The 115,343-nt window shown below is 38.0% G+C and carries 88 protein-coding genes, 7 tRNA genes and 1 other RNA gene (1 of these 96 running past the window's edge); 32 read left to right on the top strand and 64 right to left on the bottom strand.

All coding sequences use genetic code 11. The annotated features are described in order from the left end of the window. From D9O48_RS12355 to D9O48_RS12345, 3 genes are all read right to left on the bottom strand, one after another. Nucleotides 1-958: the beginning of a glycoside hydrolase domain-containing protein gene (locus D9O48_RS12355; RefSeq protein ID WP_126973287.1), read on the bottom strand. It extends 1,082 nt beyond the left edge of the window; 958 of the gene's 2,040 nt are visible here — the first part of the coding sequence; its start codon is at nucleotides 956-958; the stop codon falls past the left edge of the window. Between the two features lie 265 nt (nucleotides 959-1,223). Then, on the bottom strand, nucleotides 1,224-2,018 hold the full coding sequence (locus D9O48_RS12350; RefSeq protein ID WP_126973286.1) for a GLPGLI family protein: 795 nt from the start codon (nucleotides 2,016-2,018) through the stop codon (nucleotides 1,224-1,226). A 10-nt stretch (nucleotides 2,019-2,028) separates the two neighbouring features. Then, the gene (locus D9O48_RS12345) at nucleotides 2,029-4,485 is read right to left on the bottom strand and encodes a hypothetical protein (RefSeq protein WP_126973285.1); all 2,457 of its coding nucleotides are present in this window, start codon (nucleotides 4,483-4,485) and stop codon (nucleotides 2,029-2,031) included. 300 nt (nucleotides 4,486-4,785) lie between these two features. Here D9O48_RS12345 and D9O48_RS12340 point away from each other — a divergent pair, with 300 nt between their 5' ends. From D9O48_RS12340 to D9O48_RS12330, 3 genes are all read left to right on the top strand, one after another. Then, the gene (locus tag D9O48_RS12340) at nucleotides 4,786-5,001 is read left to right on the top strand and encodes a hypothetical protein (RefSeq protein ID WP_126973284.1); all 216 of its coding nucleotides are present in this window, start codon (nucleotides 4,786-4,788) and stop codon (nucleotides 4,999-5,001) included. A gap of 75 nt (nucleotides 5,002-5,076) precedes the next feature. Then, nucleotides 5,077-6,156, top strand: coding sequence for a hypothetical protein (locus D9O48_RS12335; RefSeq protein ID WP_126973283.1), 1,080 nt, complete (start codon nucleotides 5,077-5,079; stop codon nucleotides 6,154-6,156). Between the two features lie 67 nt (nucleotides 6,157-6,223). Continuing rightward, nucleotides 6,224-6,538 (top strand): hypothetical protein, encoded by a 315-nt coding sequence (locus D9O48_RS12330; RefSeq protein ID WP_126973282.1) that lies wholly within the window; start codon nucleotides 6,224-6,226, stop codon nucleotides 6,536-6,538. A gap of 47 nt (nucleotides 6,539-6,585) precedes the next feature. On the opposite strand, the gene D9O48_RS12325 is transcribed toward D9O48_RS12330, so the two are convergent. The 9 genes from D9O48_RS12325 to D9O48_RS12285 form a co-directional block, all read right to left on the bottom strand. After that, a complete protein-coding gene (locus D9O48_RS12325; RefSeq protein ID WP_126973281.1) occupies nucleotides 6,586-7,458 on the bottom strand; it encodes an ROK family protein in 873 nt (290 codons plus the stop codon). 4 nt (nucleotides 7,459-7,462) lie between these two features. Next, complete coding sequence (locus D9O48_RS12320; RefSeq protein WP_126973280.1) at nucleotides 7,463-10,150, bottom strand: GH92 family glycosyl hydrolase; 2,688 nt, start codon at nucleotides 10,148-10,150, stop codon at nucleotides 7,463-7,465. A 296-nt stretch (nucleotides 10,151-10,446) separates the two neighbouring features. Next, nucleotides 10,447-11,628 carry a DUF4185 domain-containing protein gene (locus D9O48_RS12315; protein WP_126973279.1) on the bottom strand — a complete coding sequence of 394 codons (1,182 nt, stop codon included), beginning with the start codon at nucleotides 11,626-11,628 and terminating at the stop codon, nucleotides 10,447-10,449. A gap of 74 nt (nucleotides 11,629-11,702) precedes the next feature. After that, the gene (locus tag D9O48_RS12310) at nucleotides 11,703-12,491 is read right to left on the bottom strand and encodes a hypothetical protein (protein ID WP_126973278.1); all 789 of its coding nucleotides are present in this window, start codon (nucleotides 12,489-12,491) and stop codon (nucleotides 11,703-11,705) included. A gap of 37 nt (nucleotides 12,492-12,528) precedes the next feature. Next, nucleotides 12,529-13,878, bottom strand: a complete 1,350-nt coding sequence (locus tag D9O48_RS12305; RefSeq protein WP_126973277.1) for a sugar porter family MFS transporter — start codon at nucleotides 13,876-13,878, stop codon at nucleotides 12,529-12,531. Nucleotides 13,879-13,883: 5 nt separating this feature from the next. Next, nucleotides 13,884-15,662 (bottom strand): class I mannose-6-phosphate isomerase, encoded by a 1,779-nt coding sequence (locus tag D9O48_RS12300; RefSeq protein WP_126973276.1) that lies wholly within the window; start codon nucleotides 15,660-15,662, stop codon nucleotides 13,884-13,886. Nucleotides 15,663-15,684: 22 nt separating this feature from the next. Further along, nucleotides 15,685-17,154, bottom strand: a complete 1,470-nt coding sequence (locus tag D9O48_RS12295) for a RagB/SusD family nutrient uptake outer membrane protein (RefSeq protein ID WP_126973275.1) — start codon at nucleotides 17,152-17,154, stop codon at nucleotides 15,685-15,687. Between the two features lie 19 nt (nucleotides 17,155-17,173). Then, nucleotides 17,174-20,290: a SusC/RagA family TonB-linked outer membrane protein gene (locus D9O48_RS12290; protein ID WP_126973274.1), complete on the bottom strand. Its 3,117-nt coding sequence runs from the start codon at nucleotides 20,288-20,290 to the stop codon at nucleotides 17,174-17,176. Nucleotides 20,291-20,375: 85 nt separating this feature from the next. After that, the gene (locus D9O48_RS12285; protein WP_126973273.1) at nucleotides 20,376-21,104 is read right to left on the bottom strand and encodes a GntR family transcriptional regulator; all 729 of its coding nucleotides are present in this window, start codon (nucleotides 21,102-21,104) and stop codon (nucleotides 20,376-20,378) included. A gap of 185 nt (nucleotides 21,105-21,289) precedes the next feature. Here D9O48_RS12285 and D9O48_RS12280 point away from each other — a divergent pair, with 185 nt between their 5' ends. The 9 genes from D9O48_RS12280 (at nucleotide 21,290) to D9O48_RS12240 (ending at nucleotide 34,327) form a co-directional block, all read left to right on the top strand. Beyond that, complete coding sequence (locus D9O48_RS12280; protein WP_126973272.1) at nucleotides 21,290-22,156, top strand: ATP-grasp domain-containing protein; 867 nt, start codon at nucleotides 21,290-21,292, stop codon at nucleotides 22,154-22,156. 7 nt (nucleotides 22,157-22,163) lie between these two features. Further along, the gene (locus D9O48_RS12275; protein WP_126973271.1) at nucleotides 22,164-23,135 is read left to right on the top strand and encodes a bifunctional helix-turn-helix transcriptional regulator/GNAT family N-acetyltransferase; all 972 of its coding nucleotides are present in this window, start codon (nucleotides 22,164-22,166) and stop codon (nucleotides 23,133-23,135) included. A 255-nt stretch (nucleotides 23,136-23,390) separates the two neighbouring features. Next, nucleotides 23,391-23,996 (top strand): RNA polymerase sigma factor, encoded by a 606-nt coding sequence (locus D9O48_RS12270; RefSeq protein WP_158624886.1) that lies wholly within the window; start codon nucleotides 23,391-23,393, stop codon nucleotides 23,994-23,996. A gap of 91 nt (nucleotides 23,997-24,087) precedes the next feature. Continuing rightward, nucleotides 24,088-25,296: a FecR family protein gene (locus tag D9O48_RS12265; protein ID WP_126973269.1), complete on the top strand. Its 1,209-nt coding sequence runs from the start codon at nucleotides 24,088-24,090 to the stop codon at nucleotides 25,294-25,296. Between the two features lie 210 nt (nucleotides 25,297-25,506). Beyond that, the gene (locus D9O48_RS12260) at nucleotides 25,507-29,163 is read left to right on the top strand and encodes a SusC/RagA family TonB-linked outer membrane protein (RefSeq protein WP_126973268.1); all 3,657 of its coding nucleotides are present in this window, start codon (nucleotides 25,507-25,509) and stop codon (nucleotides 29,161-29,163) included. 10 nt (nucleotides 29,164-29,173) lie between these two features. Then, complete coding sequence (locus D9O48_RS12255; RefSeq protein WP_158624885.1) at nucleotides 29,174-30,592, top strand: RagB/SusD family nutrient uptake outer membrane protein; 1,419 nt, start codon at nucleotides 29,174-29,176, stop codon at nucleotides 30,590-30,592. Nucleotides 30,593-30,609: 17 nt separating this feature from the next. Beyond that, nucleotides 30,610-31,446: a substrate import-associated zinc metallohydrolase lipoprotein gene (locus tag D9O48_RS12250; RefSeq protein ID WP_126973266.1), complete on the top strand. Its 837-nt coding sequence runs from the start codon at nucleotides 30,610-30,612 to the stop codon at nucleotides 31,444-31,446. Between the two features lie 2 nt (nucleotides 31,447-31,448). Further along, nucleotides 31,449-32,930 carry a DUF4302 domain-containing protein gene (locus D9O48_RS12245; RefSeq protein WP_126973265.1) on the top strand — a complete coding sequence of 494 codons (1,482 nt, stop codon included), beginning with the start codon at nucleotides 31,449-31,451 and terminating at the stop codon, nucleotides 32,928-32,930. Nucleotides 32,931-32,977: 47 nt separating this feature from the next. Beyond that, nucleotides 32,978-34,327, top strand: a complete 1,350-nt coding sequence (locus D9O48_RS12240) for a DUF4302 domain-containing protein (protein ID WP_126973264.1) — start codon at nucleotides 32,978-32,980, stop codon at nucleotides 34,325-34,327. 144 nt (nucleotides 34,328-34,471) lie between these two features. Here D9O48_RS12240 and D9O48_RS12235 read toward each other — a convergent pair whose 3' ends face one another. The 4 genes from D9O48_RS12235 to D9O48_RS12220 form a co-directional block, all read right to left on the bottom strand. Next, nucleotides 34,472-35,092, bottom strand: a complete 621-nt coding sequence (locus D9O48_RS12235; RefSeq protein ID WP_126973263.1) for an alpha/beta hydrolase — start codon at nucleotides 35,090-35,092, stop codon at nucleotides 34,472-34,474. Beyond that, nucleotides 35,092-36,018, bottom strand: a complete 927-nt coding sequence (locus D9O48_RS12230; protein ID WP_126973262.1) for a ring-cleaving dioxygenase — start codon at nucleotides 36,016-36,018, stop codon at nucleotides 35,092-35,094. Before D9O48_RS12230 ends, D9O48_RS12235 begins: the two co-directional genes overlap by 1 nt. Before the next feature lie 203 nt (nucleotides 36,019-36,221). After that, nucleotides 36,222-38,399, bottom strand: coding sequence for an amylo-alpha-1,6-glucosidase (locus D9O48_RS12225; RefSeq protein ID WP_126973261.1), 2,178 nt, complete (start codon nucleotides 38,397-38,399; stop codon nucleotides 36,222-36,224). A 10-nt stretch (nucleotides 38,400-38,409) separates the two neighbouring features. Beyond that, on the bottom strand, nucleotides 38,410-39,471 hold the full coding sequence (locus D9O48_RS12220; RefSeq protein WP_199750571.1) for a glycosyltransferase family 4 protein: 1,062 nt from the start codon (nucleotides 39,469-39,471) through the stop codon (nucleotides 38,410-38,412). Nucleotides 39,472-39,659: 188 nt separating this feature from the next. Here D9O48_RS12220 and D9O48_RS12215 point away from each other — a divergent pair, with 188 nt between their 5' ends. The 5 genes from D9O48_RS12215 to D9O48_RS12195 all read left to right on the top strand — a co-directional run bounded on the left by D9O48_RS12215 (nucleotide 39,660) and on the right by D9O48_RS12195 (nucleotide 42,816). Beyond that, entirely contained in the window at nucleotides 39,660-40,319 is a 660-nt protein-coding gene (locus D9O48_RS12215; protein ID WP_126973260.1) for an HAD family hydrolase, read from the top strand. Between the two features lie 23 nt (nucleotides 40,320-40,342). Next, nucleotides 40,343-40,906 carry a Crp/Fnr family transcriptional regulator gene (locus D9O48_RS12210; protein ID WP_126973259.1) on the top strand — a complete coding sequence of 188 codons (564 nt, stop codon included), beginning with the start codon at nucleotides 40,343-40,345 and terminating at the stop codon, nucleotides 40,904-40,906. A gap of 57 nt (nucleotides 40,907-40,963) precedes the next feature. Then, on the top strand, nucleotides 40,964-41,293 hold the full coding sequence (locus tag D9O48_RS12205) for a DMT family transporter (RefSeq protein WP_126973258.1): 330 nt from the start codon (nucleotides 40,964-40,966) through the stop codon (nucleotides 41,291-41,293). Between the two features lie 161 nt (nucleotides 41,294-41,454). Continuing rightward, entirely contained in the window at nucleotides 41,455-41,874 is a 420-nt protein-coding gene (locus tag D9O48_RS12200) for an SRPBCC family protein (protein WP_126973257.1), read from the top strand. 114 nt (nucleotides 41,875-41,988) lie between these two features. After that, nucleotides 41,989-42,816, top strand: coding sequence for an MBL fold metallo-hydrolase (locus D9O48_RS12195; RefSeq protein ID WP_126973256.1), 828 nt, complete (start codon nucleotides 41,989-41,991; stop codon nucleotides 42,814-42,816). A 10-nt stretch (nucleotides 42,817-42,826) separates the two neighbouring features. Here D9O48_RS12195 and D9O48_RS12190 read toward each other — a convergent pair whose 3' ends face one another. After that, the gene (locus D9O48_RS12190) at nucleotides 42,827-43,531 is read right to left on the bottom strand and encodes a DUF3307 domain-containing protein (protein ID WP_126973255.1); all 705 of its coding nucleotides are present in this window, start codon (nucleotides 43,529-43,531) and stop codon (nucleotides 42,827-42,829) included. Beyond that, nucleotides 43,512-44,129: a transcriptional regulator gene (locus tag D9O48_RS12185; protein WP_126973254.1), complete on the bottom strand. Its 618-nt coding sequence runs from the start codon at nucleotides 44,127-44,129 to the stop codon at nucleotides 43,512-43,514. Before D9O48_RS12185 ends, D9O48_RS12190 begins: the two co-directional genes overlap by 20 nt. A 215-nt stretch (nucleotides 44,130-44,344) precedes the next feature. Here D9O48_RS12185 and D9O48_RS12180 point away from each other — a divergent pair, with 215 nt between their 5' ends. Next, complete coding sequence (locus D9O48_RS12180; RefSeq protein WP_126973253.1) at nucleotides 44,345-44,914, top strand: pentapeptide repeat-containing protein; 570 nt, start codon at nucleotides 44,345-44,347, stop codon at nucleotides 44,912-44,914. Nucleotides 44,915-44,940: 26 nt separating this feature from the next. On the opposite strand, the gene D9O48_RS12175 is transcribed toward D9O48_RS12180, so the two are convergent. Next, entirely contained in the window at nucleotides 44,941-45,546 is a 606-nt protein-coding gene (locus D9O48_RS12175; RefSeq protein WP_126973252.1) for a hypothetical protein, read from the bottom strand. 174 nt (nucleotides 45,547-45,720) lie between these two features. Between D9O48_RS12175 and D9O48_RS12170 the strand changes: the two genes are divergently transcribed. Both D9O48_RS12170 and D9O48_RS12165 read left to right on the top strand, forming a co-directional pair. Beyond that, nucleotides 45,721-46,194: an STM3941 family protein gene (locus D9O48_RS12170; RefSeq protein ID WP_317127864.1), complete on the top strand. Its 474-nt coding sequence runs from the start codon at nucleotides 45,721-45,723 to the stop codon at nucleotides 46,192-46,194. A 137-nt stretch (nucleotides 46,195-46,331) separates the two neighbouring features. After that, the gene (locus D9O48_RS12165; protein ID WP_233589240.1) at nucleotides 46,332-47,300 is read left to right on the top strand and encodes an alpha/beta hydrolase; all 969 of its coding nucleotides are present in this window, start codon (nucleotides 46,332-46,334) and stop codon (nucleotides 47,298-47,300) included. A gap of 40 nt (nucleotides 47,301-47,340) precedes the next feature. Here D9O48_RS12165 and D9O48_RS12160 read toward each other — a convergent pair whose 3' ends face one another. Next, nucleotides 47,341-48,219, bottom strand: coding sequence for an SRPBCC family protein (locus D9O48_RS12160; RefSeq protein ID WP_126973249.1), 879 nt, complete (start codon nucleotides 48,217-48,219; stop codon nucleotides 47,341-47,343). A 180-nt stretch (nucleotides 48,220-48,399) separates the two neighbouring features. Here D9O48_RS12160 and D9O48_RS12155 point away from each other — a divergent pair, with 180 nt between their 5' ends. Beyond that, nucleotides 48,400-48,915, top strand: coding sequence for an SRPBCC family protein (locus tag D9O48_RS12155; protein WP_126973248.1), 516 nt, complete (start codon nucleotides 48,400-48,402; stop codon nucleotides 48,913-48,915). A 36-nt stretch (nucleotides 48,916-48,951) separates the two neighbouring features. On the opposite strand, the gene D9O48_RS12150 is transcribed toward D9O48_RS12155, so the two are convergent. The 17 genes from D9O48_RS12150 to D9O48_RS12075 form a co-directional block, all read right to left on the bottom strand. After that, nucleotides 48,952-49,668, bottom strand: a complete 717-nt coding sequence (locus D9O48_RS12150) for a DsbA family oxidoreductase (RefSeq protein WP_199750570.1) — start codon at nucleotides 49,666-49,668, stop codon at nucleotides 48,952-48,954. A gap of 190 nt (nucleotides 49,669-49,858) precedes the next feature. Next, nucleotides 49,859-50,464: a hypothetical protein gene (locus D9O48_RS12145; protein ID WP_126973247.1), complete on the bottom strand. Its 606-nt coding sequence runs from the start codon at nucleotides 50,462-50,464 to the stop codon at nucleotides 49,859-49,861. Nucleotides 50,465-50,546: 82 nt separating this feature from the next. After that, a complete protein-coding gene (locus tag D9O48_RS18965) occupies nucleotides 50,547-51,137 on the bottom strand; it encodes a PDDEXK nuclease domain-containing protein (RefSeq protein WP_199750569.1) in 591 nt (196 codons plus the stop codon). A 12-nt stretch (nucleotides 51,138-51,149) separates the two neighbouring features. Then, a complete protein-coding gene (locus D9O48_RS18960; RefSeq protein ID WP_199750568.1) occupies nucleotides 51,150-51,305 on the bottom strand; it encodes a DUF1016 N-terminal domain-containing protein in 156 nt (51 codons plus the stop codon). 444 nt (nucleotides 51,306-51,749) lie between these two features. After that, a complete protein-coding gene (locus D9O48_RS12135; protein ID WP_126973246.1) occupies nucleotides 51,750-52,514 on the bottom strand; it encodes a LuxR C-terminal-related transcriptional regulator in 765 nt (254 codons plus the stop codon). Nucleotides 52,515-52,607: 93 nt separating this feature from the next. Next, nucleotides 52,608-53,189 carry an energy transducer TonB gene (locus tag D9O48_RS12130; RefSeq protein WP_158624884.1) on the bottom strand — a complete coding sequence of 194 codons (582 nt, stop codon included), beginning with the start codon at nucleotides 53,187-53,189 and terminating at the stop codon, nucleotides 52,608-52,610. 62 nt (nucleotides 53,190-53,251) lie between these two features. Further along, nucleotides 53,252-56,299 carry a WG repeat-containing protein gene (locus tag D9O48_RS12125; protein ID WP_126973244.1) on the bottom strand — a complete coding sequence of 1,016 codons (3,048 nt, stop codon included), beginning with the start codon at nucleotides 56,297-56,299 and terminating at the stop codon, nucleotides 53,252-53,254. A 693-nt stretch (nucleotides 56,300-56,992) separates the two neighbouring features. Further along, a complete protein-coding gene (locus D9O48_RS12120; RefSeq protein ID WP_126973243.1) occupies nucleotides 56,993-59,251 on the bottom strand; it encodes an ATP-binding protein in 2,259 nt (752 codons plus the stop codon). Nucleotides 59,252-59,267: 16 nt separating this feature from the next. Then, nucleotides 59,268-59,861, bottom strand: a complete 594-nt coding sequence (locus D9O48_RS12115) for a biliverdin-producing heme oxygenase (protein WP_126973242.1) — start codon at nucleotides 59,859-59,861, stop codon at nucleotides 59,268-59,270. Nucleotides 59,862-59,869: 8 nt separating this feature from the next. Further along, nucleotides 59,870-60,307, bottom strand: a complete 438-nt coding sequence (locus D9O48_RS12110) for a response regulator (RefSeq protein ID WP_126973241.1) — start codon at nucleotides 60,305-60,307, stop codon at nucleotides 59,870-59,872. A gap of 723 nt (nucleotides 60,308-61,030) precedes the next feature. Continuing rightward, on the bottom strand, nucleotides 61,031-61,576 hold the full coding sequence (locus D9O48_RS12105; RefSeq protein WP_126973240.1) for a hypothetical protein: 546 nt from the start codon (nucleotides 61,574-61,576) through the stop codon (nucleotides 61,031-61,033). A 138-nt stretch (nucleotides 61,577-61,714) separates the two neighbouring features. Then, nucleotides 61,715-62,386, bottom strand: a complete 672-nt coding sequence (locus tag D9O48_RS12100) for a hypothetical protein (protein WP_126973239.1) — start codon at nucleotides 62,384-62,386, stop codon at nucleotides 61,715-61,717. Nucleotides 62,387-62,737: 351 nt separating this feature from the next. Then, nucleotides 62,738-63,112, bottom strand: a transfer-messenger RNA (tmRNA) gene (ssrA, locus tag D9O48_RS12095). A gap of 425 nt (nucleotides 63,113-63,537) precedes the next feature. Beyond that, nucleotides 63,538-64,590: an NAD(P)-dependent alcohol dehydrogenase gene (locus D9O48_RS12090; protein ID WP_126973238.1), complete on the bottom strand. Its 1,053-nt coding sequence runs from the start codon at nucleotides 64,588-64,590 to the stop codon at nucleotides 63,538-63,540. 153 nt (nucleotides 64,591-64,743) lie between these two features. Further along, nucleotides 64,744-66,102, bottom strand: coding sequence for an RIP metalloprotease RseP (rseP, locus tag D9O48_RS12085; protein WP_126973237.1), 1,359 nt, complete (start codon nucleotides 66,100-66,102; stop codon nucleotides 64,744-64,746). 111 nt (nucleotides 66,103-66,213) lie between these two features. After that, a complete protein-coding gene (locus D9O48_RS12080; protein WP_126973236.1) occupies nucleotides 66,214-67,383 on the bottom strand; it encodes a 1-deoxy-D-xylulose-5-phosphate reductoisomerase in 1,170 nt (389 codons plus the stop codon). A gap of 28 nt (nucleotides 67,384-67,411) precedes the next feature. Further along, the gene (locus tag D9O48_RS12075; protein ID WP_126973235.1) at nucleotides 67,412-68,905 is read right to left on the bottom strand and encodes a GH3 auxin-responsive promoter family protein; all 1,494 of its coding nucleotides are present in this window, start codon (nucleotides 68,903-68,905) and stop codon (nucleotides 67,412-67,414) included. A 317-nt stretch (nucleotides 68,906-69,222) separates the two neighbouring features. Here D9O48_RS12075 and rplU point away from each other — a divergent pair, with 317 nt between their 5' ends. The 4 genes from rplU to D9O48_RS12055 all read left to right on the top strand — a co-directional run bounded on the left by rplU (nucleotide 69,223) and on the right by D9O48_RS12055 (nucleotide 72,051). Then, complete coding sequence (gene rplU / locus D9O48_RS12070) at nucleotides 69,223-69,525, top strand: 50S ribosomal protein L21 (RefSeq protein WP_126973234.1); 303 nt, start codon at nucleotides 69,223-69,225, stop codon at nucleotides 69,523-69,525. 74 nt (nucleotides 69,526-69,599) lie between these two features. Continuing rightward, a complete protein-coding gene (gene rpmA, locus D9O48_RS12065) occupies nucleotides 69,600-69,857 on the top strand; it encodes a 50S ribosomal protein L27 (protein ID WP_126973233.1) in 258 nt (85 codons plus the stop codon). A 103-nt stretch (nucleotides 69,858-69,960) separates the two neighbouring features. Then, the gene (locus D9O48_RS18765; RefSeq protein ID WP_158624883.1) at nucleotides 69,961-70,233 is read left to right on the top strand and encodes a hypothetical protein; all 273 of its coding nucleotides are present in this window, start codon (nucleotides 69,961-69,963) and stop codon (nucleotides 70,231-70,233) included. A 141-nt stretch (nucleotides 70,234-70,374) separates the two neighbouring features. Further along, on the top strand, nucleotides 70,375-72,051 hold the full coding sequence (locus D9O48_RS12055) for a DNA polymerase/3'-5' exonuclease PolX (protein WP_126973232.1): 1,677 nt from the start codon (nucleotides 70,375-70,377) through the stop codon (nucleotides 72,049-72,051). On the opposite strand, the gene D9O48_RS12050 is transcribed toward D9O48_RS12055, so the two are convergent. Genes D9O48_RS12050 through D9O48_RS12040 form a run of 3 tightly spaced genes read right to left on the bottom strand, consistent with a single transcriptional unit; the run spans nucleotide 72,048 to nucleotide 77,527 of the window. Next, nucleotides 72,048-75,812: a sensor histidine kinase gene (locus tag D9O48_RS12050; RefSeq protein ID WP_126973231.1), complete on the bottom strand. Its 3,765-nt coding sequence runs from the start codon at nucleotides 75,810-75,812 to the stop codon at nucleotides 72,048-72,050. The genes D9O48_RS12055 and D9O48_RS12050 overlap by 4 nt on opposite strands. 5 nt (nucleotides 75,813-75,817) lie before the next feature. Continuing rightward, the gene (gene mazG, locus D9O48_RS12045; RefSeq protein WP_126973230.1) at nucleotides 75,818-76,588 is read right to left on the bottom strand and encodes a nucleoside triphosphate pyrophosphohydrolase; all 771 of its coding nucleotides are present in this window, start codon (nucleotides 76,586-76,588) and stop codon (nucleotides 75,818-75,820) included. 9 nt (nucleotides 76,589-76,597) lie between these two features. Next, nucleotides 76,598-77,527 carry a DUF3667 domain-containing protein gene (locus tag D9O48_RS12040; RefSeq protein WP_126973229.1) on the bottom strand — a complete coding sequence of 310 codons (930 nt, stop codon included), beginning with the start codon at nucleotides 77,525-77,527 and terminating at the stop codon, nucleotides 76,598-76,600. Between the two features lie 63 nt (nucleotides 77,528-77,590). Here D9O48_RS12040 and D9O48_RS12035 point away from each other — a divergent pair, with 63 nt between their 5' ends. Beyond that, nucleotides 77,591-78,415 (top strand): hypothetical protein, encoded by an 825-nt coding sequence (locus tag D9O48_RS12035; protein WP_126973228.1) that lies wholly within the window; start codon nucleotides 77,591-77,593, stop codon nucleotides 78,413-78,415. Nucleotides 78,416-78,553: 138 nt separating this feature from the next. Here D9O48_RS12035 and D9O48_RS12030 read toward each other — a convergent pair whose 3' ends face one another. The 11 genes from D9O48_RS12030 to D9O48_RS11980 form a co-directional block, all read right to left on the bottom strand. Further along, nucleotides 78,554-79,060 carry a hypothetical protein gene (locus D9O48_RS12030; RefSeq protein WP_126973227.1) on the bottom strand — a complete coding sequence of 169 codons (507 nt, stop codon included), beginning with the start codon at nucleotides 79,058-79,060 and terminating at the stop codon, nucleotides 78,554-78,556. A 54-nt stretch (nucleotides 79,061-79,114) separates the two neighbouring features. Continuing rightward, the gene (locus tag D9O48_RS12025; protein WP_126973226.1) at nucleotides 79,115-79,981 is read right to left on the bottom strand and encodes a hypothetical protein; all 867 of its coding nucleotides are present in this window, start codon (nucleotides 79,979-79,981) and stop codon (nucleotides 79,115-79,117) included. A 23-nt stretch (nucleotides 79,982-80,004) separates the two neighbouring features. Continuing rightward, nucleotides 80,005-80,370, bottom strand: a complete 366-nt coding sequence (locus D9O48_RS12020) for a hypothetical protein (RefSeq protein WP_126973225.1) — start codon at nucleotides 80,368-80,370, stop codon at nucleotides 80,005-80,007. A gap of 386 nt (nucleotides 80,371-80,756) precedes the next feature. After that, nucleotides 80,757-80,842, bottom strand: a tRNA-Leu gene (locus tag D9O48_RS12015). Between the two features lie 18 nt (nucleotides 80,843-80,860). After that, nucleotides 80,861-80,933 (bottom strand) — tRNA-Gly (locus tag D9O48_RS12010). Nucleotides 80,934-81,127: 194 nt separating this feature from the next. Beyond that, a tRNA-Leu gene (locus D9O48_RS12005) sits at nucleotides 81,128-81,213 on the bottom strand. Nucleotides 81,214-81,231: 18 nt separating this feature from the next. Further along, a tRNA-Gly gene (locus D9O48_RS12000) sits at nucleotides 81,232-81,304 on the bottom strand. Nucleotides 81,305-81,417: 113 nt separating this feature from the next. Then, nucleotides 81,418-81,506, bottom strand: a tRNA-Leu gene (locus D9O48_RS11995). Nucleotides 81,507-81,546: 40 nt separating this feature from the next. After that, a tRNA-Gly gene (locus tag D9O48_RS11990) sits at nucleotides 81,547-81,619 on the bottom strand. 109 nt (nucleotides 81,620-81,728) lie between these two features. Further along, a complete protein-coding gene (locus D9O48_RS11985; RefSeq protein ID WP_126973224.1) occupies nucleotides 81,729-81,929 on the bottom strand; it encodes a hypothetical protein in 201 nt (66 codons plus the stop codon). Nucleotides 81,930-81,974: 45 nt separating this feature from the next. Beyond that, a complete protein-coding gene (locus D9O48_RS11980) occupies nucleotides 81,975-83,003 on the bottom strand; it encodes a glycosyltransferase family 2 protein (protein WP_126973223.1) in 1,029 nt (342 codons plus the stop codon). 89 nt (nucleotides 83,004-83,092) lie between these two features. Between D9O48_RS11980 and D9O48_RS11975 the strand changes: the two genes are divergently transcribed. The 4 genes from D9O48_RS11975 (at nucleotide 83,093) to D9O48_RS11960 (ending at nucleotide 88,095) form a co-directional block, all read left to right on the top strand. After that, on the top strand, nucleotides 83,093-84,247 hold the full coding sequence (locus D9O48_RS11975) for a sensor histidine kinase (RefSeq protein ID WP_126973222.1): 1,155 nt from the start codon (nucleotides 83,093-83,095) through the stop codon (nucleotides 84,245-84,247). A 27-nt stretch (nucleotides 84,248-84,274) separates the two neighbouring features. Beyond that, nucleotides 84,275-85,105: an NYN domain-containing protein gene (locus tag D9O48_RS11970; protein WP_126973221.1), complete on the top strand. Its 831-nt coding sequence runs from the start codon at nucleotides 84,275-84,277 to the stop codon at nucleotides 85,103-85,105. A gap of 274 nt (nucleotides 85,106-85,379) precedes the next feature. Further along, nucleotides 85,380-86,399 (top strand): bestrophin family protein, encoded by a 1,020-nt coding sequence (locus D9O48_RS11965; protein ID WP_126973220.1) that lies wholly within the window; start codon nucleotides 85,380-85,382, stop codon nucleotides 86,397-86,399. 187 nt (nucleotides 86,400-86,586) lie between these two features. Further along, a complete protein-coding gene (locus D9O48_RS11960) occupies nucleotides 86,587-88,095 on the top strand; it encodes a serine hydrolase domain-containing protein (protein ID WP_126973219.1) in 1,509 nt (502 codons plus the stop codon). 319 nt (nucleotides 88,096-88,414) lie between these two features. On the opposite strand, the gene D9O48_RS11955 is transcribed toward D9O48_RS11960, so the two are convergent. From D9O48_RS11955 to D9O48_RS11915, 9 genes are all read right to left on the bottom strand, one after another. Next, nucleotides 88,415-88,498 (bottom strand) — tRNA-Leu (locus tag D9O48_RS11955). 1,901 nt (nucleotides 88,499-90,399) lie between these two features. Beyond that, nucleotides 90,400-92,640: a beta-glucosidase BglX gene (gene bglX / locus D9O48_RS11950; protein WP_126973218.1), complete on the bottom strand. Its 2,241-nt coding sequence runs from the start codon at nucleotides 92,638-92,640 to the stop codon at nucleotides 90,400-90,402. 29 nt (nucleotides 92,641-92,669) lie between these two features. After that, nucleotides 92,670-93,842 carry a glycoside hydrolase family 26 protein gene (locus D9O48_RS11945; RefSeq protein ID WP_158624882.1) on the bottom strand — a complete coding sequence of 391 codons (1,173 nt, stop codon included), beginning with the start codon at nucleotides 93,840-93,842 and terminating at the stop codon, nucleotides 92,670-92,672. A 198-nt stretch (nucleotides 93,843-94,040) separates the two neighbouring features. Beyond that, nucleotides 94,041-95,354: a BT_3987 domain-containing protein gene (locus tag D9O48_RS11940; protein ID WP_126973216.1), complete on the bottom strand. Its 1,314-nt coding sequence runs from the start codon at nucleotides 95,352-95,354 to the stop codon at nucleotides 94,041-94,043. A gap of 53 nt (nucleotides 95,355-95,407) precedes the next feature. Beyond that, on the bottom strand, nucleotides 95,408-97,126 hold the full coding sequence (locus tag D9O48_RS11935; RefSeq protein WP_126973215.1) for a RagB/SusD family nutrient uptake outer membrane protein: 1,719 nt from the start codon (nucleotides 97,124-97,126) through the stop codon (nucleotides 95,408-95,410). Nucleotides 97,127-97,140: 14 nt separating this feature from the next. After that, a complete protein-coding gene (locus D9O48_RS11930; protein WP_126973214.1) occupies nucleotides 97,141-100,047 on the bottom strand; it encodes a SusC/RagA family TonB-linked outer membrane protein in 2,907 nt (968 codons plus the stop codon). 34 nt (nucleotides 100,048-100,081) lie between these two features. After that, nucleotides 100,082-101,869: a RagB/SusD family nutrient uptake outer membrane protein gene (locus tag D9O48_RS11925; RefSeq protein WP_158624881.1), complete on the bottom strand. Its 1,788-nt coding sequence runs from the start codon at nucleotides 101,867-101,869 to the stop codon at nucleotides 100,082-100,084. 13 nt (nucleotides 101,870-101,882) lie between these two features. Next, on the bottom strand, nucleotides 101,883-105,203 hold the full coding sequence (locus tag D9O48_RS11920; RefSeq protein ID WP_126973212.1) for a SusC/RagA family TonB-linked outer membrane protein: 3,321 nt from the start codon (nucleotides 105,201-105,203) through the stop codon (nucleotides 101,883-101,885). A 182-nt stretch (nucleotides 105,204-105,385) separates the two neighbouring features. Then, nucleotides 105,386-109,531, bottom strand: a complete 4,146-nt coding sequence (locus tag D9O48_RS11915; protein WP_126973211.1) for a hybrid sensor histidine kinase/response regulator transcription factor — start codon at nucleotides 109,529-109,531, stop codon at nucleotides 105,386-105,388. 466 nt (nucleotides 109,532-109,997) lie between these two features. Between D9O48_RS11915 and D9O48_RS11910 the strand changes: the two genes are divergently transcribed. Further along, nucleotides 109,998-110,633: a hypothetical protein gene (locus tag D9O48_RS11910; protein WP_126973210.1), complete on the top strand. Its 636-nt coding sequence runs from the start codon at nucleotides 109,998-110,000 to the stop codon at nucleotides 110,631-110,633. A gap of 148 nt (nucleotides 110,634-110,781) precedes the next feature. Here the strand turns inward: D9O48_RS11910 and D9O48_RS11905 are convergent, their stop codons facing one another. Both D9O48_RS11905 and D9O48_RS11900 read right to left on the bottom strand, forming a co-directional pair. Then, complete coding sequence (locus tag D9O48_RS11905) at nucleotides 110,782-111,690, bottom strand: SDR family oxidoreductase (RefSeq protein ID WP_126973209.1); 909 nt, start codon at nucleotides 111,688-111,690, stop codon at nucleotides 110,782-110,784. Nucleotides 111,691-111,816: 126 nt separating this feature from the next. Then, complete coding sequence (locus tag D9O48_RS11900; protein WP_199750567.1) at nucleotides 111,817-112,524, bottom strand: DUF421 domain-containing protein; 708 nt, start codon at nucleotides 112,522-112,524, stop codon at nucleotides 111,817-111,819. A gap of 137 nt (nucleotides 112,525-112,661) precedes the next feature. On the opposite strand from D9O48_RS11900, the gene D9O48_RS11895 reads away from it, so the two are divergent. After that, nucleotides 112,662-113,213 carry a YciE/YciF ferroxidase family protein gene (locus D9O48_RS11895; RefSeq protein WP_126973207.1) on the top strand — a complete coding sequence of 184 codons (552 nt, stop codon included), beginning with the start codon at nucleotides 112,662-112,664 and terminating at the stop codon, nucleotides 113,211-113,213. Between the two features lie 901 nt (nucleotides 113,214-114,114). Here the strand turns inward: D9O48_RS11895 and D9O48_RS11890 are convergent. Next, nucleotides 114,115-114,549 carry a hypothetical protein gene (locus tag D9O48_RS11890; protein ID WP_126973206.1) on the bottom strand — a complete coding sequence of 145 codons (435 nt, stop codon included), beginning with the start codon at nucleotides 114,547-114,549 and terminating at the stop codon, nucleotides 114,115-114,117. Next, nucleotides 114,536-115,343, bottom strand: an 808-nt coding sequence (locus tag D9O48_RS11885) for an RHS repeat-associated core domain-containing protein (RefSeq protein WP_199750566.1), incomplete at its 5' end; no start/stop codon positions are given. The genes D9O48_RS11890 and D9O48_RS11885, both read right to left, overlap by 14 nt.

Raw genomic sequence — 115,343 nt, 5'->3', positions numbered from 1 at the left:
TATCCCATATTGCCCAACCATGATATCTTGTAACAGAATCCGTATATATATTACCATCCGTAGCAGCAAAACGGCCATCTTTCTCCGATACCTTAAAGGGAGATTGCAACGTCCGGTACAGTAAAGAATAAAACAACTTTTTAACAGCTTCATTACCTTCTACTTCAATATAATTAAAGAGATTATTCCATTCATCACTACTCTTCTGTTGAAGTTGCCTGATACTTAAATGTTTGTTGATATTTAATTTGCTGATCGCATAATTAGGATTGACTGATGAAAAAGCAATTCTCAGGTTGATATGCACCACACTTTCGGGTAGTTTTATTACAACCGTATTACCCGTTGTATCAACTGATATATTTTCAGGAACTTCAATAGCAAAATGAATCTTATAAGTGCCGGCATGACAAGTGGTTTTAGCGCTCACAGTACCTGATATAAAACCATTGGCAATAGTATACTGAGCGCCTGCAAATGCATTATTAAACGTATGTTCAAGATTAATCAACAGACCTTTTTTACCTCTGGGAAAGGTATAATGATGAATGCCGATATCATTCCATACGCCAAAAGAAGCATTCACTCCATTTGTGAAATGTATAGTATAAGCTCCGGGGCTGGCAGCTTCACTTTGCTTAATCAGTGGCTGCGAAAGACTGTCTTTCAAAAAAGGTTTTATAAGAATCAATCCACCACTTCCCCGGCAGCCAACTCCTTCAAATCTATTGTGTGTAAAGCCCAATACCTTTTTTGCATAATGCTCATATCCCATATGCAGATAAGGGTCGGTTTGAGGCAAAATACTCATTTGTGTAAATGGAGCAGAAGCAGCCGGTGACATCTGGCCGTTATCTCCGGAACTTCCCAGAAATACATTCACCAGTGAGCTTTTGGATTGGGCATCCACGCTTCCGTAAATTGTCAGAAACAATAGCAGCACATAAAGTTTTCTCATAGATTGTGATTGGGTCAGGGTAAACAAATGGTAAAACGGAATTGCACACACACTTCCTTTCGCTGATTCAAAGTTAAGTATTTGGCCAATATCCTGCTACAACGTTTTAGCTTTTTATAAATAGCAGATAAAACATCCGCAAATCACCATTACCCGCCCTGTTAAGATACATCATCTTACCAACCCGGAAAGTTATATTATTGTTTTACAACAAAAAAGGCACCTTTTCGGTGCCTCTAAATATAAATAACGTAATATATATCTTTTATAAAGTATATTTTACATCAAAAAATGTATAGAACTCATTTGCATAACTCACCACATTGGTATTTTCGTTCATTACCTTTGACTTCTCTTTTTTCTGTTTTGCCAGCTTTACTTCTCTTTCTACAAATTTCCCCCAAGTGATCTTTTCAAAAGGTTCATAAGAAGGGATATCGGGTTTAAAGCTAATTCCTGCATTTTTGATACCGGTGGCAACAATACGAATGTCAAGAGAAGGGCATTCTACTTCCATAATCAGGCCGGGCAATCCATTGAATTTCCAGGGGCCGTCCATGTAAGGAATATCAGTGGTAAACCAGGCGGCATACTTTGAACCTTTAAAATAACCGGTTGCCAGCTGACAGTTAAAACCAAGTATATTTTTCTTCTCGGCATGCATTTGCCAATCAATAGTTTGCAACGTGTCGGTAATTTCCTGCCACTGAATCAACTCGTTATTTTTATAGGTTTTTACATCCTTCTTACGATCAGCCAGTTTTACGTAACTCTGATAATCTTTATCAAAATATTTTACGATATACTCCTTGTACTTAAATTTGGTAGCAGGATATCTGAACTTCTGTCCATAAACTTCTCCTTCAACAGTTCCGCTATTAGTAGTTCTGTTTAACTCAAAAACACTGTAGTTCGAAGAATAAACATACAAAGTACCTGTATAAGATTTTGCATTCCCGAATGGGTATAACAATTGGGTATCATAAGTAATACTCAATTTCTGGGCAATACTGACCTGATATTGAATCAAACATAGAGTTACTATAGCAATATATTTCATAGTCTGTTTTTTAATAGATAAAGCGTACTTTTAGCAGTGCCATTCTGGGAACCAGTTGATTCGTGACCACTGATCTGGAATAGTTCGTTATAACCGTTCTCTGTGCGTTCACTTCATTGAATAGATTCATAAAATCCATTCCAATCACCCACTTCTTATTCTTCATTTTATAATTGACTTCTGCATTTGCCTGCCAATATGAAAAGTTGTCGCCGCTATTTAAGTCAGGAATTGAATAAATCATGTAACTTCTTAATTCCAATACCTTCATCAATACCGCATCTAACTGAATCGTATTAAACAATGAAGACAGGTTTAACCTGGCAGCTCTTTCACTTTCCTGTTGATAAAACTGGTATTCATTTCTATACTTTATATTAAAGTTTTTTACTAAAGGAAACCCTATTTCAATTCTTCCGGTTAGAGTTTTATAATTATTTCTGTTTAAATCCTGATTTAGCAGAAATAACTGATTTCCCTGATGATAATTTAAACTCCAATGAAGCAATGACTTTGTTTTGAAAATAAACTTACTGCCCGTATGTGCAAAGGATAAAGAATTAATATCATCCGATACAAAAACGTAATTATTTGAGTTGGAGGCTGGAGTTATTACCAAACTACTAGTTTCAATTCCGTTCGTATACTGATAAAAAAAACTATTCTGAATATGCAGACTTCTATCTCTGTTTTTATAGGTATGAGATACCCTACCAGAAAGACCAGTCTGATTCTGAGGTATCATTCCATAATTAATGCTCGCCCGTTGTGCTCTAAAAATTTCAAAGGGATAATGTCTTTTAAAATAGAGCGGATTACGAGAGGCAGTGGCACCTAAACTGATAGAATGCCTGTTCAACGATGCGAACAAACTCTGATCTGTGGAGTAAGCATGCGCCTTATTACCAGTTAAAAAAGGTACTTTATAGTAATGGTAACGATAAGATAAATTACCCGTATACTGTACTTTACTTTTATGTCTGCGCCATTCTACTTTCAGATCATTATCAAAAAAATCAAATGCACCTGTAAATGTATTGTTTAGATAATTATCAGAATAGTTCAGCCTTTCTTTAGTATATCTGATCTCGTTTGACAATGACAACTGCCAGAAGTCAGTATTAAACAGCAGTTCATGTTTGTTTCTAGTAATAAATGGTTTCTGCCGAATATTCTGTTGAACATCAGATGCCGTATCGCCCACATAGTAAAATACAGAAGAAAAGAAACGGTTATTGACCTCTTTTTCCTGAAAATCAATAAAAGTCTGATAAGCAAAATTTCCAGCTTTAGTAAGATAATCTATTTTAGCATATTTATGACGGTAAGACTGCTCTATATCGGTGTAAATGTCATTTGCATGCTGAGAAGAAATTGTAAAAGGATGTTTGTTCTCATTCTCAAGATATTTCCATACAGCTTTAATTATATTATTCTGATTGATCTCGTATCTGACTTCGCCTTCCACAAAATAATCACGCATCCGTTTAGTATGCGCATATTCATCCTTAAAATAAAAAGTATCTGTGTGAATGTAAGAATACTTTTCAATGGCAGACTGGTTAGTTAACCGATCGCTTCTGTAGCTACCTTTTACTTTCAAAGTAATCTTTTCATTTATATCAAAAGAAGTATTCAATTGTTGCGAAAACAACTTATTATTAATAGAATTATAAGAAGAAGGAATTGTATTATCAGGTTCTATCAATTGCAGATACTGGTCATTTTCCAGAACAGACACATTGGTGTTCAGGTGTTCCTGGCTCACACGGCTGGTATTCTGATAATTTGTAAGCAACTGAAAAACGGCTTTATTATAAATACCCAGCGCAAATGCTTCCTGTTCCTGTCGTAATTTTGCATTCTGGTCTATACCTAATTTAGAGAGTACTGAACCGGAGGTTTTGAAATAAGACTGCTTAATACGGAGATTTATAGCCGTATTTCCCTTATTAAAGTCTTTCAGTATTTGTTCTATATGGTAGTCTTGTAACACTTCTACTCCCTCAATTGCATCAGCAGTAATATTTCTGGTGCCAAGGGTATACTTTTCGTCAAAAATATTTCTGCCATTCACCAATACATGCTCGATCGGCTTACCCATAAACTTTATTTTACCTTCCTCATCTACCGTCATACCAGGCAGATTGCGGAGAACATCCTCCACGACCATTTCGTTACCTTTAAGGAATTTACTTACATCGTAAAATACCGTATCGTTCTTTTCTTTGTACAACTTTTCCCTGGCCAGAACAATAGCAGTGTCCAGAAGTTTCCCTTCTTCTTTGATCATTCGAATTATGCCAACCTCTACAACAGAGGTGGTATCCCTAAAAACCACCATTTGTTCAAAAGGCCGGTATCCGGGTGCCGAAACAGTAAAATAAACTTTTTGATCGGTTGTTTTGAGCTTTATTTCAAAAACAGGGCTCTTTATTCTATAATATTCTTTTACAAATTTATTCAAAGAGTCCTTTATATATATATACACTTCTGAAAAAATCTCTTTATCCTCTAACTCACCTGTAATTTTTTGAGAAAAGGCGTTTTTACAAAATGAGCTAAAAAGTAAAAAAAACATAATTATTCTCATGATAAAATGGATACACTAGAACGTTATATACTCAAATATACATTACATTTATAAAGAAGTATAATTTTTATATGTATTCATTATCGTTATTCAATATTCGAAAAATATCAATAACACTTAACCATCTCTAAAATAGAACTTTTTTTTTTATAAAATCAATTAAACCTAAACATCATGAAAAAACTTCTTTTCGTTTCAACAGCTGTTGCATTCACTATCGTAGCTAGCTCATTTTCAGCCAAATATACTGCTGTAGTAGCAGAACCAGATGCTAGATGCATACTTGCAAACGACGAAAAATGCAAGGTAGTAATTGAAGTAGAGGTAGAGGAAGGAGAAACAGGAGAGCTGGAAGTTACTCTCAACAACAGAAAAAGAAAAGAACCTTAAACAAACCGGATTCTGAATTAACCAATGTAAAGACGGCAATTGATAAACAATTGCCGTCTTTGTTAAAAACGAACTATGCGATTTCATTTATACTTATTTCTTCTAATCAGTTTTTGTATTTTTTCATGCTCTGATGACAAAGTTAAACACCAATTACAGTTTCACTCTCCTGATTACGAGTTATCTGATTTTAAACCTGTAAATATCAACAGCACCTTTAAGGTGCAGGAAAACCAGGTTTCCATTAAATCAATATTCATTTCAGAAAATACTCAACAGCTCATTCTTACTTCTTTAGAAGACAGCAGTTTTTTCCACTTCTACGATTTACAGACACTGGCCTCAAAAGGAAGTTTTATACAGATACCTAAGGAAGTAAAATCTTCTTTTTTCAGGATGAGGCTGCTAAATGCTGAAAATACACTTCAGGTATTAGACGACTATAATCAAAGATTACTATTGTATGATGTAACCCGGTTAAACCGTGATCACTATCAACCGGCAGCAATCGATTTACCCTTTTCTTACAATGACCCGGTTATTATTGATTCGATTTTCACCTTAGCAGATGATGTAAAACGAAAAAAAGCCGATCATTTATATCTTGTATCTTTATTAAAACCGCCTTACGAAATAGCCGAAGCAATGCCGGTAAATAAACTTTTTCTAAACGATACAGACCTCATTGACACCATTGCCTACAACACCACTCATCAGGGAATATTTCATAAATCAAAAAACACTAATGAGTGGTTATATATTTATGAAAAGATTCCTCTGCTGCAAATTTTCGACAGTACGATGATTTTACAAAAAACGGCAATTGGTCCGGATAGTATTTTTTTTCAGGATATAAGAGTAAAAGACAAATCTAACAGCTATAGTTATTTTCAACCATACACAGATCGGCCAAGCTATTTTTCACTCGAAGCAAAGTTTAACAGTGATTATATTTTTGTTGGTTTAAAAGACAAATACGATGATTTATTTATCAGTAAAATACTTCAATTTAACCATCGCCTGCAACCACAATATGTATATCACCTCGAACAAAAAGCTTCAGTTTTTGATATTGATTTTTTGAATAAGAAAATTTATTATGCAGATGACAAAAAATCTAACCGCCTATATTCTTTTGATTTCCATTCTAATTAGCCATTTGAATTGCTCTACTCAGAAAAATAGAAATATATACTCAAAAGATCAAATCAGTTTTTTGCCATTGGCGAACGAAATAAAGGAAGAGGAGAATTTAGTGTTTTATTATGCAGACATCAACTGTTCTGATTGTTTAGCAAAAATCATTACCATTTCAAAAAAGATCAAACCAAACAAATTTGTTTTACTATATAATGAAGATCAGTCTATTTATTTAAAAAATTTAAAGAACAGACTGAACAATCTGAATATAAAAAACATTACGATTACTGCGATAGACAATATGAGAGACAGCTATTTTAAGTATTTCAGATATAGTGTAGTGTATGAACTGACAGTTGAAAAAGATAAATATGTAGTAAAAGAAATTGATTTTTAATGATAAAAAAACCTGATAGCTATGCTATCAGGTTTTTTAAGTATATTTTATCTTACTTTTTCTTTTGTAAAAAGAGAGGCTGCACCGAGTAAAGCCGCCTGTTCTCCCAAAACAGCCTGAACACATTGAATATTTTCTCCTTTCGATTGAAAATAGGCGTGTGTATGTGGAATAAAACGATTCCAGGCTTTAGAGATATTTCCACCAACCACAACTACATCAGGTAAAGCATTGTGATAGCGTTGTAAAATAATTTTGGCCAGATTTTCTCCATACATCTGAAAAATTTCATCAACCATAGGAGTTTCTTCAGCAGCCATATCTTTTACACCGTCGAGTAGTGTGCCGGTTCTGGCGTAATATTGATGTACCAACCATCTGGCAGCCATATAATCTTCTGCTGTTCCTTCTGCAAACGGAGTACACCATAAGTCACCTTCAATCATTTTTCCGTTTCTCCATTGGGCACTCCCGAGTCCGGTTCCGAGTGTTACTCCTACTACATTCTGCTCACCTCTCGCAACACCAAAATATACTTCACCTAACAGATAAGCACTGGCGTCGTTGATAAAGCGTATTTTTCCGGGTACCAGATCTAACAAAATCGACAACATTTCTTTTACATCAATACCATATAGCGCATCGTATTTGTGTAAATCTTTCATCCAGCAAATACCTTTTTCATAATCAAAGGGTCCCGGCATAGCAATACCTATCTGCACATTAGCATTTACAAACGATAAAGACTTTTTGATTGCTTTTAACCAATCTCCGAAAATGATTTGCATTTTCTCATTTGATCGAACAGCTGCTCTGGCAAAACTTTTTTCATGTACACGGTTATTTGCCATATCTACTAAACAACAACTGATATGCGTACCTCCAATATCAACACCTAACACCCAGTGATTCATTGACATATATTTACTTTTTACCCCAGTTGTAATTCGGTTTACTATCTAACCATAATTCCAGCATCCCTCCTTTCTGAAAGGTTTCGTGCGAAAACCAGAATTTGGAATGTGATTGGCCATTTAATGCAGCACGTTGAATATATGGATTCGACTTACTGTTGTTATATGTCTTGATAATAAACTCATTACCCTCGTAGTACCTTTTATCTAAATGAATGATAATTTCGTCAAAGATAGGACTTGTTATTTCATAATAAGGATCTATCGACTGATTTCCTAAAACATTAAATAAACCTATTGCCATTAAAGCACTTACGCCTCCCATTTGTCCCTGGTCTTCATCATGTCCGCCATAACCCAGATCAGGTGTAACACCACCATAAGCCTGTTCTTTTACCCTTCTTACCCAATATTGAGTAAGCCATGGTTTACCTGCATACGTAAATACGTGTGCGTTAGAGCAACCTGGTTGGTTGGCATAACTGACATAACCATTTGAATAACTGTATACATAGTCAGATGCTACAGATTTTTCAAATGCATAATTCAATTTATTGGTAAAACTATCTGCGCCACCCATCATCGGAATTAAATCATCAAATGAATGGGATAATCCCCAGGTTGCCTGCCATGCATTGGCTTCTACCCATCCGTGTCCGTTCAAAGGTTCTTTATGAATATAATTTCCCTGGCGGTCTTTAGGGAAAATAAATTTCGATTCATCGTCGAATAGTTTTTTCCATCCTTGCGACCGTTTAAAAAAATAAGCTTCGTCTTTTTTCTTACCGATCTTTTTAGCAAACTGGGAAATTCCCCAGTCCTGAAATGCAGCCTCAAGTGTAATTCCTGCATTATCAGGCCAGTATCCATGCTTACTATAAAATTCTATATCTTTTGGTTCGCCCAACATTCCACCCGGCATTGCATTTCGTTTTACGATTGCATATGCCGAATCAACGGTTTGTTTAGTCAGAATACCTTTCATTACCGCACTCATCACTAAATTTGAAGAAGGTGAGCTGGTCATAATATAAGAATAACCGCCACCTGAAGGGCCACGTGGAATTTTATAGCCGTTCGTTGCATATTGCATCATAGAAGCAGCCATTTCATCATGTACTTCAGGCCATGCTAAACCCCATAACACATTGAGATTCCATTGTGTTAACCAAAATGCATCTGAATTGTACATTTGAAATTTCAGACTACCGTCTGCATTTTTAGGTACTTTTCTGATAATTAATGCTGCATCGGTAAATGTTCCGTCACGTTTGCCCTGTGTTCTGTCCGGATAATCTCCCGTTACATCTGTGATACTGTGCCGACCTAACAAAACATGCCATAAATCGGTATAAAATTTTATCCGGTCGTTCAGTTCACCACCTTTCACTTCTATTTTCCCTAACCAGCTATTCCACACTGTACGTGCATTATTTCTCACCTGATCAAAATCCCAACCGGCACACTCTGTCAATAAATTATTCTTAGCATTTTCTACAGAAGTATATGACAATCCGATTTTCATTTGAATTTTTTCACCGGCTTTTACATTGAATAATACGGCAGTATTTAAAGTATCTCCTTTATAAATATCAGCAACCGGCAATGATTTGTTTTCATTAATACCCAGAAAGTTTTCAATTTTTTTGTCGAATGCTACATAAGCATACAGCAACACTTCTTTAGGGCCACCCCAAAATCTTTTTACCGAGCTGAACTGTATAGCTAAATGATAATCATCTACTTTATGAATTTCAGCGTTGGTCATGGTAGTAGATCCCAGGTGGCGCGACAAACCTAAAATGATCTGGGCTTTTTGATCTTCAGTATATTGAAAACGATAATAATTGACTCTTTCAGTACTGGTATATTCTGCCCAGATTTTATGTTTCCTTAAAAACAAACGATGATAACCTGGTTGTGCAATTTCATCATCGTGTTTAAAATAAGATTTCCACTCCTGCTCTCCGGAGGCAAAGGGCTCGCCTTCAATAGCCGGCATTACATTCAATCCGGAAATCATCCAGTCGTGCCATTGGCCGAAACCCAGAATATACTCTTCGTTGTAGTTATAACCACCACCGTTTTGGTTTTTATTACGAGTATGCGGGGCAGCACTTGCCATTCCGAAAGGTAATCCACCGGGAGTAAAGAAAAAATATCTGCCACGGCTGGTTTCGATAAACGGATCTACCATTGCTACAAAATCTTTTGCATCGGCAGGGTCAGTAAAAATTTCGACTTCAGAAAAACCCAGATCCGAGCCGTTTCCATCAGTAACCAAAAATTTTACCCACCGCACTTTTTTAGCAGGAAAAAGAATCTCTTTTCCAAATCCGTTTGCAGGAATCTGGCGCACATATATTTCGGACCCGTCACTAAAAATTAATTTACCACCAGCGATATTGTCGGTGGTATTCACGCGATCATACAGCACTATTCTTGAAATAATATATTCTTTATCCCAATCAAATTGAATCCATGGATAACGCATATCCCCCCATGAAGTAGTAACACCTTCACAAGCCCACTCTCCCTGGCCATCTACTGCAATGATACCATCTACTGCATTCCTGGCTTTAAACCGGTCGTTTAATTCAGTAGATACGGTAACTTTTGAAAGTGGCGCAATATTATCTGTACCCGCAATTGCGGTTACAGCAAAAATGATAAATAAACTGCTTAATACATATTTCATAATATATTTTGAAACATTAAGAAATTAAAAAGCTCCTGCCGCTTCGCTTTGTCTTATTCTAACTGATGATTGCAATTTAAAACATGAAGAGAATGAAGTTGAAAAGCGAATGAAGTGCTGTCGTCCGCGCTGCTTTACCTTCATACCTTCATTCTCTTCATGTTTCCCATTACCATTTCAAACATAGGAGGAATTAAGGAATTAAACGTTCACATTAAAACAGTTGAATCCCCTGATAGCCAGAAACATCTGTAATTTGGAAATATCAACTTTTTTTCGTACCTTATTAGAATGAACTATTCGTATTTTACTCTGATAAATCTTGGTCTGTATAAGTTCGGATAAGTATAAATATCCTTAAAGAAATCAAAGGAATTCACATTATAACTGATCACCAGTTCATTAGGTTTCGACAAAACAGTATGTACTTTTGCATTGTAAGGAAAAATATTTTTATCCTGCTCTATATCGGCACTTACATTGTACAATGAAATCATATCAGAATAAGGTCCTTCAGGACGAGCAGCCAGTTTCAGGCCAATTACCGGACTCATTGTCTGATATTGATATACCATTGCATATCTGCCGTCACTCAGCTGGCTAATACTTAATTCATTAGAAACTTCAGTAGCGATTGCTCTGGCAGAGTCGAATACATTTGACCATTCAGAACCGTCCCAGAATCTCCAGGCACCGAAATCTTCAATATCTTTAGGTAATACTCTCGCCACCATTAAATCTTTTTGCTGACCTTTTACACCATAGATGTAAATATAACCGTCAGCATTTTTAACACCTGCTTTTTTGGTATTTACTAAAATTGCAGATCCGAAGTTCGGAACTTCTGTAATTTTTCTATCCCCATGAAAAGGAATATCTACCTGGCGACTGGCTCTCCAGTTATTCCACTGGTCAGAAGGAACAACAATTAACGTATTTCCTCTTTCTTCAAAAGCAAATGCCACATCCTCGGCTGTAGTTTTAATTCTATAGCCAATTACATACAAGTCATTATTTTTTTCTGTATTCACAAATCCGTCACCCAACCAGTAATATTCACCTTCCTGGGATTTAGGAGTAGTTGGTAATACAATAGAAGCGGCTGCATTCTGAACAGAATCCCATTTGAAGGCAGGACTTCCATCTGGCGGTACAATGGCTAAAGAGTTATTTATCATCTTAAACCATTTTAAAATGCCGTTCACAATATCTCCCAGTAAAGTATCACTGAACCAGATCAGAATATCATCTTTAGAATTATCACTGGCATATTCTACTCCATCTTTTCGAACCATGAAAATTCCATCACCACCGAACCAATCTTTGCTCCGGTGAAACCAGTTTTCATATTCAGGTGCTTTTTCCACCGTAAATGTAAATTCATTATTCGCCTTCTCTTCTCCCGTTGAAGGTTTTGAGTTGCATGAAGATGTTGCCAGTATGAATATCAAGGCAAATAAAATAAGATTGGCTCGCATGATGTGGAAATTATTTAGTTAGTATTTGTATTTTTATCTGGCAGGTAAAACACCTGCCAGATTCATATAAGATTTTAGTTAACCGGCTCATAAGTGTAAACGAATTTTTCGTTTGCAGTATATGGCTCACCGAAATCAGTTAAGTCAACTGTTTGTTCCAGAACGATTCTTTCTCTGGTTACAGATTTTACCGAATATTCGTGTAAATTAACAGAACCATCAAAAACGCCTTTCATTTCCATTACAAACTTTGTTTCGTCTTCAGTGATCCACCATTTTGTATACTCATTAAATCCGTCGAAAGTACAGGCTTTGGTTCCGTAGCTAATACTGTAAGTACTGTCTGAATTCCAGGTAAAAACATCATCTGTTTCACAATCTTTCAGATCACTTACATTCGGTGTAACAGAAACCCACATTTTAGAAACTAACTTCCATTGTCTGCTATAAATCGTTTGTTCTGCAGAAGTAATAGCATTAATACTTAAATCTTTCTGTACATTCTGGCCATTACCGTCTGTGTAAGAGAAGTTGAAACCGATCAGTTTGTCAGCATCATCATCTTCCAGAACATATTCAAATTCATATTCATAACGGTTATTGCCTACTGATTCCAATACTACAGTTTTAGTGCCGTTTGTTTCCCAGTCACGATCTACATCGGTGTTTACGGTTTTTGTAATCACTAATGAACCGGGCACTGTAGTGCTGACAGAGAAAGTGGTAGTTACAGCTCTTCCTGTTTTAGAAGTAACTTCATTGGTGCTTAATGCTGCTACCGGAGCAGGAGCATCTTCGTCTTTTTTACACGCTATTGCCAATGAAAAAATAGCGATGAAAGACAGGAGTCTTATGGGTTGCATAATCGTTAGTTTTTAGAGTTTATAATTTATTTGATAATTATTGCCACATTTTTTCAATTTCTTCGAGCGATTTACCTTTTGTTTCAGGAATGAATTTCCACACAAATACAAATGCTACTGCTGATAATATCATATAGATCCAGAAAGTTTTAGCAGCGCCGACACTTTCCAGTAACATTGGGAATGTTTGTGAAACGATGTAGGTAGATAACCATAAAAAGAAAATGGCTATACTCATGGCTCTGCCACGTACCTGATTAGGGAAGATTTCACTGACTACAACAAAAGTTAACGGACCCAGAGAAATGGCGAAAAATGAGATATACAACAAAATAGAAAGTAAGATAATCCAGGCTTGCCCGATATTCCAATGAAAACCTAATCCGACAATCAATAAACAAACAGCCATACCCAGCGAACCGATGAGCAATAGTTTTTTTCTGCCCAGGCGGTCAACATACCGTATCGCTACTAATGTCATCAAAAAGTTAATTGCACCTACAATAATTGTTTGCAACAAAGAACTTTCGGTATCAGCCCCTGTCTGTTTAAATATTTCAGGTGCATAATACATGATAACATTAATACCGGTTATCTGTGATAAAATAGCCAGAACAACACCAATCAGTAAAGCTTTTCTGAAACCGGTTTTCCATAATTCTTTCAGGGAAATCTGTTTTTCACCGATCGCCGACTGAATACTGTTCATTTCATTTTCAACAGTAACTGCATCATTAATTTTCAGAAGAATACTTTTAGCTTCTACTGAACGATGCTGTTGTACTAACCAGCGCGGGCTTTCGGGTACATTTGCCAACAGGATAATAAACAAAATGGAAGGCAGAATTCCTGAGCCGAACATCCATCTCCATCCGGTAGCAATATTCCATTCAACTGTATTTAATGAAGCGATACCGGCATTTACAAAATAGATTACCAGAATACCGATTACTATACCCAGTTGATAAATAGATACGAGACGGCCTCTGCTTTCTGCCGGTGCTATCTCAGAAATATATAGCGGGGCAAGAATCGAAGCGAGTCCGATACCGATACCTCCGATCATTCTGAAAACTATAAATCCGCTGAAGTTCATCGGAATTAAAATACCGATAGAAGAAATTGCGAATGCAAATGCTGCCAGTTGAAGTACTTTTTTTCTGCCCCATGAATCACTCAATACACCGGCTACCATAGCGCCGATCATACAACCGATCAAAGCACATGAAGCAGCCCAACCTTTCATTGCCGCATCTAATGAATAGTAAGTTTCCATGTAACCGATAGCACCTGATACCACTGCGGTATCGTAACCGAATAAAAATCCGCCTACTGCAGCTACAATGGTACATTTGTATAAAAAGCTTTTATGAGAAGCCTGACTCATATGGTTTATTTTAGGTTGAAATATTTTAAATGGTCGGTATTGATAAAGGCCTTCAAAACTGCAATTTGCTGATGCTCACTTTTGCCGTAAGGACGAATCGTATAGTCGCCTACCGAAGCAGGAACAATAAACGTCTCAGCATAATGGATAATATAAGGTTCAAAAGCATTGTGCGGACTTTCCACTATTGCCTCCTCACCTTCTACCAGGTTCAATACATTTACCGAACCGTTGGTATTATGATGCGTGATTGTATTCATCCAGTATCTTCGGGTTTCAATGAAGAAGTTATCATACAAACCTGTACGTTCTTCCTTCCAGCCTTCACCTTCATTTAAAGTAACAAACTGATTAATCAGATGATCTTTGGTATACTGAATGCGCCTGTTCCACTGAATTGCTTTCTTACCATGATCAATTGAAATAGGGCGTGGTTTACCATCTAATCCCATTCTTTCCCAATCATACAATTTAAAAGTAAAGATGTAAGGAGTAGCGCTGATTTCCAGTACTACGCTATCTGTTCCCGAACAGTGGATTGTACCTGAGGGGATGAGAAAATGATCGTGTTTGTTTACCGGCCATTTTGCCACATACTTATCGGCATCAAATGCAGTAGCATTTTCATAAGCTGATTCCAGTGCATCAATCATCTCCTTCGGGTCGGTTTCATCTTTTAATCCGAGATACACTATCGCATTATCTCTCACCTCCATCATATAATAACTTTCATCTTGCGTAAACGGCATTCCGAAATGTTCTCTGATATATTCTTTCAGCGGATGCACCTGCAAACTAAGATTTCCTCCATCCATGGTATCCAGAAAATCAAATCTGATCGGGAAAGACGCACCGAATGCATCATAAACTTTCTTTCCAAGCAAAGCTTCCGGATATTCATGTACCAGGTTGATAGAAGGTATTTCAACGGTTGCGTTTTCGAGCTTCAGCAATAAACTGTTTTCTTCAGGCACACAATCAAATGCCCAGGCATAATTAGGGGGCCCGTCGGGCAAATCACACACTTCTTTTAACCATTGTCCGCCCCATGGTCCCGGATCAAAAAACGGTACTACTCTGAAAGGCTGTTTTAATGCTTGTTGCAATCCTGATTGAATTGCCTGGTGGGATACAAGTTTCGGTTCGGCCGTAACAGTGGTATCTAACCAGTAATTTACAGTATCAAAAATATCAACCTTATGTTTATCTAACACTCTCCAATCAACGAAGAATGATCTTCTGTACAAATAAGCAAAAGGGGCCGTAGCATTATTTGCTCCAAGATTAGATACCAGTTTTTTTCTGAATCTAAGCTGAATCTCCCATCTTGCCATATCAGCATACACAGTTATACCGGTATTACGGGTTACCAGAGCAGCTGCCGGTCCGATCACAAATTGAATTCCGGTATGAGTTGATAATGTATTCTGTAACGCTTTCAACTTCTCCGAATCAATAAAGTTTTGAATAGTCAGGTCATTCATTTTTCCGAATACCGGGTGATCGGTTACGAAAGGTTCTACCATTTCGCCGATCGCGGCTTCAGTGAAAAAGATGAGCCGGGTATCATGTATTACCACTTGCGGAGCGAGCTGACGTACGTGTTGAATCACGGCGTCCAGGTCAACTCCCTGATAACAGTCAATCGTCACGAGTTTAACCTCCTGCTGACCGGCTGACTGTACTAACTTTTCAATAACTCCACTCCATCCTACAATTGCATGCTCATGCTGCACCGCTATGAAAGGAGCTTTTTCATAGTTCGAAGTTTGAATTTGCTTCATGATAGTTGAGAAACCTCTCTGTTTATTTATATAAATCGTTTTGCTTTAAGTTCGGATTGATATCTGTTTCACGTAAAGGAAGCGGAAAATAGACATGTCGCGGTGCCGGATTTACACCCGGTTTTGCCAATGGAACTTTTGTAGCGAGTTGTCCTGTACGAACCAGATCAAAGAACCTGTGTCCTTCTGCTACAAACTCGAGGTAACGCTCTTTCAGAATGGCTTCACGCATCTGGTCTTTATTTAATCCTGAAAGATCTGCCAGCACAGGTAATTCAGTAACACCGTTAAACCTTGCACGTTTTCTGATTTTGTTAATATAGTCATGTGCAACGCCGGCATTATCGAGTTCATTATTGGCTTCTGCATAAGTCAGCAGAACATCAGCATATCTGATTACCGGAAAATCGTTTGAAGATTCATTACCTTTCGGTTCTGCTGCACGATCCCAGTATTTTTGAATATGTGGCCTGATCGTTTCAATAGTGCCATTATTGTTTACTTCTGAAATAAAAGTTACTTCTCTTCTTCTGTCGCCGCTTTCATAAGAATTATAAAGATGTAAAGTAGGAACCTGCCATCCCTGTGCATTTACCACACCTTCAACAGAAAGTGCCGGTGGTAACAGGCGTACCTGAAACTGACCTGCTTCCCAGAAAATGAGTGCACCGTTTGCATCTCCGAAACCAACAGAGAATACGGCTTCCTTCCCGTTTCTGTTAGCCAGTTTGAACACATCACCGAAGTCATCCCACAATGCATATTCATTTAAACTAAATACTTCTTCACAAGCGTCGGAAGCCTTTTTCCATTCTCCTTTCGTTAAATGCATTTTTGCTCTTAATGCCCATGCCGCCCCTTTGGTGGCACGTCCTTTACCACTGCCGATTACATAGTTTTTAGGTAACACATCTTTCGCCAGATTCAGATCATTTTCAATGGCTGTATAAATAGCAGCTGTAGATACTTTAGAAGGATATAGGTCTTCTACCTCGTTTAACAACAAAGGAACTTCACCAAATACACGCACTAAATTGAAATACATCAGCGCACGCAAAAATCTGGCTTCTCCTACCAGGCGGTCACGCAAAGCAGGATTCATATTTATTTTAGGAATACGCTCGATAGCAATATTGGCAAGGGTGATGGTTTTATAATGGCGGTCCCAAACCTCCTCTAACCCACTGTTAAAAGGTGTATAAGTAAAAGTTGCAAACTGATCATACTGTGGTGAAAAGAATTGCTGATTCAGCAATTCATCACTGGCTAAACCCGCCATTACCCAAAACGTGCTATGATAAACACCCGCAGTAGACCCCGTACTGATTGAGTTGAGGTATGCATAAATGGAGTTAACGGCGCTGACAGCATCTGCTTCAGTCTGATAATAATTTTCAATTGTTACCAGGTGTTTAGGATCTTCCTGCAAAAATTTACTGCAAGAAGTAAAAAGTACTGAAACGATAATAATATATAATAATGACTTTTTCATTGGTTGAAGTTTTGAACGTTTAGAAACTTGCATTCAAACCGATTTGTAACATTCTGGCCTGTGGATAACCACCCAGGTCAATTCCGAGTAAAGTGGTACTTTGTCCGAATGTATTTGCTTCCGGATCAAACCCTGTGTACTTGGTAAAAGTAAAGAGGTTGCTACCACTCAGAAATAGTTTCAGTTGTTGAATATTTGCTTTCTTCAACCAGTGTGAAGGCACATGATAGGCTAAAGTGATATTTCTTACCCGTAAGAAAGAAGCGTCTTCAACGATAACATCCGAGATAATTCCCTGATCAACATTTCCTGTTGCCATCGCACGCGGATATTTGTTTGAAGGATTCGTAGGCGTCCATCTGTTCAATGCAGCTTCTTTCAATACATTGTTCTGTCCGTTGAAATTTAACAGATCGAGGTTATTGAAGTTGGCCAGTTTATTGCCGTAAGAACCGTGTAAGAAAATACTTAAATCAAAATTTTTGTATTGTAAAGTATTGGTAAAACCGATTGTAAATTTAGGTACGGCTGTTCCCAGAACAGTTCTGTCATTCTCATCGATTTTGCCATCGCCGTTCAGGTCTCTGTACTGACGGTCTCCTGCTTTAGCACGCGAAGCAACGTTTGAGCTGGTAGGCTCCTGGCCTACCAATACCGGGTTTGAAGCAGCTTCTTCATCGGTCTGGAAAATACCCATAAACTGATAACCATAGAAAGTTCCGATTGAAACACCTTCTCTTAGTAAAACAACATTGTTAAGAATTACATCTGTTTCGCTATTCAATTTAGAAATTGTATTTCTGTTCATTGAAAAATTCAAAGCAGAAGTCCAGGTTAACTTGCGCTGCACATTGATCGTACGCAAATCAAACTCTAATCCCCAGTTGTCGATATTACCGATATTCAACATCGTATTAGCAAAACCGCTGGTCAGGGGTATAGGGGTTGATAATAAAAGATCATTCGTCTTTTTATTATAATAATCGGCAGTAAAAGAGATTCTGTTATTAAACAGAGAAAGGTCTAAACCGATATCTAACTGATGAGTGGTTTCCCATCTGATTTTACGGTAAACGTAACTTAAAGGTTCTTTACCGGTATAAATTTCAGGGCCGCTTCCTGTATTGAAAGCACCTTCTCCGTAAGGTCCTACCAGTGCCAGTGACTGATAAGGAGGAATTGCCTGGTTACCAATAATACCATAACTGACTCTGAACTTAAGGTCATTGATCGTTGACTGGTCTAACATAAAATCTTCTTCAGAAATTCTCCAGGCAAAAGCACCTGAAGGGAAGAAGCCGTATTGGTTACCGGCAGCGAATTTAGACGATCCGTCTACACGACCCGTTAAAGTAAAAAGGTATTTATCTTTAATGGTATAGTTTACTCTTCCCAGATACGACAACATACTCCATGAAGATTCAAAATTTCTGGGTCTTTGCGGTTTTAAAGCTGAATAGATATCGTGATATCCTGTTCTGTTATCAGGAAAATCAAAAGCATATACCAGCAATTTTTCATTCTGGAAACGTTGCGCAGTAAAACCAACAACGGCATTGATACGATGATCGTTATCGAATGACTTATTATAACTCAAAGTATTTTCATTGAGCCAGGTAGAGCCGATTGTTTTTCCTAAAGAAGCTTCACCATTACTGGCTTCTGTTCTTTTAAGATAATTCGGGCCAAAACTATTTTCTTCATTGCTGAAATAATCAATACCGAAACTTGATCTGAAGCTCAGGTCATTACTGAGTTTCACCTGCAAAAATGCATTACCCATCAAACGGTTCAGTTTAGTAACTGAAGTATATTCGCGGGCTTCTGCGATCGGATTACCCAATACTTTACCTCTGTCATTTTCAAAAGTATAGCCACTGCGATGAGTAGGATCCAGAATAGATTGAATAGGATTAAATAATAAAGCCGAATAAGTAACACCCGGAACAATATCACCGGCATTCGTTAAAACACCTTTTGTATTAATATTAGAATAAGATAAAGACGTACCTACGGTAACTCTGTCAGAAATCGCTCTCTCTACATTTGTTCTGAATGAGTAACGTTTAAAATCAGAGTTTAAAACGATCCCTTCCTGGTCAAAATAACCGCCCGAAATATTAAACTTCGTTTTTTCATCACCGGCAGAAAAATTAACCTGATAATTACCCATCATAGCCTGACGGTACAGCGCATCCTGCCAATCGGTACCTTCGCCGAGGTTAGCCGGGTTTACATAAATCGGCGTTTGGTTAACATTTCTTTTGCCTTCATTCACGAGATAACCGAAATCACTTGCATTCAGTACCTCTACTTTTCTCGCGAGTGTCTGAAAAGTTTGTGAGGCATCCAGCTGAATTAATCCTTTACCGGTTTTTCCTCTTTTGGTTGTAATCAATACCACGCCATTCGTACCACGTGAACCATACATTGCAGTGGCAGAAGCATCTTTTAATATTTCAATCGATTCAATATCTGCCGGATTGATAGACGCCAAGGGTGAGATTCTGGGGCCACGTGTACCACCTGCACTCACGTCACCACCATCACTGCTGATTAATAATCCGTCTACAACATATAAAGGTTCGTTTCCGGCTGTGATAGAACTTGTACCACGAATACGGATAGACGTTTCAGCACCGGGCTTTCCCGACATCTGAGTTACTTCCACCCCTGCTGCCCTACCCTGTAAAGCCTGATCAATACTGGTAGTAGGAATGGCCTTCAGTTCATCACTTTTAATAGAAACCACAGAACCGGTCAGATCGCTTTTGCGAACCTGTCCGTAAGCCACCACTACAACTTCCGACAGTTCGTTTTTGTCGCGCAGTAACCTGATACCTGCATGCGTATTCGATTGAATTTCTTTTTCGGTGCTGATATAACCGATGAAGCTGACTAATAAAATTTGTTTTCCGCCCTGGTAGGGTATAGAAAAATTTCCTTCCGCATCAGTTTTCACCGATACATCAGTATTCTTCCATTGAACGGTAGCACCTTCTAACGGAGCACCGTCGTCGGATACAACAGTTCCTTTGAGCACGTTGGTTTGCGCACTTAAAACGAGGGGTAATAACCCAAACAAAAGCAAGGGGAAGCATTTGGCAAGCAACCCTTTTTGGAGAGCATTTATCATGGAGCAAAAGTTAACGATTTAGCATGTACGAATGTTCGTACATATTAATTGGCAAAAAATTGGCGCCTATCCGCCAGCGTTACTACTATCGTTCAATATCTATTGTATACGTAAACCTGTCTGCACGGTAGTAACCTAAGTTATATTCGAAAGGACGATCACCCGGATCACAAACCACTCTCTTTCTAAAAAGAATCGGGTCTCCCAACTTCACGGTTAACAGTTTACTCAGCTTTGCATCGGCCAGAATCGCACTAATTCCTTCTTTGGAAACTGCTGCTACTATATGGTGTTCGCGTTCAAGTGTTTCATACAAGGGCTTAGAATAGTCATCTTCTAAGGTGAGTCCTGTTCTCGGATGGAAATAAGATATAAAGTGTACGATCGGTCCGGATTCCGGGCCTTTCAAACGTTCCAGTTTTAAAATCTTTTCTCCTTCTTTCAAACCGAAGAGTTCTTGTATCTCTACATCAGGAACTATAAAATTGACTTTGATACTATATATTTTAAACACCACTCCCTTCTCATCCATTTCATGCGTGAAACTGGTCCATTTATTCAACTTAGTGGTGATATTGTTTTTGGCAACTTTGGTTCCTACCCCTTTTTTACGAATCAGGAGGTTTTCATAAACCAGTTTGTTAGTTGCCTGACGAACAGTACTTCTACTGATGCCCAGTTTCTTAGCCATGTCAATTTCGTTTGGTAATAATTTACCATCCTGATACTCGGGCTTCTCTATCATCTTCCTCAACATGCTTTCCACCTGAACATGGAGAGGCAACGCGCTATTATGATCTATATTAAAATCCATAGGTAAGTATGTCTATATGTTCGTACATAGTAAATGTAGGAAGTTTTTTTAAAACCCGCACTTTTTTGTTAAAAAATATTCAATATATTTACATAACAAGTTATATAAATGATTATGTAAATAGCTGAATCCTTTATAAACACAGCCCTGAATAAATTTATTTTTTTATAAAAGTTACTATCAATATGAAGATTGCATTTGTGGGATATAAACCCCAGTTAAAATATGCGCAAGGTGTTACCAACGATGAAGACAGTGAATTATTAACCTTCTTACTTCAAAAAGGCCTGGATATTACACCTGTAATATGGAATGATGTTACGATTGACTGGCCGGCATATCAGCTCGTGTTGCTGAAATCACCCTGGGATTACCACGAAAACATAGCCGCTTTTTATGATTGGCTGGAAATGCTCAGAAAACTGGATATACAGGTATTGAATCCGGTTGATGTGATCAAATGGAATAGTAACAAACGTTACCTGAAAGAAATTGCTGATCTGGGATTGGCTGTTATTCCTTCGCTTTACCTGACAAAAGGGGCGCAGGTGGATGAGCAATTATTCCATTACTTCAATGCAGATGACCTGGTAATAAAACCTTGTGTTAGTGCCGGAGCCAAAAACACGATTACGCTGAATAAACAAAACATTGCTGAAAAAGCATCGCTTGTAAAAAGCTTTCTGGAAGAAGAGGATTATCTCGTTCAACCTTTTATAAAAGAAATAACCGGTGGCGAATGGTCGTTCGTTTTTTTCAACGGAACCTACAGTCATTGTTTATTAAAAACACCCAGGCAGGGAGACTTCAGAGTACAGCATTATCTGGGTGGCAGTATTACCTACCCCACTGCTGACGGCAAACATATTGTGCAGGCACAGCAATATGTGGATGCATTTGCCAAAGGCACCCTTTACGCCCGTGTTGACGGTGTATTAATAGAGGATGATTTTCAACTCATGGAATTGGAATTAATAGAACCCTATTTGTTTCTGAATGCTGACAATACTTTATCAGAACGCTATTACAAAGCATTGACTGATTTAATATAATGGTACTATGAATATTTTTGAAAGAACCGGAAAGATGGCATTGGGCAGCAGGTTGCGATTTATGGCGGCCAACATCACAGATGAAGCGTCTGCAATTTATCAATTGTATAATGTTGATTTTTCACCGAAATGGTTTCCTGTATTCTTTGTTCTTTCGGAAGGAGGAACAAAGACCATTACGGAAATAGCCCAGGAAATAGGGCACTCACAGCCTTCTGTTACCAAACTCATCAGGGAAATGCGGAAGGCCGGATTGGTGGAAGACAAACTGGAAGCAACAGATAAGCGTAAAAATGTAGCTGGCCTTACAGATAAAGGGAAAAGCATTGCAGAAAAAATGATCAAAGAGCAATGTGCTGATATAGATAAAGCTATTGACGGCATCATCGATGAAGCCAGGCATAATCTCTGGGAAGCGCTTGCCGAATGGGAATTATTGTTAAAACAAAAATCGCTCTTGAAAAGAGTGCAGGAACAGAAAAAGTTGCGTGAGTGTAAAGACGTTCAGATCATAGAGTATTCATTCCGCTATCAGGCGGCTTTCAAAGCCTTGAATGAAGAATGGATTTCGACCTACTTTGAATTGGAGGAAGCCGATCAAACCGCATTGAATAATCCTGAAGAATATATTCTGAAAAAAGGAGGAAAAATTTTTGTGGCGCTCAGTAATAATGAACCAGTGGGCGTTTGTGCTATTATGAAAATGGACGACCCTGATTATGATTTTGAATTAGCAAAAATGGCGGTTTCACCTAAAGTACAAGGTAGAAGCATAGGCTGGTTACTGGCACAGGCTGCTATCCGTGCAGCCAGAGAATCAGGCGCTAAGAAAATATACCTGGAGAGCAATACGATTCTTAAACCCGCTATCCATTTATACTATAAACTCGGTTTTCAAAAAATAACCGGTCACTCCACCCCTTACAAACGTTGTAATATCCAGATGGAATTAAAACTGACAAACCAGAACAATAGTTGATACTATATAGTAAAGTATTACATCAGAAAAAATAACCGCTCAGCAAAATTGCGGAACGTACCAGTGTGCGACGCAAGAAAAGATGAACAGAAAAACAACCGCCGGCTCCGGATTACTTATATCTACGGCCTGTAATCAGCTTAAAGAATATAAAGCTGCTTTAAATCCTCTGAGAAAAACAATATATTTGTTTTAGTGGCAGGAATAGATACCGGCGAAGCAGTTGTTTAATTCACTTTTCTATAAATATACCTGTTGAGAAATAATTTCTTACATAATGAAAACGAACTGTTACATCAGATAGCTGAAGGCGATGAAACGGCCTTCAAAGCGCTGTATCATTTTTATTATAATGAGCTACAGCCATTATTAAATAAATATGCAGGTTCGGGTGTAGAAAGTGAAGAGATTATACAGGAAACTTTTATAAGAGTGTGGATGAACAGAGATCAGCTTCCTTCGTTAGATAACTTCAGGGCCTGGTTATTCACAGTTGCTTCAAGAGTTTATTTAACTGCGCTTCGCACACGTATCAACTACGATAAACGACTGGAAGGATTTTCGACTACCCTTGATCCGGAAAACAAAAATCTGCATACACCTTTTGAATTTACTCACTTACAGGCAATAAAGAATTGCATTGCCGATGCAATTCATCAATTATCTCCTCAGCGAAAAAAGATCTATGAGCTCAGCAGAACACAGGGCATGAGTATTGAGGAGATAGCGTCTGAACTCTCTCTTAGCAAACAAACTGTAAAAAATGTATTACAGACGTCAATCCGGGCCATCAGAGAGTATCTGAATGCTGCCGGATACGGCTTTTTACTTCTCTTGATCAGCTTTTTTAAACTTTTTTAAAACTTCGATAGTACTTTTTGTTTTCAGCTGCATCTTTATTATATAGAGATGTCGGAAAAAATTCAAAAGTGGTGGCGGAGAATTTAATTATATGAAGCAGGAACAACTCATTTACTTATTGAAACGGTATGCTGATAAAAGCATTACCGCTGAAGAAATGCTAAGTCTTCGAACACTTTTAAATGAGGTTCAGGAGGAAACACTCATTGAGGCCATCAGTGACCAATGGGAAGCAGAAAGTCAGGCGCAGGAGTACAACCACTCCAAACCGGCAGATGTGCATCAACAGGTAGAAGCTATTCTGTTAACCGATAAATTATCTGTTGATACCGGTAAGGTTCGTGAGTTACGTCTTCAGAAAAAGAATCAATGGTATTGGGCAGCGGCGGCAATAGTCGTTTTTGCCTCTGTAATTTTACTGAAATGGGGCCCGGCCAGTCATACTGTAATAACAGATCCGCATCTGAGTGTACAGCATGATATTGCTCCCGGAAAAGAAGGCGCCATATTAGTATTGGCAGATGGCAGTGAAATTGTGTTAGACAGTGCCGGCAAAGGGAATCTTGCTTTACAGGGAAATTCACAGGTAATAAAGCTGGAAAACGGTGATTTAACTTATGTTACATCAGGTAATAAAAACAATACCGAAGAAGTATTCAATACCATGCGCACACCGGCAGGTAATCAATATAAACTGGTACTGGAAGATGGTACAAAAGTTTGGTTGAATGCGGCCTCTTCTATCACCTATCCTGCTGTATTTACCGGAAAAGAACGTCGTGTAAAAATAAAAGGGGAAGCTTATTTTGAAGTGGCTAAAAATATTTCAAAACCATTTTTAATTGATGTAGAAGGCCGTTTTGATATACAGGTTTTAGGTACAGCTTTCAATGTAAACGCTTATCCGGATGAAAAAAGTTTAAATACAACTTTATTACATGGCAGTGTAAAAATTAAAGCTACAGCCGATGCAGGCAATAATGCGATCTTCTTAAAACCCGGAGAACAGGCACAGGTGGCGGCAAATGGCAATATCCGCATAGAAAAAAATATAGACCGTGAAAAAGTAATGGCCTGGAAAAACGGTTTCTTTAATTTCAATGATGCCGATTTGCAGGAAGTAATGCGCGAAGTAGCCAGATGGTATGATATAGAAGTGGTTTATGAAGGTACCCCTCCGGCAATTGAATTTGTAGGAAAGATCAGCCGGAATCTTACGTTGTCGCAATTATTAAACGGACTTAAAGGTACAGGCTTCAATTTTAAAGTGGAGGGGAGGAAGTTAATCATCAGTAAATAGACTGATAATCATAAATTTTAATGTCGGTGCCAAACGACACAAATAAATATATAAGCCTCAGAGCTACATTATTCTGTTATACCAAAACTAAACGACTATGCATTACATTTCAACATTTTTCTTACCCGGATATCGATCCTCTCCTCCTCCTCAATCACTGACAGGAGCGTAAAATCATTTCATTATAACGATTATTAGTAACATGGTCTGATGCATGATCTGACCCTGAATGGAATTTTCATGCCCGGACGTAAATACCCATTGCACATGACTATGTTCATGAAACGTCTGATTACTTTTTTGATTACCGGCATATTATTGCTGCAAGCTTATGCATATGCGCAGGAAATCACTTACAGCGGAAATAATGTTTCATTGGAAAGCGTGTTTGCTGTTATAGAAAAACAAACGGGTTACACGGTATTCTGTAATAAAAAACTTTTACAGCAATCAAAACCTGTTTCCGCATCCGTTCAGCAAATGCCGCTTGAAAAATTTTTAATATTAGTTCTAGACAAACAAAACCTCCGTTACGACAAAGAAGGTATATCCATTTTTATCAAAGAGAAAGAACCAACGAACCCTCAACCCCTGAGAGTGCCTGCCGCTACGCCCGTTGAATCTGATCAGGTTGAGCAGATTCGTGAAATCAGAGGAAAAGTAGTAGATGATCAATCTAATACGCCTCTTACGGGCGCAAGCGTCAGTGTCAAAAACAAATCTACCGGAACCAGTACCGATGCTAAAGGTGATTTTATTTTAAGAGTTGCACCTCAGGATATATTGGTCGTAAGCTCGGTTGGTTATCAGGAAAAACAAGTACCGGTCAACCTCCATACCGATTTACAGTTAATTCGCCTCGAAGTACTGGAAGAATCATTAGAAAATGTAGTGATTACCGGTTATCAGAAAGTAGATAAACGTCTTTTCACCGGTTCTGTGGGTAAAGTAGAAACCGAAGCATTGGCTACAGCGGGTATTTCAGATGTAGGCAAATCACTTCAGGGAATGGTAGCGGGTGTATCAGTAGAAAACACCAGCGGTACTTTCGGTACGAAATCTAAAATAAGAATCAGAGGAAACTCTTCTATCAGCGGTAACCAGGAACCTTTATGGGTGGTAGATGGAGTAGTCATTGACGACCCTGTCAATATAAACCCGAATCAGCTTTATTCAGGTGACGCTGCCACGATGCTCAGCTCAGCCATTAGTGGAATCAATCCCGATGATATTGAAGATATTCAGATATTGAAAGATGCTTCGGCTACAGCGATGTATGGAACACAGGCGGTGAATGGAGTAATCGTGATCTCTACCAAAAAAGGAAAAGTGGGTGCACCACTCGTTTCATACAAGAATAATTTTTCACTCACCATGAAACCTTCCATACAAAATTTCAACCTGATGAATTCAAAACAACGGATGGAGTTTTCAGAAGAGTTATATGAAAAGAACCTGATTGACTTCACCAATTTAAACAGAGATTACGGCGCTTTCGGTAAACTGCTGTCTCAATTATCGAGAAAAGAAATTACCTGGAATGAGTATTACGACAATATTCAACGGGCAAAAACTTATAATACCGATTGGTTTGATGTTTTATTTAACAACTCTCTTATACAGGAACACAGTATAAGTGTGAGTTCGGGTACCGACCGCTCACAAGTGTATATGTCGGGAAGCTACTTCCGCGACGAAGGACAAACTATCGGTCAGAATACCGATCGTTTTACGACCAATATCAGAGCTAATTTTAAGCTATCCAATAAATTTACAGTAACCGGAACGGTATACGCATCAGCAAGGAACCAGCGAACTTTCGGTACCAATAATTCACAGGAAGATATTGCGGGTATAGTAACCCGTGATTACGATATCAATCCATTCACTTACGCACGTACTACCAGCAGGGCGATGCGTCCTTATGACGATGCAGGTAATTACGAATATTACCAGATGAATTTTGCCCCTTTCAATATTCTTCATGAGCTGCAAAACAATTTCATCGATATAAAACTAAGAGAAATCAAATTTCAGCTCGATGCCAACTGGAAGATATTGAACAACCTTACTTATAACAGTATTGTTTCCGGAAGATTATCATCTGCAAACAGTGATCATATCACCACCGAACGTTCAAATGTAGCCAATAGCTACCGGGCAATGCAGAACAATGCAGTTCGTACAGCCAATACCCGTCTATATAATGATCCCTATGACGAAAGCCAGTACAAAATTTCCGTATTACCAAGAGGGGGAATTGTAATTACCGACAATACATTGGGAGAATTTTATACAGTTCGGAATTCACTCAACTGGAAAGGATATATCTCCGGAGCACATAGTTTTGATATCATGGCCGGTAATGAAATACGCCACCGTAAATACCTCTCTGATTATACAAAAGGATACGGCTTTGAGTATTTCAGAGGGTTAACTTCCAGTCCTGATTACAGAGCATTACAACGAGATATCCTCTCAGGAACAGCTGATCCTTACTATGGTAAATCACAAAGTATACACAGAGAAGCCTCCTTCTTTGCAAACCTGGCTTACAGTATTCATAATAAGTATAATCTGACATTATCTTCACGTGTTGACGGTTCTAACAGATTAGGCACTTCAGAAAGATTCAGGTTTCTGCCTATATGGGTAGTAGGTGCCAGCTGGAATATTGATGATGAAGCTTTCATTAAAAATATCTCACAGATCGATTTTATGAAATTACGCTCGTCGTACGGTTTAAGAGGAAATATCAGTGGTCTGGGTAGTGCAGAAATGTTAGCGTACTACGGAACAACTACACGTTTTGACCCTTCCACTGTAGAAACAGTGATCAATATCGCTGCAGCGAACAATCCTGATATGCGTTGGGAAAAAGAAAAAATGTTTAATGCAGCTTTAGAAATCGGGCTGTGGGAAAGAGTAACCGCTACGCTGGAGTATTATCACCGTAAAAACTATGATCTAATCGGAAATATAGAAGTATCGAGAGTCAGCGGTTTTCAAAGAAAAACCGTGAACTGGGCAGATATGGAGAACAGTGGATTTGAAGTAACCTTAAACACTACTAATATTAACCACAAAGATTTTTCATGGAATACTATCCTGACTTTCGGGTACAATAAAAATAAAATTACTAAAATACAAACCAACAATACCGTATTACTGGCAACTGTTGACAGAGGAGCTGCGGTATTGGGGCATCCTGTAAGCGGATTATATTCGTTCATGTTTGCTGGTCTGAACGAACAAGGCTTACCTCTTTTTTACAATTCCAGAGGAACCGCTACCAATCAGATTTCAAAATACAGCAGAGATCTTGATATGCTGGAATACCAGGGTAGCCGTGAACCGTTGGGTTCGGGCGGTTTAACCAACATGTTTCGTTACAAACGATTAAACGTTTCATTTCTTTTCACTTATTCATTTGGCAATGTTATCCGGTTGAATCCGATTATGCAACGCTACTATTCTGACGTAGAAGCGTTAGATGCAGAACTTGCAAACAGATGGCAGGCACCCGGACATGAACTGTATACCAACATTCCGCGGATCATAGAAGAAGAAACACGTAACCAACTTTTACAAGCCAGTGCAGATCCTTTTACATTTTATAACAGAAGTAATATCAGAACAGTAGACGGTTCATTTGTGAGATTGAAAAACATTATGCTGAATTATTCTTTACCGGAAGCATGGATAAGAAAAATGGGCGTAAAAGGACTTCAGTTAACTGCACAGGCACAAAACCTAGTGTTATGGGCAGATCCGGGCTTAAACGGACAAGATCCCGAAGCATTAGTGAGCGGTATTTCAATTCCTGCTCCGAGAACATTCACCTTTGGACTTAATATAAATCTATAACAAAATGAAAATGATAAGATCAATAAATTATATCGCAGTTGTGGTGATTGCCGGATTTACATTTTCATTAGCCGGTTGTAAAAAGTTTCTGGAAGTGAATCCCGACAACCGGGTTCGTCCGGAACTCGTAGAAGATTATCAATCGATTATCACCGGAGCATATCCCGAGGCATTTCATTTATTTACTGAATTATACACTGATAATTTCCGGTTTTACAATTATCCTGATTTTAATAACGCGAATATAAACTCGTGGTTAAGGCCGATCTATTTATGGTCGGATGAATACATTACCGGCAATGCAGTGACTCCTGAAGCAGGATGGAGAAAATACTATAATTGTATTTACGCTGCCAATGTTGTACTGGAAGGCATAGATGACGCAGCAGGCGATGATGCACTAAGAAAATCAGTTAAAGGAGAAGCGTTATTGGTTCGTGCTTATGCCCACTTTATGCTGGTGAACATCTTCGCACAACATTATAAAGCGGCAACTGCTACTACCGATTTAGGAGTTCCTTACATTACAGAAACAGAAAAAATACCGGGAACTTCTTACAAAAGAAATACAGTACAGGAAGTATATGACAACATAGAAAATGATGCACTGGCAGGACTTGACCTTATTAATGATGCAGTAATGAAAGTACCTAAACATCATTTTAACAGAAACGCTGCCAATGCTTTTTTATGTCGCTTTTATCTGTTCAAAGAAGATTGGGATAATACGATCAAATACGGAGAAAGGGTACTCGCGAACAACTCAACAGTACGCGATGTACTGGCAGATTGGGATAAAGACTTTTCAACAGGAGATTACAATGCCTTTGCCAGAGCCTATTTTTCTGTTGCGAAATCAAATATATTGATGATGCAGTATACATTGGAATGGAATTCTTTCTATGCAACAGGTATGTACGCCAATGAATTCAGAAGTACTTTCTCAGCCGAAGATATCCGGGGCAGAATGTTCACTTTTTCTAATAATCAAACACCCAACTACTGGTCAAGAAAATTCAGGTCTACACAACTGGAAGGACATCAGTATTCTGATGTAGCATTGTTCGTAGTGGAAGAAGTGATGTATAATGTGGCAGAAGCAAAAATAAGAAAACCCAATCCGGATATGAATGATGCCGTCGGCAAGCTCAATACGATACTGATAAAGAGAATGCGTCCATTTACAGAATTAAAAACTTCAGACTTTCCAGACACACAGGCATTACTGAATAAGTTATTGGATGATAAAAGAAGAGAGCTCTGTTACGAAGGATACAGATGGTTTGATATTAAACGATTCAACATTCATGTAACCCACTGGAATGGTGTAAGCGAAATTCATTTACCACCGGGCGATCTGCGCAGAGTATTTCAGATTCCGTTTGCAGAACTCAGTGCAAATAGTGAAATGGAACCCAATCCCAGATAACTTAAAATAGCAGAATTATGTTTATTAAAAAAAGCATTTATATAGTTGTGATCAGTATCATTATCCTCACCGGGTGCAAAAAGGAAGGTACTATACCTTATGAACCTTATGAGGAACATTTCATCATAGAAAATGAAACTGATGAGGCTATTTATGATATCTATAAAGACTATCAATCTAAAATAATTTACCGGTGGGACAGAAGATACATCACCGCCGATGCCTTCGCTTCTCCCCCACAGTTCGAACTGGTATTACCGTTTATAGATAATGTTATCCGAAAACTTTTTATAGCTCCTTATGACCGGCAAAAAGCTGATTTCATGAGAGCCCACATGCCTATTGAAATGATTTTATTCGGCACTCAAATGAATTATGTGGAAGGAGATGAAAGAAACTTCAGCGCAGCAGGATTAGCATATGGCCTGAGCCGTGTTATCATTACAGGAGTAAATGGTTACAATCTTAAAAACTCTAACTGGCTGAGAGGACAATATGCAACACTTCATCATGAATTTGCACATGTGCTCGACAAAAAATACGGGCGACCTGCTGAATTCGATAAAGTATCAGAAGGTAAATACGCAGGTGGAACCGTTTACTCAGCATTTACCCAGGCAGAAGCAAGAAACAGAGGTTTCTGGAGAAATTACGGAATGAGCAATGAATCGGAAGACTTTGCCACCTGGGTAGACGGTATTGTTACAACACCTAAAGCGGATGTGTTAGTAATTGCAGCAGGAAATGATCTCCTTGCTCAGAAATATAAAATCGTTTACAACTTTTATCTCGATAAAGGAATTGACCTGCACTTCATTCAGGAATATTTACAAAACGTACTTGACAATCTTTAATTATGAAATCAATCTTTCATCATCTACTTATTGCAGGGATCATTTGTACAATATCCCTTCTTTCCTGTAAAAAAGAAAAAACTCATTTACCTGAAAGAGAATTACCTGAATCATTGGAAAAGCAGGCTGCCGGTTACCGGTCTTTGTTAACCTCTCCGCAACAGGGTTGGTTTATGCTATATCAACCCAACGACAGTATAGAGGCCATTGCGATACAAATAAAGTTTATAGACGATAATACGATCTCTGTGCTGGCAGGATGGAGAAACTATCACGAAGAATCCGGTGCATTAAGCTATAGCTTTGATGGTGAATATACTTTACAGATTGTATTTCCTGAAAACTCTGTTTTTGGTGAAATAACTAATGAGTTGAATGGGTTTAATAAATTTAAAATATATCTGCAGGATAATGGCGACTTTCACCTGAAAAGAGCAGATGGATTTGATGGAAAAACCATTGTACTCACTCAATTGAATCAGGAAAATCAGCTGACACTCAATCATCAGATTCAACTTATCCTGGATGAAATTGCTTACGAAGAAGAAATGGAAAGATTAAGTACAGAAGCAAAAGAGAAACTGACCGCATTCATCAGTGCAGATCCGGGATACTATTTTAATAACCTGATGCTTGAAAATGTGGGTGCGTCATTCGATCATATAGATACTGCGAATCGTAAGGTAACCTTTAGCTGGCGGCCAAACGGAGCAACCAAACAACAGCAGACATTCAGCTACAGAATCATTCCCGGAGGTTTATTACTACAACCTTCATTGGTTTCCGGAACGTATGTAATCGATACATTGCAATTCGGAACATTTGAAGATCATAAACTGCAAATCATTTCGGCAGGTAATGCCGGCCAGGGACATCTCGGATGGATGCATACACCTCCATTTGAGTACCAAACCGCCTGGACAGGCCCTTCCGAAACTTACACAACGGCTGATTACTTTGTAAGAAAAGAAGAATTACCCCGTTTCTTCGGTTATACTTTAGACGCAGTTGATTTGTATTACAGTGAAATGCTTCAACCACACTTGGAAACATTAAGGTCGTACTTTATCAGCCAGGGTTTCAAAGCAGATGAATTACTGAGATTACAATTCTATAATAACAACCATGGATCGAGTTTTCCTGACACACATGAAAGAAGAAACCAGTTACAGGTATTTACAAGAAATGCAGCAGGTACAAATGTTTGGCTGGTATTTTATAATGATGTAGAAAAAGTAAGCGCCAATCATGTAAGGCTTCAGTCGTTCGGAACAGCTAATACGGCGGGGGCACCACATGTAGAAAAAGTATTTGAATTTATGAATACCATATTTACTGAAGAAGGAGTAACGGTAGTTCCTGCCGGCCGTAGCGGAACCGGATCTACGGCTACCCAAATCATACGGTTAGTGAGCAGAAAAGACAGCCGGTACTGGGTACAGTTGGTTGTATCAAACTTTACACCTTCCATTTATTTTGATTAGGCCGATAGCATTACTCAAAACATTCAGTACAGATAAAAAAAAATAGAATGAAACAAATCATTTATATATATATCAGTATAATGCTGCTTTTGATATCCTGTTCAAAAAATGAGCAAGACAATACGATACCTGATGACGTACCCGGCATGAGTGAATTGCAAGCCGGATATACCAGTTTGCTAACCGGCAGTACAGAAGGTTGGTATATAGAATATAAACCGACAAACGCAGCCACAGTGATCAGCATACTAATGAAATTCAATGATAACGGAACCGCTGTTATTACTTCCGATTATAAAGGATATACCAGCGATCAGGAAAATGTAAGATACCGTATCGGAGGTATCCTTCAGCCTGAACTAATTTTCGAAACCTATTCAGTATGGCAGGCTGTGACCGAAAATATAGGCGGAAAATTTGAATTCTACATTAAACCGGAAGAAGATGGAAACTTTTTGCTGAAACAGGTAAATGGTACGGTAACCACAGAATATTTATTAAGAAAAGCAGCGGCCGCGGATAAAGATAATATTCTGGCAAAAGCTTATACAGCGAATATGTTACAGGAATTTTCAACAAATGCATCTGCCTATTTTAAGAATCTCAATATCGGCAACTTTGGTGCTTTTTGGGAACTTGACCCCGGTAAACAATCGCTTAAACTTACCTGGGAAAATGATCAACAGGAAAAAGTAGTGAAAAACTTTACTTATAATTATATTCCTAATGGCATTCAACTGAACACCCCATTAGTAAATGGCAGTATCAGTTTTGATGAGTTGATTTTCGGAACACCGGATGAAAATGAATTGGAGATTATATCTGCCGGTAATGCAGGGGCAGGTAGTATATCCGTAGCTCATACACCAGCATTTCCTTACAGAGGTACAGCCAACTTATTCATGCGTATAGAAAACGAATTACCAAGATTTTTTGCTTATACCTTAGACGATCTGAATACATATTACAGTACCGACCTCCAACCACATATCGTAGCATTAAAAAACCTGATATCACCCGAAAGATTGAGAATTCAGCTATACCATTATAACATGAATGCGGCTGGCACCACTCCTTCCAATCAATTGCATTCGATGCAACTGCTGGTGAATAATGCTTCCGGAGCAAGCGTTTGGTTACCGTATTACACTTCACTTTCAAAAATAGATGAAAGTCATGTAGTAGTTACTTCATTGGGAACAACCAACACAAATGGCACGCCTTATCTGGCGGAAGTGCAGGAGTTCATGGAAATAATATTTCCTGCAGAAGGTGTCACAGTAGTTCCGGCCGGCAGATCCGGCTCTTTGCAAAAACTTCGAATTATCAGCCGGAAGAACAGCCGCATATATTTTGATATTGTAGTAAGTACCCCCACTGGAATTTATGTAGATTAAAACATGCCGGCCAACAATAACTCCTTACTCTCAATGCCGGTTATGTTTCTATCTCTAATATAACTTCCAGTTAAAACAAACCCCCTTACTGAAGGGGGTTTGTTTTATCAGTACGTATCCAAAGAACGTATATTTCAATGCCGTTTATTGTTTAAAAACATGTCGAATACCATTTGCAATTCCTTCTTTAGAAATCGTATGACCAAGATTTTTGAAATAATCTACTTTAATATCTGCATTTAATTTCTCGAATTGAACTTTGGTTTCTTCTACCCTTTCAACGGGCACATGCGCATCAGGGTCACTGGTTCCGATGTAGACCGGTGTTTCTAACAAATTACCATTGTATTGTTCAATATCCAGAATATCTCCAATCAACCCTCCTATATAGGCAAAAACACCTCCATATCGTGCGGCATGAGTTGCCACAAACTCTAAGCTTAAACAAGCGCCCTGCGAAAAAGCTACAAAATATATTTGCTCACTGGTAAATCCTTTCAACTTTAGTTCGTCTACCAATTGTTTCAGGGTGCCTATAGCACTCGTTAACCACGGTTCATTCTGTGCACGTGGCGCCATAAAGCTATATGGATACCAGGTATTCTGTGTTGCCTGCGGGGCTACGAGGTAATTATTCTCAAAGGGAAAATATTGCTGTAAAGACATTATATCTTCTGCAGTTCCTCCTCTACCGTGAACAAATACTACTGCCGCTTTTGCTTCGGTAGTATTTGTTCCGCCTTCTATAATATTATATTGATGCATTATTGTTTCAATTTAGGTAAAACAGATTCAATACGGTCTCTTTGAGGTTCATATTGTGGAGGAAGTTTCAATGCTTCGCCCAGTGTTTTAATATCCTCATCTGCTGTGAACCCGGGATTATCGGTAGCTAATTCAAATAATACACCCCCCGGTTCTCTGAAATAAAGAGAATAGAAATAGTTTCTATCAATTTTTTCAGTAATCGGTAAACCAGCACTCTCTACCAACGCTCTGTATTTCATCAGTGTTTCTTCATCTTTTACTCTGAATGCTACGTGGTGATTAATACCTGCACCTAACTTACCATAAGGAATTTCAGGATTTTCGATTACATCCACAACGTTTGCAGTATCAATATTCGGATTGATAAAACGGGTAGTATTACCTTCAACTTTTTGTTCTTTATAATTCAACAAACCTGATAAAACGGCTTTCGTAGCTGCTCCATTCTGCACAGTAAGCGCTATACCATAAAAACCTTTAATGGCAACAGATTCATTAATTTCATCAGTCGTCCACGCTTTACGGGCGTCGTTTTCTACTTCTACTAAAGAAAACTTCAATCCGTCAGGATCTTCAGCCACTAAAACATTTTTGCCTTCTACTACAGAACTCACTAAACCGGCATTTCCCAGACGATTGATCCAGAAATCAGTAGCTCCTACCGGAATGGAATAATAAATTTCAGTCGGTTGACCAGCACCTGATACGCCACGCTTCATATTGGCCCAGGGGAAAAACGTCATAATAGTTCCGGGAGTTCCTACTTCAGAACCGAAATAAAAGTGATAAGTACCCGGATCATCGAAATTGACAGTTTTCTTAACCAGGCGCTGTCCTAACACTTTAGTGTAGAAATCATAGTTCTTTTGCGCATCGCTGGCTACTGCGGTGATATGGTGTAAGCCGATGATTTTATTTTCCATAATAATTAATTTGATACTGCAAAGATAAATCAATGTTTAAACATTAAATGTTAAAGTTATGGCTCTTTTTCTTTTAAAAAGATCATTCCCGGTGTATACTATTCTTTTGTAACAACATTTTTCATAAACATTTAGTTTTCATTATAAAACAACAGGGTAGTATTTTACTGAACACTACCCTGCTTAATTTTTAAACCCTTTTATTATTTCACGGTGACCACTTTCCAGGTTCCGGGTTTGTCTATCAGGTCTAAACCAATCGTAGATTTAAACCGTTTTACTTTAATGGTGATAGTTTCTGTACCCAGTGGTATATGTGCTAATAATAGTTCTTCCATGTAAGAAGGAAGTTTGGGATAGTTAAAATGTATCTGGCGCTCGAATGCATCTATTTCAACACTGAGAATAGATTGAATCATTGCGTAAATGGAAGCCACCGACCAGGCCTGCGGAGAACAGGCTACGGGATAAGCGGTCGGTCCTTCACCTTTTCTTTTTTCAAAGCCACAAAACAATTCGGGTAAACGGTTCAGATCCATCAGCTGGGCGGTTTCAAACATCCCTTCCAATACCCTTAATGCTTCATCTGTGTAACCATATTTTGCCATTCCTGCCGCAGCAATGGCTGTATCAAAAGGCCATACGGAACCGTTATGGTATGACATAGGATTATATCTGGCTTCTTTATTTCCAAGTGTTCGAATCCCCCACCCTGTGTACATTTCTTCACTTAGTAAAGTGTTTACAACAGCTCCGGCATATTCCTGGTTTACAGCCTGGCAGTATAATGCATGTGCGGCATTACTGGCTTTTACCACGCACGGCTCTTTCAACTCATCTAATGCCAATATAAACGATTGTAGTTCTTCATTCCAGAACCGCTGATTAAATTCATACTGAAGATGATCTGCCTTCTGTCTGTATTGATCTGCTAATTCAGGCTTACCCAGTTTTTCACTGATATAGGCCATTTGCCGGTTAGCTTCCACCACATATGCCTGTACTTCACACAAAGCGATTGGTAATTCAGCCAATGTGCCATCAGTATGTGAAATGGAATCACCTGAATCCTTCCACCCCTGATTATACAATCCGCTTTTTTCTTTTCGCTGGTATTCATAAAAACCATCACCATCAATATCTCCATAAGTATCGAGCCATTGCATCGCCAGCTCAAGATGCGGATATAAAGTTATAATCAGGTCCAGGTCTGCCGTACGCTTGAGATATCTTCCGGCCAATACCACAAACAAGGGAGTTGAATCGATACTGCCATAATAATGTTTGAAAGGAATTTCTTTACAGTTAGCCATTTCTCCATATCTGGATTCGTGTAGTATTTTTCCGGGTTCAGCATCACTAAAAGAATCAAACAGCTGAGCCTGGTGATGAGCCAGATACTTTAATACACCTTTTCCTATAAAAGGAGCTATCCATAAAGTAAATAAGGCTGTGATAATACCGTCTCTTCCGAAAGGTGTATTGAACCAGGGTACACCCGCATATGGATACACACCGAATGCAGTTTGTGCCAGCAACGACATTAAATCATTATTTGAACGGTTAATCCATTCATTAAAGTTTTCATTGGATGAGGCAATATGACCGATCGCATCTTTAAACATGGTCAGATGATGATCCAGATTTTTAAAAGCTTCATCATAAGTTAATACTGACTTCATCTCATCTCCTTCTTGCATGCATACAGCTATTTCTAAAACAAACTTCTTTCCCGGAGATAATGCTACCTGATAAACAGCACTGCGGTCGTTTACTTCATGTGGAACCGGATTCAACTTTACGTGGGTAGATCGGGGTATCTGGTCGAGCCCGGTATATTCAAAAGTCAGCGTATCATTAGCTGATAAGTAAGGTTCTTTTTTAACTCCTCTCTCTTTACGCGAGGTACCTCTGATTTCAAAAATATCTTTAAAATCTGCATTGCATTCCAATTGAATTGAAAACTCTGTATATACCAGCGAGTGATTCGTACATTCAATTCGTTCATAAAAAACACCATCCTGTAAATACATGTTGCGGTTGATGTGAATATTGCCGTGAGAAATATCATTTCCGGTATTAAGTGATAAAGTGGGATTGGTGAGGTCGACAGAAATCAACTCATTTTTATTGCGAATAGTAGAGCTCAACAGAAAAGGTCGCGCACCATTCATACTCATCTTAAACTCACTGAGATAACGGGTACCCCGGTGATAAACACCTTGTAAATCGCGGCCGATAGGGTTAGCATCTCCCCAACGATCAAAAATTGCAAATGTGTCACCAAAATTCAGTGTACGGGTAATATCATCTACATAAGAAGAGTTAGCAAGTATGTAATATTTGTTATTGTGTTGTACAAAAGTATCTTGCGGATGCATATTATACAATTTAAGCGGTGGGAAAATTCATTGTTTCATATTTGTGACGAACATGAATCTGCTCATACAACTCTAAATAATTATCTGCCATAATAGAGGCAGTAAATCTTTTTTCAAATTCATGTCTGCACACCAATCTATTGATCTGGTACAGATGCGCTACAGCATCAATTGCCTCTGAAACCGTTTCAACAATGAAGCCAGTTTTTCCGTGTTGAAGAATTTCAGGAACCGATCCTTTTTTAAAGGCTATCACGGGTGTACCTGCTGCCAATGCTTCTATCATAACCATTCCAAATGGTTCTGGCCAGTCGATCGGAAATAATAATGCCGCTGCATTTTCCAGAAGTACTTTTTTTTGTTGCTCATCCACCTCTCCAATAAATTCAATCAGCGGATGATTCAATAATGGCTTTATTTCGGCTTCAAAGTATTTTTTATCTGCTTTATCTATTTTCGCAGCTATTATTAGTTTTTTATTGGTATTGATGGCTATTTCAATTGCTTTATCCGGACCTTTCTCGGGAGAAATCCTTCCCAGAAATAAAAGATAACCGCCCCTGCCTTCTCCATAATTATATAAATGAAGTGGCAATCCGTGGTAAACAGTTTTTAACCAATTAGCCATGGGCAGTGGTTTTCGCTGATCATCAGAAATTGATACCAGCGGCATATCATTATAACAGTTATAAAGCAATGGTAATGCCGGTAAATCAAGACGTCCGTGAAGAGTAGTTAAATTCGGTATTTTCAGCACTTTTGAAACAGGAAAGTGCAAGTAATCAATATGGAAATGCCAGATATCAAATAGTGTGGAATGATCTATTACAGCCTTCAATAATATCTGATGAATCGCTAACGGATCTGAACAATCGTCTAAACGCAATGCCCGCTCGGTTATCGCCTTCAAATGAGCTTTTGTGACGGAATCTCCGCTCGCAAAAAGTGTTACCTCATGCCCTTTTTCTACTAAGCTTTCTGTCAGATACGAAACCACCCGTTCTGTTCCTCCATATAATTTGGGAGGTACAGCTTCATAAAGTGGAGCAACCTGTGCAATCTTCAATTTCATAGCCGGATGATTTGTGGCACATACCGGATTCTATATTATTGATTTCAATAGATGTGCCACCCGTTGCCGAACTTTTGTAGTTGTATTTTGTTAATTCATATATCCGTTGACATCTTCGCTTTTATAAAACCATTAACATTGCTGTCATATCCGATTATTAACACTTTTTATTATCAAGGAAGAATTGTATGACTCAAACAACAAAAAACAAGGCTATTATTCTGGATATGGATGGAACGATAGTAGACAATATGCATTTTCATAGAAAATCATGGATCGGCTTTCTGAAAAAACATTCCATTTTTATTAATGAAGATCAGTTTCAGGCGCAAAACCATGGTACCATCAACGAAATGATTACCCGCTTCTTCGGTGCTGCAACAGGTACTGAAAAAATTAAAGCGTTAGGTCTCGAAAAAGAAGCGTTGTACAGAGATTTATATCAGGGACAGGTGGAAGAAATTAAAGACTTCACCATTTTCTTAAAAAAATTAAAAGAAAAGGGTTTTAAAATAGCATTGGCTACGATGGGAAATAAGGATAACATCGATTTCACCTTATCAGCAATCAATGTAACCGCATACTTTGATGTAATTGTAGGCGGTGATGATGTTACCAGAGGTAAACCGGATCCTTCAATTTATTTAAAAGCGATCGAACTGCTCGATGCAGATGTTAACCACTCATTTGCTTTTGAAGACTCGCCAGGGGGTATTCAATCAGCAAAAACCGCCGGTTTAAAAGTGATCGGCATTACTACTTCTCATTCAAAAGAAGAATTAGTTGCATACGGATGTATTGATGCTTTTAAAGATTTTCAGCATTTCAACTATACTATTTTCAATTAAATCTTAAATCCTTATCTAACAATATGAACCCTTTCATTTCATTACTACAAAAATATGGGCCTATCCAGGATAGTGTTGCTGATAAAATAAGCAATTATTTCCAGCAACACTATAAATCAAAAAATGACTATTTCCTCAAAGCAGGCCAGCTTCACACAAATCTCTTTATGCTTGAAAAGGGACTGGTCCGGGCTTTTTTTATAAAAGAGAATAAAGAAGTGAATACCTGGTTTGGGAGTGAAGGAATGATTTTGGGTTCGATTCTACCAGCCTATTCATTGTTACCCTCTTTTGAAAACATTCAGTTCTTAGAAGATTCTATCGTTCATTTTATAACAATACAGGATTTAAACAAACTATATCTTGAGTATCCCGAATTAAATCTTATCGGACGAAAAATAGCAGAAGAATATTGTAAAATAATGGAAGAAAGAATTGTTTCGTTACAATCTAAAACTGCAGAAGAACGCTACCTGTCTTTACTACAACACGAACCGGATTTACTGTTTAGGGTATCGTTAGGCCATATCGCCTCTTATCTGGGAGTAGCACAGGAAACACTTAGCAGAATAAGAAAGAAAATATAATTTGACTTAGGTCAAAAAATACAATTTCATATCTATTTAGCTTTGCAAAAAACAGTTATGAAATATCTCTATCTGGCATTGGCAATTATGTTTGAAGTGATAGGTTCAGCTTTTATGAAAAGCTCTAACGGATTTACCAAATGGTTACCCACCACTATTACATTATTAACCTATATCTGTTGTTTTTATTTTTTGTCAATTACGCTTAAATATATTCCGTTAGGAGTCGCTTATGCCATTTGGGGTGGAGTTGGTATAGTTCTTACTACACTGGTATCCGTATTTATTTTTAAACAATCTGTTGATCTTCCTGCAATATTGGGAATTCTGTTAATTGTATCGGGCGTACTGGTGATGAATATATTCTCAAAAACAACTGCACACTAATACCTGATTTTCTCAATAGGCTATTTTGCTCATAAACAATTCAATAACAAACGGCAAACAATGGTTCAATGCCGATTTTTATTATTTTAGCGATAAATAGTGCATTAAAAAATCAGTGCATCATTTTTGCTCTTGAATTTTAATAAAAATACCTTATCACCATGTCACACGAAAAAGTAACGATTGAAGCTGTTGTAAATGCCGATATTAAAAAAGTTTGGGAATACTGGAACCATCCTGAACATATTGTAAACTGGGATTTTGCTTCAGACGACTGGCATTGCCCGAGAGCCAGTAATGATTTAAGACCAGGCGGTAAATTAGATGTCAGAATGGAGGCAAAAGACGGTAGTTTCGGTTTTGATTTTGAAGCTATCTATGACGAAATTCTTGAGTATGAAAAAATTACTTATACAATGGGCGATGGGAGACAATCTACTTCCATCTTTGTAGACCTTGGTAACCATCAAACAAAAATCAGTACCAGTTTCGACGCAGAGCACGAAAACCCTGTTGAGATGCAGAAAGCCGGCTGGCAGGCAATTCTTGACAATTTTAAAAAATACGCTGAAGAAAATTAAGATTATAAAATTCTGAGTGATGAATGAGTGTAAAATTAATGCCAATACTGTGATACCTATTTTCTGCCTTCTAAATTCATCATTCTTAATTTTCAATTCGTATTTTTGCGCTGCATGAATATTCACTATACATCTATAAATACCGGAAGCAATGGAAACTGCTTCTATATCGGAAATGCCGGGGAAGCAATTCTTGTAGATGTAGGTATTCGTAAATCAGTATTACTCAGTAGAATGGAGAGTCTCGGCCTTTCCATGAATGAAATCAAAGGAATATTCATTACACACGAGCATTCTGATCATATTTTCGGACTAAGAACTTTGTTAAATGAATTTTCTATCCCCATTTACACTACTCCCGAATGTTATCAGCAGATCAGGCATTTAATGCCGGAAGAGTTATTTCGCCCTATAGCAGCAAATGATCAGATAGCGTTTCAACAGTTCCGGGTCAAATCATTTGCAAAACAGCACGATGCTGCCAATCCGTTTAGTATAGTCGTTGAATCAGGTTCGGGTAATATTGGTGTAATAACCGATTGCGGTATGCTTTGCCATTCACTGGTAAACCATTTTCAGCAATGTCAGGTTGTTTTTTTAGAATCTAATTATTGTCCGGAAATGCTTGATAACGGCCGCTATCCAAAGTTCTTAAAACATCGTATTAAAGGAGGATTGGGGCACCTGAGCAATCGCCAGGCAAAAGAACTGGTTATCAGTCATCGCCATCCTCAATTGCAACATCTGATACTGTCACATTTATCAGGCAATAACAATCGCCCGCAACTGGTAAGTGATACCTTCTCAGGATTTGAGTCTGACTTTAAGGTAACAGTTGCCAGCAGAGATATCAATACCGATCTATTTGTATTAGGCGAAATTACGGTACGTAAACAAACACTAAGAGTAGAAGCTCCGCAGCAACTCGGTTTGTGGGAGTAGTAAGATTGAATTAACGCATTTTAGTATATAATACAGCCATCAGAATGGCCCATCCGAAACTCAGTAAGGTTCCCACCAGTACATATTCAGTAAGGTTTCTATCTTTGGCATTATTGAGATCTCCGAATCTGAAAACAGACTTTGCAGCGAGTAAAAAACCGATTCCCGACCAGAAGTCTATACAGATAAAACCAAATACAAATAATCGTTCAATCATTCCGATAATTTGTCCGGCATTGTTTACACCAATATCTTCGATGCGCCACTGAGAGAGAAATACTTTGATAAAAATGGCACCTACTTTGGTTACCAGCAATACAAATAAAATAAAGAGTACTACCTGTGGAATACTTAAAATACCTAATTGAACGGGATAAAAATGTCCGTAATAATTAGCTACACCGAAAATAATCAACAGATGTAATAATTGATCCACCAAAAAAGCAGCAATCGGATTCATTTTTCCGGTAACCGCCTGCTTGGCCCGGTCAATAAAGAAATGACTTACAATAATTACAACAGCTCCACCCCAATACCGTTCAATCGGAACTACTAACGCCATCAGTGCAAAAGTGAGCACCGCATGTACTCCCATATGATAAAACAGGTATTTAATACGCTTATATTGCGTCCTTTGCTTTACCCAATGATTGGGTTGCAGAACAAAGTCACCTAAAATATGAGCCAGTAATAAGTTAAGAACCAGTAGCGACATGTGCTTCTATTTGCTGTTCAAAATATTGTAGTAATTGTTGTATCTCTTCATAACCCCCACGCTTTAACGCCTCACTGATATTTCCCTGTCCCTTCTTTTGCAGATACGCTGCAATTTGTTGTTGTGACCAGTCAGGGTTCCACCATTTCAATAATAACACTTCAGCTGACTTCACCGTCCAGGTATCAATTGTCATTAAGGCTAATGGAATAGCCATTTCCATTGTACGATTCACATCGTTCCAGGGAGTTACTACCGACAAGGTTTGCTTCTTCAACTCATCAAACTGTCGCCCCGACGCCACAAACGCCGGACCGTTTGATTCGGTTACTTTCTGGGCACGTTGATCAATTGTACCTATGCCAATAGCAATACGTACATCCAAACCGGTCATACTCTTTAAAGCCGCTTTGATAATCAATGCCTGCCTGAGAGCAGCTACCGGTTGGGTCACCAGCTGAAAACTGTCTCCACGAAAAATTTCCCAGTCGAAAGGATACTCCCCTATAGTACTTAATACCTTTTTTAAGGCACTGGTCCATTGGGTGGCATTTCCAGACTGTGAATTGATGATATCACCGGTTAATACAGCATACATAATTGTAAAATAAGAAAAATAAAGCAAACAAGCAAATATATCTGCAAAAAAGCAGATTTGTGAAATTATCTGCTAAAAAGCAAATACAATTCATTATCTGTCTGTTACAAGTTGCTTTATTTTACTTCGGATGCACTAATATTTTCTGATAAGTTCTTGAATTTCATTTATAAAAAACATCAATATCCAGTAAATTTGCTGTATAACAATTTTACATGTCATCTTATTATCAAGACCAGGTAATCGAAAATATCGACTTTCAAAACATACCGTTTCAACAGGGCGAATATGACGGCTGCCATTTTAAGCACTGCAACTTTCAGGAGATTGCCCTGACAGGTGTTATTCTGGTGGATTGTGTTTTTACCGATTGTAATTTAAGTATGGCAAAACTCAATGGTACGGTATTAAGGGATATCCGGTTTGAACGATGTAAATTGTTAGGTATTCAATTCGAACAATGCAATCCATTCGGACTGAGTGTTTATTTTGAAAACTGTTTGCTTGATCATGCAAGTTTTTATGAATGTGCGTTAAACGGAACTACTTTCAAAGCATCGAAACTATTGGGAGTAGATTTTTCTAAAGCCAATCTTACTAAAGCGGTCTTTGATCATTGCGACCTTGCAGAAGCTGTTTTTGAAAACTGTAATCTTGAGCAATGTGATTTTACCAGCTCATCCAATATTCAGCTTGACCCAAATTTGAATAAGATGAAAAAAGCAATTTTTTCATTACATAATCTGCCGGGGTTACTCACCCGCTACCAGATCAAGATAAGATAAATCTTGCGCCACCTATACGTCAAGTATCAGTTTAAGAAGTCTGAGTATTTCTTATACATTTCTAAATCAACAGTTGAACGAAACTCATAATCACACCTGATGGGTGCTCCTTCCTGTTCTATAACCCATATCTTTTGTGTTTGAATAGAATCAGTGCCCATTAAAAAAAACTCAAAAATATCCTCATGAACTTTCTTTTCGAAAGGGAGGTATTTAAATGTTCTATAGGTTTCTAATCTATAATTCTGATTGTTTGATCCTATTACTTTATAAAGATAAGTTCTCGTTTCATACCTTTTACCCTCTGTTTCAAATTCAATTATTTCATTAGCAGTATATTTAGTGAAAACAATTTGAGCAGTAAGGAGAATCAGCCAGTAAACAAAAACGAGTGTTTTTACCAAAATCATGGAAAACCATAAAAAGATCATACTCCATTTCTCCGAACCATAAAATAATGAAAGCAGAATAGCCACAAAAGCATATTGAACTCCCATAATAGTATAATCAGCATGATCTCCCTTTATAGAAATGCCGAAAATATATAGTAAGTCATAAACAATAAAAAAAACCAGTAGCGAAACCAGTATTTTCTTTTGGGGAAAAGAAAAACTACCCGAAAGATGCCGCATAGCAACCGGAAGTAAATAGATACTTACTAGTGAAATAACAAAATAATACACTCTATTAAATAAAATTTTAATACCAAAACTTAAAGAGACAATATAGAAACAAGAATTAAATTTGCATAAAGAACACCGCTTTTTTATTCTTCATGGAGGGCAGACACCTATAAATATTTACTAATGCAAACGAGAAGATTTTACAGCAATAGAATCAGTTTGATAATGATGCTCATCTCATCCTTAATTTTCCTTTACACAAACTGTATAATGTTCATTGAAAAATACAATACAAATCAGGATGATAGTGTGAGGCTAATGATTATAGGTGCAGCTATCGTGTTCTTTACCGGTTGTTTATTTATATTGATATACAGACTGGTAAAACCTAAACTGCAAATTGAATTATCAGAAACTGCTGTAAAATACAAAAGCGGAAAGGGTTATACGGTGGTTCCGTGGAATGAGATTGATTCATTTCAGGAAGTAACTTTTAACCAGCAAAAAATGATTGCCATCATTCCTAAAAAGTCTGAGCAGGTTTCTAAAGACGCCGGAGCACCACTTTATCTTTATCCCAGTGCCACAGCCATACGTTCTCAAAAGCTATTACTTTTGCTGGAAGAATATCATACAGCACAAAAAGCATCCGCTTAATTATAAAATATCTGCTCAAAATAAGATATTAAATAAAATCTGCTTATTGGCAGATTTCATTTAATAAGGAAAGTTGATTTACAGTGGAACAGTTTTTTATTGAAAGAATATATTGCTTCACTATAAAATCAATGACCATGAGAATAGCAGCAGATAAAGATCCTAAGATATTTACCAACATCAGAAAATTTTTGAAGGAAGTGAACGAAAATACCGACACTCCGATGGAAAAGTTATCTCCTTCGGAGGCACGTCAGGTATTGATTGATGCCCAGCAGGCAGATCAGCAAGATTATTCATCGATTGAAACATATGAAAGAACGATAGAGCAAGGTGGTTATGCGGTTAAAATCCATATTGTAAAACCCAAAGGAGTGAAAGAGAAAACACCGGTATTTATGTTCTTTCATGGAGGTGGTTGGGTATTGGGAGACTTTCCTACACATAAAAGATTAGTCAGAGACCTGGTAGTGCATAGTGGTTTTACAGCGGTATTTCCGGATTATACGCCTTCGCCTGAAGCAAAATTTCCACAAGCGATTGAAGAAGCATATGCCGCTACTGACTGGGTATACAAAAACGGAAAAGAGATCGATGTAGACAGTTCAAAAATGGCAGTGGTAGGTAACAGTGTTGGCGGAAATATGGCCGGTGCAGTGGCAATTATGGCTAAGGAAAGAAAAGGACCGAAGATCAGTTTTCAGGCGTTGCAATGGCCGGTTACTGATTCAGATTTTGATAATGCATCTTATAAAGAGTTTCAGGATGAACGCTTCTTAACCCGGAACATGATGATCTGGTTCTGGAATCATTATAAACGTACAGATGCTGATTTAAAAGACCCACATGCAGCAATTTTGTTAAACGATGTATCGGTTTTAAAAGATCTGCCTCCCGCTCTGATACAAACAGCAGAAAACGACGTTTTACGTGATGAAGGAGAAGCTTATGCACGTAAACTGGATGAAGCTGGTGTACCAGTTACACTTACCCGTTATATAGGAACCATACATGATTTCGGAATGCTGAATCCATTGGCAAAAGAACAACATAGCGAAGATTCCGTAAAACAAATAGCAGATTTACTAAAAAAATATCTTAAATAAAAAAAGTGCTGGTGTTAATTCACCAGCACTTTTTTATACTTTACGCTTCAGACTTTTTGTCATCAGGTTCTTCACCGCTATCATTATCCTGATCACCCGGTTCCTCTTCGGATGACTGTTCTGAATCAATCATTGTTTTATCTTTACCTGCAATATTATCAGCTGCTGTCTGGTTTTTATTTTCATCAACAGGCTCAACGTTTTTCTGATCTACGTCTTTACCAACTATAACACGCTGCTTTTTCTGTTTATCAGAATTTTCTTCACTATTGGTGTTTATTTCTTCTGTTGCTTCTTCAGCAGCAGCAGTAGCCTGTTCAGATTCTTTGCCGGCAGGCGCTGTTTGTTCATTGCCAACCACTACACGCTGTTTTGCCGCTTTATCTGCAGTTTGCTGATGGATAGTATCAGTATCGTTTTTGTTCTTTTCGGCAGAAGCTGTTTTATCTGACGGATCATTCTTTTCATCTGCTGTAGCAGACTGTTTCTCAGGTGTATTATTATTTTGAGCTTTATTATATAGAGCTTCACAATAATTTTTCAATCTATATAAAAACATTGCCCAGTTATAATTACACCATCTGTAGTAATCCGTAAGCACCCGCCAGTCTGAGTGTTTTAAAATAATCTGGGTAACACCTTCCTTTTCTTCCGAAAGTACAAACGAAACAGAAGTACCCCGCCATTCCTGATCAGAGTCTACACATTCCCATACAACCCGTTGCCCCTCTTTTAGTTCCATCACTTTCATTTTAGTGATTACCTCTTCATTAAAATCGAACTCATTAATAAAACCAATCTCCGGTTTCACGGTCAATTTGTTTGTCCATATATTACCCAAACCAGCCTCAGTAGTTAGTGCCTCGTACACAACGGTTGCAGGCACTTTTATGTAGTTAATATGTTCAATATCATGCATAGTAATAGTGTTTTGACAAAAAATAAGTGATAATGGATTATAACAGAAAAGATTATACCAGTGTTGCAGCAATGATAGCAGAAAAAATTTGTATCCTGTAAAAAAGGGGAAATTTACTTATATCAGGAGTGAAATGAATTGATTACTTTTCCCAAAATTGACTTATCTAAAATATACAAAATGAAAATCCTCAAGAAAATTCTGATTATACTGGCTATCATTATTGTAATTCCTTTTATAGTAGCCTTATTTGTAAAAAAAGATTTTGTATCGGAAGCAGAACTTACAATTAACCGTCCCAAACAGGAAGTATTTGAATACATCAAATACATAAAAAATCAGGATAATTTCGGCGTATGGCAACTTTCAGACCCTGATATGAAAACGACTTCGGAAGGAACAGACGGAACGGTAGGTTTTAAATATAGTTGGGATGGTAAAAAAACCGGCAAAGGTTCTCAGGCTATTACTAACATAGTTGATGGAGAACGAATGGAATCTTCACTGGATTTTGGTTTCGGAGAACCTGTTAAAGGTTATTTTATTCTAAAAGAAATATCTCCTGACGAAACTTCAGTTACCTGGGGAATTGAAGGAAAATCACCTTATCCCTGGAACTTCTTTGGTTTGTTTATGAATATGAATAATGATTTCGAAGTAGGTTTAAAAAACCTGAAAACGATTCTTGAAAAATAATATATATACAGGTCGGTGCTGACACCGACCTGTATATTAAAAACATCCATCCGGACCACAACCTGGTCCTTCTGTTATATTAAATAATGGCGAAGGATTTTCTTTTTTCCATTCATTGTAGGCTCTTTCGATCGTTTGTTTAAACAAGGTAACATCCTGTGCGCCGGAAATAGCATACTTACGGTCGAATACAAAGAATGGTACTCCGGTAATAGATAATTGCTGAGCTTCACGAATATCAGCATTTACCTGTTGTTCATTTTCCTTTTCTGCTAATACTCTTTCAAAAGCCGCAACATCTAATTGTAATTGTTCGATGACAGATTTCAGGTACTCCGGGTCATCTACATTCTTTCCCTGACGAAAATAACCATCCAGTAATATTTCTTTTGCTTCGTTCTGTTTTCCGTGATTCTTCGCAAAATGAAGCAATTGATGTGCGCTGAAAGTATTAGCAAATACAGCTTTGTCGAAATTAAATTCTAACCCCACCTGTGAAGCCATCTGAGTAACATTTCTCATCATGTCTTTAGCCTGAGGAACGGTAAATCCTTTTTTCTTTGAAAACACTTCGTATATATTTTCTGTGGGATCAGTTACGGTTTCAGGGCTCAGCTGAAAACTTTTCCACTCCAGTTCTATTTCATTTTTATACGTTAAATCACTGATGGCTGTTTCGAATTTTCTTTTCCCGATATAGCAGAATGGACAGGCAATATCGCTCCATACTTCTATCTTCATTTTATTGCTCATACTTGAATAAGTTACATGTTTACAAGAACCCCTTTACAGGATGAGTTCAACCTGCTAAATGGGTATAAATAATAACAATGTGAAATGAATAATGTTTAAACTGTCAAGAACAATTGGGCTATACCATAACGATCTCATTTCCAGAACTTATAATAAGAAACAACCATATCATGTTCTGATCAGCTATTCACTATAAATTAATCGTTCTGATGAACTGCTCTACGTGTTTCCTCATTTTCTTATGATTGCTGAATTTATTCTTTACGGCCTTTCTGACATTTGGAGTGAATGCGTAGAATTTTTCCAGTTCTGACCGAATCTTTTTAGAAGCATCAGCGTTCATCAGAAATAATAATTCATTATCAATAGTTCTTGTAAAAGTATAATATTCGATAATACTTAAAGTTCCTTCACCGGAACCATTTTCATACCGAATATACGAAGCACCGTTTTTACTCTGTGCCAGTTTCAACATAAAAGTGGGTACTATTTCTACAATTTTATTGGTAAAAATCTGATATCCGGGACGTGCCTGTGTTTCAAAAATGTATTGTTTCCGTGAACTGGTAAATGCAAATCCGATTATTTCTTCAGGTTTAAAAACCTGTTGAGTTTCATCCAGAAAGTTTATTTTGACCTCTCTGAATAGTTTTTCAAAACCTTCAACCTTAAAAAACGACTTAGGTATTACAATATTTGCAGCTATTGTATCGCCCTGAAGGGTGATATAATAGCCATTCTGTGCTTTCGTCGAAACATGTAGCAGCAATAATAAAGTTATAAGTAAATATCGCATTAAATATTAACGCTATAAAAAGGGTAATAGTACCTGAAGAGGTATTCGTTATAGGTATCGAGAAAACATATAATAAAGAGACTTACCTGTTTTGATTTTTTAATTCACTTATAATCAGTTTTTCTAACTCTTTTGAAGGAAGAGAAAGTTCATACGCTGCCACACCGATTGGTTTATGAATATCCTGTAAGGCAATTTCAACATCAAGATGATCTTTATCGGCACAGAGTATAATACCAATGGAGGGATTTTCATTTTTTTTCTTTTCAGTTTTGTCAAGCAAGCCCAGATAAAAATTCATTTTTCCGATATATTCAGGTTTAAACTCACCTATTTTCAGTTCAATCGCTACTAACGACTGCAAAACGCGATGATATAATAATATATCTGTATAATAGTCTTTATGATTATAATGCAAACGGTGTTGATTGCCTATAAAAGTAAAACCGTTTCCCAGTTCGAGCATAAACTGTTTAATTTTTTCAATTAATCTACGTTCCAGTTCTTTTTCTCTTACTGTTTCATACAAGCCCAGAAATGCCAGATTATATTTGTTTTTGAATAATTCAGTCATTTGTTCGGCAACCCCGGCAGGCAGTGTTTGCTTAAAATTATGGGATAGATTAGCTTTTTTTTCTATGTGATAGGTTCGGGCTTTGAGATGATTCAGCAATATATCTTTTGTTCAACCGTTTTCAGCTGATTTTTGTGCGTAGTAGGCAGCTTCCTCAAAAGAACCTATTTTACTCAACAGAAGTAAATTGTGTGCCCAGGGCAAAACTGCGACGCTGCGTCGCAGTTTTGCCGGAGCATCCTTATAATACTCATAGAATCTTTTCATATCTCACAAATTTCGGGGAGAGAGCCCGATATCAGGAAATTCCTGCTTTAAATCAACGGATAATTTTTCTACGACACCAGCACCATGACCTTTCTCAATTTTTTGTTCGAAAAGTAGTTTACCCAGGTTTCAGTAAACATTCATCATCTGTGTGTTGATTCTATACAAGGTAATGGCTCTGGCAGTTTTTATCTGCTGTATAGCTGTATTTAGTATTTCCGTATAGTTATCCATAATAATAAGTTTACCAGCCGGTACTTTTTATACCAACTTAATTCCACTAAAATTTAACGCTTTGATATTATACGCAATGAAGGGCATTAAATGACTAAAAGATATAAACAAAGTTATTCTACGCCTGTAAAAAATATTCTGCCTAATGAATAAAACATGTTTTGTAACAGAGAAAAGTATGTGCAGCGGATAAAAATGCTCACTGATCTATTAAACCCAACCCTTCAGAATGGCCAATTTCACCAGTTCAGCAGGAGAGCCGGTTTTCGTTTTAGACATGATATTCCGGCGATGTGTTTTTACAGTATTGGGGCTCAAAAAAAGTGTTGCAGAAATTTCCTCAGTGTTATAACCATCCATAATGAGTTTTACGATTTCCTGCTCACGTCTGGTGAGTAATGGCTTTTGGGGTTCAAAAGATTTTTTAGACTTTACATCATAATAAGAAGGTTCTCCATTGAGCCCGTAGAAATTTAAAACAGGCTTTCCCTCCTGTTTTATATTGGTAATATCGGTATGCACTCCTAACGTACGAAATACAGAGCCGTTATCATCTACCTGTATAGCAGTAACCTGTTGTAATAATCGGATATACTTCCCTTCAGCATTCATAATGCGGTAATCGTAAGAAGTTTTATAGCTCAACATTTTCTCCAGTGGAAGCTGTGTATAGAACTCAGTAATGGTATCTTCATTATTTAGTACATGTGCTAAATCTTCAGGATGTATTTTGGTAAAAATAAAACGCGGAGACAAAATTTCTTTCTTATAACCTACTATTGTTTCAGCCTTTTCATCCAGTAATTCAAATTCGGCAGTACCGCAATTGAATATATAATAGTAATGCGGCCCCACATGAAAAAGTTCTAACAGGCGTTTATGGATTTCCAGTTCAAACACGAAAGTATTATTATCTGATGATTTAATCACTCTCTTCCAGATTTCTTTCGCCTGATCGAAACTAATGACTTCCATACTGTTTTCAATTTGGTGAATACTGTAATATATTAAACTCCCCTCTAAAACAGTGTTGATAACATGAATTAATTTACAGTAATATTGCTCTATTTATTGTGTACGAATTTTTAAGGGAATACGAAATTTTACGCGTACTGTTTTTCCATTATGAATACCGGGTTTCCATTTTTCAGACAACATCAATACTCTTTCCAGCTCCTCTCCTGTTCCGTATCCAACATCACCAATAATATTGATATGATCAACACTACCGTCTTTTTCTACTACAAACGTTGCCAGAACAGTACCATCCACTTTTGCTTTATAAGCTTTTTCGGGAAGGTTATAATTAGCTGCTACCCAATTCTTAAAAGCATCAAAACTGCCTCCGGGCGGCAGCGGCTCAACTGATACGTTTACAGACTCTAAAGCCGGTTCTTTGGGCTCACCTCCCGGATAGTATTCTTTAAAATTTCCTCTCACTAAACCATTCTGATAGATTCCGCTTAATTTCAGCTGTCCGTTCTCGTAGTACATTTCCCAATTCCCGTCTTTCAACCCGTTTTTGTACATCCCCTTAGCGGATAATTGGCCATTATCATAATAAAAATGCCATAAGCCGGTTCTTTTTGATTTAGCCGTCTTTCCTTTACCATTTCTGAAATAATCCTGCGCGTGCATTTGTGTACACATACAACAGAGAATGGTTATAAATATTATTCCTCTCATATATCACCCATCAATTGTGTTAGATACTACTTGAACTTATACATATTTCCTTTTTTAATCGCTTCCATTCTGGCATTCGCATTTTTCACCTGGGTTTCATTTTTTCTTACGGTGGCCAGTTTATAGTATTTTTTGGCGTTTTTCAAATCTCCGTTATGTTCATAAGCTTCACCGATTCTGTTGTAGATAGCAGACAGGTCTACCGGTTTTTTATTTCTGTCAGAAGGATTATCATTTTTAAATTCATCAACAATCGACTGCCCTACAATGATCAGATAATTAAAAATATCCTGCGCTTTTATCAATGAAGCATCAGTTCCCTGTCCTCTGAAAACCATCCAACCCATTGTATGTAACAAATCGGTATAACTGGAAACCTCCGCAAAATATTCAGTCTGATAACGTGATGCCCCTTTTGCACCCAAATAAGTTCGTTTCATATTTTTAAGATAAAAATCCCACCTTGAAGATTTTTGTGACCTTACGTAAGCCTCCAATGCCTGTTCATAGTCCTTTTCCTCATAATAGAAAATATCTCCTGCAATTTTATTCGCCAGCGCATACAAGGGAGAAGTTTCAGGAATTTTACTGAAACAATAAACTGCCGCCATGCTATTCTTGTTACTACCTTTTTCATTAAATTTCACTCCCATCACATACCACCCGTCATCTCCCTTATAAACGTCGCCATTGGTTCTGATAAGTTCATTTCCACTTTCCATCAACAATCCTACTTCAGTTCTGTACGTTTTAGGATTTTTATACTTGAAAAAAGCTACTCCTCTTTCAAAACCGGCGATTGAATCATAATTACCGGTGAACATTAATTTACCGGATTCGTTATAAATGCCTTTATCGGAGGCGGCCATTCCATCTTTAAAATCTTTCACGTATTTATGTTCAAAAGGAATGATCACCTGGTTCTTTTCATTTACTGCCCCCCAGTATACACCTCCTTCCCTGCTTCGGAGATCCCTGTTGCTGACAGCAGCCACAAAATGTTCAGGCATTTTTTTAATTTCGTAAGAACAATCGATCCCTACTTCAAAATCAATTTTATACCAGACACCTTCTTTTTCGAATAAATGAGCATAGTAATATTTTGTAATACCATTCTGATGTTCAGAAGGTGATGCATTCATTGGGTAAGAAGTCAACTTTATTGTTTTATCCGCTTCAAAAATATTACTGGTATAAACTCCTTTTTCAAAATCAAGAATATAAAAGTCGCTACCCTTTGCCTGAAAACCATACCCTTTTCCATTCGAATTTGCAACAACCAATAATCTGTCGGCCAGTTCCTGTGTCGTGTAAGAAGCGTTGTTTCCATTTCTCTCAGCATTTACCTGATTACTTGTACGTTTGATTTTGATCCGATCCATGGTATACCAGATACCGTCATATTTAACTTCTTCAATAATTTTACCTGAAGGATCTATCTCACCCCATTTATCCTCTATCTGAATCAATATACTATTCTCATTCTTCTTATCTGTAAGTTTGAAACTCATTGGGATGACACTTTCAAACTGAGGTGGATAAATGACTGTACCATCGTCAGCAGCCAGTCCGTATTTACCCTCCTGCTCAATCAGATAAGCATATGCATCTCCCATGGATAATTCCATTTTTTTGAATGCATGCGGGTTACTGCTTTCATCATCTCTAACTTCACCAATATAGGTAATAGGATATAAGTTGAAAGAAGAAACTGAATTGTATTTACTTTTCAGCTGTCCTTCTATCTTTTGTGCATATTTCCAACGTTGATCACGTACTTCATCATGGTAAGCATTTAAGGCTTTCACCTTTGCAAAATAGTTATCGATTCCTGCCTGTATTTCTAATCTCCGCTGTTCACTTTTACGTTCGCTTTCGGCCAGGATACTTCCTACTAATCCGCTCACAGCATCCGTTATATCACCCCCTGCCTTGGTGTACGCATCCACACGTCTGTTAGTAGCCATTTGCGAAGCCATTGCCTGGTAATTACCATGGCTGTAAGCACCTGCGCGGTAATCTCTGAGCGTTTGCTGTTCGCGGTTTGCATCTACCTCAAGATGGCGTAATTGCTGACGTACATTCGGATTATTCATCATTTCAGGATTTCGTGCCACCATATCTTTCAGGTCAGCATGCATCTGAGAAGCGGTTTTAGGAATATAAGTGCGTTGACTATTTTTTCCCGAACCGGAAGATGAACTGCTATTATCCGAAGAAGAATCATCGGAAGAACTGCTGCTATCTTCTGAACTTTTTGTTTTCAATGTAGCCACTGCTTCAGTGGTTTTGCCAGATGATGATGCTTTTGCAGCTTCTTCTTTATCTTTCTTTTCTTTTTCTTTTTTCTTTTCGGCTATCAGACTTTTTAAAGCTGCAATTTTTGAACGATGATCGGCTGATTCGTTTGATAACGCTTCCGCATCATTCAAGGCATATTCCGCTCCTTCAAAATTGAAAGCGTTCGCATCGCTTGTTCCTGCAGAAATTTTAGTTTCAAACGCACGTTTTTCGCTATTGTATTTACCTATAATTTCTTTGATCTGATTTTTAAGATCGGTCAGGTATAGTTCTTTTACTTCCTGTGCGTTAAAGCCTCCATATCGTTCCCAGAAAGTAATATCCGGATTTTTCTTATTCCATTCATCGGCATATTTTTTCGTTGCGTCACTGAATGAAGGCGTAACATAATTACCTTTTCCATTATTAATAATAAATGTAGATTTTTCTAATGCAATATGATCAGTTCTTGTAATGATATAGGCGTGCCCCTCCACATAAAACTGATATTTCTCAGGAGTAAAAGTACCCTGATAACGTTTTAGCTGCAGGCCGGCTTTATTCAATACGCTGATTTCTTCTTCAGTTGCATCATAACCGGTAATCACGAGTTTCGGATTATCTTCTGCTACTACGCGGGTTGGCCCCCCCTTAGCAATTGTAGAGAAATTAACATATCCCGAAAAGCCATCCCTATTCTGAAAGTAAACGGTATGTTCCTGTCTGCGATTCTGCGCAAAACTATTTGCAACAAAAGCGTTTAACAGTAATAAAAACAATAATAATTTCTTCATAGTTTTCTTTTTACATCCACGTTCTTATAGCTGATTGCTATCAGCTACAATGAATGGTGTCTGATAAATAAAAAGTATGTGTGTATAGTATATAGAAAAATAAAAACAGCGAAGAGGAGGATGCGTTTCAACGTATGAAAAACTACAGTGTCAGGTAATAATATCAATAAACCCGAAAAACACTTTTTATATAGAATAAATGATAATAATTGTTTCATTAATGTGGAGTTTCAGAGCAACGTGATTGCATCTTTTCTTTCTCTCAGAGTGCTCTCAACCATCAGATTTAATTGAAATACAAGGTATCTATCTGGTTAATAATACATTTAAAATTTCGTAAACACAAATTTACCCTGTATGTAAAGCGAAAAAAATACTTACATGTAGGTATATTTTGTAAATAGTAAGGAGGGATTTTTAATGGAGGGAAAATGCATGCGTATTCATGCCTATATGTAAATTATTTATTTTCAATACAAATATAGATGTAAAAAACAATGTTCCGCTATTAAAAACGGAGTATCCTTTACATCAGAATAAATGGAAGACATAAAAACTTTTTGCATCCGGCATAAATATTCAACCCTTTCAGAGTCGTACCAATTCTTATTGCTGAATGTCGGTATATAGAGTGCCCTTCGGGGTTCGGTGGTAATTCAGTAGCTGTGAATAAGATGAAGAAGTAAACAAAACTTATGCAGGAAAAAATAAGCTGATCGTTGTTCCTTTATTTAATTCACTGTTAGCGGAGATATGGCCTTTATGATTTTGCATAATTTTTTTGCACAAGGCTAATCCTAACCCTGACCCTTTTTGGTCTGATTGTAAACGCGTAAACAATTTAAATACTTTTTCATTGTATTCCGGTTCAAATCCGGTTCCGTTATCGGATACATGAATCACATTATACAATGTTCCTGTATTTTCATGTTGGTAGATGGCAGGTTCTTTTGCACGCGTAATGGTAACCACCGGTTTTCTATCCGTATGTGAATATTTTATAGAGTTTGAAACTAAATTTGTCAATAGTTGCTTGATCAAAAAGGGCATCCCTTTTATTTCGATAGTTTCGGTAAGCTGTATTTCTGCTTCTTTTTCTGCAATACTTTCTGCCAGGTCAAGTTTTACTTCCTCCATCACTTTTTTAAAGTCAATGGGCTGAAGAGAATCATTCGAATGTCTGAGTTTTGTATATTTCAGAATATCAATCAAAAGTGTTTGCATCCGGTTTGCCGAATTGCTCATGCGTTTTACAGAATCTTCTACCGGTGCCGGCAGTTCTTTCTGGCTTCTAAGCAGATAAGATGCAGTCAATTGAATTTTTCTCAGTGGTTCCTGCAGATCATGTGTACTGATCCAGTTAATATTTTCCAGTTCACTGTTCATTTCTCTCAGTTGCTCACTAAGGACGCGATATTTTTTTTCTTCCTGTGTAATAATCAAAAGATTGATCTGGCGTTGCAAAGAATAGGCATAGGCTGCAGCTACTTCCAGTTCAGGCTTCCACCAGGGTTTGGAAGTACTGTTTACAATCTCTTTCCAGAGTGCAAACGAACGTCGCGGCGAGAGTCCATTCTGATCTTTAATAATAGATTTTGAAGGATCGCCTCCCCAGTTTACTTCCGTTTTTGTTTCAGGGCGGTACCAGATAATACAGTTTTCGCTATCGATATCCAGTGAATGATAAATGATGCCCGACGCTTCCGGGCTTATTCCTTTAAACTGTGGTAAGTAATCAGATAAGTTTTCAGTATTGAAAGTTGTATGACGGGTGAATTCTGCAGCCCAACTTCCTAATGCTTTAATGTGCCCGTCATCAGGTGTAAGTCCGCTTTTATAAACAGTTCCGTTGAATTGTATAGAGACCCCTGCGGCGTTACACAGGGATAATATTTCAGGTTTTTCAATCAGCAACGTTAAATCTTCTTCTCCGCGAAGTGATAACAGATGCATCTTCTCTAACGCCGTATTTGTTTTTTTTACCAGTTCATATTCTTCAGATGATTGTCTGACATCAATCTGCGATGTAATGAAATGGCCTTGTAACTGTGCTGCGAGTCTTAACTCAGGAGTCAGGTTTTTAGCCGAATAATGGTGGCAGGCAATAAGCCCCCATAGCTTTTTCTTATAAATTAAGGAAATAGTCAACGTGGCACCTACCCCCATATTTTGCAGATACTGTACATGGATGGGGGATGTACTGCGTAAAACCGAAAGACTCAGATCCAGATTTTTAGAAGGGGTATCATCGATTGTATAGATGGGCACCGGTGTATAATCAACATCTGTTATAAGACGTAAAAGATTTTTAAGATATAGTTCGCGGGCCTGAGGCGGAATATCCGTATGCGGATAGTGAAGCCCTAGGAAAGATTCAAGATCTTCACGGCAGCTTTCTGCAAAAACTTCACCGTTATAATCTTTATCGAAACGATAAATCATTACCCGGTCGTAACCGGTAATTCTGCGGGTACCTTCCGCTACCAGCTGACACAGTTCCTTTAGAGAATTTGTATCCTGCATATAACTAAAGAACTGGGACGTCTGATCATATACTTTACTCACCGCTTCCTGCGGCTGAATAGCGGGCTCTCCTTCCAGGATGAATAATTTCTGTTCGTTCTGATGTACAGTACACAAAAAGTCAGTGCCGGCCATATTAAGCGCAAGCAAACCACTTGCCTTCGTCAGATTCTGCTCAACAATATATTGTCTGAGCTTGTCAGCATTTTCATCACCGAATATTGTCCGGAATGATTTTCCCAACAACTGTGTATGCAGCAGCATTAAATATACATCTGTATTTGCACTGCAAAAGTCAATTACAAATTCATCTTCCTTTAACCCTAATAAAAATCCATGTGGCTGAATACTGCCGGGGATATGTATGGGTTCCTGCTCACAATTTGTAAGATTAACTATATCACGGTTTACGATATCCTTTATATTCATAAAGAGGGATTATGTTTTATCCACGATTAAAAAAACTATGGATCGATTTAAAAGCATGATTGGCGCCGTTGATGATTTCTCCTGCATCTCCTTCACTGGTCTCAAACTTCATCAGCATTTCCAAAAATGATTTCCAACGTGGGCCGGTGAGGTTACCGTAACCTGCAAAATAAGCGGCGCCGTTGTGTTCGGTATAACCCAATACTTTATTAATATTTTTCAATATTACCCTGCCTCCCAGAGAAGAACCTTCAATCACATACAATACGCCCATAGCAAAAGAATCACTATAGTTTCCCAAACCTTCTGAAACCGGAAGACTTTCATCAGATGTTACTTTCCCTATCACTTGTAAATCTTTTTCGATCAGGAATGTTTTATTCCTTTCCGAAAGATCCGGTATGTAAGCAGCCAGGCGCGGAAAGATATTTTCTTCCGCATCTTTTACAACCCGGTGCATCAGCAGAAGATAATTTCCATAATCATCCTGCGTAACGTCAGGTTTCATGACAGACATTGACACCGGTAATGCTTCCAGTTCTGTATGAGCCTTTGCAGTACCCAGTTTCAATTGTTCGGCAAAAGATATCGTTGTACGGGTATTATCCATGAACGGTTCTAGTTATATTGATAAACAAAATTCTGTTCAGAAGCAATGAAACTGTTCCAATTGACAGACAGAACATATCTGATTGATTCGGTCAGTTTTTCAAAATCATTGGATTTCGGAACATAATAAGTAGCTCCCAGCAATCTGGCTTTATTAATCACTGCTTCATCGTTCGAAGTCGAAATCATAATCACAGGAAGCAGCTTATGTTTTTCATTTTCACGGATTTTTTCAAGTGCTTCGAAACCATCCATTCCGGGCATGTTGATATCCATGAATAAAAGATAAGGATGTGGTGGCGGGTTCTCCAGAACTCCTAAAAGTTCTTTTCCGCTATTTTGTGTATGCACGGTAAACTGACTGCTTAACGAAGAAACAATCTCTCTGAAAAAATATAAATCGTCTGTATCGTCGTCGGTATAAAAAATGGTTAATTCTTTTTTCATGAGGTATTTTTAAGATTCTAGATTAGAGGTTAAACAAATATAATTCATTAAGCGCAGCTAGACAGGTGAAGAATATGTTTTTCAATCGTCAATTACCTCTATTTTCATGCAAATTCAAAGTGTAAACATTGTACAATATAATCTATCACTTTCAATGATAAACAATTAATTAAACTTTGTTGCAACAATAAAAAGGGGCAATACTTATGCCAAAAACGAATTATATAAGGATGTTGTTCTTCATAAATGAAAACCCTGATCAGATTCTTAACCATTAAAGCACATGATCAAATAAGAACGACTTCGTATATATAAATGGTCACGTACTACAGTATACAGACACCTGTTTAGTTCAACAAATTCAATCAACATAACATGTATGAACAATTGAATAAACATTTTATGTATCTGTTGGTGAAAACATTGAAACCTCAGTCTTTCTACTGTTAATCGTTTGCTGTTTTCGATATGTGCTATATCATAAAAACGGTGACTATTCGCAAAAAATCAGTGTTATTCTAAAAAGGTAAACGGCATAAAAAAAGGGAAACAATGATCGTTTCCGTTTTGTGGAGTTGGGGATACTTCTAATTGAACATTTAATTAAATTTCTTCAGGGAATCGGAATAAAAGATAAAGACGTTTTGAGTATTGGTAAAGCGAGTGATTTATGGCGGTAAGTTCAATTGAAGCACAGACATTCAGCAAGGGCACCCAAATTTTCTATGACCATACTTTCCACCATTTTTTTTTATTTTCAAATTCATAAAAACTTCCTCCTGTCAAAGTTTTTGCGTCGAGGTCATATTTAAACCCAACCCATTCGTCCGCATCGTGCATTGGATTATACGCAAGACCATATACCAAATTATCCTCAATTTTTATTTCAGCCAACCCATCCCATGAAATTCTTTCTGTGTTCCAATGTGTTCCATCAGGCTCAATAATTGTTAAGCCGGTTTGGTCATGCAATACAACCCTATCATTAACTCCGAAAACTTCAATGGGCTTTGTTTCGTTTGGGTTCATTATGTAACAGGTTCCACAAGCAATAATCAATAAGTTTTTATTTTTTTCAAAGCTTATTATTTGCTTTAAGTCTGTTGAGCCTGGTTGAAAGTTTGCTACCCATTCTGCTCCATCAGTTTTATAGAAACGAACTACAAACCCTTCGAAATAAAACGGTTCTCCATTGTCTGATATGGGAACATACATTGGTCCGTAAGTTGGTAAAGAGTTTAATATTTCGTATTGCTTTTCTGCCATCATTGTGTTCTTTGTAGGGCCGCCATAAAGTAATGCCAGGAATCTCAGGTTTTGCAGGCGGTTTTTAGAGCATCAGGTTACCTGTTTGCAAGTGAGCTACCTGACAAAAAATCGTGTTGCCGGTAGTGCTTTCTTTTGCCATCATACAAATTTAGCCTCTCTCGTTAATTCATTTTTGTCTAAGTATAAGTCATTACTAAACAAATCTGTCAATATTTTTTCAATTTCTTTTCTGTTAAATGACTTTGGTGTTCGCCTTGATTTTAAATAATTCTCTCTTGTCATTTTTCCGGCGACCTGTCCTACTGTCTCCAAATCAAGCTCGTTACCGAATTTATTGGCAAACCTAAGAGCTGCAATCGAAAACAAAAGTGTTGTGAGCCCTATTTTCCAGATAAAGAAAAGCCCAATAAAAGAGGCAAGAAGTAAAATAAAAAGTGTTACGGTTACCCAATATGGTGGTCGAAGGATATTAAGTTTAAATCCTAATTCATCTTCTATTTTTTTTGTAAGAGAATGTCTGTTTTTTTTGGGTAATATGTGCGCAAGAGAAAAATCTGTCGTGATTATTTCTTTATCTATTTGAAGCGTCGATACTATTGCCTCACGTAATTTATAAAATGCTTGTTGACTTGTGCAATCGTCTGAATGATCAAGTTGTATTTTATTAATTACATGATCACACAGTTCACCAAAAGTGGAAATGTATATTAGTTCGGTATGTCCAAACTTAATATCAAATGATTTTTCAATTTTAATGAGCAAATCACTAATGTCGTCAGGGTCGATATCGTTAAGTTCGTAGTCTGCCATAACATTATACATTAATCCCAATATACACAATAATATTTCTTCATGTAAACATATTCAATTACTTTCTTTGTTTCTTATAAACAGATGCTTCAATTGTTTTCCATTGGTAACGGAGATAGGGTAGAAAATGCTATGAGAGTTTATTATTTAAAAAGTAAGCAGAATATGTCAATAAGAGAAATGTAAATCTGAAAGTTCAATCTCTCCTCATATTAAAAATAGCTAAAATATTATAACAATTTGATTTTTCAGTAGCAGAGTGAATAACTGATGTGTTAGTAAGCACTATTTTTATGATTTAAGCTATAGCATACACAAATAAAAACGGAATGATTTTTCAATCATCCCGTTCTGTGGAGTCGAGGGGATTCGAACCCCTGTCCAAACATATTCTTCCAAAGCTTTCTACATGCTTATTTGATTATTAATTGTCGGAGAAAGGCAGGAAACCAACAAACCAACATTCCTCTTAGCTGGATGTTCTTAAACTACCGGCACAGCCTACGGCAGTAGCAACCTGAATTGTTTTGTTGAGTCGGCGGCGGAATTTGGTAACAGGTAAACCGATTCGGCGGCCCATATGACTATTTAATCACTGATTAAGCAGCCATGGCATAATTATTATTGCCATTTAAAGTTTGAGTATTCAGATTTACGGGCTAATTACACAACGCCCGGCATGCTTACACTTCCAAAGCACTACGCTGTCAAAACCAGGACGACCCCGGAAGAGTTATACAAATTTACGATTTTATTTGATATTTTATATCGCTCTGCCTCAATGAATAAAGTTAAAATTTAGTTCTTTGAGCCGATTACAGTCCATAATCGGCTCATGCTCTTTAACTGGAAAGAAAAAATAGATGCTTTTTTCCAATTTCATGCTATTCTTGATTCCCTTAATTCCTCCTATGTTTGAAATGTTAATGGGAAACATGAAGAGAATGAAGGTATGAAGGTAAAGCAGCGCGGAAGACAGCACTTCATTGGCTTTTCAACTTCATTTTCTTCATGTTTATGATGGTCATTATAAGATAGAATGAGCCAAAGCGAAGCGGCAGGGGTATCTTAATTTCTTAATGGTAAAAATGAACCATTAAGATTATATTTAACGGATGAGAAAGATCTAAGGATTCTCACTACCTCCCTACCTATGCCAGAGTAGCCATATCTATCACAAACCGGTATTTGATATCTGATCGCAACATACGGTCGTATGCGTCATTGATCTGATTGATCGGAATCAGCTCTATATCCGCCACAATTCCATGCTCACCGCAGAAATCCAGCATCTCCTGTGTTTCAGCAATTCCACCGATGATAGAGCCGCTCAGGCTACGACGGTACGACACTACGCTGAATGCATTTACAGCCATCGGATTTTCAGGTAATCCTACCAGACACATGGTTTTATCTACCTTTAATTGAGATAAATATTTATCAATCGGGTGCTCGGCAGATACCGTATCAATAATAAAATCTAATTTTGTTCTGTACTTTGTCCATGCACCTTCTTCTTTCGTTAATACCACATCGTCAGCTCCCAAACGTTTTGCATCTGCAGCTTTACCGGGCGAAGTCGTATACACTACTACCGTAGCGCCCAATGCTTTTGCAATTTTAATAGCCATATGCCCCAATCCACCGATTCCTACTACACCCACCGTATCCCCTTTACCGATATTCCAGTGCTTTAACGGAGAATAGGTAGTGATACCGGCACATAACAATGGGGCTGCAGCTGCCAGATCCAGATTTTCGGGAATATTCAATACAAAATTTTCATCTACTACTACATTCTTTGAATAACCACCAAAGGTTTGAATACCTAAATGTTTGTCCGGACTATTATATGTATAAGTTGCACCTTCTTCGCAGAACTGTTCGTATCCGCTTTTACAATGTTCACAGGTACGGCAGCTGTCTACCATACAACCTACTCCTACAATATCACCCGTTTTAAACTTTTTTACATGTGCTCCTACCGATAATACTTTACCGATAATTTCATGACCCGGTACTACAGGATAGGTAGCAGCTCCCCATTCGCTTCGTGCAGTATGGATATCTGAGTGACAAATGCCGCAAAACAAAATCTCAATTTCAACATCATGTGCCGTATTTGTTCTTCTTTCAATAGTAATTTCCTTTAACGGCGCATCTGCTGCTGCCGCTCCCCAGGCTTTTACAGAATTTGTTGTCATATAAATTGTATGTTTTAGATTGTTTACAGGATGAATGAAACATCCACCATAATAAGAAATATCCGACAGAATAAATTATTCTCATTCATCAACAAAAAATGCTCCCGTTTGGTTGGGAGCATTTTTAAATATAATGATTCAATGATCTTGTAATTAGTTACCGCCGCCGAAAATATAGCGCCAGAGGTCTAACCCGATAGCATAAGCCATTAAACCTAATACCAATATCATACCTACGATCTGGGCGTATTCGAGGAACTTGTCAGAAGGCTTACGTCCGGTAATAATTTCATATAAAGTAATCATTACGTGCCCTCCATCTAAAGCCGGAATCGGCAACATATTCATGATAGCCAGTACGAACGACAATAAAGCGGTCATATGCCAGAATCTCTCCCAATCCCATTCAGCACCGAACATATTTCCGATAGAAATAAACGAACCTAATGATTCACTGGCTTTTACTTCATCAGACGTAAATAACATTTTGAAGTTTTTCAGCTGCATTACCACTGTTTCCCATCCTTTTGATATACCTGCAGGAATCGATTGCCCCAGATTATAATCAACTTTTTCAGTAGGCAACTGATCGATGTTTACAAAAAAGCCAATGGCAGCACTGCTGTCGGTTTTAGCTCCTACCACTACCGTATCTGTTCCGCGAAGCACTGTTAATGCTACTTCCTGATTCGGATATCCTTTTAGTTGCGTTAACAATTCATCCTGAAACTTTACAGGTTGTCCGTTTAAAGCAACAATAACATCATTTTTAATCAAAGAATCTTTAGTAAAGTCAGCAATGTCTTCATTAATAGTTCCGACGATTGGTTGAATACGTGGTGTAACAAAAGAGGACTTCGATTTAATGAGTGAACGAATGGTTCCTTTAGGAATTTCAAGGTTTACGACCTCTCCATTTCTATTAACCTGAATACTTTTCGCCTCATCTAAGATTAAGGTTCTGTTGATATCAAAGTAATCGTTGATGACTTTCTGATCGATACTGATAATTCTGTCTCCGTTTTGTAAGCCTGCATTTTTAGAGATGCCGTTTACTACAATACCGTTTTCCAGTTTATTCATATCTAAACGTGTATCACCCCAAACAAAAGAGATCATCACGAAAATCACAAATCCCAGAATTAAGTTAACCGTTACCCCTCCGATCATGATAATCAAACGCTGCCATGCCGGTTTGCTTCTGAATTCCCATGGTTGGGCAGGTTGTTTTATCTGCTCTTTATCCATGCTCTCATCAATCATCCCTGAGATTTTTACATAACCTCCTAAAGGAAGCCAGCCGATACCGTAAACGGTTTCGCCTATTTTTTTCTTGAATAAGGAGAAGTAAGGGTCAAAGAACAAATAGAATTTCTCTACTCTGCATTTAAACCATTTAGCCGGTAAAAAGTGGCCGAGCTCATGCAATACTACCAGAATCGATAAGCTTAAAAACAACTGCGCGGCTTTGATACCCACTAAAGACCAATCTATTGCTAAAAGTGTCGTCATAAAACTGATGAACGGTGTTAAAATTTGAAAGTTAAATATACATTCTTTGTCAGAATTGGTTCTTCAAAGAAATGATAAAACCTTCCTTGAATGTTATAAATTAAGTTAAACTTATAATTTTATAAGGGATGCAGCAAAATTTCTTGCGTCTGCATCACTTTCGAAGTAATCGTCGAGACCAGGTTTTTCGATAAACGTAATTTTCTCCATAGTTCTTTCGATTAAATCTGTCATATCCAGAAATCCGATTCTATTACGTAAGAAGGCGTACACAGCAATTTCATTTGCTGCATTCATGACACAAGGCAGGTTACCTCCTTTTTCTAATGCTATCTGTGCGAGATACAGGTTTCTGAAAGTTTTAATATCCGGCTCTTCAAAATTGAGCGTGTCGGGACGCATGAAATCATAACGTGGAAAATTGTTCCTGATTCTGTGCGGAAATGCCATTGCATATTGAATCGGCAGTTTCATATCAGGTAACCCCATCTGTGCTTTGATGCTTCCATCCTCAAATTGTACCATGCTATGAATAATAGATTGCGGATGTACTACTACTGAAATCTGCGAATGATGTAAATCAAATAACCATTTTGCTTCGATCATTTCCAATCCTTTATTCATCAGGGTAGCCGAGTCGATAGATATTTTAGCTCCCATATTCCAGTTAGGGTGGTGTAAGGCGTGATCACGCTTTACATTTACCAGAAAATTGGGTTTCCGGCCCAGGAAGGGACCTCCGGAAGCCGTTAAAATAATCTTTTCGATTTTATTTCTGGTTTCGCCTACCAGACATTGAAAAATAGCAGAGTGTTCAGAATCTACCGGAATCATGGGAACGCGGTATTTAATTGCTTCCTGCATGATAATATCACCTGCTACTACCAGCGTTTCTTTATTCGCCAACCCTATTGGTTTACCAGCCTGTACCGCTTTCAGGGTAGGTTTGAGCCCTGCAAAACCTACAATAGCAGCCAGCATCATATCATAACAATCGAGTGCAGCAACGTCTTCCAGCGCCTGCTCGCCGGTAAAAACTTTTATATCGGTAGAAGCCAGCGCTTCTTTTACTTTATTATATTTTCTTTCATCACCAATCACAACAATATTGGGCTGAAACTTCAGGGCCTGTTCGATCAATAACTGATCGTTTGAATTGGCCGTTAATACTTCAGCGGTGAACAGGTGTGGATTCGCTTCAATTACATCCAGTGCCTGGGTGCCGATTGAACCGGTGGATCCAAAAATTGCAATTCTTTTTTTATTCGAGTTTTGCAACATTACTTAGTTTTTTCGTAAGGAATACGTCTTATATCAAAAACGGTTGTAATCCGTCGGCTAATTTTCTATCATTACTTAAACGGGGAACTTTATTTTGCCCACCCAGCTTACCTATCGATTTCATATAATCGATGAAGCCGTTTTTCCGAACAATAGAGATCTTTAAAGGTCGCAAAATATTACCGGAAATCAAATCTTCGTAGTAGATGTTTTTATCTCTCAGATAACGATCTACCCTTAAAGAGAAATTTTCAAGATTATCAGGAACGTTTTCAAATTCAACAAACCATTCATGATACGATTTTCCTTCGCCCTGCACGATTTGAGGAGCCACCGTAAATTCGGTAATACCCACTCCTTCTTCCTGTGCTGCTTTGATTAATGCATGTTCAACCTCTTCTCCGATCACATGTTCGCCAAAAGCAGAGATAAAGTGTTTAATTCTGCCTGTTACTACAATTCTGTAAGGATTCAACGAAACGAACTTTACGGTATCACCGATATTATATCCCCACAAACCGGAGTTATTATTAACGATTAAAGCATAATTCTCGTTCAGTTGAACATCTTTCAGTGTTAAGCGACGGGGATTGGGCTGCTGCATTTCATTTACCGGCACAAATTCAAAGAAAATACTACTGTTTGTATTTAACAGTAATCCTTCTTCAGTTTGCGTATCCTGATAAGCAAAAAACCCTTCGGAGGCAGGAAATGTTTCAATAGAATGTACAGGTTTTCCGATTGAATCGAACAACTTTTGTTTGTACGGTTCAAAGTTAACCCCTCCGTGCACCATCACCGAAAAATTAGGAAAAATGTCTTTAATCGATTTACCCGTTTTTTCCTTTAAACGGTCAAAATACATTTGCATCCATGGTGGGATACCTGAAATCAGCGTCATATTCTGATTAAGGGTTTCCGCAACAATCCTGTCCAGCTTCTCCTCCCACTCTTCGATACAATTGGTTTCGTAAGTAGGTAACTGATTTCTTCTGAGATAAGCCGGAATATGGTGATTCACGATACCGCTCAACCGACCGGTAGGAATACCGGCAATACGGATCAATTCGGGAGATCCTGAAAGAAAGATCATTTTTCCGTCAGTAAATTGTGCATTCCCGGTTTCGGCTATATAAGATAGCAAAGCATTCCGGGCTGAATTAATCAGATTGCCGATAGAATCTTTAGTGATAGGAATATATTTAACACCACTGGTCGTGCCGGATGTTTTTGCGAAGTAAATAGGTTGCCCTTTCCACAAAACATTGTGTTTGCCCTCCTTAATTTTCTCGATATAAGGCTTTAGCATTTCGTAGTCGCGAACCGGTACCGCCTGTGCAAATGAAGCAAAGTCGTTCACTTCGTTCAAGCGGTGATCTTTTCCAAAGTCAGTATTTCTAAGGACTTTGATATGTTGCTTAAAAATTCGCTCTTGGTCTTCAATAGCCGTATTCGCACTTTTCTTCAGCCCCTTCGTAACATAGCTGGCAAATGGTTTTGCCAATAAAGACTTAATATGCATTACAAAATCAAATAATTGTGATCTATTATATAGATTAACAAACCTACATTAAATCGGTTTATAAAAGAAATTGAAAGTTTAAAAATTAATATTTGATTTTCAGAAAGATAGCTGAAAAGTGAGAAAATAGTGCCGTGTGGGTAAAAAAGTGCCTGAAATTCAAAGTGAAAAATAGGAAAATGCAGAAAAAGGATTTAATTTCGCGGCGTTAATGGGTTAAAAATGTAGAAAAAATCAATTTTTTCAGAATATTTTCTGAAAATTTGATGGTTATATAATTTAAAACCCTACCTTTGCACTCCTAATTTTGGAAAATTATGTTCGCAGTTGTAAAAATAGCCGGCCAGCAATTTAGAGTTCAGAAAGATCAAACTTTATTTGTGCCTCACGTAAACGGTAATGCCGGAGACAAAGTGGAATTCTCACAAGTATTAATGATCGATCAAGACGGTAACTTGACCGCCGGTAATGATGTAAAAGCTGTTGTAAAAGCTGAGATCGTTGATCAAGTAAAAGGTGACAAGGTGATTGCTTTTAAAATGAAGAGAAGAAAAGGCTTCCGTAAAAAACACGGACACCGTACTCATTTTACAAAAATCAAAGTTACTGATATTGCTTAATTGGATGTGAAGTCACCCATAACCGGAAGGTTATGTTGAGTTCATCATTGTATCAAATTCAAATTCTATTTATCATGGCACATAAAAAAGGGGAAGGTAGCGTAAAGAACGGCCGCGACTCACAAAGCAAACGTCTTGGAGTAAAAATCTACGGTGGTCAACCAGCTATTTCCGGTAACATCATCGTACGTCAACGTGGTACTCAATACCATCCTGGTAAAAATGTTGGAGTAGGTAAAGATTTCACTTTATTCGCTTTAACTGAGGGTGTAGTAGAGTTCAAAAAAGGTAAAGAAGATAGAACGGTTGTGAATATCGTTACTATGCCATAATATTTTTTTCACAAATTGTGAAAAATTTTTTTGACGGTTTGTAGAATGTTTATATTTTTACTTTCGTAAATTCTATTTTTACTAACCGTTAAATTCAAAAAAAATGGCAACTAAAAAGAAAGCTGCTAAAAAAGTAGCTACTAAAAAGGCTGCGCCTAAAAAAGCTGCTACTAAAAAAGTAGCAAAAAAAGCAGCTCCAAAGAAAGCCGCTAAAAAAGCTGCTCCTAAAAAAGCCGCTAAGAAAGCTGTTAAAAAGGCTGCTCCTAAGAAAGCTGCTAAAAAAGCTGCTCCTAAAAAGGCTGCAAAGAAAGCTGCTCCTAAGAAAGCCGCTAAAAAAGCTGCAAAAAAAGCACCTAAAAAAGCTGCAAAGAAATAATTCTTCGCAACTAATTGAACGAAATAAAAAGGTCCCCAACTTTGTTGGGGATTTTTTATTGTCTCTACCCCCCTCCCATACGCTGCTTTTTAATTTTGACGCCCCCTACCGCTTTTCCTCCTTCTACCCTATTTTTGCACTATGCAAATCGATAACGGATATATATCAGACCAGTTCACACTACTTGCCAAATTGATGGACATACACGGAGAAAACTCCTTTAAGTCTAAATCTTACGCCAATACCGCCTTTACAGTGGATAAACTGCCCATGCCACTACATGGTTTATCACCTGATAAAATCTTTGCTATTAAAGGCATTGGAGAGTCATCAGGCAAAAAGATTCTGGAAATACTTGAAACCGGTACACTGTCGAACTTAACCGATCTCATTTCTAATACCCCTTCCGGTGTATTAGAAATGCTGCAGATAAAAGGCCTGGGGCCAAAAAAAATTGCTACCGTCTGGAAAGAAATGGGCATCGAATCGTTAGGAGAACTATTGTACGCCTGCAACGAAAACAGGTTACTTTTATATAAAGGATTCGGCGAAAAAACACAGAAGAATGTAAAAGATGCCATCGAATTTTTCATGCGTAATAAAGGCAGCTTTCTATGGGCTGAAATCGAACCATATGCCCTACAGCTCGAAAAGAACTTTCAAACAGCATTTGCATACGCCCTCTCCAAAATAGCCGGTAATTTTGTTAAACAAATGGATACGATCGATGAATTAACCATCGTTACTACCGCCATCCCGAATGATGTTCAGCATTATCTGATAACCGCAGGTTTCAGTGTTGAGGAAAGTACCAACATTACTCTGATCGCTCTTTCACCCGAGCAAATTAAGGTAGAAGTGATTTTTACTGCTATAGAAACTTTTGGTCAGACGCTTTTATCGCATAGCAGCGATGCTGTTTTTGTTGAAGCAATCCAAAACAAAATGGGCGATTCTTTCAACAAAGCATATGTTGATGATAAGGCATTACTGGAAGCAGCCGGTCTTCCCGCGATTTTACCGGCACTCAGAAGAAGTGCTGCACTTGATCATATCATTGAACAACAAACAACGCTCATTCAACCGAACCAGATTAAAGGAATTGTTCACTCCCACAGTAACTGGAGTGATGGCGTTAATACCATTGAAGAGATGGTAAAAGCCTGTATTCAGCAAGGTTATGAATACCTGGTGATCAGCGATCACAGTAAATCGGCTTTTTATGCAAACGGATTGAATGAAGAAAGAATAAAAGAACAGCATTTATATATCAATCAGCTCAACCAACAGTATGCCAACTTTAAAATATTCAAAAGTATTGAGTGTGATATTCTGAATGACGGACAGTTGGATTATTCTAACGAAATATTAAGCACTTTTGACCTGATCATCGCTTCCGTTCACAGCAACCTTAAGATGACTGAAGAAAAAGCAATGCAACGTTTGTTAACAGCCATTCAAAACCCATATACTACCATTTTGGGGCATATGACCGGAAGATTATTGCTGAGCAGACCAGGATACCCCGTTGATCATAAAACTATTATTGACGCCTGTGCCGATCATTCAGTAGCCATTGAAATTAATGCACACCCGAGAAGATTAGATATTGACTGGACCTGGATTCAATACGCGATGGAAAAAGGGGTACCTCTGTCAATAGATCCGGATGCCCATAGCATTGAAGGGTTTCATGATTGCCGCTTCGGTGTTATTGCTGCCCAGAAAGCGGGTTTATCAGCCGCGCAAAATCTGAGCAGTTTATCCTTGAACGAATTTGAAGCTTATCTGCAAAAAGTTAAACAACGCAGATTTTAACCTACGGAAGGCAATAAGGGTAAGCGAACAAAAAAGACTGTTCCTTGCCCTTCATGTGTTTCAAACCATATATCTCCGTTAGATTGCTCTGCGATCGACTTACACATCGCCAAACCTAAACCTGTTCCGGATGATTTGGTAGTGAAATTTGGAGTAAATATTTTATCACCCATATTTACCGGAATTCCCTTTCCGTTGTCTTGAATACTAACAATGATATCTTCTCCAAAATGAACTTCTTTTACATCAATTTTCCTGAAGTCATTTTCGGCAATAGCCTCTACCGCATTCTGCAACAAATTAGTGAACAACCGGTTGATTTGTGTTTTATCAGCATTAATCAATAGCGCCTCGTTCAAAGGCTGCCAGTTCAATACGATAGCTTCGTTTGTTTGATACAAGTGTGTTAATGACTGTAAAACTTCATGCAGATCAAACACTTCTTTTTTAGCCACACCAATATTTGCAAACTGCGAAAAGTCAGAAGCAATCTTGGATAAGTGATCAATCTGTTCTACCAGGGTATTGGCTACATTTCTTGTAAGATCTTTTACGTTCGGGTGATTATCGTCGATGGCTTTTTGTAAATATTGAATACTGAGTTTCATCGGTGTCAACGGATTTTTAATTTCATGTGCCACCTGACGAGCCATCTGACGCCAGGCACCTTCGCGTTCAGACTTTGCCAGCGCATCAGCACTTTCCGTTAACTTTAATACCATCCGGTTATATTCTTTAACCAATACGCCAATTTCATCGTTACGATTCCACACAATTTCTTCATTCATCTTGCTCAGCGTTACCTCACGCATTCTTTCAGCGATTAATGAGAATGACCGGGTAATTCGGTTGGTAATAAAAACAGCAATCAATCCGGCCACAAGAAAAACAAAGGCATTAAGGTTAATAATCGTTACCAGGAAGTTAGAAATTTCCTGTTTTAATTCCGATTGAGTATTAAATGAAGGGGTATTCAGATATGCTACTGCCCTGCCGGCATCATCTCTCACCGGAGAATAAATACTTTGATAATCTACTGCACCTATTTTTTCGTCAGTTACAGTTTGTACCTGCCGTAAATTCTGTAACCGGTAAAATGCCAGTGGATTCATCATATCGCTCACCACCCCTCTCTGGTAGATATCCGGATTTGAACTCACTCTTAATTTACCCAGTGTGTCATACAGATTAACGTCCGTACCATGAACTTCAGAAATTTCTCCTACCAGATTTTCAAGCTCAAATTCATAAGATTTATCAAAAAGAGCTGTACCGATAATATCGATCAACCTGAACCGGTTCACCTGTTTTTCTACTTCGGTCACCATCAATTGACTGGCGCGGCTAAGCCGGTCCTGATTATCTCTCTGGTAACGATTGATAAAGAACAAAATAGTTACAACAGCAATAATAAGGAACGAGAATACACTCACCATAATGATTACACCATGAATCTGAGTGCGGATGGTTACCTGAAAATACCTGTTCAGTGATTCATACTGAAACCTCGATCGCAACAGAATTGACAATAAACGGTACCCTAACAGTAATACCAGAAAAGTACTGAATAGATAAGCAAATAAGGTAATAGTTTCAAGTATGGTATTTGTTTTTATAGCAATAACTACAATTCTGTCACCGCTGTGTTTGTACCATAGTTCAGTATATTCACCCTGATTATTGGTACTAAATTCTTCTTTCGGTAATTGATCGCTACGGAGCGAAGTCGGAAAGGCATAATCATTCACATAATTCAGCAGTTTACCGCCTGAATACACCGCATAAGAGTAATTGGGTGCATATTCGGGCGTCAGTTCTCTCGACTGCTTAAATAGTTCCGGTACCAATGCATCCGCCTTGTAACGTTTCGGATCTGAGATTACGAAAAAATATCCTACAGGAACATCATTATCATCGATAACTTCTCTTCGGAAAATATAGGTATACTTATCATAAGCACGTTCATAATATTTCAGATCAGGAATCAATGTTTTTTTGCCCTGAATCTGATAAATGGTATTCAGAACGTCATAAGAACTGTTGTCTTCATTATGCAAAACATGAAAAGAAGAGTCGAATGTGTAGATACGGGTATCATACTTATTCAGATATGCACTGAAGCTTTTGTTAATGATACTGTCTTTCAGGTAGGCATTAATCACCGGATCCTGAAAACGTTTGAAGTTAGGATATAGAAAATTATTATCCAGATAAGTTAGCGTAATACTTAGTAATCTCTCACTGGACGGATCTGATTGCTGTGCCAGTTTTTCGGCAAAGCGTTTGCGCTGATCTAACTCTATTTTTTTGTTTTCGAAAACAATCAGTACTGACATGGAAACTGAAAAAACAAATAGCCAGATCAGCATTTGCGTATTGGTGAGATTAGGCTCCATGCCACCCAGCCATTTTGTTTTGATCAAAGCAACAAACAGCAGTAACCATAACAATACCATGAGGTTTAACTCAATCATTTCGTTATTACGGATCGCCGACAATACAGCGAGGCCGAAAAAAGCGATTACTCCGTAAATAATAAACGGTATTGCAGGTTCAAAATATTTTGACAGTTTAATGAGTATATGAGCACCAAAGAAATAACCTACCGTCAATACGGCAAGAATCAGGAAACCCAGTAAACTATAAATACTCAGGCTAAAGAAGTTAGTAACATTGAAAGAGATTTTAGCATCGGCTACCAGACTTTGAATCAGATCAGCCACCAGAAAACTGTAAATTACTAAGCTGAAAAGCAAGGTAAGGTAGAGGGCTAAATTCATCCATCCTTTTGAATAAACTTTGATGCGCGAGTAATCAATTCTACGATTAATAAATAAAATCAACCAGCATCCTAATAGTACATGTATCAATAAGTCACCCAGCGAACTCAGCAGTAATGAAGAGCCGTACACACTCGGATCAAACAGTTCAAATTGATTAATGGAGAAGTAAACGGTACACCAGTAAAGGAAAATCCGCAGCACAAATATGATCAGTAATAATATTGAAGCTGCAAAGGTCAGATTTTTTTTAAGATAAATCCGGTGTGCCCATTGGTGCACTTGTAAACAAAACAGAAAAAAGACAACAGCCCAGATAATCACAATACCAGCTGTGTGGTGTTGGCTGGAGTTATGGTGCTGATAGAGATAAAAAATATTATCCTGCTCACGGCTATGTACGGGGTAATCGGTGATATTAGTGGTTAGATCAATCCAATCTATAGCACGGGAAAACCCTTCAAAATTCTTACGAAGGTTGGCATTTTCAACAAAATACTTCCATTGAACCGGAATCAATCCAATCACCTTAAAAATTTGATCTTCCCAATAAACTGTTTGTGAAAGCCTTACAAAAAAACCGTTTTCAAGTGTTACCAGACGGGGAACATTAGAGGCATCGTAAGCAGAAGTTTTAGGCAACATTTGTTGCGTATTCCAGAATTTAAGCTGCAGTTCTTTTTCGGGGGATATTTCATAAACATAAATACCTATTTCCAGGTTTTCCTGTAAATAGTATTTCAGTTTCTCTTCAGTAAAAGCCTGTTGCGCCAATGCATGTATGGTTTCACTATTGGCAACAACATCAGCAAAAACCTGTTCTTTTTTGTATATCTCTTTTTGAATGCGGCCCTGGTAATGTGCAACGGCACTATTCTCCTGTTCATTAAACTGAATGATGCCTACAGTAATCAGCAACAAAATGATGGAGATTACCAGGAAAACGTTTTTTCTTACAAAATTGAAAATTCGGGTTTTCAATACCGCTATTTTTGGTGTTTAATTTCATTCCAGAGCTGATCCTGCTCTTCAAGACTGAGCTCACTAAATATCAGTCCTTTTTCTTCAGCCAGGGCTTCCATTGCTACAAACCGGTTCATAAACTTCTGATTGGCTTTGGCCAGTGCGTTTTCAGCGTCAATCTGCAAAAATCGTGCGTAGTTTACCAGCGAAAACAATAAATCTCCAAACTCTTCTTCAATATGCTGCTGTTGTTTTAACTCAACAGCCTCCTCCAGCTCACTCATTTCTTCCTTTACTTTTTTCCATACATCCTGGATATTATCCCATTCAAAGCCTGCCTGTTTTGCCTTTTCCTGCAGGCGGGTGGCTTTAACAATAGCCGGTAAAGCTTTCGGAACACCGCTTAATACTGATTTTTTTCCTTCTTTTAACTTCAGTTGTTCCCAGTTTTTCTTGACCTCCTCTTCATTTTCAACCTTCACATCGCCGTAAATATGGGGATGTCGGTGTATCAATTTGTCGCAAATTTTGTTAATAGCGCCCGCTAAGGTAAACTGTTGTTGTTCGCTGGCAATTTTTGCATAAAATACCAGATGCAGCAAAACATCACCGATTTCTTCTTCAATGCCTTTCCAGTCTTCGTCGGTAATTGCATCTACCAGTTCATACAATTCTTCTATTGTTAAAGGCCGTAAAGTATGAATAGTTTGCTTACGATCCCAGGGACAGCCTTGTCTCAGCTCGTCCATAATTTTGACCAACCGGTCAAAAGCTTCACTATGTAAAGATTGCATGAATTAAGATTATAATTTTACCAGTAGTAATATCATACCTGCTACAAAAGCGAACAGTAACACCAAAAACGCCAGTACACTAAACAAAATATACTTGACCAGTGTTTTGGAACGGCTCTGCTTATAAAAGTTTTTAAACGATTTATAAATATGATAAATAATAAATATAGTCATAGCAAAAGTTACCAGACCACCTACACTCCACGGTATCATATTGAGTAAAATGAGTATCAGGTTTGCTATAAAAATGAACAGAACCAGGTGCATGGTAAATATTCCATGATCACTATAATAATATTCTTTTCTTCGTATATACAATAACTTCAGGATACCGGCAAATATGGGTAAACATATAAATAGGAGGTACGGTATAGTACTCACATAAAGTTTAATGAGAAAGTTAATGGAGGAACTTCCCTGTAAACGGAAAGTGTCATTCAACTTGAAGGACTTTTCATTAAAAAACTTTCTGAGGCCTCCGTCTTTCTCTGATTCGGGTAAAGAATCCTGCCGCTTTTGATAATCCTCATAACCTCCATATTTTACCCCATACAATGTTAAGCTATCATATTTCCAGTTAATTTCTTTCTCTTTCCCATTAATTTTGATATTCTTACCCGTATCAGATATTACAAAAGACAGGGTAAAGAAAAAGATCGCAGAGCCGAAAATATACATTTTGAATGGATCGAGGTAACTGGCTCTTTTCCCTTCAAACCACTTATTTGCTAAAAAACCGGGACGTGTAATCAGATATTTGATAGATAACAAAAATTTACTATCATAATGGAATAAATCAGCAAGAAAATGCGTTATCGTTTGCCAAAAGGTTAATTTCACTTCAACGTTTGCTTGCCCACATTTTGAACAATAAAGTCCATTCACTTCATTTCCACAGTTCAGACAGTTTGTTTCGGTGCGTTGCTTATGATGACTCACTAGAAAATATTTTGCTTAAAAGTAAGAAATGAATGAATTTTATAAAAATATAACTCGTTATTTATGATGCGCTTGTTGATTATATTGAGTATAGCTTTAATAGCGAACCAATCTGTACATGCCCAATATTATTACAATAATATTTTAAGAATCCGTCAGTTACAAACGCAATTGAAAGATTATAAGTCGAACGGAGTAAAGCAAATCACCATGATTTCTTTCGACGACCGCGGTGAAAAAATGGAAGATTTCTCATCTACTATCCAGTTTTTACAACAATACAAGACATGGAGATCTGCTACAACATCGTGGGAAGGTACCAGTATCACCCAACATCAGTTTAATGAAGCCGGGCAACTTATTCAAACCATGGACAGTTCGTTAAATACGAAACAGATTACTCAATACTTCTACGAAGGTGAGTTATTAAAAAGAATGCAACTGAAATCATACAGTCGCGGGCAATTGAGCCTGGAATCTATCCAAAATTATGAATACGCTGGAAATACCCCATCCAGACTTACCGTCACTCAAAAAGGTTACGATACTTTATTTGTTGAATTTGTAAAAGATGAGGAAGGAAAAATAGTTGAAGAAAAAATAAGAAAAGGTAAAGTATTACATCAGACCTACTATTATTATTACAATGTACAACAACAATTAACGGATATAGTAAGGCATCACGCACGCTCCAATCAGCTACTGCCCGATTTTGTATTTGAATATCAACCCAATGGCCGTCTTGCTTCGATGCTGGTTACTACAGATGACAAAAGAGACTACCAGTTATGGAAGTATGCCTATAATGAAAAGGGACTAAAAATAAGCGACGTTTGTACCGGTAAGCAAAACCGTTTGATCGGAAAAGTTGAGTACCAGTATAAATAAAATTTCTTTATACATCTAAAAAAGCTCATTCCGGCATTGTACCAGAATGGGCTTTTTTACAATAGAATATATACAAATACTTATTCAAGACAGAATAATGTTGTACGCTTAGATTTTTATCCACGCTTTACCATTGTTTTACTTCCTGTAAAGTATGGCTTTCTGAAAAGCGCCGATAAGATGATTTGAAACTTCGAATACTTCTTCTGTTTCTGATATACTTTTACTGCTGGGGGCCTTTGCCACTACGTGTATTTCCATATGAAGAGCATCTTCTTCCAGCCAATAATAACAGATCAACAAATTACCTCCTACAGAAAAGCTACTGACCATGCGGCCACCTATAAATTGTTGCGGTAATACAATTCCGTTTTTTTCGTCAATTTTCCAGGTTTCTTTTTCCTTTACCAATTCATATTTTCTCGGGGTTTGATTGGGTGCTTCGTAATGCAAGGTCCACGACCAGCGGTCGGAATCTATCGGATGAATGACAAGACTCACCGGAACCAAATGTTTACCATTGGCTGAAAAAATATTTATTTCACCTTTCCAGTTACCTTCCCATGACTTTGGGAAATCGTTTGTTTGTGCAATCAGGCAAGAGCTCAATGACAGCAGAATAATTAATGTCAGTAAGGGTTTCATTCTATTTCTTTACAATTAGAATTATATCAGTAGCGTAACAACTTAGTCAGGCATTTACCTAAGTTTCATTATTTGTTCCAATAAAGGCGACAATCCACCGGCATTGATCTGATCATTATTCCAGAAGCTCATAACACAGCTTACATAATGATCTCTTACGGGTGCTGCAACAAAATAGATCGTCAGGTTTTTACCACCACTCATACCCGCCAGTAATCCTGTAACCCCGGTAAAGTCGTACATAATTCTTCTTGCATTTGTTTCAACTCCCTCAAAAATTACAGAAACGGTGGTATCGCTTACAATTTTACCTTTATTTCCGGCAGAAATACTAACATACTGGTTATTGACTGATTGGGTAGCGCTTTCCTGTGTTTTGTGTACACTCCAGTTCATCTGACCATAAAAGCGGCATTGAACATTGTTTACCCCCATCCATGCACAACTATTACCTAACAAAATTTTTCTGCCGGCGAAGTTAATACTATCAAGTTGCAGTTTATTATACACATTGGAAGGTATCAGATTGTTTCTTACCAGGTTTATAAACTCTCTTTGTAGTTCATTATCGGTTTTATTAACAGTAGTAAAAGTAAACCCTATCACTTTTTTATCAATACTTTCTACAAAATAGTAGTCAGTAGTAGTGTGTAAACCTGCCGGCTTTTCTTCCGTTTTAGAAAAATAACTATTCGGAAAACCCAGTAAAGGTTCGGTTGCTGTGAGGTCTTTTTCTTTCAGTTTCAGATTTTTAAACCCTTTTACAATACTTTTTGCATTCAGGGGAATGTCTTTGATTTCGCTGGTAATTTCAATTCCGTCCACATTATAAAAGTCAATACCTCTGTTATGGATTGCCTGCAAACGATTTAACAAATCAGTATCCTGTGCAGTAACCAGGCAAACCGATGGTATCAGCATACATGCAAGTAATATTTTTTTAATCATTTTGCTAAGGTAAAAGTGAATACAGGTTTTCCTTTTTCGTCAATAGATTTCACCCAGTTATTTTCCAGGTTAGGATCATTAAAAACAATGCCTTCTACCGGAAAATTTACAAACTGTGTAAACCATTTATTAGGAGGAATATCGTTTCTCAGTTTAACTTGTCTGGCCAGTACACTATCTCCCGGCAGTACGGTGAAAGGCAGTGTCATTTCGTAAGGTCCCATTGAGTTATATTTAATAATACTGGCTTTAAAGTTGAGTGATTGTGCCGTAGGGTTCTTTACATAAAAGGTGGTAAGGGTGTAGTTGGTTTTGCAACTGCTAAAACCAATAAGGATGATCAAAAGGAAAAGGTACTTCATTGTACTGGGTTGATTAGGTTTAATGACGCATTCGCATTCCCGAAAGGTAATAGGATAACGTCCACCTAAATTAACGAAAAAAAGAAATGCAAAGTGCATCGTAATTTGTAATCATTTGTTGAGCACGCTGCAACAGAGTACTTCTAACAGCAATGCTCCTTTTTTAAATATGAAAACCAGAAGAATATGCAGCAGCAACAATGATGTGTGAGAAGAAATATTTCAGTGAAGATTGACTTGTGAAGTATTTACGTAGATAAAACTTCCCACATCAATATTAAAAAAAACAGTTGTACTCAAGACAAGATTCAAACATCTTAAAGTTTACCTGATCGATTGAAAAGAAAGTGCATAAAAAAAGGCCATTCATTACTGAATGACCTTTGTACTCGGGATGGGAATTGAACCCACACTTCCATTACTGGAAACAGGATTTTAAGTCCTGCGCGTCTACCAGTTCCGCCACCCGAGTGATTCTAGGTAGAACTTGAGCGGAAGACGAGATTCGAACCCGCGACCCCAACCTTGGCAAGGTTGTGCTCTACCAGCTGAGCTACTTCCGCATAAGAGTTTGCGAAGATACAATTTCTTAACAAACCACCAAATAAATATTTGATTTTCAAGCAAATATTTTAAGAACTTTTTTCTTCTCCAACTATATGAAGAGAGAAAACCCTGGTACTCGGGATGGGAATTGAACCCACACTTTCATTACTGANTGCATAAAAAAAGGCCATTCATTACTGAATGACCTTTGTACTCGGGATGGGAATTGAACCCACACTTCCATTACTGGAAACAGGATTTTAAGTCCTGCGCGTCTACCAGTTCCGCCACCCGAGTGATTCTAGGTAGAACTTGAGCGGAAGACGAGATTCGAACCCGCGACCCCAACCTTGGCAAGGTTGTGCTCTACCAGCTGAGCTACTTCCGCATAAGAGTTTGCGAAGATACAATTTCTTAACAAACCACCAAATAAATATTTGATTTTCAAGCAAATATTTTAAGAACTTTTTTCTTCTCCAACTATATGAAGAGAGAAAACCCTGGTACTCGGGATGGGAATTGAACCCACACTTTCATTACTGAAAACAGGATTTTAAGTCCTGCGCGTCTACCAGTTCCGCCACCCGAGTGCAAAAAAAATCCATCAACCTAAAGATGGACTCTTTTTAGAGCGGAAGACGAGATTCGAACCCGCGACCCCAACCTTGGCAAGGTTGTGCTCTACCAGCTGAGCTACTTCCGCAAACAATATTTTAATAAAGAGCTTTTTGTTTTGGGATTGCAAAGATAAGAATGTGATGATAACTTCAAAATTTTTTATCATCTTTTTTTTATCTTTTTTCTACCCTAAACTATTTATACTCAGGTGTATAATGAGAAGAAGTCGGAACCTCTACTTCAGGTTTGCCTTTATAACGGTGTTTATATAAGCTGTAGCAACCACCTAAAACCATGGTTACAATAGCAAATACTGATAAATACCACAAATAACGTGAAGAGCTCACCCAATTTTTGGTGATGTCTTTTTCTGTTGGTTGTTGTTGTTGATCCATAACGTATTGATTGCGTTGCAAAAATAATATTTACTTTTTAAAAAATCACGCTTTACCTCTCAAAATTTCTCGAAATGTTTTTTTCTTCCCCGCAAAGTGCCACCACACCACACTTCCTTTATAATATCCTTTCAGGTTTTTGGTTGTTTTTTTCTCTTTTCTGATCGTTTTCCAGTTACTGCACAGCCATTTTCCAAAAGCATGGTGCGCCCGGATCACCGCATAAGCATACCTCATTTCACCATTCCAGATCGCTTTTGCTGAAGAAATATGGTCGAGCCAGAACCTGACTGTCAATACCCAGAGTAACCGTCTGAAAGGTAAGTTCTTCGATAACATTACCAGATTATTTCTGAAGTTCAGGTATACTTTTCGCATATTTCCTTTCGGCAGCGTTCCGCCACCTACGTGATACACTTTCGACTGGCCGCAGGCATATACCATATAACCGGCGCGTTGTGCCCGCCAGCATAAATCAATTTCCTCCTGATGCGCAAAAAAGTACTCATCCAACCCTCCCAGTTCATGATACAAATATGATCTTATCATCATTGCAGCACCACTTGCCCAGAATACCGGCACTGAATCATCGTACTGTCCTTTATCTTCTTCACAAATATCAAAAATTCTTCCCCGCGCAAAAGGATAGCCCCAATGATCCAACCATCCGCCGGCAGCTCCGGCGTACTCAAAATGATCAGGTGAATGATATTGTAATAGTTTGGGTTGACAGATGCCTATTTTCGGGTCAGACTCCATTAATGCAACCATCGGCTCTAACCAACCGGTATCTACCTCTACATCTGAATTCAACAGTACATAGTACTCTCCCTCTACCTGTTTCAAGCCTTCATTATAGCCTTTGGCAAAGCCGTAATTTTGTTTCAGCTGAACAATCGTTACCTGCGGATATTGACTTTGGATAAAGGCCACAGAGTCATCCGTAGAACAATTATCCACCACCACTACTTCTGTATTAAGATATGAAGTACCGGTTACAGAGGGCAAAAATTGTTCTAAATAATTTCTTCCATTCCAGTTTAAAATAACCACCGCAACTTTTGGAGCAGACATTTATCTTTTTTTATCGTTCTATTCTAGGCAAGTTATCAATTATTCAATTAAAACGGTAAAAGTTATAAGCAATTGTGTAAATTTAACGCATGTTCAAATCATTATGGAGCGGAAAAACGATCGGCGCTTTTATCGCTATTTTAATAGTGACCGGAACGCTATGGTACTCTCAACACATTGCCAAACAAATTGCCGATGCTGAACGTAAGCAGGTAATGCAGTGGGTGGAGGCAGGTAAATTATTGTTAATCGATTCGAGTGGTATCACAGACGGACTCACTTCTTCTATCATCACTCAGAACACTTCCATTCCTATTATTGAAACCAACGAAAAAGGAGAAATCACACAATATGTTAATATCAACGAAGATGAAATACGTAAAGACACCACTTATCTTCGCCACTTATTGAAAGAGTTTTCAAAAGTGCAGGAGCCAATTATCTGGCAGGATCCGATTAAAACTGATCAGAAGAATTATTACTATTACGGCGCTACCGCACTGTCTCAACAAATCAAATATTTTCCGATCGTACAATTAATTATTGTTGGTCTGTTTATCGGACTGATGATTTATGCCATTAATACTGCCAATAAATCTACCCAGAACCAACTTTGGGTAGGCATGGCAAAAGAAACAGCTCACCAGCTTGGTACTCCACTCAGCTCCTTACAAGGATGGGTAGAACTTATGAAAGAATCTCCTCCGCCCAACCTTTCTGAGCTCATGGAAAAAGATATTAACCGGCTGAAACTCGTATCTGACCGTTTTGGTAAGATCGGGTCGATTCCGGTATTGCAAAACAGTGAACTGATTCAACAAATCAGAAGCGTAACAGACTACATGCAGGTGCGGGCCTCCAATAAAGTACAGTTTGAAGTAGATTTACCTCAACACCCCATTCACCTTCCACTTTCTCCTACCCTCTTTGACTGGGTACTGGAAAACCTTATTAAAAATGCACTGGATGCTATTGACCACTCTGGTAAAATCAGTATTCAGTTTACAGAAAAAGCAGAAGAAGTTCATATTGATGTTACCGATAACGGAAAAGGAATGTCGCGTACCGTTCAGGCACAGATTTTTCAACCGGGTTTTACAACTAAAAAACGTGGTTGGGGATTAGGCCTGAGTTTAGCTAAAAGAATTATTAATGAATACCATCAGGGTAATCTGCAACTCGTACATTCAGAGCCGGGAAAAGGCACTCATTTCAGAATTACATTAAAAAGATCACTGACTTAATTTTCAATTTATTAATCCTTTAAAGATATGGCTAATAATAAATTTAATATAGCGGTGTTGATAGACGGAGATAATGCACAGGCAAAATTAATGAAAGAAATCATTGAAGAAGTTTCTATATACGGAAAGGCAACTATCAGAAGAGTATATGGCGACTGGACTTCGCCTCAACTGAATAGCTGGAAAGAAATCATCAATCAGTATTCAATTAATCCCATTCAGAAATTTTCTTATACCACTGGTAAGAATTCAACGGATAGTTCTCTCATTATCGATGCAATGGATATTTTACATGCAGGAAATATCGAGGGTTTTTGTATTGTATCAAGCGATAGTGATTACACCGGATTAGCCAAAAGAATCAGAGAAGAAGGTCTTTTTGTAATGGGTATCGGAAAACGACATACGCCCATTGCCTTTGTTAACTCCTGTGAAATATTCACCTTTACAGAAAACCTGGTAAATGAAGAGCCTGGTAAAATATTAACACTTACAGTACAGAAGGATCAGACAAAAGCAAAGTCTAAAAAATCTGCTCCAAAAAAAGATAAAAAAACCACAGTTGCCCCAACTGGTCAAACAGGTAAAACTGAAAAAGTAATTGTTAATGAAAAAACACAGGAAGCTTTGAAGCTGGACTTAAGTCTTATTGATAAAGCATTTCAAATTTCAGTAAACGAAGATGATCAGGCTTTTGTTTCACATGTAGGGTCGAACTTAAGAAAAATAGATCCAGCATTTGACCCCAGAACTTATGGATTTAAAACACTGACGAAACTTTTTGAAACAATCGATAAATACATTGTGATTAAAAATGATGTAAACGGATTGAAACATCCGATTGTAAAACTTAAATGATTTTTTCGACAATAGAGAATATTCATAATGCTTTGAGTTATACAATGGAATGTTTTTTATCAATTCCTGATTTACCCTTACTGAACACCTGCCCCTGCCCGTAGTACCCATCTGTTCGTACAAAATATTTGTAACAACCTGAAAAATAAAATTCGGGATTTTCAAATAAAAGTAAACCTGCTTTGTTTTAGTTTATATTTATAAAGTTCGGAATTGACGAGGAACGATATGTTATTGAATAACCCGATTTCTTATTATCAAACTCACCTAATTAATGATTACAAGAAAGACGCTTAGCCTGAATAATATCTTCACATTTGCCGGCCATCACTTATACTGGCTTACCGCATGGATGCTGATCGTAACCGCTATCTATTATTTCACCGACTGGAAAGTTCTGACAATGCCCACCCTTCCGCTAACCCTGATAGGTACATCTGTAGCATTTTACGTCGGTTTTAAAAACAACCAATCTTATGATCGTCTTTGGGAAGCCAGAAAAATATGGGGGGCTATTATTAATAACAGCCGCATTGCCGGTACAACAATAAAAAACCTGCACTCGGAGAACACTCAGCCAGCCGACTCTCTTGACATACGAAAACAATTTATTTTTCGTCATATTGCCTATCTGTACCAATTAAGGGTACAGCTACTGCAACCCACTCAGTGGGAACATGTTAGTTTGGGATTGCGCTTTGGAATATTCAATCAAAAAAGAAAAAATGCAATATTCAGAGCTTATACAAAAGAGTTAGAAGAGATTGCTCACAAAAAATATCTTTCCGAAGCAGAAATGCAATCTTTATCTAAATTTTCTAATAAGGCAACCCACATACTGGATAAACAAACTGAAATAGTGCAACTATTATTCAAAAACAGGCAGATTAATATGATGCAGCAGATGGAATTACAAAATACCATCAATAACTTTTATCATGAGCAGGGTAAAGCTGAACGTATCAAAAAATTCCCTCTTCCAAGGCAATACAGTAGTTTTAGTTTCATCTTCGTTTGCATTTTCGTTTTTCTGCTGCCATTCGGACTAATAGGCCCTATCAGCAGCCTCGGAAAAGAAATGGTATGGATGACAATACCTGCGGGTGTAATCGTAGGTTGGGTATATGTGGTGATGGAAATAATAGGCGACTATTCAGAAAACCCTTTTGAGGGATTATTTAATGATATCCCCATGCTCAATATTTGCCGTACGATAGAAATTGACTTACTTCAGATGATTGGTGAAGAGGAAATACCATTACCCGTAGAGCCAAAAAACAATATTCTGATTTAATTTAAAGATTTTTTTTACAGATACAAAATGATTGAAAAATAATATAATCCGGAAAATACTAAAACTCAGCATACAATAATAATGGCTGGTGCCAATAATCAACTATGCTTTTTTTTCATCCTGAAACATTTTAAATTCATATACGTCTTTATTCATGGAAAAAACATTTTAAAACTATAACTGTTCCATGAAAAAGACAATTATAATCTGCGGTTCATTTTTCACTATACTTATGAGCTGCTTTTTGCTGCATGCGCAAAATCCGGTGAAACATATCTCTGAATACTTTAACCATCTGCACACTTTTGACCAATTTAACGGCAATGCATTGATTGCTGTCAATAATAAAATTATTTACCAGCAATCTTTAGGTTTTGCCGATCAGAGTAAGAAAGTTCTTCACACTAAAAACACCCGATTCCCCATCGCATCCATTACCAAACCCTTTACGGCTACAGCTATTCTGCAGCTCAAACAAAAAGGTAAATTAACTCTGGATGATGCTGTTCAAAAATACCTGTATGAATTTCCCTATCAGAATGTAACCATAAGACATCTTTTAAGTAATACGTCAGGGCTGCCGCAGTATTACGATATTTTCAACAATATCATGGAACAAGATCCAACCCGCCTGATCAGTAACCATGATCTTATTCCTGTTTTTGTTCAAAATAATCTACCACTTCAGTTCAATCCGGGAGATCAATGGGAATACAATAATACCAATTTTTGTATTGCTGCATTGATTATTGAAAAAGTATCAGGACTAACATTTGCCGAATATCTCCATACGTATATATTCAACCCTGCAGGTATGAAAAACACGCTACAACCTGCTAACCGAAAAGATGTTTATCCTCAACAAACAGAGCGTTATACCTTTACTAATCTCTATACTACCACACTTGAAAATACCAGAAATATTCCGGACGTTTTTACAATAAATGAAAGAAGTAATTTTTATGGAAACGGGGGAATGATCAGCACTGCTGAAGATCTGTATCAATTCGACAAAAGCCTTTATAACGGCAGCTTATTGGGTGCAGAGGAACTGGAAGAAGCATTTACCCCCGCTAAACTAAACAATGGAAAAAATGCTACCTATTATTTAGATGAAAAAGAAGTTTATTACGGACTAGGATGGGAAATATTCTCAGATGAAAAATATGGAAAAGTAGTTTTTCATGACGGCTCACTTAGCGGATTAACGACTATGCTGATGAGAAATATCACCAAAAAACAAACGATCATTATCCTCGATAACACCGGCTCTAATGCTGTTTTCGCTGCTTCAAATGCCCTCTTATCAATGCTTAATCAACAACCTTACCAACCTGCTTCGAGAGACTTTTCCAGATTCTATGGTTATACAGTAGTAGAAAAAGAAAAAAATGATGCTGAAATATTACTCAACGATTATTTCTTAAAGCCTGAAAAATACCGTGTAACGGAAAGACAACTCATAAGGCTTGGATATGAACTACTCAGACATAACAAAAAAGAAAATGCAATAGTGGTTTTTAAAGCAGCAACCATGATTTTTCCGAAAAATTGGAACACATTCGACAGTTACGGTGAAGCGTTGCTGTTAACAAATCAGAAAGAGGAAGCGATCAGAATGTATAAAAAATCTATCGAACTGAATCCCGATAATGAAAATGGAAAAAAGGTATTAAGAGATATTTCCGGCAATTAATACTATAGCCTAAAATCATTTTTCTTATAAACAAAGCATATTCTGATTTTTAAACAAAGTCACGGGTTTGAATGCATCCTACTTTTGTTTCAACAAATCAAATTAATATGAAACAGAACATATGAAATTGACATTCAATATATTAACAATAATAATGAAACAAAAAAATGCAGGTTTAGATTAGAGAAAATTTTCTAATAATGTATCTGCTGCACTATTTTCGAAATAAGTTCAGGAAATGAACCATTAATGCAATAAAAACTTATAGTATCTACATAAAAATAACCGGCTGTAATACAGCCGGTTATTTTTATGTCAGTGCCCAAGACAAGATTCGAACTTGCACGCCCTTTCGAGCACCACCACCTCAAGGTGGCTTGTCTACCAGTTTCAACACCTGGGCAACCTTAATTGGGTGGCAAATATAATAATTTTTTGAATGAACAATAAATTATTTACAAAAAGAAGTGAAATAATCTATTGGTATACAAAGATAAAGGACCAGAAAAAAGTGTGCCTATGCTAGAAATTCTTACTTTTTTTCCATAAGCAAAGAGTCAGCTGAATAGCGAGATTGTTTTGGGGTTTGGATATCTCCTTAATTTTTTGTATATTATTTTAGAGGGGATACATATGCGACCCCTCTGGGGTCGTTCCGGTACTCGCGCTCTGTTATAAGTATGTGACCCCTCCGGGGTCACGATGCGTTACAATTAATTAAGTTACCAATACACTGTAACTATACCAAAACTCATCCACAAGGGAGTCAATATGCCTGACAATAAATACATACGCTTAACCTATTATTCAGTTGATATACACAGAATCTTTCGTCTCTGTAGAAGAATGCCTTCAACAGCGCATCCCGGAGGGTAATCTCACTAAGTTAATAAATCAGATACAGGTAATAGCTATTATCATCAGCTTCAATCATAGCAGACTTTAAAAATATTTACTTTTTGGTAGAGCCAAAAACATCCCGCATCCCGGAGGGTAATCTCACTAAGTTAATAAATCAGATACAGGCAAGAGCTGTTATCATCAGCTTCAATCATAACAGACTTTAAAAATATTTACTTTTTTGTAGAACCAAAAACATCCCGCATCCCGGAGGGTAATCTCACTAAGTTAATAAATCAGATACAGGCAAGAGCTGTTATCATCAGCTTCAATCATAACAGACTTTAAAAATATTTACTTTTTTGTAGAACCAAAAACATCCCGCATCCCGGAGGGTAATCTCACTAAGTTAATAAATCAGATACAGGCAAGAGCTGTTATCATCAGCTTCAATCATAACAGACTTTAAAAATATTTACTTTTTTGTAGAACCAAAAACATCCCGCATCCCGGAGGGTAATCTCACTAAGTTAATAAATCAGATACAGGCAAGAGCTGTTATCATCAGCTTCAATCATAACAGACTTTAAAAATATTTACTTTTTTGTAGAACCAAAAACATCCCGCATCCCGGAGGGTAATCTCACTAAGTTAATAAATCAGATACAGGCAAGAGCTGTTATCATCAGCTTCAATCATAACAGACTTTAAAAATATTTACTTTTTTGTAGAACCAAAAATATCCCGCATCCCGGAGGGTAATCTCACTAAGTTAATAAATCAGATACAGGTAAGAGCTGTTATCATCAGCTTCAATCATAGCAGACTTTAAAAATATTTACTTTTTGGTAGAGCTAAAAAACATCCCGAAGGGATGCCATATTTATAAAGCATGACTGAGTTACGACCCGACCCCGGAGGGGTCGCATATGNGTAGAGCCAAAAACATCCCGCATCCCGGAGGGTAATCTCACTAAGTTAATAAATCAGATACAGGCAAGAGCTGTTATCATCAGCTTCAATCATAAAAGACTCTAAAAATATTTACTTTTTTGTAGAACCAAAAACATCCCGCATCCCGGAGGGTAATCTCACTAAGTTAATAAATCAGATACAGGCAAGAGCTGTTATCATCAGCTTCAATCATAACAGACTTTAAAAATATTTACTTTTTTGTAGAACCAAAAATATCCCGCATCCCGGAGGGTAATCTCACTAAGTTAATAAATCAGATACAGGTAAGAGCTGTTATCATCAGCTTCAATCATAGCAGACTTTAAAAATATTTACTTTTTTGTAGAACTAAAAAACATCCCGAAGGGATGCCATATTTATAAAGCATGACTGAGTTACGACCCGACCCCGGAGGGGTCGCATATGTATCAGATAAAAGAGCTGACTATATAAGTCAGCTCCATTTTTCAGAGTTGCTATTCCTGTGAAATAATCTCCAATACCTGTATTTTATTTTAACCTGAAACGGGTGGTCAACACATCACGGGAGTTACCTCCGGCAAACACTTCAAACCAACCTTCTTCCAATACTTTGTTTCCCGCGCCATCGTAAAAAGACAGTTCTTCGTTTGTGAGAATAAATTCCATCACTTTTGATTCACCTTTCTCTAAAAATACTTTTTTAAACCCTTTCAGTTCTTTTACCGGACGGAGTATGGAAGAGGTTACATCATTTATATACAACTGCACCACTTCTTCCCCATCGAAACTACCAGTATTGGTTACCGTCACTTTTACCCGTAAAGTATTTTCTCTCTGAAGCGCGCTATCGCTCAACTCCAGATTGCTATAAGAGAAAGTGGTATAACTTAATCCAAATCCGAAAGGATACAATGGTTCATTCGATATGTCGCGGTAACGGCTTACCCATACTTCATTACTGTTAGCAGTTGCCGGCCGGCCTGTTCTGAAATGATTATAGTAAACAGGAATTTGTCCGGCTGCTAAAGGGAAACTCATAACGGTTTTCGCAGAAGGATTGTATTTACCTGAAAGTACCTGAGCAATGGCATTACCACTTTCGGTACCTAAAATCCAGGTGTAAACGATGGCATCACACAAGCCTGTAATTTCAGATAAAATCATCGGACGGCCACTAGACACAACAGCTATAATTTTTTTACCGGTTTTTTTCAGTTCTTTCAACAGCGCTATCTGATTCTGAGGAATGCTCACATCCGACAGCGACCGGGCTTCACCGGCTATTTCTCCTGAGAGGCCAATGTTTACAATCACGACATCTGCGGCACGGGCTTTATTAACCGCATCAGCAATAAGTGTCTGGTTTGATATTGCTCTATCCGCCTCGTAACCCTGGCTATAACTGATAGCAGTATTTGCAAAAACAGATTGCAGTCCTTCCTGTAATGAAACCGCTTCGTTAAAATCGCCTTGTGCCACCCAGAAATCGAACAAATGTTTCTTATCCTGCGCAAACAAACCGACTAATGCAATTTTTTTCGTATTGTTATTTAAGGGTAGTGCGTTATTTTCATTTTGTAAAAGGATGATAGAACGTTTAGCAGCCTCTAAAGCTTCTTTTCTGTGTTTTTCATTCAGCAAAGTAGCGGCTTCTCTTTGTTCATCAGAATAAGCAAAAGGATGATCAAACAGTCCGAGCTTAAATTTGTAATAAAGGATTCTTCCAACAGCATCATCGATGAGCTGCATAGAAACCTTGCCTTCTTTCACTAATTCAGGAATGTGTGCCACCAGTGCTTTGGTTTCCATATCCATCATACTACCGGCAGTAAGTGCTTTTAAAGCAGCGTCTTTATTGTCAGTAGCATATCCCCAATTCACCATTTCGCCAATGGAGTTCCAGTCACTTACTACAAAACCTTTAAAATTCCATTTATTCTTCAGTACTTCATCCAGCAGGTATTTATTTCCTGTAACAGGTGTGCCTTCAAAAGTATTAAAGCCATTCATGACAGTGGCTGCGCCGGCTTCAACAGCAGCTTTGTAAGGTGGTAAATATTTATTCCACAGTTCGGTTCTTGACATATCTGTATAAGCATATTCTTTACCGCCTTCTACCGCACCATAACCTGCATAGTGTTTTACACATGCCAGGATATGATTACTGTCGAGATTTCCCTGTAATCCTTTTACTCTTGAAGCGGCAATCTGAGCGCCCAGCCAGGGGTCTTCACCGGCACCTTCCATCACTCTTCCCCATCGCGGATCGTTACCGATATCGCACATTGGTCCGAACGTCCAGTGCACACCGGCAGCTGAAGTTTCGTTTGCGGCTACTGTTGCATTTTTTTCAATCTGTACCAGATCCCAGCTACAGGCTTCTGCCAATGGAATCGGGAAGATTGTTTTATAGCCATGCATTACATCATATCCGAAAAGTAAAGGTATCCCTAACCTGCTATCAAGAGCAGCCTGTTGCACCTGCTTTGTTTTACCTGCCCCCACAACATTCAGCATAGAACCTACTTCACCATTTTTAATGGATTGTAATTTATGCTGCCAATCTGCATTTCCTGATGCGGGGCCGGTATTCAGGTCACCGGCTAACTGGTTTAATTGTCCGGCTTTTTCTTCAATTGTCATTCGAGCTAACAGATCACTCACTCTTTTTTCAACGGATAAATCTGCGCGTTTATAATCGGGAATACCTGTAGAGTCGCTACAACCTGCCAGCAACACTACCAGTAAATGAGGAATATATTTAATCATCTTCTCTACAATTTATATTATGCTTCGGTTTATTTCAGAATTCCACCGAAAGTGCGGTCGGTTACCACACGCGGATTACTTAAAGCCGCTTTAAAAGCATTGGTGCTGGTTTCAGTCTGATTAAACAACCAGTTTGTTTCTTTATCAATATTAAACCACACGAAGGCTTTAATTTTCGGGAAGTTTGTTTCTAACTGAACAAACATGTCCGTAATCCATGCAGCTTTATCACCTCCTGTAGAAGAAGTTCCCATTTCGCAAATAACAATTGGTTTATCAGGGTGATTTTGTGTAATCCATGAATAAACATTTGTAAATACTTCGCCAAAACTCTGCCATTTAGACCATGATTGTGATGTACCGAAATTATATCCGTCCATACCGATAATATCTACATATTCATCACCAGGATAATAGGCATCCAGGGTTTGAGGATTGTTATTACCATTTGCATTATTCGGAGCCCATGTCCAGTAAACATTTGTTGCACCGGTTGCTTTAATTTTATCATGAACATATCTGAACCCTTGTACATAAGTAGCTGCAGGTACCAGTTCTTCATTAAAAATACTCCATGGATACCAGTCGCCGTTAAACTCATGTGCAAAACGTACTACGATTGGTTTTCCGAAAGCGGCCATTGCTTCACCGTACTTTCTGATATCGTCATCATATTTACCAGACATCAGTTCTGCTAATCCTAACATTGGCTCCCATGTAATATGCGGTACATACCCGCCGGCATCTGCATTTCTGCAAAACTGAACCGGGAAGTCTTTATTTCCGGTTACAGTCCATGCATCAAACATCATTGCCATACTTGGTTTTTTTCCAAATCCGTCGTAGAATGACATTGGAGTGCCGGAGTCATCAAAGAATCCCCAGAACAGTGTATTCACAACTGGTGTTTCAGCAACAGTAATATTTACGGTAACAGTTTGTCCTCCAAAGCTCACATTAAACACTGCGACACCTGAAGCTGATGGAGTACCGGTTAGTTTATAAACGATATTTCCCATACCATTTTCGAGTGTACCTTTTTGTAACACGGCTGTTAAGCCTGTTACTCCTGTAGAAGCGATAGCGGAGCCTGCGTCAAAAGCAGCACCATTTCCACCGGAATAAGAAATATACAGGTTACCGTCGTATACATTTCCTGCAATCACTTCAGGTGATACATGCGCAAAATCAGCGTTCAGCATTGTCACCGATGGTACAGAAACCGGCGTTGCATTATTCTTGTTACAAAAGCACATGCATGTAGCAAGTAATAAGCAAAAGATTGTTCTAGTCATAATTAATCGACATTCTTTTTTTGTAGGTTCAAAATTATTTTCAGGCATACTGTAAAAGCATCTGCAAATGCTTTTACAGTATAAACCTGTTTTCGCACTCATCCATTATTTCACAAACAGGATATCATCAAAATAAATTATTTCATTATCAGGTACATTCCAGTTGTTCAATCTCCATCCGAATTTTCTGAAATTATTACCGTTGTTCCACATGGGTTTACCGGAACCCGGGCCGATAGGTATTTTGTAATATGTCCATTGCGGCGACACTACGATACCAACACCCGCAAAGTCATTTCCATATCCATCAGGCATACCACTACCCATCAGCGATAGTTGAATACCTTCGTTACCCGTACCGTTGGTAGTACTTCTTGCCCAGAAAGTAATGTATTGATAACCGTCATTAATAAACCCTTCCCCATTCAGTATACCGCCGGGAGAATAATTATTACCGAAATAAGTTATTGCCAGTGATGCATTTCCTCTTTTAGCAACAGTAGTACTCACCGCCTGAGAAGAACCGTAATCATCACCGTCTGTATTCGGGCCAATATTAATTCCATAACCGTCTGTAAACACCTGCATGGCATTATTTACATTCACCAATTCAAAAGAAGATTTTGTAGTACCGAATGGTGTTACCAGATCAATCGACCCTCTGTTGAATGCATTCATTTCAGGCATTGTTACTACCAGTTCGTTTGATTTCTGCGAAACCACAGGAATGGTTATATCAGTTCCTGTAAATTTCAATGAAGTAACCTGATCAAGGTTTTGTCCGGTGATGGTGACTGTTATGCCTTCTTCCACATTGATTTCAGAAGTACCGGTAGCATTCGGGAATAATGCTTCTATATCCAGATCTACAATAGTTGTAGCACGCGTTGATTGAATTTCGTATTGACTGGGATTCGCTATTGTAACTGCCAGTAACAGGTGTTTTCCAAAATAAGCCGGATCTACAATCACTGTATTTTTTACAGACAGGTTAAAAGTTGCATATCCTTTATCGGAAACTTCCAGTTTTGCCGGAATTGAATAACCGGTATCTGGCATCAGGATGTAGTTGGCACCGAAGTTTCCTGTATTGATCAGTTCCTGTGTCAGGTTATTATCAACAACGACATCTACGCTGTAAGCACCAGCTGCAGAACCGGAAAGCGCTACTCCCAGAATAATATTGGTCGTCTGATTTACCGGATCTACCATATAATTCATTCCGGTAGGGCTTGCATTATTAGATGACCTGGGAACAGCATAAAGCCTGTCCACTTCACTTGCCGTATTAATGCTCTGAGGCATATATATCAGAGAAAACCCATAATCTTTTGCCGAATCATCCTTCTGACAAGAAGTGAAGATCAGTAATACTGCAAGCAGTAAGTTGGTAAGACCGCTTATATTTTTAAGTTTCATAATTCAGCTTTTTTATTTTTTGTACCGATGAGCTCCGGATAGTTATTGTTGAACTACCAGCCCGGATTCTGTACAATTGCGCCGTTAGAAATATTGATTTCAGACTGAGGGAAAGGGTAAAAGTTCATCTTAGGGCTAACAAATACCCGGTTCTGCACAGCTTTCGGAGTATAAATGAATACACTTTCATGCCGTGTAACTTCAACGCCGGTTACCGGTTGGTTCTGAATATCAGCTGCATTTCCCCAGCGAATAAGATCCCAGTATCTGTGATTCTCAAAAGCGAGTTCTATTCTTCTCTCATGTTTTACAGCTTCTCTGAAATCACCCTGAGCTGCCGCGGTTACCGCAGGCATGTTAACTCCCGGTCTTGAACGAACCATATTGATAGCTTCACGTGCTGTGAACACATAACCATTATTATTATCAGGTCCGTAAGCTTCATTCATCGCTTCAGCATATACCAGTAACAATTCTCCGAAACGGAATACCGGCCAGTTGTGTTGAAACTGCGCATTATTAATCAGATCTGCATTATCTACCAGAAACTTCTTTAGATAATATCCGGTTCTGCTTGCATTGATTCTTTTCATATCATCGCTGCCACCGGGAGCCTGATTAATAATTCTACTGTTCCAGGTACTGCCGTTTGTAACAATAGTATAACCCAGTCTCGGATCACGGTTTGCGTATGGATTTCCCGGAACTTCCGGTCCTGTGAATTCATACGCGCTTACCAGATTATGCGTAGGTGTAATTCCACTGTTACCACCGGCGGTTGCTATAGGATAATTTGCTCTTTCCAGATTATTATCAGGAGCATATCTTATAGCCAGAATTGTTTCGTTACTCATGAGCGTATTACTTCCCAGAAAGTAGTTTCTGTAATCAGCATCCAGCTGGTTATTACCTCCTGTATTATCTGTTCTGCGGGCGAAAACGAGTGCTTCATTTGCAGCTGCTGCTGCAGCTTCCCATTTAGCAGCGCTGTTTGAAGGGTTGTGCAAAGGACTTGCTGCATATAACAACACGCGTGCTTTTAAAGCCAGTGCCGCACCGACGGTAAACCTTCCGTCATAATTACTGAAAGCCGAAGTTTTCCAGTTAGGTTGCAGATCATTTTTATAAGTATCTATTTCAGTAATAATAAAGTTTACCACATCTTCAAAAGAGGATGCTGCTACTGATGGTCGTTCTGATATCGCATAAGTTTGTGTAAGTAAAGGAGCACTTCCGTACCTTTTGATTAATTCAAAATAGAAGTAAGCTCTTAACACATGCGCTTCAGGAATTGACCATTCCATCAGTTTTATATCATTCTCAAAATTCAATCTGGTATCTGCTGTAATGGTATCTCTGTTTAAAGCCAGCAATGCTTTATAATCACCACCATTTTTATTCAGGTATTCTAAAAAGTAATTCACGGCAAAAATTCCGGAATAATAATTATTATATCTGTCGTCAGGATTATTAAACTGATTCCAGTTACCATTATTAAAGAGGTAAACATTTCCTACACTGTTTGTTTGTACCGCTTCATCCGTTACTGCGGCAAACAGGTTACCATCTAATACATTGAATTCATTAATCTGCTGCATGTACGCATAAGGCGCATTCGCGAGCTGAATAATAGTAGTATAGTTCTGATCAACATTGTGTTGAACAGGTTGCGTATCCAGCCTTGTATCCAGAAAATCTTTACTGCACCCTGTTGCACCAATTAAAGCGAAAGCTAATGCCGCTTTAGTAGTTTTGTTATATAGCAAGTTCATAATAGCATTCATTTTTAAAAGGTTAACGATACACCTGCGCTGTATGATTTAATAGGTGGATACCCGGCAGTTGCTTCCGGATCAAATCCATACTCTTTAGTGAATGAAGACCAGGTAACAGGATTTACTGCAGTAACAAAAACTCTCAATCGGGTAAGATGCAGCTCTTTCAGTATATTATCAGGTAAAGAGTATCCTAACTGAATATTTCTTAATCTTAAAAAGTCTGCATTCTTCATCCAGAAAGTAGAATTCGTATAATTATTCGAATTACTTACTGTTGTTAACCTTGGAAAATCAGCAGTGTTTCTTGTATCGATACCCTGATCAGGATAATAAGCCCATGCATTTCCTGCAAGAGGATAAATATTGGTGTTACCTACAAATGGAACGACCTGATTGTAAGAAGCTCCTAACAGATTCACACTAAGTCCTGATGCTCCCTGAAACAATGCGGAAAGATCGAATCCACGATAAGAAAATGCCAGATTGAAAGAGTAATAGAAGTTAGGATATTCAGGATTACCAATTTTAGTAATATCTGTATTATCGATGAATCCGTTGTTATCAAGATCTTTATACTTAATGTCGCCAGGTTGTACCGGACCAAAAGCCGGCACTGGTAACCCTGCTTTCAAAGTACCATCATTATTAAAATCTTCCAGTTGATATAAACCATCAGCAATTAAACCTATCGGAGTACCGATTGGTAATCCGGTTGTATTCGAAAAGTCATTTTTGTTTGGAATTTCAGCCTGATAATTTATTTTATTTTTAGCATAAGTTCCCATTACATCCACTGAATAATGAAAGTCACCTGCTTTATCAGCATAATTCAATCCGAATTCAACGCCGGTATTGGTTACTTTACCGATATTCTGGAACGGTAACATATCGGCACCGGTATAGCCAAGGTATCCCGGAACCAGATTATTTCTTGTAATGATTCCGCTTCTTTTATCCAGGAACCAGGCTGCATTCACAGTAAGTTTACCCAACAATGTAAGATCAAAACCTGCTTCATATTTCATGCTTTGTTCAGCAGTAATGTCAGGAGTAGCGATACGCCCGAGGCTGATGCCATTGTTATAATTTAAATTACTGTTGCCAGTAACACTTCCTGCTACATATCTGTAATATTGTTGATAGAGATAACGTCCCTGGAATGTTTGGTCATTACCTGATTTACCGGCAGCAGCTCTTAATTTTAAGAAACTGATGACATTGTTATTTTTCAGGAAATCCTCATCAGAAGCAATCCATCCCAGCGAAACTGCCGGATAAAATTTCCAACGGTTTCCCGGGGCATAAGAATCTGATCCGCTGTATCCCCACCCCAGTTCAGCGATATATCTGTTTTTGTAAGCATAGTTTACTCTGCCGCCAAGGTTCTGAAAACGGTACGACAATCTTGAAGCATCTTCATTCGCATCAGGAATCATATCACTGGCATAGTAGTTAATTGCCGCTGTTACAGCATGATCATTAAAAGTGCGATTATAACCTGCAACCAGGTTCGACTGACGCCAGGTCAATTGTCCGTATGGTTGATTATCCTGAAAGTCAATAGGTGTAGTTCTATCTGAAGTGGCCTGATTTCCTTCGAAGAAACGCGCATAGGTCATTACTTTATTCTGAATTACTCTCGACCAGGTATTAAATGAAACGGATTGACTCAGGTATAATCCCTTCGTAACAAAGTCAAGGTTTTCTTTCAGCATAAAATTACCTTGTAAGGTTCTGTCATGTGAAGTAAAAAGTCCGGTTGAGTTGAGTTGCGCTACGGGGTTATTGGGATATAAAGTATTACCAGACCAGTTACCGGTAGCCGCATCGCGCACAGGATAAATATTACCCGGATAAGTAGACAGTTCTCTCCAGAAAGCAGCCGCATTATCATAATTGTTACTGCTCATCGGGTGCCTGTAGCTTTCAATTCTTCCTCCCAGATCTACCTTTGCCTCAAAAATTTTAAAGAATTTCAGGTCTACGTTTGAGCGGATATTAAAACGTCGCAAATCTGAATTAGTAGCTACATCAGATGATTTCGGAACATTAAACAGTCCGGTTTCTCCCAGATAATCTACAAACAGATTATAACGTGATAACTCATTAATATCTCCCTGTACATTTACATTTGCGTTGGTATAGTTACCTGTATTGCGTAATGCTTCATTATACCAGTCAACGTTTGTTCCCTGACCATTTTTATATGCCTCCAGTTCAGCTTCTGAATAAGAAGGAGACCAGATATAGCGGTTTCCATTCAGTGCATAATTATCATTACTAACAGCCTGATTAAACAGTCTTGCATAATTATAACTATCATAAGGTTTTTGTAGTTTGGTTGCCTGCTGCACACCAGATACTATATTTGCGTCAACCCTGAAAGTTCCGGCAGTTGCGCGTTTAGTGGTAACCCACAGTACTCCGTTAGCACCTTTCATACCGAAAGTAGCCAGGGTAACAGGGTCTTTCAGCAGGCTTACACTTTCTATTTCACCTGAAGCGAGGTATTGAAAATAGAAAGAGATATCTACCTGAAAGCCATCAACAAAACAAACAACGGTTGAATTGTCATAGGTTCCGGTACCTCTCATCATCAGCGAAGCCTGATCATATCCTAACTGACCATTATTCTGCATCACCATCAGACCGTTCAGTCTTCCGTATAATGTATTAGTTATATTGGATACAGGTGTTTTAGTCAACAGTTCGCCTGAAACTGTTGAATGAGAAGCAATAGATCTTTGCACCGGTATTTGTAATAAAGGGCCCGGTTCATATTTATTTTCAGAATTGCCGCTGGTATTCTTTGTAGTATCTTTTGAAGCCGACTGTGCGTTAGCTGTAAAAGTACCTCCGGTGAATATTGCCAGCATTAAGAGGCTAATTCCTTTTATAGTCAAATATTTCTTCATATAGCTGAGTCTTCTATGATTATGAATTTGCACATTAATATCCTGGGTTCTGAACCAGATATCCTTTGTTTACTTCGCTTTGCGGGAATGGATTCAGGAATTGTTTTGAATGCCAGTATCCATTATATCTTACAGTATTGCTGTAATTGACATTACCGGTTGCCAAAGCATCGCCACCATTATTGAACGCGAGGAAACGGATCGGACCACCAATAATTCCGTTAGCGATATCCGGATGTTTCCAGTGCTTAAGGTCATTGAATCTGTATTTTTCCTGAATGAATTCAATTGCCCATTCACGTTGGATAATTTCCCTTAAAAGATCCTGATTGGTTTCAGTAACGGGAGGAAGTCCCGCACGTTCATGCACAATATTCAACCGTTGTAAAGCGCGAACCGGATCACCGGTTTCATTATAAGCTTCAGCAGAACTCAGGTAATAAGCCGCTAATCGGAAAAGAGGAAAATCAAACCACTCTCTCCTTCCTGCCATATAGTAGAACTTGGTAGGCTGACCAGCTCCAAAGTGATTCACATCTTTATAATGTGAGGTCATATGCCAGAACGGATCACCAGGGTTATTGTCTGCCTGCATTTCCCATCCGTTAAAGTCAGCTCTCATTCTTGGTTCCATTTCCTGGAACTTAGTAAGGTATTCAGCAAAAGGCTGATTCTGTCCTAAAGCAGGCCATGTCTGATCAGTACCATCAGCTTTATAATAATTCTCGAGCATGCTGGTTGATAAAACCGAACCATTTGCCTGATAGTGATAGTTCACTACATTAAAAATATTATAAGGACCGGCACCACCTGAAGAAGCCACCTGTTGTTTAAAAGCAAGAATTACTTCTCTGTTACTTGGGGTAGACGTTGCTGTTCCATAATCAGCCATAGGATTACCGGTATTAATAATCGACAGACCTCCGTAACCTTCCGCTTCCGCAATCACCGCTTCACTTGCAGCCAAAGCCCTGTTCCAAAGATTCGGGTCATTAGTGCCCATACAGATAAGATTATTATTACCACCCAGACTGAGATACGGAGTAGCCGTATTAAATAAAGGACGTGCGGCATACATTAATGCTTTCGCTTTGATAGCGAGTACAGCGCTTTTAGTCATTCTTCCTAATGAATTATCAGGCCATCTTGAAGGTAATACTGCAGCAGACTCGTCACACCAGGTAATAATTGTATCCAGCAGATTACTCAGCGGTGCTCTGGGAATAGCCAGTACATCCAGGTCATTCAGAGAGGTTAAAGGAAAACTTTCAGGAATAATGGGTACTCCACCATACATAATGAACATCTGTACGTAACGATAAGCTACCAATCCCTGCATTTCCGCTTTCACGATTGCTTTATCTTCCGCACTCATGTTTGGAACATTGTCAATATTTTCTTTTACCAGATATGCTTTTCTGATAGCTCTGAAATTGTCAGTATAACCATCATTTCCATAACCACCGTTCGAGCCCATGTCCTGGCTGTTACTATTAGGAGTAAACCCTCCTCCCAGAATAGCTACTGACGCTACACTACCCGGAATCTGTACCCAGAAAGCCTGGCTACCAGCCAATTGATCATCGGTACTGGGCGCATAATAACCTGCCCAGTTTAATCCCTGACGAAGTGATGCAAAATAAGCAGCGGCTATTGCATTATACGCATTGGTAGCGTTGCTAAAAGCTGTATCAATGGTAGGATTACTACCAGGGGGTACCTGCAAAAAGTCTTTTTCACAAGAAGTGATACTTAATGAAAAAACAATTCCTATTGTGGCAAACAAACATTTTGACCAATGTTGTTTTTTATTATTAGTCATAAACTTCATTATTTTAGAATGAAAGATTCACCCCTACATTATAGGTTTTAATCAATGGAAAAATATAGCCGTTACTCGACTGGCTGGTAGATTCCGGATCGATACCATCCACCAGTTTCGTCCAGGTAATCAGGTTGTTTCCATTTGCGAAAACATTCACGGCTTTGATACCTGCTCTCTGGAAAGCTTTAATATTCTGGAAAGAATAACTAACAGAAAGATTTTTTAATCTTACAAAATCTGTTGAGCGCAACCAGAATGTACTGGAAAGTTTAGAGGCTTCGGAAACACCAGTGATAGCATTCATTGCCGGATAACTGATATCCGCACCCTGCTCATATTTTTCCTGCGTCCAGCGACCATCATTTACCGCTTCAACAATTCTGTTTCCGCCATAATAAGTTCTGCTGATATCATATGAACCTTTGGCTGTACCGATAAATAATGCCGACAGATTGAAGTTTTTATAAGAGAATCCAATTCTTGTATTGTAAGAAATCAGTGGGAAAGTCGGGTATCCGATCGGCACCTGATCATTTACATCAATTCTTCCGTCGCCATTAATATCCTTGTATCTGATATCTCCCAGATCAGCCAGCGGGCTAAAAGTATTAAGCGGTCTGTTTGCAAGCTCTTCCTGCGTATTATAAAACCCATCAGCAATTAATCCTTTAGGCTGGCCAATCATAAATCCTGTCTGATTCATCCATGGATGCGGGAATGGTGCTTCAGCCATATAATCAATCTTGTTTCTGGCATAAGAGAAGTTTGCTTTAACGAAATAACTAAAATCATTACCTATTTTATCATCCCATCCTAACTCAAATTCCCAACCCTGATTACTTACTTCTCCCAGGTTAGAAGCAGGAACACCTATTACACCAAAACTCTCGGGAATAATGCTTGGCTGTACCAGAATATTTCTTCTTTTTTCAGCAAAATAAGTTGCAGAAAGAGATAGCCTGTCATCTAAAAACCGCAGGTCTAACTGAATATTTGTTTTATTCGCTCTTTCCCAGGTTACCACAGGGTTACCCAGTGATGCTTCATAAGCACCTGAAACCAGCGGATTAGTAGTAGTACCGTTTGTACTTCCAAAGTAGTAACCATTTCCACCATCAGACATATTCCATGAGTTCGGAAGGTACAGATAGCGGATAGCACCAATCTGATCATTACCCACTTCTCCGTAAGAACCACGTATTTTGGCAAATGTGAACCAGGAATTATTACCAAAGAAAGATTCATTAGATATAATCCATCCGGCAGACACTGCGGGGAAAAATCCGAAACGGATTTCAGGAGCAAACTGTTCTGTACCGTTTATACCCATGTTTCCTTCAATCAGATAACGCTCATCATAATTATAGGTAGCACGGGCAACCAAACCCATTAAACCTGAAGGAGTACCATAAGCTAAACCATTTGCCACATATTTCTGTGCATGCCCCAGTAAAAGTCCGGTTACATTGTGTCTGTCATAGTTCTGAGTATAATTCAATCCTGCCTCATAATATGTTTTTCTGAAGTTTGCATTAAACAAATAATCGGTTAATGTATTATCGGCACTTACGGCTCCACCCACAAAAATTATTTTTTCAGGATCGGCAGGATTGCGGTAAGCAGAATAGGTAGGCACCCCAGGCGTTACGGTATATCCTTTCGAATAGTTATCATCATAAGCCATGGTAAAATGAGAAGATAACCCGGAAGTAATATAGTCCATGGTATGTTTCAATGTCATCTGTGTGCTCAGGTTTGTTCCCTGCGAAACTCCGTAACCGCGTGTTACGAGATTTAAAGGATTCACTACCTGGCTCGGATAACCACCGTTACCACCTCTGATCGTACCAACAGGGTTGGTAAAGCTTCTGTCAGATCCTGCAAAGTGTAAAACAATACGATCATCAACAATACCAGGAGAAATGAACGGACCATAACCCATTGTTTGCAACATCGCCTGATATCTTGCTGCAAGGTTTGAAGATTCTACGTTACTAAAGTTGTCTGATTTTGGATTAGCAACTTTATTTGTCAGAAACTGACCACTGATATTAACGCTTAACTGTAAATTCTTAACAACGTTGATATCGAAGTTATTTCTGAAAGTATATCTTGAGTATTTCGGATCTACATTTGCGCCGGCCACTTTTGTGTAATTCAGAATACCCGTCTGGTCAAAATAACCGATCGAGCTGGAGTATCTGAATTTAGAGCTACCGCCTGATACATTCAGATTATATTGATTCTGTACACCTGTTCCACTGAACAGCTCTTTATACCAGTCATGACTGGTATAATATAAAGCCGGACTATTTCTCAATCTTTCTTTTTGTTCAGCGCTGAGATGGCTCATCGCATCGATTTCTGCGTTCGTATAATCTCTGTTATTCTGAAATTTCCAGAGCTCATCGTCAGAAAACAACATATTATCATATGAATTATTACCAGAAGCCTGTAAGGTTCTGATAGACTCATTTCTGCTGCTTGCAAAGTCATATGAATTGGTGAGCGGCATCAGGGAAGTAGGATTCGTATACCCTCTGTTCATACTAAAGCTGAAAGAAGGGCGGCCGGACTGGCCTCTTTTAGTAGTAACGATGATTACACCGTTTGCACCTCTGATACCAAAAACCGCGGTAGCTGACGCATCTTTTAATACGCTGATATTATCAATATCATTCGCATCAATTGCATTCAGCATGGTAAAAGGATTTTCAGCGGGTTGTTGCACCCCGTCAATTACCACCAACGGATTTGAGCCGTTCAAAGTAGCGATACCTCTGATCCGGAGCATTGTAGCGTTCTGGCCGGGTTCACCACTATTCTGTATACCGGTAATACCGGGGGCCATACCCACCAGCATATTACTGACGTTGGCAACTGGCGTTTGAACCAGTTCTTTTCCTCCGATTACACTTACCGATCCGGTCACCGTTGGTAACTTCTGGCGGCCAAATCCAACCACCACCACCTGTTCCATCTGGCTGTTTTCAAGCGCCATCTGAACATTCAGGTCGTTGAAAGAAGTTACGCGAACTTCCTTCATCTGATAACCTACAGATGAAAAAATCAAAGTGTCGTTCAGAGAAACGGCCAGGGAATACAGGCCTTCATTGTCGGTAAAAGTTCCGATACTTTTGTTTTTTACCGTCACGCTCGCACCCGTCAACGGGTTATTTTTATCATCAGTAACTTTGCCTGCGATACGGTTTTGCGCTACCGCCAGGTTCATTGAAACCGAAACGAGCAATAAAAGAAAGACGCTTTTAAGCAAAGGTACTTGTGCACGTGCAGGACAGCCGGGAGGACTGTCAATTGGCAAGCAGATCATAAAACAAGTTAGTTTTAAGTTGAAAATAAATCGGCTCTGTTCTCATCCCGTGAGAGAGCGCAGAACGTAACAAAATTAAAAGGATGAGGTAGGTATGAAGGGCGAAATTTTGCAGAAAATAGGGGGAAAAATGTTTCCCCCTATTTCATATATGTATGATTATCAATAATAAAAATAAAAACTCACGAATTATCCTTCTCTTTTTTATGAGAATCCTGATAAGCAGAAGGAGTTAAATTATATACTTCCCGAAACACTTTAGTGAAGTATTTCGGATCATTAAAACCTACTTCGTAGGCGATTTCCGAAACAGTTAATTGTCTGGCTTCGAGCAGTTGAACGGCTCTTTGTAAACGGATCGACCGGATAAACTCAACAGGTGTCTGACCAGTAAGTGTAAATAATTTCCGGTAAAGAGTGGCTCTTCCCAGCAACATTTCACGGCCTAATTCCTGTACCGACAATTCCGGATTAGATATATTTTTTTCAACAAAAGCCAGTGCTTTCTGAACAAAATCTGCATCTGTGGAAGCCGTCACCGGTTCTGTGGCAACCACACTGACCTGCTTTTGATAGGTTTCTTTAAACTTATCCTGTTGGGTCAACAGATTGCGGATTTTTGAAATCAACAACTCGATATTAAAGGGTTTGGTGATGTAATCGTTCGCTCCCATATCCAAACCTTTTAACTGGCTGATTTCCGAACTAACCACTGTCAGCAAAATGAAAGGAATAAAAGAAGTACGTTTATCTTCTTTTACTTTACGACATAATTCCATACCACTGAATTCGGGCATGTTCAAATCACTGACAATAAGATCGGGGTGTTCAGATAATGCTTTCTGCCAGCCTTCTTTACCATTTGAAGCCTCTATTACAATAAAGTGTTCTTTGAGATTGTCTTTTATATAAAATCTGTAATCTTCGTTATCTTCTACGAGCAAAATCGTTTTTCTGGGCTGCTGCCGCTTTTTAAGCTGTTCCGTTTCTTTAATACCGGTAGTTTGTTTTAATTCTTTTACTTCAGTAGTTCCGGCAGATGATACCGGCTGCCATTTTTCTTCTTCATATAATAATACAGGTAACTCTACGATAAAATCACTACCATGATTCAATTCACTTTCAGCGCGGATAGAACCGTTGTGTAAACGTACAAATTCTTTACTGATTGAAAGACCAATACCACTCCCCTGATTAATCATAGAACCGGGCAGTTCATTTTGAAAAAATCTTTCAAAAATTTTCTCGAGCCTGTCTGAAGGAATACCGATACCAGTATCACTCACTCTTATTTCAATTGTGTTCTTTGGATGTAATGTTTTTATATGTAAAGAAACATCTCCTCCTTCCGGTGTAAATTTAAACGCATTGGCTAAGAGATTAAAAAGTACACGCTCCAGTTTATCCGGATCAAAACTCATAATCAGTTCCTGCTCTTCAGCATGAAAAGAAAAGTTTATATTTTTCCGTTCAGCAATATCAGAGAAAGAATCGTAAACATCTTTACAAAACCTGAATATGCAGGCGTTTTTTTTATTGAGTTTAAGTTCTCCCAGTTCCAGCTTACGAAAATCAAGTAGCTCATCCACCATGTTTAATAAACGGCGGGCATTTCGGTGAATTAAATTGAACTGACGATGTTCTGTTTCAGGAAAAGGTTGTTTTAATAAATTCTCAACCGGAGTAAGTATTAATGCCAAAGGCGTTTTAAATTCATGACTGACATTTGTAAAAAAATGTACTTTCATGGCATCTAATTCATGCTTACGACGTTCTTCCAACTCCTGCTGCTCTTTAATGAATTTTCGTTGAGTACGACGAATAATCCTGTATCTGCCATACAGCAAACCAGATATAATTAATAAGCCATATAAACAAAAAGCCCAGGTGGTTGCCCATACCGGCGGTAATATTCTGATTTCAAGATTAGCCGTTTGAGGTAACCAGTCGCCATTTTCATTTTTTGCTCTTACCGACAAAGTATAGATACCAGGATTTAAACCGGTAAAGCTTACTTTTCTGTTGTTACCATCGGTACTGATCCACGTATCATTGAAACCCTGTAAACGATAGAGATAAGTTATTTTTCGGGCATCTACATGTTGCAATGCAGCAAATTCTACCGCAAAAGCATTCTGATCGTGTTTTAATACAAGTTTTTCAGTAGTGGTAATACTCTGAGGTAAGATAATACGGTCATCATACTTTTGTCCGACGCGAACACTATTGTTAAATAATTGCAGATCGGTAAAAGTCAACGGAGGATAAAAATTTTTTTCAGCAGCAGCCGGAGGCATGAATATATTAAACCCGTTACTTCCTCCAAAAACCAGCTCACCTGCTCTGGTTATAAAAGCAGCATCATCATTAAAAGCACGGCCTTGCAGTCCATCGGTTTCATCATAGTTTCTGAACTGAACGGTCAGTTTTGAATCTTGCCGGTTAATATTTACATTCGATAATCCGTTAGGTGTACTCAACCAAAGATTATCCAGATGATCTTTTAAAACTCTGAGTATTGTGTTATGAGGAAGTCCGTCTTCACGGCGGTAGCGGGTAAACTGATCAGATTGCGGGTTGTAAAGATTTAATCCATCTCTGGTACCCATCCAGATAGAACCGTTTTTATCTTCTACAATATCCAACACAGTACTATTACTTAAACTGTGTGCGTCATTTTCAATATGTGTAATATGACGGATTAATTTTCCTTCTTTATTATACACTTCCACACCGGCAGTACCACCTGCCCAGATATTACCGTTTTTATCTTCTGCGATAGAATTGGTTGAATAAGGGAATGTGTGTGGCATTCTGAAACTGTAGAATTTATTTTCCTTTCGATTAAAAAGCTCCAGTCCGTTAGTCAGGGTACCGATCCATAAACGTCCCTGCGTGTCTTCATAAATTTCCCAGATACTGTCATCAGAGATACTATAAAGATCATTATCTACATGCTTGTACCGAACAAAACTATGACCGTCAAAATAATTCAGTCCGCCAAAGTAAGTACCAATCCAGAGTTTGTTTTCCTGATCAACAAAAAGACTGGTAACAACATTATTGGAAAGACTGTTCTTATCAGCAGAATTAGCCAGATACTGTTTATAAGTATTGGTTTCTCTGTTGAAATAAAGCAGGCCGCCACCATTCGTACCTATCCACAAATTTCCTTTTTTATCTTCGGCAAAACAGTTAACATCATTGTAAGGAAGACTTTTGAGATCGGTATCGTTATGTTGAAAAAGTAAGAACGCTGATTTATCAACATTGAAATAATGAATGCCTGTTTTAAAAGTACCTATCCAGATAGTACCCTGATCATCTTTAAAAATTGAGTTAATAGCGGTCTCTAAAATCTTACTATTGGAACCGTACAGATACTGAACGGTTGCGCTCTTTTTATCAATCAGATTAACGCCTCCATGATCGGTCGCTATCCAGATATTTCCTGATTCATCCTGTACAATACCATTAACAATATCATTATTTAATGAGAGTTTTCCTGAATTACTTTTAATAGCGATGAGTTGATCTGTTTTTGGCTGGTACCACCAGACACCCTGATTTTTTCCCGGTACATATAGCCACACATCGTTATCATTATCCAAGAATAACTGATACTGCACTTCTGCTGAAGAAGTATGATTAAGTGATTTATTTCTGCTCAATAAACGGTAGTCGGCATAATTCCTTTTTTCCAATACACCTTCCGAATAAACCATCCAGATATTACCTTCTTTATCAAAAGCTACTGAACTGATATTACTTGAATAAAGCGGGAATGCCCCGCCCCATTTATTGAGCGTATCAGTTTTTTTTGATAAAGTATCATAGCGGAATAAACCTTCACCCGCAAATACAAACCAGTAATTACCTTTCGGATCTGTTACAATTGTTTTAAACCACTCATGCGGAACACCTATCGAAGAGAGAAACGTTTTAGGGCGTGATACAAACTGCTCCGTTTTAGGATCATATTTATTCCAACCCTTAGGAGTGTAAGCCCAAAGAGAATTTAATGGGCCGTTTACCACTTTATCTATAAAATTATCATTGATACTGGTACTGTCGCCCTCCTTATTCAGGAATACTTTAAAAGAATATCCATCGTAGCGGTTTAATCCCGATGCAGTACCAAACCATAAAAAGCCCTGATGATCATCGGTGATAGCAGTAATTCTGTTACTGGAAACACCCTGGTTTAAACCAATGCTATTAAATCTATATTGAACAGGTTGGGCAAAAAGCGTACTATTACCTGATATTAAGAGTAAGAAAAACAGGAATATTCGGGTACAATAACAGTCTGAAGCCTTCGATTTCAATAATGCAGGTTATAATGGTACTAATCAGGTTAACTACTAAAAAAGATATTTACTGATATTCAGCAGCATCAATTTAGCCCCCTAAATATATAATTTTTTATGCTTATGGGCTTTATTAGCTTAAAAAGAATCTTCTATATTCATTTTTAACCAATCGTATTCACGCATTTTATATTAGCCCTATCTGGCAGAATGTTTTGCAGGATTTGTTGTTTTCAGAAAAATTAACATACAACAGCTTTCTCTTACAAGCGATACTTTATGATCGAACTAAATAATAATCAGAGTAATATACTACAATTAAAGATTATCCTCATCCTTTTATCACTTTCAGCCGGGCATCATTTTTTAAATGTATAATCAGATTAAAAACTTTGTTAAGTAACCTGAAGAAGTTATTTCACATTTCAGAACAAGCCTTCAGGCTTCAGCAAAACGAGCATTATTAAATATTAAACCATCATCTATGAAATATTTAAGCACTTTACTCATCATTATAATAACTGTTCTATCCGGATGCAGTTCTTCACAAAAAGTAACCAGTTCTTGGGTTAGTCCTAATCTGCCTACAGGCACTCAATACAAAACAATTTTTATTGCAGTAATGAGCAGTCGTCAGAGTATAAAAACAAAAATGGAAGACGAGTTTGCAAATTTCCTTACACAGAAAGGTTATAAAGCCATCAAAAGTTCGGATGTATTTCCACCTTCTTTTACCGCAGAAAAAATGCCCGAACGTGAAGATATGTTAGGTAAGATCAGGCAATCAGGTAGCGATGCCATCTTTACAGTAACATTAGTAGATCAGGAAAGTGAAACGAGGTATATACCTGGAGCTGTAGGATATCAACCATTTGTAGGTTACGGAAGACGATTCTGGGGATATTACAATTATTGGTTTCCTTATGCCTATGATCCCGGTTATGTAACTACTGATAAAACATATTTTTTAGAAGGCAATTTATTTGATGTAAAATCTGAAGAACTTATGTGGTCGGTACAAACGGAAGCATACAATCCTTCCAGCATCGAAGATTTCAGTAAAGGGTACGCAAAATTATTGTGGCAAAGAGCAGAAAAAGAACTGAGAGGGAAACGGTAAAAGCAAATATATGTTATGTGTGTAAAGATATAAGCTCCATCCTTCGCCCACAAACGAAGGATGGAACTTTTCTTTATTCATCTGCAAAAGCTATGTTTCAATGTCAAAATAATACCATGTAACTTAACTCTTAATTATCAATTCTTCCCTAAATAGTGATTCTTCCTCCTGTTGCCGGCAATGTTGCTCCGGATATGTAGCTACTTTCATCAGAAGCCAGAAATACAAATGCCGGTGCTATTTCAGCCGGTTGTCCGGGTCTGCCTACAGGTGTATTTTCACCAAAAATATCAGCGTCCTGCCATTTGGTAGCCGGTATCAAAGGTGTCCAAACCGGACCGGGTGCTACTGCATTTACGCGGATACCTTTTTCTGCATTTAAAAAAATCTGACTCAGATTAGCAGTAAAATTCTGAATACCAGCCTTCGTAGCTGCATATGGTAATAAATCATCAGACGGATGATAAGCATTTACTGAAGTAGTATTAATGATAGAACTTCCGGGTTTCATATGCGGTTCAGCGGCTTTGCATAAATAAAACATTGCATGCATATTAACGGCAAAAGTATGCTCCCACTCTTCAGCTGATATTTCCTGTAAAGATTTTCGCGCCATTTGAAAAGCTGCATTGTTTACCAGAATATCTATCTGGCCAAATTCATGCATTGCCTGTTGAACAATCTTTTTACAATGTGCTTCGCTGGTGATATCTCCTTTCACTACCAAACATTTCCGGCCTGCTTCTTTCACCAGTTTTGCCGTATCAGCAGCATCTTCATCTTCCACATCACTCAGATAACTGATCAATACATCTGCACCCTCTCTGGCAAAAGCAATCGCAACTGCTTTTCCGATACCGGAATCACCTCCTGTAATAATTGCTTTTTTACCCTCTAACTTTCCCGAACCGACATAGGTATCCTGCCCATGATCAGCTTTAGGTTTCATTTTAGCTTCAACACCAGGGTATTCTTGTTTTTGTTTGGGAAACGGTGGTTGAGGGTATTTAGTTTTCGGATCTTCCGAACCGTTAGTTGACTTTGATTCATGTTTCATAGTATCTACTTTTACGGGTTATATATAATATAATAGAAATTATTACCTGTTTCCCGTAAGGCAGATTGGACCATATTGAAGAAGTATATATTTTGCAAACATTATTCCATTGGAAAGTGTTTGACATTAATTAACCCGTTTTCTGTTGGAGGAAGGAATCCATTCACTACTTTCACAATGTTCACAAACCAGAGAAGACAAACTGTTTTTTACTGCTGTATAGCCGCAAAATGAACAGGAGTAATAAGCTTCTATATCAAATTGTTGTACTGCTTTATCCTCATCATCAGGCATAATCGGCAAACCGTACTTTACTTCTTCATCTTCATAAAAGAACACACTGATATCACCGGATATTTCTTCAATAGCGGTTTGTACCTGCCCTAACTGTGAAACACCTTTCAGACGGAGTTCAGACAACAGTTCCTGTGACCCCAGTAATTCTTTCTTAAAGTTTTTAATAGAGAAGCGCCCTTCGCGAATCAGACAAATCGGTTGGCCTTCCATCATATTTTCCACAGTTTTACTTTTTCCGATAAAGTACATAATCAACCTGTATACACTGATAATTACAATAAAAACCAATATAGCAGAAAGAATACCGATTTCTTTATAAATCATCGGGTCGCCGGCGGCTGATCCGAAACTGATAATTACGACCAATTCAAAAATAGACAACTGCTTCACTCCCCTCTTTCCTAAAACCCTCAAAGCCAATACAATCATAACAGTCATAATAATAGTGCGTAACATCACTTCCCATAAGAAAGTCCAGTCTTCATCACCTATCAAAAGACTTTGCCAGTTGATATTGAGGTATATCCCATTCAGCATATACATTCTTTTTAAACTACCGGTCCAAAAAGTAAGCCAGGCAGTGTTTCAACAATTACAGCAAAAGGGCTGGTCTCATTGTTGCAATAAATAACACATCAACCATTAAACATTGACCATTAAAAAACATTTTTATTATGGCCACAAGAACTAAGACAGCTAAAAAAGCAGCAAAGGTTCCTGCCAAGAAATCTGCAGCAAAAGAACTACAGGATTTGTTTGAAGATGGATTAAAAGATATTTACTGGGCAGAAAAAGCCCTGTCGAAGGCATTACCCAAAATGGAGAAAAATGCCACGAACGCAAAGCTAAAAGCAGCTATTACCGGTCATATCAAAGAAACTGAAAATCATGTTCACAGATTAGAAAAATGCTTCACGGCTTTAGAGAAAAAAGCGCAGGGTAAAAAATGCGAAGCCATGCAGGGCTTACTAGACGAAGGAAAAGAAATCATGGAGGAAACAGAACCGGGTTCGGTACGCGATGCCGGTATCATCGCTGCAGCGCAGAAAGTAGAACACTATGAAATAGCTACTTACGGTACATTAGCCGCTTATGCGAAAGTGTTAGGACATAAAGAATGTTTGAAAAATCTGTTACAAACATTAAAAGAAGAAAAGAAGTGCGATGAAAAATTAACAGGCATTGCAGATACAGCATTGAATACAAAAGCGATGCACGCAGAGTAACGCTACACACTCAATTCCACCATAAAAAACGATGCGGCCTGGTAACTGCATCGTTTTTGTTTATATAGATTTAACTACACACCGGATATAATCCGGCGCGAGTTAGCGGAATACTCTGGCGCCGCTTTGTAAGCGGTGCCGTTTTATAATTGTACATTTTTGAGTGGTATTCTTATAATATAGATCAAATGACTGGCGCACCGGATACAATCCGCGCGAATTAGATAGCATACTCTGGCGCCGCTTTGTAAGCGGTGCCTTTTTATAATGGTACATTTTTGAGTAAGTATTTTTATAATATAAATCAAATAGCTTGGCGCACCGGATACAATCCGCGCGAATTAGATAGCATACTCTGGCGCCGCTTTGTAAGCGGTGCCGTTTTATAATTGTACGTTTTTGAGTGGTATTATAATATAGATCAAATGACTGGCACACCGGATACAATCCGGTGCGAATTAGATAGCATACTCTGGCGCCGCTTTGTAAGCGGTGCCGCTTTATAATGGTACATTTTTGAGGGTATTCTTATAATATAGATCAAATGACTGGCACACCGGATACAATTCGGCCCGAAGGGGATGCCCTGCATCACTAAACCAAATGGATAATAGTGTTTTGGAAGAACTAATATAAGTTTTTATTTGGTATTGATTGTACTGCGGTTCTTCCGGTGGGGTTAGCCCAGTCTAACAAAATACAAAAAAATATTGAAATTCAACATCAGCCATACTATAACATTTACTCTATCGTGTAAAAAAATAACGACAGGCTTTCAAGCCTGTCGTTATTAACAATCAGATATTCTTTTCACTTAAAAAGTATTATTCTATGCACACCGGATAAAATCCGGCGCGAGGGGGGGGCCTGGCGTTTTGATATTTTTCAGCATCTCTCCTTTTTATTCTACTGTCTTAGTTTCTTTATTCCTCCTGTATAGACCGTAATATATGATAACTGATAATAGCAAGCTCTTGGATAGTATTCTAATTCCGCTAATCAAATAGTAATCAGTAGCATTATCCGGGAGCATTTCAAAAATGAAAAAATCAACCACATAAAGCATTGCTGCAATAACAATAATTAAAGTGTATTGTAGGAGTTTATTTTGCAGTCGGTAATACAAAAATACGATGCCTATCAGTAGGACAACCCAGACCGAAAAAACTAAATAATCACTTGGCTTCCCACCTAACAATTTAAAACCCTCTTGCAATGTTCCTCCAACTACCCCACCTACTATATACAGCATTGTATTCTCAAACAATAATTCAGGTAACAGATACACCAATAAGGCGATAATGAGAACAATCCCCAATTTTTTATTTATTATCATCTGACTTAAATTTCTTATTCCAGTCATCAATAGAAATCATTTTATTGCCTTGCATCACACCTTGAAAAACGCCGTCTTTATTTACCTTGATACGCACATCAATATTGATATGAACGTCATTCTCATTTTTTCGCGCTAAATCCAAAGTAGGGCCAGTAACTGAATTTCCTGAAGTTTCAAAATTTCCTAACCATAACGTATTTCCTTTGGTATCATAAATCATACTCTCCTGGTTAGGAAAATCATCGCCACTGATTGTACCGGATATATGTAAAATATGGTTTTTCTTAATATTGCCTTCAATGTTGGCGGTTACTTTGGTAAACTGGTCTATGTCCCAAGAACCTTTTTGAGCAGCATTGTTACCGTAAGAATGAACATCAATAAAATCGCTACCCGCTTTGGTTCTATTATTTACTTGCGTTTCAGATATCGCATTCTTAGTTCCTCGCTCATTATGCGAACGGGAGCGCCCTCCGTGTGCTTCGGTTGTTCTAAGCTCGGTATCATGTACAATAGATACCATAGTACGATAAGAAGCCCCTTTATCCAAGGTATGTCCTCTGTTATCTCCGTAAAACTTATCTCCGGGAGCGCCAAAAGTTCTAAACGGTGCATAGCTCCGTGTAATAAAATATATCGGATATTGACCGTCAGGGTCAACGAAAATAAGCGGGTTATTAAACATTGCCGAGTACGGACTCCAAGCAGGCATTAAATGTGCTTTTGGGTCAACAACGCCCCATCTGCCGGTCTGTGCATCATACATTCGGGCACCATAATCTAACCATTCT

Source organism: Gynurincola endophyticus (assembly GCF_003991195.1).
Taxonomy (GTDB): domain Bacteria; phylum Bacteroidota; class Bacteroidia; order Chitinophagales; family Chitinophagaceae; genus Gynurincola; species Gynurincola endophyticus.
Note: the sequence above shows the minus strand (reverse complement) of the source record. Positions and strands in the feature narration are given on the sequence as shown.

Bases quoted from the DNA above. Each gene is read 5' to 3' on its own strand.
- D9O48_RS12350 (WP_126973286.1), bottom strand. From the start codon at position 2,018: ATGAAATATATTGCTATAGTAACTCTATGTTTGATTCAATATCAGGTC.
- D9O48_RS12340 (WP_126973284.1), top strand. From the start codon at position 4,786: ATGAAAAAACTTCTTTTCGTTTCAACAGCTGTTGCATTCACTATCGTA.
- D9O48_RS12335 (WP_126973283.1), top strand. From the start codon at position 5,077: ATGCGATTTCATTTATACTTATTTCTTCTAATCAGTTTTTGTATTTTT.
- D9O48_RS12325 (WP_126973281.1), bottom strand. From the start codon at position 7,458: ATGTCAATGAATCACTGGGTGTTAGGTGTTGATATTGGAGGTACGCAT.
- D9O48_RS12320 (WP_126973280.1), bottom strand. From the start codon at position 10,150: ATGAAATATGTATTAAGCAGTTTATTTATCATTTTTGCTGTAACCGCA.
- D9O48_RS12315 (WP_126973279.1), bottom strand. From the start codon at position 11,628: ATGCGAGCCAATCTTATTTTATTTGCCTTGATATTCATACTGGCAACA.
- D9O48_RS12310 (WP_126973278.1), bottom strand. From the start codon at position 12,491: ATGCAACCCATAAGACTCCTGTCTTTCATCGCTATTTTTTCATTGGCA.
- D9O48_RS12305 (WP_126973277.1), bottom strand. From the start codon at position 13,878: ATGAGTCAGGCTTCTCATAAAAGCTTTTTATACAAATGTACCATTGTA.
- D9O48_RS12300 (WP_126973276.1), bottom strand. From the start codon at position 15,662: ATGAAGCAAATTCAAACTTCGAACTATGAAAAAGCTCCTTTCATAGCG.
- D9O48_RS12295 (WP_126973275.1), bottom strand. From the start codon at position 17,154: ATGAAAAAGTCATTATTATATATTATTATCGTTTCAGTACTTTTTACT.
- D9O48_RS12290 (WP_126973274.1), bottom strand. From the start codon at position 20,290: ATGATAAATGCTCTCCAAAAAGGGTTGCTTGCCAAATGCTTCCCCTTG.
- D9O48_RS12285 (WP_126973273.1), bottom strand. From the start codon at position 21,104: ATGGATTTTAATATAGATCATAATAGCGCGTTGCCTCTCCATGTTCAG.
- D9O48_RS12280 (WP_126973272.1), top strand. From the start codon at position 21,290: ATGAAGATTGCATTTGTGGGATATAAACCCCAGTTAAAATATGCGCAA.
- D9O48_RS12275 (WP_126973271.1), top strand. From the start codon at position 22,164: ATGAATATTTTTGAAAGAACCGGAAAGATGGCATTGGGCAGCAGGTTG.
- D9O48_RS12265 (WP_126973269.1), top strand. From the start codon at position 24,088: ATGAAGCAGGAACAACTCATTTACTTATTGAAACGGTATGCTGATAAA.
- D9O48_RS12260 (WP_126973268.1), top strand. From the start codon at position 25,507: ATGCATGATCTGACCCTGAATGGAATTTTCATGCCCGGACGTAAATAC.
- D9O48_RS12255 (WP_158624885.1), top strand. From the start codon at position 29,174: ATGATAAGATCAATAAATTATATCGCAGTTGTGGTGATTGCCGGATTT.
- D9O48_RS12250 (WP_126973266.1), top strand. From the start codon at position 30,610: ATGTTTATTAAAAAAAGCATTTATATAGTTGTGATCAGTATCATTATC.
- D9O48_RS12245 (WP_126973265.1), top strand. From the start codon at position 31,449: ATGAAATCAATCTTTCATCATCTACTTATTGCAGGGATCATTTGTACA.
- D9O48_RS12240 (WP_126973264.1), top strand. From the start codon at position 32,978: ATGAAACAAATCATTTATATATATATCAGTATAATGCTGCTTTTGATA.
- D9O48_RS12235 (WP_126973263.1), bottom strand. From the start codon at position 35,092: ATGCATCAATATAATATTATAGAAGGCGGAACAAATACTACCGAAGCA.
- D9O48_RS12230 (WP_126973262.1), bottom strand. From the start codon at position 36,018: ATGGAAAATAAAATCATCGGCTTACACCATATCACCGCAGTAGCCAGC.
- D9O48_RS12225 (WP_126973261.1), bottom strand. From the start codon at position 38,399: ATGCATCCGCAAGATACTTTTGTACAACACAATAACAAATATTACATA.
- D9O48_RS12220 (WP_199750571.1), bottom strand. From the start codon at position 39,471: ATGAAATTGAAGATTGCACAGGTTGCTCCACTTTATGAAGCTGTACCT.
- D9O48_RS12215 (WP_126973260.1), top strand. From the start codon at position 39,660: ATGACTCAAACAACAAAAAACAAGGCTATTATTCTGGATATGGATGGA.
- D9O48_RS12210 (WP_126973259.1), top strand. From the start codon at position 40,343: ATGAACCCTTTCATTTCATTACTACAAAAATATGGGCCTATCCAGGAT.
- D9O48_RS12205 (WP_126973258.1), top strand. From the start codon at position 40,964: ATGAAATATCTCTATCTGGCATTGGCAATTATGTTTGAAGTGATAGGT.
- D9O48_RS12200 (WP_126973257.1), top strand. From the start codon at position 41,455: ATGTCACACGAAAAAGTAACGATTGAAGCTGTTGTAAATGCCGATATT.
- D9O48_RS12195 (WP_126973256.1), top strand. From the start codon at position 41,989: ATGAATATTCACTATACATCTATAAATACCGGAAGCAATGGAAACTGC.
- D9O48_RS12190 (WP_126973255.1), bottom strand. From the start codon at position 43,531: ATGTCGCTACTGGTTCTTAACTTATTACTGGCTCATATTTTAGGTGAC.
- D9O48_RS12185 (WP_126973254.1), bottom strand. From the start codon at position 44,129: ATGTATGCTGTATTAACCGGTGATATCATCAATTCACAGTCTGGAAAT.
- D9O48_RS12180 (WP_126973253.1), top strand. From the start codon at position 44,345: ATGTCATCTTATTATCAAGACCAGGTAATCGAAAATATCGACTTTCAA.
- D9O48_RS12175 (WP_126973252.1), bottom strand. From the start codon at position 45,546: ATGCGGCATCTTTCGGGTAGTTTTTCTTTTCCCCAAAAGAAAATACTG.
- D9O48_RS12170 (WP_317127864.1), top strand. From the start codon at position 45,721: ATGCAAACGAGAAGATTTTACAGCAATAGAATCAGTTTGATAATGATG.
- D9O48_RS12165 (WP_233589240.1), top strand. From the start codon at position 46,332: ATGAGAATAGCAGCAGATAAAGATCCTAAGATATTTACCAACATCAGA.
- D9O48_RS12160 (WP_126973249.1), bottom strand. From the start codon at position 48,219: ATGCATGATATTGAACATATTAACTACATAAAAGTGCCTGCAACCGTT.
- D9O48_RS12155 (WP_126973248.1), top strand. From the start codon at position 48,400: ATGAAAATCCTCAAGAAAATTCTGATTATACTGGCTATCATTATTGTA.
- D9O48_RS12150 (WP_199750570.1), bottom strand. From the start codon at position 49,668: ATGAGCAATAAAATGAAGATAGAAGTATGGAGCGATATTGCCTGTCCA.
- D9O48_RS12145 (WP_126973247.1), bottom strand. From the start codon at position 50,464: ATGCGATATTTACTTATAACTTTATTATTGCTGCTACATGTTTCGACG.
- D9O48_RS18960 (WP_199750568.1), bottom strand. From the start codon at position 51,305: ATGAAAAGATTCTATGAGTATTATAAGGATGCTCCGGCAAAACTGCGA.
- D9O48_RS12135 (WP_126973246.1), bottom strand. From the start codon at position 52,514: ATGGAAGTCATTAGTTTCGATCAGGCGAAAGAAATCTGGAAGAGAGTG.
- D9O48_RS12130 (WP_158624884.1), bottom strand. From the start codon at position 53,189: ATGTGTACACAAATGCACGCGCAGGATTATTTCAGAAATGGTAAAGGA.
- D9O48_RS12125 (WP_126973244.1), bottom strand. From the start codon at position 56,299: ATGAAGAAATTATTATTGTTTTTATTACTGTTAAACGCTTTTGTTGCA.
- D9O48_RS12120 (WP_126973243.1), bottom strand. From the start codon at position 59,251: ATGAATATAAAGGATATCGTAAACCGTGATATAGTTAATCTTACAAAT.
- D9O48_RS12115 (WP_126973242.1), bottom strand. From the start codon at position 59,861: ATGGATAATACCCGTACAACGATATCTTTTGCCGAACAATTGAAACTG.
- D9O48_RS12110 (WP_126973241.1), bottom strand. From the start codon at position 60,307: ATGAAAAAAGAATTAACCATTTTTTATACCGACGACGATACAGACGAT.
- D9O48_RS12105 (WP_126973240.1), bottom strand. From the start codon at position 61,576: ATGATGGCAGAAAAGCAATACGAAATATTAAACTCTTTACCAACTTAC.
- D9O48_RS12100 (WP_126973239.1), bottom strand. From the start codon at position 62,386: ATGGCAGACTACGAACTTAACGATATCGACCCTGACGACATTAGTGAT.
- D9O48_RS12090 (WP_126973238.1), bottom strand. From the start codon at position 64,590: ATGACAACAAATTCTGTAAAAGCCTGGGGAGCGGCAGCAGCAGATGCG.
- rseP (WP_126973237.1), bottom strand. From the start codon at position 66,102: ATGACGACACTTTTAGCAATAGATTGGTCTTTAGTGGGTATCAAAGCC.
- D9O48_RS12080 (WP_126973236.1), bottom strand. From the start codon at position 67,383: ATGTTGCAAAACTCGAATAAAAAAAGAATTGCAATTTTTGGATCCACC.
- D9O48_RS12075 (WP_126973235.1), bottom strand. From the start codon at position 68,905: ATGCATATTAAGTCTTTATTGGCAAAACCATTTGCCAGCTATGTTACG.
- rplU (WP_126973234.1), top strand. From the start codon at position 69,223: ATGTTCGCAGTTGTAAAAATAGCCGGCCAGCAATTTAGAGTTCAGAAA.
- rpmA (WP_126973233.1), top strand. From the start codon at position 69,600: ATGGCACATAAAAAAGGGGAAGGTAGCGTAAAGAACGGCCGCGACTCA.
- D9O48_RS18765 (WP_158624883.1), top strand. From the start codon at position 69,961: ATGGCAACTAAAAAGAAAGCTGCTAAAAAAGTAGCTACTAAAAAGGCT.
- D9O48_RS12055 (WP_126973232.1), top strand. From the start codon at position 70,375: ATGCAAATCGATAACGGATATATATCAGACCAGTTCACACTACTTGCC.
- mazG (WP_126973230.1), bottom strand. From the start codon at position 76,588: ATGCAATCTTTACATAGTGAAGCTTTTGACCGGTTGGTCAAAATTATG.
- D9O48_RS12035 (WP_126973228.1), top strand. From the start codon at position 77,591: ATGATGCGCTTGTTGATTATATTGAGTATAGCTTTAATAGCGAACCAA.
- D9O48_RS12030 (WP_126973227.1), bottom strand. From the start codon at position 79,060: ATGAAACCCTTACTGACATTAATTATTCTGCTGTCATTGAGCTCTTGC.
- D9O48_RS12025 (WP_126973226.1), bottom strand. From the start codon at position 79,981: ATGCTGATACCATCGGTTTGCCTGGTTACTGCACAGGATACTGATTTG.
- D9O48_RS12020 (WP_126973225.1), bottom strand. From the start codon at position 80,370: ATGAAGTACCTTTTCCTTTTGATCATCCTTATTGGTTTTAGCAGTTGC.
- D9O48_RS11985 (WP_126973224.1), bottom strand. From the start codon at position 81,929: ATGGATCAACAACAACAACCAACAGAAAAAGACATCACCAAAAATTGG.
- D9O48_RS11980 (WP_126973223.1), bottom strand. From the start codon at position 83,003: ATGTCTGCTCCAAAAGTTGCGGTGGTTATTTTAAACTGGAATGGAAGA.
- D9O48_RS11975 (WP_126973222.1), top strand. From the start codon at position 83,093: ATGTTCAAATCATTATGGAGCGGAAAAACGATCGGCGCTTTTATCGCT.
- D9O48_RS11970 (WP_126973221.1), top strand. From the start codon at position 84,275: ATGGCTAATAATAAATTTAATATAGCGGTGTTGATAGACGGAGATAAT.
- D9O48_RS11965 (WP_126973220.1), top strand. From the start codon at position 85,380: ATGATTACAAGAAAGACGCTTAGCCTGAATAATATCTTCACATTTGCC.
- D9O48_RS11960 (WP_126973219.1), top strand. From the start codon at position 86,587: ATGAAAAAGACAATTATAATCTGCGGTTCATTTTTCACTATACTTATG.
- bglX (WP_126973218.1), bottom strand. From the start codon at position 92,640: ATGATTAAATATATTCCTCATTTACTGGTAGTGTTGCTGGCAGGTTGT.
- D9O48_RS11945 (WP_158624882.1), bottom strand. From the start codon at position 93,842: ATGCTGAACGCTGATTTTGCGCATGTATCACCTGAAGTGATTGCAGGA.
- D9O48_RS11940 (WP_126973216.1), bottom strand. From the start codon at position 95,354: ATGAAACTTAAAAATATAAGCGGTCTTACCAACTTACTGCTTGCAGTA.
- D9O48_RS11935 (WP_126973215.1), bottom strand. From the start codon at position 97,126: ATGAACTTGCTATATAACAAAACTACTAAAGCGGCATTAGCTTTCGCT.
- D9O48_RS11930 (WP_126973214.1), bottom strand. From the start codon at position 100,047: ATGAAGAAATATTTGACTATAAAAGGAATTAGCCTCTTAATGCTGGCA.
- D9O48_RS11925 (WP_158624881.1), bottom strand. From the start codon at position 101,869: ATGACTAATAATAAAAAACAACATTGGTCAAAATGTTTGTTTGCCACA.
- D9O48_RS11920 (WP_126973212.1), bottom strand. From the start codon at position 105,203: ATGATCTGCTTGCCAATTGACAGTCCTCCCGGCTGTCCTGCACGTGCA.
- D9O48_RS11910 (WP_126973210.1), top strand. From the start codon at position 109,998: ATGAAATATTTAAGCACTTTACTCATCATTATAATAACTGTTCTATCC.
- D9O48_RS11905 (WP_126973209.1), bottom strand. From the start codon at position 111,690: ATGAAACATGAATCAAAGTCAACTAACGGTTCGGAAGATCCGAAAACT.
- D9O48_RS11900 (WP_199750567.1), bottom strand. From the start codon at position 112,524: ATGCTGAATGGGATATACCTCAATATCAACTGGCAAAGTCTTTTGATA.
- D9O48_RS11895 (WP_126973207.1), top strand. From the start codon at position 112,662: ATGGCCACAAGAACTAAGACAGCTAAAAAAGCAGCAAAGGTTCCTGCC.
- D9O48_RS11890 (WP_126973206.1), bottom strand. From the start codon at position 114,549: ATGATAATAAATAAAAAATTGGGGATTGTTCTCATTATCGCCTTATTG.